Origin of the sequence: Mariprofundus ferrooxydans PV-1, from assembly GCF_000153765.1 — a bacterium.
GTDB classification, from domain to species: domain Bacteria; phylum Pseudomonadota; class Zetaproteobacteria; order Mariprofundales; family Mariprofundaceae; genus Mariprofundus; species Mariprofundus ferrooxydans.
Genome location: NZ_DS022295.1, coordinates 1 through 83,577, shown reverse-complemented (window position 1 = coordinate 83,577; position 83,577 = coordinate 1). Strand labels below are relative to the sequence as shown.

The window sequence follows — 83,577 nt, the reverse complement described above, 5'->3', positions numbered from 1 at the left end:
GCGTCCTCACATGTACTCCTCTCATAGTTATACAGAAAATCCCACCCGGACAGATCAGGATGCGTGACTTTGTCACAAGATATTCAGGATGGCAACCGGCGAATTACCAATATTTAAATTGCATCACCATCGCGCTCACCGGTACGAATCCGGATCACCTGCTCAACCGATGAGACGAAGATCTTGCCGTCACCAACCTTGCCTGTTCTGGCCGCATCACAAATAGCCGCCAGGGCCTCTTCCAGACGTGAATCATCAACAATGACTTCAACCTTGACCTTGGGCACAAAATCAACGACATACTCGGCACCGCGATATAGTTCGGTATGCCCCTTCTGGCGACCATGTCCCTTCACCTCGGTAATCGTCATCCCGTCAATTCCCTTTTCGCTCAGGGCATCTTTCACATCATCGATTTTAAACGGTTTGATCACTGCTTCGATTTTTTTCAAAATACACTCTCCCTCATATCAAACTGGAATCTGCTTCTCAAGACTATGAACAGATGGCGCAGAAGGCAAATTTACTCAGAGTCAGAGCCATCTGTAAGTATATTCCATGATTCATGCTTCCGAAAGATGCTCGACACCGCGCTGATTGCCAACGCAACCCGCGTATCTGATACTCAACCTTTACGGCCTCTGATACGGGCCCGCATCCGCACAAGCCAATAGAGACTCTCACCCTGTTGCGCGAATTGCCCTTACTCCCGGAAGCCGTGGGTGATCGGATAGCGTCGGTCACGCCCGAATGCGCGCTCGGTAATTTTCACACCCGGTGGTGCCTGACGGCGTTTATACTCGGCCAACTGTAACATGCGCACCACCCGTTTGACTTCCGCTTTATCATAGCCGCGCGCAGCGATTTCATCTACACCCAGCCTCTCTTCGATGCTGGCAGTGAGAATCGCGTCCAGCACGTCGTAATCAGGCAATGAATCCGAATCCTTCTGATCCGGCCTGAGTTCCGCCGACGGCGGTTTGGTGATGGTGTTTTCCGGAATCACTTCACTATCCCGATTCAACCAGCGACACAGGGCGAACACCTCTGTCTTGTAGACATCCTTGAGTACAGCAAAACCGCCTGCCATATCACCGTACAGCGTGGCATAACCGACCGCCATCTCCGATTTATTACCGGTGGTCAGCACCATGCGACCTGTTTTATTCGAGATCGCCATCAGAAGCAAACCGCGCATGCGCGCCTGAATATTTTCTTCAGTGACATCCGGCTCCGACTTGCCCCAGCCGGCAAAGGTTTCAGCCAGTATCTGCTCGACAGTATCAACACCGGCGGCAATCGGCAGTGTAATCGCATCCATACCCAGGTTTTCCACCAGCGCCGTGGCATCGGCAAGCGAGTGGTCACTCGAATAGCGGGATGGTAACAATACCCCCAACACATTTGCCGCCCCCAATGCATCCACGGCAATGGCAGCGGTCAGCGCTGAGTCGATACCGCCGGACAACCCGATAACCACCTGATGGCACCCATTGCGCAGCACATAATCAGATACCCCCGTCACCAGAGCCTGATACATCTGCGCCAAAGACTCCGAAAGTGGCGCAATATCCGTCTGACCTACAGCCGCCAGATCCACAACCGTGCCCCGGCACTCAAACAGCGGTGCGCGCATGATCAGGTGTCCGGCTGCATCGACAACATGAGAACCGCCGTCAAACACGATCTCATCCTGTCCACCCACCGGGTTCACATAGACCAACGGCGTGCTAAAGCTGATCGCCCGCCGACGCACCAGTGCTTCCCGCTCACTCTGTTTACCGACATGAAACGGTGAGGCATTCAGGTTCAGCCAGACATCGCAGCACATCGACTGCTGCCTGAGAGCCAGCTCATCGTGCCACAGATCTTCGCATACACCGACACCCACGCGCCACGCATTAACATCAAACAAACACTGCTCGCCATCTCCCGGCTCAAAATAACGGCATTCATCAAATACGCCGTAATTGGGCAAAAACTGTTTGTCATAGATACCGAGCAACTTGCCGTGCTGAGCCAGAAACACACTGTTTCTCAACACTTTGCCGAAGCGGCGCGGAGAACCAAACACGACACAGGTATTGCGACTGGCTTTGATAATCGCGTCCACTGCGGCATCAACCTCATCCATGAATGACGGCCGCAGCAACAGATCTTCGGGCGGATATCCCGTGACAACCAGTTCAGGCAGAACAACAAGATCGCACAACTTCGCTTCCGCCTGGGTCATCGCATCATGAATCAGGCGGACATTTCCGCAAACATCTCCGACCCGCGGAGCAATCTGGGCTACGTATATTCTCACGTACTGGCCTCCATGGCAGCAGTATCAGGATAGACCGGTACAAACATCGCATCCCCGTAAGAGTAGAAGCGGTAACCTTCCTCTCTGGCATGCGTATATGCTGCCAGCACACGCTCCCGCCCGGCCAGTGCAGACACCAGCATAATCAATGTGGATTTGGGCAGGTGAAAGTTGGTCAACAGCGCATCTACCATATGAAAAATGGTAACCGGGTGTAATAAAGATGGAAGTGCGGTCCGAGCCGGCCAGCAATTCACCACTTGCGCCAGCTGCTTCCAGCGTTCTCAGGCTGGTCGTTCCAACCGCAACGATACGTCTGCCTTGTGAGCGAGCCATATTCACGAGTGTCGCAGTCTCCTCCGGCACAATATACCCCTCTTCATGCATGACATGCTCATCGAGATTCTCTACCTGCACGGGCTGAAACGTACCGGGGCCGACATGCAACGTGACATGCGCGAACACCGCCCCTGCCTCTTCCATCGCTGCCATAAGCTCCGTCGTCAGGTGCAGGCCGGCAGTCGGTGCCGCCACAGCGCCGGCATGACGGGCAAACACGGTCTGATAACGTTGCTTGTCCTCTTCACTGTCAGGCCGGTTGATATAGGGCGGCAACGGCATATGACCATGTGCTTCTATCGCAGCCGGCACATCGTCTGCCAGCAAATGCACAAGAATATCCTTGCCATCGCGTGACAGCACCAGGGCGGAAAAGGTATTGGTAAAGGTAATCACTGTACCGGCTTTCAACGGTTTGTTGGACTTGCCCCAGGCGCGCCACACATCGGTTTTATCACTCGGCTCAAGCAGCAGAACCTCAACCTTGCCACCGCTACTCTTCTGACCGATCAGACGGGCGGGAATTACTCTGGTATCATTCACAACCCAGACATCGCCGGGTTCAACCAATTGTGGCAGATCACGAATCCATCTGTCAGTAAGCTGCCCATCCTCTCCGGATAGAGTAAGCAGGCGGGAGGCATCCCGTTGCCGTAGCGGCTGACTGGCAATGCTCTTCTCCGGCAGATCAAAATCGTAATCACTAACTCGCATGGTGGCGAACCCTACTCAGCCCATCTGGCAATGGAATATCAAAGGCGATCAGTTTAAAGCCATACCCATGGCTTTAATCTATTTGATGTGAGGCCTATCGCGCCGCATTAAAGCCATACCCATGGCTTTAATGCGGCTTGCTAATGCATGACTTCGTAAAGAACCGATTTCAGCGCTTTGGCCTTGAACGGCTTTTGCAAAAAACCATCCGGCCTGTCGCCGGCAATCAGTTTACCTGCCTCAACTTCCGAATAGCCGGAAACCAGTATGATCGGCACCGTTTTGTCAATTTCACGCATACCAAGCATGGCTTCCGCCCCGCCCATAACGGGCATGGTCATATCCAGCAGCACAGCCTTCAGATGATCGTGATGCTTTCTGAACTGCTCAACACCTTCCCGACCATCATCCGCGGTCAGTACATCAAAATCAAGCTTCTCGACAAAACTGGCGGCAACCGAACGCACGCGCAGGTCATCATCAACCACCAGCACCGAGCCTGCACCGCGCCATGCTTCAACCTCCACAGTCGTCACCATCTGCTCTTTAACACTCTGCTCGGTCGACGGTAGGTACACACGGAAAGCCGTACCCTTACCGGGAGCGCTGAACAACTGAATAGCACCATGATGACCCTGCACGATACCCAATACGGCAGACAGCCCCAGACCGCTCCCTGTCTCTTTGGTGGTATAAAACGGATCAAATATTTTCGTCTGCGTTGCCGGATCCATCCCGATACCGTTATCGCGCACTTCGATCACGACATATTCGCCTTCGGGCAGTTCTGCACCATGATACAATTTATCCAGCGCTTCCCGCTGCATGTATCTGGCACCGCTGGAGAGCTTGATTTCACCCGTCTCAGTACCAATAGCATCCGCTGAATTAACAATAAAATTCAGTATCAGTTGCTGAATCTGGGCCAGGTCGCCTTCAACTCCCGGTAATCTGGGGTCCAGTTTTATTTTCAATACGATATTATCGCCAACCGATGCCCGGATCAATTTACCCATAGAGCGAACCATCTCGTTGATATCCAGCACTTCCAGCTCATAACTGCCCTTACCGGCATACGCCAGCATCTGCTTGCACAACTCGGAGGCATGGTCACAGGTACCGACAATATTTTCGATATAGGGATCGGCTGGTGATTCACCTCCGATCATATCACGAGCCAGTTCGGCATTACCCATAATCGCCGCCAGCAGATTATTAAAGTCATGGGCAATGCCACCGGCCAGCACACCCAGCGACTCCAGACGCTGGGCATGCTCCAGTTGCGCCTTGAGTTCATTATGTTCCTGATCGAGCTGCCTGCGTTCACTGGTATCTTCAGCTGTAACCAGAAAGGCGGGTTTACCATCCACGACAACCGGCCCCCCCTGCAACTTCACGGTGATCTCATCCCCGTCCCGGCGTATTAAACGTATCTCCTCCACCGGGGCAGGTCGTCCTGTCTCCGACATATGACGAATGCGGTCACTTACCTGCTTATGATCATCGGGGTGAATATAATCGAAAACAGATGTACCGATCACATCCTCAGCCCCATCTGCTGCCAGTAAACGGGCTCCTGCAGGATTGCAATAGATCCAGCGTCCATCCCTGTGAACGGCAATAGCGTGTGGCATCACATCGAGCATAGCCCTGTGGTTACCCCGGTTTTCACTCAGTACATGCTTCTCATGCTTCAGCAGTCTGGTTGTATCATCCAGCAACTCATCCTTAAGCCGCGCCACCCGTTCCATTGACTGGGCGGTAAACAGGGCAATCATCGTAAACGGTACATAAGCCAGGCCGATATAAAGCAACTTTAGCCAGTCAAAATCAGGGCTGAAAAAACTGACTGCAGCAATCAGGGCCGCGTAGAGCAGGCTCCATATCAATCCGGCCCGTGTGCCGGCAACCATGCAGGCAATGAACGGAATTCCGAAGCTCCAGATAAAACCGATACCGGACATACCGCCGGCAAAAAACAAGGCAGCGAACAGTATAACCGGATGCAGGATGAACAGGTTTTTTAATATCGCCAACGGGCCATCAAAACGGTTCCACACAATAAGTGCGGCGAGCGTTGCAACCATGATTAATTCGACTTCAGCTAACAGGGTAAACCCGAACATCAGGTTGACCGCACCGAATGTTCCTACAAATACGAGCGCCACCAGCAGGCAGCGCCCGAGCATTTGCTTTCCGACAGTAGTTACGTCTGCATCAGAAGAGTGCATGCTCTTATTTACCTCCGCGTATATTTTATAGCAGACGCGCTGTTTATCAACAACTTACGTCAGGATCCCTGCCATAATTTCCCGCAACCTGTCCGGTGAGTACGGCTTCTGCAGAAATCCGGCCAACCCCTTATCTGTGAAACGACTGGTAGCCTCTTCCTCATTATAACCGCTGGATAACACAACCTTTACACCGGGGTTGATGCGACGCAGCTCACGAAAACATTCGGAGCCGTCCATTTTCGGCATCGTCATATCCAGCAATACCGCCACAATGTCAGCGGCATGTTGACGATATACATCAACAGCATCGCGTCCGTCTATTGCTGTCAGCGTGCCAAAGCCCATATCCCCCAGCATCATCGTGGCTATCTCTCGGATAGTCTCCTCATCATCGACGACCAGAATCACACCTTCACCAAACCGGGCATCATCTGCGTGTGTCACATCATCCACTGTATCGCTCACAACAGCTACCGACTCCAATGCCTGCAACAACATGTTGAATGTCGCACCCTCTCCTGGTTCGCTGTACATCCGCAGTGCGCCGTGATGGCCACGTACAATATCAAGAACCGCACTCATACCCAGGCCCGACCGGTAAATTTGGTTGTAAAGAAAAGATCGAATATCTTTTTCACTTGTTACCGCATCCATACCACAACCGGTACCGGAAACTTCCGGATAAACATATCGCCCTCTTTTGAGCTGGTCGCAGATGAGCGAACTATTCAGATATGCGACATCGGCATGCATCACGCCACTTCCGAATGAGATAACACCGCTCTTTTCACCGATAGCCTCATTGACATTAGTAATCAGGTTCAACACCACCTGCTGGTCTGGGCCGCATCAGCTTTCACCATGCTTTCTCTCCCCGTCGCTTCAGCGAGGCATGAGGGATCATCGCCATTACGCGCATATTCACTCGCATCACCACTCGTACTGTGACCGTAAATATGCCTGCTGTAAACGCCTGACGCAAAAAAACAGGCCCGACGTAAACGCCCGGCCTGTTCATAATAACTGCGCAGCAGAAAAACGATTAGCGAATCGTTTCCACTCCGGCCGGAGTCCCCATCAGGACCACATCCGCGCCCTGATGCGAGAAGATCCCGTTAGTCACCACGCCAGGTACGCTGTTAAGTTCATCCTCCAGAGCCCGCGCATCGGTGATTTTCAGGCCATGCACATCAATGATGAGATTGCCGTTATCGGTGATAAAACCATCACGCAGCACAGGGTTACCACCCAGCTTTCTGGCTATACCGGCTACCAGCTCACGCGCCATCGGGATCACTTCAATCGGCAGAGGGAATGCGCCCAGACAGTCCACCCGTTTGCTTTCATCGACGATACAGATAAAGGCATCGGATGCTGCAGCGACAATCTTTTCGCGCGTCAGCGCACCGCCGCCGCCCTTGGTCAGATTCTTGCCCGCGTCAAACTCATCCGCACCGTCAATGTAAACAGAAAGCGAAGCCACCTGTGTAAGCGCCTCATTCAGATCCAGCACCGTAATACCATGCCCTGCCAGACGCGCGGCTGTTGCTTCAGAACTGGCCACTGCACCGATAATGTCACCCTTCATGCTCGCCAGCGCATCAATAAACATATTCGCCGTAGAGCCGGTGCCGACACCGACAATGGTGCCTGGCTTAACATATGCCAGCGCAGCTTCCGCCACTTTCTGTTTCATTTCGTCCTGGGTCATCTCCCCCTCCTTCAATATTAAAAGTGCAGACTAACCTGATCATCTGCTGTGAGCAAAAGCAAAACAACAACACAACAGGTCCCGGTACTATTTCCATTGTTGGCATAAACTCCTAGGCTCAACCCCATGTTTGCATCCATGACAATCGGGGATATCGTCCTAAATGCGCTGCTTGCCGTCGGCATACTGCAGTTGGCATGGTTTTCCGTCATGCTGCTGCGGCGCGGCGTACCACCAGCCTCGATTCAACATGCCGTCATGCCACTATTGACGATCTGGATACTGATGTGGCCGGTTTACAGTGACAGCCGCAGTCTGTGGATAGGGCTTGTGACACTTATATTCACCTCAGCACTGGCTGCGTCATTGAATGCTCCGTTCTGGCAGCACTTGCGACTGGCCTGGACGGCGAAACCGCTGGAAGTAGAGATGAGAATATATCAGGGCATCGTACTGCCGCCACTGGCCTACCCAATCATGACGCTGTTCGTTGCCTCCATATGGTTTCGCAACATCCCCGAATTCGGGTTCGGCCTGGCTCTGTGTCTGTGCCTGGCCTTTCCGGCTGCCTACTGGACAGATTATCTCGGTCAACACATGCCCCGCATGCTAAAGCTGGGCTTCCCCGCCCACCCTGAACAGACACTGGTCGGCCATCTGGTATTAATCATCATCTGCATTGTGCTGCTGTGCTGGAGTCTGCACATCTACCACGGAACCGACTGGCAGGCGCTGTTCATTGCCACGCTGATCACCGCCCTGACAGCCTCTGCCACCCGCGCCCTGATTCCCGGCCAGTGGTATGCACCAGCCGCTGTTCTGAGCATGGGTTTTGTCATGTGGGTACTGTAGCACAACTCCCCTTCGCGCCTGCTCGCATCCTCAACACTCCTCTCCATCTGAACTTACCGCCAGATGGTGAGCCCGAAACACAATCAAGCCATTCAGCCGCACAGTTTTTCACACTACTGTTAAAAAGATTCCGAACGGCCCCCTCCCTTTACCATGGAAACTTCACCGGCTATGCTGTCCGGATCATGGCGGGCAGAGAACACAAGACCCGCAATTATCGGACGGTTACATAGAGGATGGTGATGCCCTCTGCTTCGCGGCACCGCTGCATCTGCCAGATCCTGAGATTAACCGGGCCGGAGGAACGCTTAAGATGAAAATGACAAAACTACTAATCATGGCCATGACCCTCTTTGGTTTCTGCGCACTGGCAACACTCACACATCCCGTGTTTTCCCCGGTTAGCGTGGCAGGCGCGGCAGAAGATTGGCCGGCACTGAAACTGAAAAAGCCGGCCAAGCTGCATGCTTCAGCTTCAGCCGCCTCCACAGTCACCGAAATTGTCTGGAAAAATGAGATCTGCATCTGGCTGGACAAGCGGGATGTCTGGGTAAAGGTACGCATGAAAAAGAATGGTCATGTTGGCTGGATTCACCAGAGTTATCTGGCACCTGCCATCACCACTGCTACGGTAGCAAAATAAAGTCGCTATTGCCTGTCAGTCGTAAAAGCGAATATCAGAAGCCGAGCCCAGCTTCCGCCAACGGCGGCATAGGACACTCAAGCGCATCGCACACAGCACGCAGCATCTCTGTTTCACGCACAGACACATGCCCGTCGGCGATAACAGCTGCTGCACAGGATGCAACAACCTGTTGCTGAATGGAGGGCGCCGCATCACGCAGATGATTCAGTGACGCATCCAGCCGGGCCATCGTACAGAGATCAGCCCGCGGCATCGGCTCCTCCACTGCTCCTGCAACCTGCTCCATAGCCTGACGGTAAATCTTTGCCGGCTGCACATGACGACCCAGGCGCACCAGCATTGCGACGACTACCCCAAGATCGGCCACTACCGCCTCGACCCCTAACTGTTTATTGGCTGCCGGTTGCACGGCTTCAAATGCTGGAGCCAGATGTCTGAGCAGCATCCGGTGCAACATATATTCACGCATGCTCAGTTGCTCATTCGCCTTGATCAGCAATTTTACATTTCCCCTGAATATGCGGTACTGCATGCCCGACAACTCTTTTAAAGCCGGCATCAGCAGCTCCAGCAGTGGAATACGCAAGTCCGGGTCCAGCCCTGCTATCAGCGGTTGAATATCCAGCAACTCACTAAATACGTCTGCATCCGCTTTCACCTGCAAGGCATCCAGCTGCTGCCTGCGCAGGCCGGTATCTTCATCCAGCAACATGGCATAGACAATCGCACGAGCGGTAAACGGGTCACGGGCAAAATGGCGTAACCGCTCAGGCAATCGGACAAGCAATCCGGATGCCCGCCCCGACTCAATCTGTCCGACAGAAGCTATCGCCTCCGAACGTGTGGTCGCCTTTTGCGATGGCTGCACGGGCATCGCTTGCTCAGGCATCGCCAGCTCCGATACGGCCAACTCCCGGATGACCCGACTGCGCTCCACAGCATCGACAGGTGGCAACACGCCCCTGAAAGTGGGGTCCAGTCTGCGGATGCGCTCCGTCAGCGGCGGATGCGTAGCCCACCACTGTGCCTGCCCGTTTTTCATGGCATCGCCAAAAAAGAAATGACTGGCCTGCTGGGCGGCCGGATGAACTACACGGGAGCCGGACTGGCAACCGCCGATCAGCTTCAGCGCCCCGGCAATTCCGGCAGGGTTACGGGTAAATTGTACCGCTGCCGCATCGGCGAGAAACTCCCGCTGACGGGATACAGCACGCTTGATCAAATCGGCAAAAACCGCACCGATCGTACCCGCCAGAAACAGCAGAAATCCGATGGCCAGCACAGCCGGGTGCGTGCCCCGCTCACGGCTGGAGTAGGCAATAGTGCGGCGGGATGAGAGCAACATAATACCTGCATCGGAGATCAGCGTAACACCGAACAGCAATCCCATCAGCCGCATCTTCAAACGGGTATCTCCATTAAGGATATGACTGAATTCATGTGCAATGACGCCCTGCAACTGATCCCGGTCGAGCAGGTCCAGCGCGCCCCGGGTCACGGCAATGACGGAGTCTCCCGGGGCAAAGCCTGCGGCAAAGGCGTTGATACCCGATTGTTCAAGCAGGTAGGCCGGAGGAACCGGCACACCTGATGCGATGGCCATCTCTGCGATGATATTCAACAATCGACGCAGTAGCGGATCACTCGTCGCAGAAGGGATACGTGTACCGCCGAGCAGTTCGGCCACGGCACGGCCACCACCCTGCTTCAGGCTGTGCAGGCGATACCAGCTGCCACCGCCAATCAGCAGCAGCGTCAAGCCACTGACCCAGACAAACAACATCGGATTCCACAGTGTATACACTGAGAAGAATTGCTGCTGCCCCTGAAAAAACTGGGCAATGAAGAGCCCGGCCGTTACTGCCAGATAGACCGCAAGCACAATCAACACTACGGCCACGGCGAACAGCATCACCAGCCGACTGGTCTGCCGCCTTGCCTGCTCCTGCTGACCGAAGAAATCCACCATAGAGCGTTCCCGGGTGTTAGTCCGACACGGTCGATGTCATGTAAAAACAGATGCAATCACAAAACCACAAAGCTGTAATTTTACACTGACTTCCGCCGGGTGCTGTTTGCACCGCTTTCAGAAGCTGACCTTAACAGCTTCACGTTCAGCTGGTTTCGCCAGCTCCCACAGTGCCGCCTCACTGAAACCGAAAAGGCCGGCAAACAGCACATCGGGGAATGACTCCCGCCGGGTATTGTAGAGCATGACCTCATCGTTGTAGGCCTGTCGCGAGAAGGAAACACGGTTTTCCGTCGAGGTCAGTTCCTCAGATAGCTGTGCCATGGTTTGATCCGCTTTCAGATCCGGGTAATTTTCCATCACGGCATTGAGATTGAGCAGCGCCCCGCTCACTGCCGCTTCGGCTCCTGCAAGCGACTTCATCGCCATGGCATTACCCGGGTTATCGCCGGCCACCTTCATGGCAGACAATGCGTGATTGCGCGCCTGAATCACCTGCTCAAGCGTCTCATGTTCGTGTTTCAGATAGGCTTTGGCTGTCTCAACCAGATTGGGAATCAGATCGTAACGGCGTTTGAGCTGCACATCTATTTGCGCGAAGGCATTCCTGAATCGGTTACGCAACCCCACCAGGCGGTTGTAAATCAATATGACGTATACCACCAACAGCACGATCGCCACCAATACAGACAATAAAACAGTCATCATTCATCCTCCCTCCTTCAACATGTTCACACCGCGCTTGCCTTCACTCTGCACTGACCTGCGGTGAATGATCTCCATCAACTTCAACAACACGATAAAGCAAAGCCGCGCCGGCAGCAAACAGTATCACAATTACCAATATTGATATGCGGGCGCTGCCGGAGAGCATACTGGCCATTCCCATCATCAATGGGCCCAGCACAGCAGCAAACTTGCCCAGCATATTGAAAAAACCAAAAAACTCCGCCGACTGGTGCGATGGTATCATGCGGGCGTACATGGAGCGGGACAAGGCCTGAATACCGCCCATCACCAGGCCGATGGCTGCAGCCAGCCAGTAAAAATCGACCGTATTCTCCATTGTTGAACTCCAGATACAGACCGCAGCATACACCCCGATACAGATCAGCAGCACACCTTTACAGCTCCAGCGCTCTCCCAGCCAGCCCAGCGCCAGTGCCGATGGAAAAGCAATAAACTGCGTCATCAACAGTGCCGTCATCAGTACAGCTGCATCAAAACCCAGCGCCAGACCGTAGTCCACGGCCATCCGCGCCACCGTGTTAACACCATCGATATAGAGGAAGTAGGCCAACAAAAACAACCATACCTGCCGGAGAGAGCGCAGATGACGATAGGTATCTCCCAATTGCGCAAAACCATCCCGCGCGGCTTTGCACCAGTGTACTGACTCAGCCCCTCCTGCTTCCCTGACATGATAAGCCAGCGGCAATGTAAACAGTGCCCACCAGAGAGCAACCGAAAGAAAAGACCAGCGTATTGCCTCCGCCTTACCCGCCAGCATGAACCAATCCGGATGCAGGGTCATCACCACATTCACGGCAAACAGCAAGCCGCCTCCCAGATATCCCAGCGCATATCCCAGTGATGAAACCCGGTCAAACTGGTTACGTTCGGAGACATCCACAATCAGGGCATCATAAAACACATTGGAGCCGGAAAAACCAATTGCACCAAACGAAAAAATCACCACGGCCCATACCCACTCGCCCTGCCCCACCAGAAACAGCGCTGCGGTCATCAACACACCCAGCGTGGTAAAACTCAGTAGCATGCGCTTTTTCAACCCGCCCTGATCGGCCATCGCACCCAGCACTGGCGCCAGCAGTGCAATCAACAGGCCGGATACGGCATTGGCCAGCCCCAGCCAGAATGTGCTCTCGTTGGCACTTAAACCGGTCGCCCAGAATTGTTTGAAAAAAACCGGAAAAAAACCGGCCATGACCGTCGTCGTATAGGCGGAGTTGGCCCAGTCATAAACAGCCCATGACCATCCGGCTTTTGTGATTGTTCTCATGCGGCATGAATGTAGTTCAAAGATATCCTGCTGACCAGCATCATGAATCGAGGCCATTGCGTCATTTCGGCAGCATACACATACATATTCTTTGACTTTTACTACCCTTTTGTGCTAACGTCGTAACAAATATCGCACAAGCTTCCTGCATGGGAGAAGTGAAATGAGGCAGCAATTTAAATTCCACATATTGGCGGCAACACTCTTTCTGATGATGATGCCCTATAAATCCGTAGCTGCTGCGCAACAATCCCACCACTCGATACGCGATCATACCAGCAAACAATTACAGAAGAAGCTGGACCAACGCATCAAGGCGTTGCACCTCTCGCGTGCGGTAAAAGAGAAGCGACTGAATCTGGTACTGGTTGATATCACGAACCCGGATGCCCCCAAGATGGCTCAAGTCAACGGCGACCAGATGATGTATGCCGCCAGTCTGCCGAAAATCGCCGTACTGCTGACCGCCTTTGAGCTGATCAAGCAGGGTAAATTGCCACTGAACCGGGAAACACGCGATACCATGACCCGCATGATCCGCTATTCATCCAACAAGGATGCCACCGCCATGATTGATATGGTCGGCAAGGATTATATCAATACGGTAATGGAATCGCCCAAATACCGTCTCTACGACCCGAAACACAATGGCGGATTGTGGGTCGGCAAGGAGTATGCCGGTACGGCACCATTCCATCGCGACCCATTGCACAACCTTTCGCACGGCGCCAGCGCCATGCAGGTTGCCCGATTCTATTATATGATGCAGACCGGTCAGCTGGTTTCACCCCGCTATTCCGCCGAGATGAAGGGCATCATGGCCGATTCGGGCATCAACCATAAATTCGTCAAGGGACTGGATGCCATGCATAACCCGGATATCCGGATGTATCGGAAATCCGGCACATGGCGTGACTGGCATGCCGACAGCGCCCTGATTGAGCACGGTGGGCATCGTTATATTGCCGTTGCTCTGGCACATGACCCGAAAGGCGGTGAATGGCTGAAAAATATCATTCATGAAATGGATGATATTATCGTTGCTCAGGCACCCGTCGCCCGCGAACTGGCTCAGGCCGATATTACACAGCCTGCCACAACGGCAGAGACACCACACCTCTGACAACAAGACATCTCCACCGCACTTTTTTTACCTTTGCTACTCGCTGGCTGGCAGATTTCAGCTGAGACCAAAGCGACGCATGGCGTTGGCTGTTGTCTGCTCCGCCAGAGTCGCCAGCGATACGCCGCGGACTTCAGCCAGACATTCCGCCACATGACGCACATAAGCCGGCTCATTGCGCTTGCCACGCATCGGCATGGGTGCCAGATACGGCGCATCGGTTTCGATCAACAGCATATCATCCGGCACCTGACGTGCCACCTCACGCAACTCGTCATTGCGTTTAAAGGTTACATTGCCGGAAAAAGAGATCGACATCCCCATATCCAGCGCCTGCTGTGCCGCAGACCAGGATGAGGAGAAGCAGTGCATAATCCCGCCACAACCAGCTATATTTTCCTGCCTCAGAATATCCAGTGTTGCCTCATCCGCATCCCGCATATGTACAATAACCGGCTTACTGACCTTATGCGCCGCACGGACATGCGTGCGAAAACGTGTCTGCTGCAGAGCCGGATCGACATGATGACGAAAAAAATCCATCCCCGTCTCACCAATGGCCACACAGCGCGGATGCGCAGCCAGACGGATCAATTCATCCTCTGTCGGCTCAACATCCACCTCATGATTCGGATGCACTCCGACCGAAAACCAGACGTTATCGCGAGCCGCAACCAGCGCTTCCAGACGCGGTGTTTGCTCCAGCTCCACCGACACGGCCAGCACCCGCGTCACACCCTGTTCACGCATGCGCTCAAATACGGCATCCCGATCTTCATCGAAATGATGAAAGTCCACATGACAGTGCGAATCAAACAGCGCGATATCCGACATGCTCACGCCTGCATCAATGCCTGCAGATGTGCCAGCTTCACATATTCGAGATCTGCCAATCCGTGCGGATTAGCCAAAACCTCGATCGCACTGCCCGGCTCGCCGAATTCAGACACCACCAGATCTGCCCCGTCGAAATCCTGGGCACGGGTATAATCATTAACGGTAACAACACAATGCAGGCCTGCTGCCTGTGCGGATTTCCAGCCATTACCTGAATCTTCCAGCGCCAGCGTATTGCCTGCATCCACACCCAGCTGCTCCATTGCATAGGTATATATGTCCGGCGCTGGCTTTTTGGCAGGCACAATATCTCCGGCGGCAAGCACGGCAAAACGGTCAAACCATTCACGGCCCAGGGAGTGCTCAATCAGTGCATCCAGCGCTGACGGTGTTGTCGTTGTAGCAACACCCAGCGTGATACCTGCCTGCCAGGCCTCTTCCAGCAGGCGTCGCACGCCGGCGCGCAACGGGATACGACCTTCGGCAATCAGCTCCTGATAATGCGCTGTTTTGCGCGCATGCAGGCTGGCAATCTGATCATCCGGCATATCTCCCATGCCACCGCGTTCGATATCGTAACGGATACGCTCCTTGCCGCCGGTCACCTTCAACAATTCACCGTAGGTCGGCACATCCCATTCGCGTGCATGGCCAGCTTCATCAAAAGCCATATTGAACGCGACCCTGTGACCATCACGTTCGGTATCGGCCAGCGTGCCATCCACATCCCACAATATACATTTCAGTTCCGGCATCATTAGCCCCCTGACAAGAATTTTCCGTCCTGCTATCATCGCCTCATGACTGAGATAACAACCCCGGATTCGGTGCGCAACCCTGAAACAGAAACGGCTGAACCACAACTGCAACCGCCGCCGATGTTTCGCATCCTGATGCTCAATGATGACTTTACCCCGATGGATTTTGTGGTTGACGTACTCATCCGTTTCTTTCACAAATCGGAAGCAACGGCAAATCAACTGATGTTACAAATCCACCTGGAGGGTCGTGCCATGTGCGGAATCTATCCACGCGATATTGCCGAAACCAAGTTACAACAGGTTGAAGCCGCCAGCCGTACCAGCGGCCATCCCTTGCGTTGTATCATGGAAAAGGATACCAATGACCCAAATGGATAATATCTGCGTTACAGGCCAGTATCAGGGTCAGACCGGAAAGCATGAACTGGCACAGATATTGCGTCGTTTATACAGTGAGGTGCAACCATGGGAATACTGAGTGAAGAGCTGGAAGAAACACTGAATGACACATTCCGCAATGCCCATATCCGCCGCAATGAATTCGTCACAGTCGAGCATTTGCTGCTGGGATTGCTGGACAACCCGAATGCACTGGGCGTACTGCTCGGCTGCCGTGCCGATGTCGAGAAACTGCGCACCGATCTGAACCAGTTCATTCGTGAGCATGTCGCCACCCTGCCCGAAGAGGCCGGTGAAACGACAGCGAGCATCGGTTTGCAACGGGTCATCCAGCGCGCAGTCATGCAGGTACAGGCCTCCGGCAAACGCGAAGTGACCGGTGCAAATGTACTGGTTGCCATCTTTTCCGAGAAGGATTCGCACGCCGTCCACTTCCTCAACAGGATGGGTGTGACACGCCTGGATATTGTCAGCTTCATGGCGCATAACGCCATGCGCGATGAACCGATTCCCAGTGAAGCTGACATGCAGAACCCCTCCATTGAAGGCGGCGCTCCCGCTACTGACAAGTCCCCCTTAAGCCAGTACTGCATTAACCTATCCCAACGTGCCAAAGATGGAAAAATTGATCCCCTGATCGGCCGCAACGAAGAACTCAGTCGCTGCATTCAGATTCTGTCACGCCGGCGTAAAAACAATCCCCTGCTCGTTGGTGATGCAGGAGTGGGAAAAACGGCTATTGCCGAAGGTCTGGCCCTGCGCATTGAACAGCAACAGGCGCCCGAGGTCATTGCTCACGCCACCATCTATGCGCTGGATATGGGAGCATTGCTGGCCGGCACCAAGTACCGCGGTGACTTTGAAGAGCGGCTGAAAGCCGTGCTGCAAGCCTTGCAGCAAAAGGATCAGGCGGTGCTGTTTATTGACGAAATCCACACCATTATCGGTGCCGGCGCTGCCAGCGGCGGCACGATGGATGCCTCAAATCTGCTCAAACCGGCTCTGGCCAATGGCGAGTTACGCTGTATCGGTGCAACCACCCATCAGGAGTTTCGTAACCTGTTTGAAAAAGACCGCGCTCTCTCCCGCCGCTTTCAGAAAGTGGATGTGCCGGAACCGAGCGTGGAAGAAACCATCGAAATTCTCAAGGGACTCAAATCCGGGTTGGAAGCCCACCATGCAGTGAGCTACAGTCAGCCTGCCATAGAGCAGGCAGCAAAACTGGCCAAACGCCACCTGAGCGAACGACGACTGCCCGATTCCGCTATTGATGTACTCGATGAGGCTGGCGCCGCGATGCGCATGAAGCCGGAAGACAAACGTCGTGTGCGCATCAATGTGCATGATATCGAGAGTATGATTGCCTCCATGGCCCGCATTCCGCATCAGCAGGTCAATGCCAGCGACCGTAAACAGCTGGCGCATCTGGATCGCGACCTGAAACTCTCCGTATTCGGTCAGGACAAGGCCATCGATCAGCTGGCAGCCAGTATCAAGCTCTCCCGTGCCGGTCTTGCACATCCGGAAAAACCGATAGGCTCCTTCCTGTTTACCGGCCCCACCGGCGTCGGCAAAACAGAGGCGGCGCGTCAGCTGGCACGCATTATGGGCGTAGAGCTGATCCGCTTCGACATGTCCGAATATATGGAGTCCCATACCGTCTCCCGCCTCATCGGTGCGCCTCCGGGCTACGTCGGATTTGATCAGGGCGGCCTGCTGACCGAGGCCATCAACAAGAATCCGCACGCCGTACTGCTGCTTGATGAAATTGAAAAAGCACATCCGGATCTGTTTAACCTGCTGTTGCAGGTCATGGATCATGGTACGTTGACCGATAACAACGGGCGGGTTGCCGATTTCCGTCATATCGTACTGATTATGACCAGTAATGCCGGCGCATTTGAAATGCAACAGAACAGCGTCGGGTTTAATCCACAGCCACGCCAGGGGGATGATGATGCTGCCATCAAGCGCATCTTCACGCCGGAATTCCGTAACCGCCTGGACTCCATTATCGGCTTTGCACCGCTCTCCGAGGAGATCATCCTGCATGTTGTCGATAAAATGCTGATTGAACTGGAGACCCAGCTGCTGAACAAGAAGGTGGAACTCGATGTAACACTGGAAGCCAAGCAGTGGCTGGCCAAACGTGGTTACGACCCACTGATGGGCGCTCGTCCTATGGGCAGACTGATTCAGGAGCATATCAAGAAGCCGCTGGCTGATGCTATTCTGTTCGGTGCGCTGCAGAAAGGCGGCATCGCACGCATTGAATGCAAACAGGATGAGCTTGTTGTGCATCATGACGAATCCATACCTGCATGAGTGATGGCATCAACAACAAACCAGCCAAACCGATAAAGCAGTATACCGATACCGTCACCCATGCAGACAGCGCCAACATGCATATCGATATGCAGGCTATCGGCGTGGTTAAAAGCAGCTACCGGGAGCGTTTTGCCACACCGCGCCAACCCACGCTGGATCAGCCTGAAACAGCGGAAATCCATCTCAATGCAGGCATGAATTTTGAACAGGCGCTTACCGACCTGGATGGTTTCTCTCATATCTGGGTGATTTACTGGATGCATCTGAATAACGGCTGGAATCCAACTGTTCTGCCCCCCAGAGGACCGAAGCAACGGCGCGGCCTGTTTGCCACCCGCGGCCCGCACCGGCCGAACAGCATCGGCCTCTCTGCTGTACGTTTAATACAGATCAAGGGACGCATCCTGACGATCGAGGGTCACGATATGCTTGATGGCACTCCCGTGCTGGATATCAAACCCTATATTCCCTATGCCGATATGATCGCAGATGCCAGCAGCGGCTGGCTGGCAGACGTCGGACTGGTCGAAGCTGCGGGAGCATCAACCCCATCCCGAACATGACCGGATACCGGAGAGTGCGACACCCCGGATACGACACGTGCCTGATGCAGCCGATCAGGATAAGCTTCCCACTGAGACAACCATGACCGGAGACGCCTGCTATGACAGACAAAAAAACAGACGGCGATGATTTCGCGCTCAACCACCTGGACGAAGATGTGCCCTACGATCCTTTATACGATGAGTCGACCGACAACGATGTCACAACGTCTCTCATTGACGAATCACTGACAAACGCCCCTTTTATTCCGGAGCCCGGGAATGAGGTCAGCCCCTTTGCAGCATGGGATAAGAGCACATCACCGGATTCCGCTGAACGCAGAGAACCCAGGGTCGGATCACATGATGATCGGACAGCGGCATCAGCGGACCTGTTTGCACACGACAGCGCAGAGCCGGGCGACCATGACCACCTGAACCAGCAACAATCCCCGGCGATGGATAATGAGTCTGAGCCTGTCAGATTCGATATGACGCCGCACGCTGCTGACAACACGGATGAGCCTTCCCCCCTGCAGCAGCGCCTGCCCATTATTCTGGCTGCATTAGCCATGCTCTTCTCCCTACTCGCCATTGCCCTGCATCTGGGCGGGTCGGGGGATGCAAGCCCGACAGCTGATATCGAGAACAGTTCGCGTATCCAGGCTCTGGAACAGCGGCTCTCATCACAGGAGCAGCTGAGAATACAGCAAAAGCAGGCTTTTGAGACTCAACTGAACCATCTGCAAGAGCAGGTCATCTCACTCTCCGGGATGATCACAGCCCTGCCTCGCAAACAACCGACCGTCACCGCAAAAACCATTACACCGAAAGCATCAAGCGTGGCAAAATCATCCAAACCTACCGTTACACCGGCGACCAGCCACCGTGGGGAATGGGTGATTAATATCGTATCACTGGATTCGCTCTCTGCTGCAAACAAGGAACAGTCACGGCTCCGGAAACGCGGTCTAAGAACAGAAGTAGCAGAGATCACCGTTCATGGCCGAACCTGGTACAGGGTGCGTTCGCAAGGATTTGTCAGCAAAGAAGCGGCAGACAGGTACAAACAAACCCTCGCCTCCAAATATGGCATCAAAGATGCTTGGACACAGAAACTTTAACCGGCTCTGCTTCCTGTAACTCCGATAAATCCGGCATTTACAGGTTAAATGCCGGTTATCAGCTATGGAGATGACATGACCGGATCAGACGATGTCAAAAAATCAGATGCATTGAGTGCTGGTGGTGATTTAGCAGAAGAGTCTGTCCTCGACTCGGATGAGTTATTTGATCTTGATATGGCTCTGGATGAGATGCTCCCGAACCTTGACCAGGATCAGCCTGCTTCAACAGACAGGAGAGATTCTTCAGTCGGCGATGCGGATAACAATGAGTTGTCCGGGTTATCCATGGAGGACGCGCTGGATCTGGAGGCGGAAGATCCGCTTGATCTGGATGCGCCGCTTGCGCGGACAGGTTTTAATGACCCGGAAAACTCAGCCAACAGCCCTGCAGAAGAAGCAGACAAACTGTATTCTGACTTCGATGGGCCCATCATATCCGACAGTGACGATGTCTCCAACCCGGAAGGAAGTGACGACACCTCCGCTCAGGATAGTGCAGTGGATGTGTCGGACATTGAGAATGATATGGCCCGTGATACGACCGAACCTCGTCCACAAAGTCAGTATTTTGCCGCAGAGCCTGACACCGAATCCGGCCAGAAATCAGTAGATAGTGGTGATCACGCCAGTTATCCGGGCAACGGAAAAAAGTCATTACCGAAAGCGGAAACAAATCCGGATGGAGCAAACAAAGTGAAACTGGAAAATATGATGACCTACATCCTGGGAGGGGCGCTGGCTCTGATGGCCGGTGGCGCCACCTGGATTGCCAGCACTGCGCTTGACCGGGTAGCCCAGATTGAGCGCAATACTCTCCCTGTGGTTCAGGAAAACAGGGAGGGCGGGCAAAACAGGGGCGAGCGCCTTGGTGCCGTGGAAGCACAGACCCAGACCTATGAGCAGCGCATTGATGCACTGGAACAGCAAGTGCATACCCTGACTATGGTGATATCCAACTCAGCCAGCAAAAACTGGAAAGATACCCTCGAACCGGCTGCGGAAAATGCAGCCCCCAGCCCTGCTCCTGCCGAGAGTACAACAACGCCGGTGAATGCCCTTACCACACCGGTAACCACTGCCAAGCCAGTTCCGAAAGCAAAAACAAAAACCGCACCGCCGACTACTAATGATAACGGGAAGTGGGCGGTCAACCTGACGTCCTACGAATCACAAAAGGCTGCAGAACTGGAAGTTGCCAACTTCAGAAAAGAGGGCATCAAGGCCGAGTACATACGCATTCAGATCAAGGGCAAAATTTGGTATCGTCTGCGCGTTGCCGGCTTCACCACTGAACATGATGCCGTCGCCTATGAAAAATACCTCAAGGAGTTCAAAGGTATCAACGCATGGCATCGTAAAATGGAATAGTGCCGGGTCGATGCAGGTTTGATTTATTGGCGAAACCCCCGCAAAAAAAATCAGCACGCGAAGCCAAAAGAGAACGTTTTTTTCTGTGCTTACAAACCAAGCGCTGACATGTAATGATTTGGCGATTTCTTCACGCGCCTTCGCGTGAAGGAGGCATTGAACAGATCAATACTTCCCTAAAGGAGTTATGCCATGAACCCCAATCAACAGTGGGCCGAACAGGTCGTCAGCTGGGAGTATACTGCCGCAGCCACACCAGACTTGAACGAAGTGCCGGTTCAGCCGTTTCCCGCCTCCCTGCACGAGCAGGGGGAAACCCGCGTGATTGCACTGGATATCTCGGCTGTGCTGGAAACACCCTACGTGGCCACGGCTCCCGGCCTGCTGGCCAATTATGTACGTATCTGTGCCTGTGAGCAGATCACAACAAACGTAACGGCAACATCGGAAGTATTTTTTGTCATGCGCGGTTCCGGTCGCAGCGAAACGGCAAACGGCACCATCACCTGGCAGCAGGGCGATGCCTTTACGCTGCCGTCGAATCAGGGTGTCACCCACTTTGCCGATGAGGATAGCGCCCTCTACTGGACGCATGATGGCCCGCTGCTAACCTATCTGGGTGCTACACCGACTGCACCGCGCTTTAAACCGGCGTTTTACAGCAAAGCCTACATGGATGGAGAAATTGCCCGCATCCGGGAGATCTCGATGCAGCAAAAGCGTAACCGTGTCGGCATTATCCTCGGCAATAGCGACTGTGCCAAAACCAAAACCATCACCCACACCATGTGGTCGCTGTATAACCTGCTGCCCGCAGGAGCCGTGCAGAAGCCGCACAGACACCAGTCAGTAGCGCTCGATCTGGCCGTCTTCTCCGGCCCCGACACATATACGCTGATCGGTAAAAAAGTGGATGAAAACGGCAATATTATCGATCCGGTGAAGGCGATGTGGGCAACCAACACCGTCTTCGTCACCCCGCCGGGCTGGTGGCATTCACATCACAACGAATCGGATCAGGATGCCTACGTCTTCCCGGTCCAGGATGCCGGGCTGCACACCTATCTGCGCACGCTTGATATACAGTTTGTACGCTGAGGCAAATCCGTAAGCTTTTTCGGCTCCCTTTAAGCTGCAACAATCTGGCATATATGACAAACTGACACAGAGATTCCAATTTAGGTGGCAAGTCCTGTCTATGCGTCAAAGACAGGCATTAGCGTGCGAATAATTAACCCCGAACACAGCCTCAGCCATGGGTGTTTATAACAACCTATAGCGACACCTGGATGCTGGCGGTGGCAGCAACAGCTTTTGCACGCGCTTCTTCAACCGTGGTGCCGCGCGCAAGCGTTACAGCCATGCGCCGTTTGCCGTGCACGGCCGGTTTGCCGAACAGGCGAATTTGCGTATCCGGTTGTGCCAGTGCCAGATCGAGATTACCGAAGGCGACCTGCGTGGAGTCCCCCTCTACAACCAGCGGACAGGAAGCTGCCGGGCCATGCTGCACAATATTGGGAATCGGCAGGCCGAGGATGGCACGTGCATGCAGCGCAAACTCGGAAAGATCCTGAGAAATCAGCGTCACCAATCCCGTATCATGCGGACGCGGTGATACCTCGCTGAAGATTGCTTTATCACCCTTGATGAACAGCTCAACGCCGAACAGGCCGTAACCGCCCAGCGCATCGGTGACGGCGTGCGCGATATCGCGGGCAGAAGCCAGTGCCGCCTCACTCATCGCCTGTGGCTGCCACGACTCACGATAATCGCCATCGACCTGCAGGTGGCCGATCGGAGCGCAGAAGGATGTACCGTCACGGTGGCGAATGGTTAGCAGTGTGATTTCATAATCAAAATCGATAAAACCCTCGACAATCACCTTACCCTTACCGGCTCTGCCACCCTCCTGAGCATAGGCCCAGGCAGACTGAACATCGGCCTCTTTACGAATCACCGACTGCCCCTTCCCGGATGAACTCATAATCGGTTTAACCACGCAGGGCATGCCGATGTCCTCCACCGCGGCTGAAAACGCATCGGCATCAGCAGCAAAACGATAAGGAGAAGTTGGCAGATTCAGCGTTTCAGCCGCCAGACGACGGATGCCTTCGCGGTTCATTGTCAGCTGAGTGGCACGGGCTGTGGGAATCACGTTAAATCCCTCGCTCTCCAACTCAGCCAGCGTGTCAGTAGCAATAGCCTCAACTTCCGGCACGATCAAATCCGGCTGCTCTGTTTCGATCAGGCCGCGCAAGGCGGCCCCATTGAGCATATTGATCACGTGTGATCGGTGAGCCACCTGCATCGCCGGCGCATGCGCATAGCTGTCCACGGCAATCACCTCGACACCGAATCGCTGCAGCTCAATGGCCACCTCTTTGCCCAGCTCTCCCGAGCCGAGCAACATCACGCGCGTTGCCCGCACTGATAACGGTGTGCCTATCTGAACCTCTGCCATTGCCATGCCCCTTTCTGTGCGGTGTAAAATGTTGATGAACTGTACCTGCTATGTGTAAGGAATCCACATGCAGTCCGGCAGCGGTTATTGTACGATCTGCTCTACCCGCTTGCGATTAACACCAAGGTCGGATCTGCCAACGCGGGAAGCGGAACGGATCTGAATCAACCCCTGTTCACTGTCCAGACGCAGTTCCACATCATCGACAAAGTGAAACAGCGATGAGGTGAATGTCGCATGCAGATAGTGGCCGTCATCCTGTTTGATCACGCCGCCCAGCTCGATGATGCGGCTTTTGAGCCTCTCCCATGTCGTCTCGCCCGCCTGCACCGGTTCTATCGCATGCTCTTTATCAGCCTGAGAGAACGCCTCGCTGCACACGCAGTTAGGAGAATCCGGACAGGGGCGTAACAGCCCCTGTTGTAAGCCCAGCGTATCCGGTTCCTTTTGTGATTGAATTGCCATCCATATATAAGCGATGAAGCCGACTCCAATCAGCAATGCAACAATGATCAGCACCCATTTCATATGATTAACCCCTTCTTGAACCGTTCGACAATCAGTGCAGGGCCGCACGCCAGGGCAGCTTGCGAACAATTTCCGCCTCAGCTTCGGCCATCTCGGCAAAGCGGTCATACACGCTGTTTTCATCAAAGTATCGCAGTGCCATATCGGCAAACAGATGGCCATGCTTGGCTTCAGCCGCCCAGAGCCCCTTGTAAAACTGTTTCAGCTCACTCTCGTGACATGCTTCGCTGATCAGACGGAAGCGCTCAGCGCCGCGTGACTCCACTAGAGAGAAGATCAGCAATTGATCGAGAAAGTGTTCATCGCGCCCGTGCCTCTGCAGCTTCAGCAGTGATTTAATGTAAGGATCAGGCGTATCCGATATCAGAGGAATATCCCGCTGACGCATCAAACGGTAGCATTCCCGGAAATGATCCAACTCCTCAATCGACAGATCAATCAACTGCGGCAAAATTTCATGTCGATCATGGAAACGCACCACCATGCTCATCGCCGTGGAGCTGGCCTTGCGCTCACAATTGGCATGATCGGCCAGAAAGTGGCCGAAATCGGCCATCGCACTCTCCGCCCACGCTGCCGGTGTCGCATACAACAAATCCACCGATTTTTTTGCCATAGACCACACTCCCGCTTATGCGACATCTAAATCGCTACCTCGCGCTACAGCAGCCTACACCGCTGATCGGTGTCACACCGGCGGCAGGGCTCGGGTTAATCACCGTGATCCCCTGCATGCACGAGCCCGGCATACTAGAGCTTCTTGATCACTTGCGCAGCCGCGACATGCCCGATGCGGCTGTTGAAATCATTCTGGTCATCAATCACCCCGATGATGCCAGTGATGAGATCCGACAGAGTAATGCCCGCGCACTGGATCAGATTCAGCTCTGGCAACAGGCACATAACACCCCTGCGCTGCAGGTGCATGCGATCGATGCCTGCGAGATGCCGGTCAGGGCATCCGGTGTCGGCATGGCACGCAAGATCGGCATGGATGAAGCGGTGCGCCGATTCGCTTCAATCGGAGTCGCAGACGGCATCATCGCCTCACTCGATGCAGACTGCCGCGTCTCAGCCAACTATTTCACTGCACTGCTGCAGGCTTTTGCCGGCCATCCGGCCATGCATGCCGCCACGATCGCCTATGCCCACCGCACCAGTAACATCACCGACTCTCGACACAAACAAGCCATCGTCTGCTATGAACTATTTCTGCGCTATATTGAACTCGGATGGCGTCATGCCGGACTCCCCTTCGCCTTCACGGCCATCGGCTCCTGCTTTGCCGTCCGCGCCAACGCCTGCGCCCGTCATCACGGCATGAACAAACGGCAGGCCGGTGAGGACTTCTATTTTCTGCATAAGCTGGCACGCGAGCGCCCGCTCGGACACCTCCCGAACCTGTTTGTATATCCCTCCGCGCGCATGTCATCCCGCACCCCGTTCGGCACGGGTCAGGCCGTCTCCGACTGGTATCACGGCCATCAGACTTCATGGCCGGTCTGCGCACCACTGGTGTTTGAGGAACTCAGACAGATGAACGATAGCCTGAATCAGTTGTTTAAAACCGATACATCGAACTGGCTGGCATCACTGCCCCAGCCACTTCGGCAATACCTGCATGCCTGCGACATTGAGCAGGCTGTCATCAATATGCGCAACAACAGCGCTACTGTTGCCAGTTTCCGAGCCCGCTTTTACTTCTGGTTCGATGGTCTGAAGGCATGGCGCTATGTCAATCAACAGCATGTTATGCCTGTAGAGCAGGCCCTTGCCTCGCTGTTGCAGATGATCGATCAGCGGATGCCGACCACAACAGATGCAGAGTCACTATTGCAACAACTGCGACGAACTCCCGCCTGATCTGGCACAGAACTTGATAGACAAGCAGCAATAACCTGTTTCACAACAGTTCCGGAACCGGGAGCAACAATGGAATATATCCAGTGCCCTCACTGCCTGCATAAATATGGCGTTAATGAACGCATGCGTACGGCTGTCGGTAAAAAGATTTGCTGCAAGCAGTGTCAGCAGGCCTTCAGAATCATCATTCTCGGCACACCCGACAAGTCTGCCGACAGCGTAAAGGCAGAGTCACATAAGCAAGAGAGATCGTTGGAAAACAAACAGGGAGAGCTCAGAGGTGAGTCAAAAAACCGGAGTGCGGGGCTGACGGCAGGCGAGGAACAGGACTCTGTTCCATCCAGTCCTGATGAAGAGACACACGGATCACCCCGGGTAAAGCTGAAAAAGAAGCTCAATACGCAATTCATCACATTCCTGGCATTAATTTTCACGCTACTCTGTACGGGAGTTGGCCTGATTATCTATTTCGAGTTTCCCCAGTGGCTGGCCGCAATAAAACCCGGGCCCACCGATACGATTACCAGCTCCAAGGGTCTGATCAAGCCGATCAAACCAATCACTCTGTTCCCTGCCGGGCCACCGGAAGCGGACAATGCTGCAAAAGAACTCCCCCCGGTCGATGACACGGCAGGACGCGACAAAACCATGTTGCAGGGACCCGATCACCCATCACAGGCTTGCCGGGATGTCGCGGCCAATTTCTGGATTCGCATCCATGTCATGAGTACGGTGAACCTGGATACCCGAACTTATATGAAGCTGCTGGATCAGGGACTCCACCAACCGGATGAAATTCGCAAGCTGTGCCGTGACCGTTTTCTGGCAGGCCGACTGACCGATGCGGCCAAACAGGATAAAACTCCGGAGTGGATCAGCAAGGAAATAGAACAGCGCACCCAGACCCACTGAAGCCATCTCCGTAGTTTATATAACTCAGGCCAGCAGGGCCTGCATGCGTTTGCCGAGCAGCGTCGGATTATGCTCCACACTAACGCCTGCCTCTTCCAGGGCGTTAAACTTGGCTTCGGCCGTACCCTTGCCACCGGATATGATTGCGCCGGCGTGCCCCATACGCTTACCCGCCGGGGCAGTGGCTCCGGCAATGAAGGCGACCACCGGCTTGGAGACGTGATCGCGAATAAATGCAGCGGCATGCTCTTCATCCGCCCCACCGATCTCACCGATCATCACCACCCCTTCGGTCTGCTCATCCAGCTCAAACAGACGCAAGGCATCAATAAAGTTCATGCCGTGAATCGGGTCGCCACCCATGCCGATACAGGTGGACTGGCCAAGCCCGGTCTGACTCAGCTGCTCGACGGCCTCATAGGTCAGGGTACCCGAGCGTGATATCACACCCACCCTGCCCGGCAAATGAATATGGCCGGGCATGATGCCGATTTTCGCCTCGCCCGGCGTGATAATACCCGGACAGTTCGGCCCGATCAGCGTACAATCAAACGCTGCAAGCTGCCGTTTTACAGCCAGCATATCCTGTACCGGGATGCCTTCGGTGATGCAGGCAATCAACCGTATACCGGCAGTGGCCGCCTCAATAATGGCGGCTGCTGCAAAACGTGGCGGCACAAAAATAACCGTCGCTTCAGCACCCTCTTTGGCCACGGCATCAGCCACCGAATCGAATACCGGTCGATTCAGATGCGTCTGCCCGCCCTTGCCGGGAGTAACGCCACCGACAAAGGTGGTACCGTACTCGATCATCTGCTGTGAATGAAAGCTGCCCTGCTTGCCGGTAAAGCCCTGGCAGATCACACGCGTCTGTTTGTCCAGCAATACGCTCATCTCGTGCCTCCATGCACTCGACCCTGCGGGCGGCCGAAAGGCCGTGCAGTTTTTCTGTCCTGAAAAAGTGTCATTCTAGCTCTCCCCTGCAGCTGCAACAGCCAGCTCAGCCGCCTGATCCAGATCGGTTGCCCAGCGCACATCCAGTCCAGCATCCCTGATGATCTGTTTACCCAGCTCTTCATTGGTACCTACCAGACGCATAATAACCGGCACCCGCATCGGGTGGGTTTTGATCGCCTCAAGCAGACCCAGTGAAATCAGGTCGCAACGTACAATGCCGCCAAAAATATTCACCAGCACCGCTTTCACATGCCTATCGGAGAAGAGCAACTTGAATGCCTCACATACGGCATCCACCGTCACACCGCCACCAACATCAAGGAAGTTGGCCGGTCTGTCACCCTTGAGCTGGATGATATCCATTGTGCCCATGGCAAGCCCGGCACCGTTAACCATACAGCCGATACGTCCGTCGAGCGCAATATAATTGAGTCCGAACTGTACAGCTTCGGTTTCGCGCGGATCCTCCTCATCGGTATCGCGCAGCGCAGCCAGATCCGGCTGGCGATAGAGCGCATTATCATCAATGGCCATTTTGGCATCGAGTGCAATCAACTCACCCGCCCCTGTCTCTATCAGCGGATTTAACTCCAGCAGACTGCAATCGCTTTCCGTAAAGGCGCGATAGAGTGCGTCCGCCAAAACCGGAAATGCCTTTGCCGCTCTGCCGGTAAGTCCCAGCCCGTCGATCATGGCCGCATAATCGGCATCGACAAGCCCCGTGCCGGCATCGACAGCCCGGGAGTGAATCTGCTCCGGTGCCGTAGCCGCCACCTGTTCAATATCCATGCCCCCGGCCGGACTCACGACAAATGCCACCGCTTCGGCTTCACGATCCACCAACAGGCTCAGATAATATTCGTGCGCGATATCCACACCCTGTTCGATATATATTTTATGGACCTGCTTGCCCTCACTACCGGTCTGATGGGTTACCAGTGTCGCCCCCAGCAATGCTGATGCCGACTGCTCCACCTCTTCAATCGACCGACACAGGCGTACGCCACCAGCCTTGCCGCGTCCACCCGCATGTATCTGTGCTTTCACCACCCAGATATCGCCGCCCAGATCATGAGCCGCGGCAACTGCCTCTGCGACCGTGTTAGCCAGAATACCGGAAGGCGTCGATATGCCAAAGCGCTTCAACACCGCCTTGGCCTGATACTCATGTATATTCAAGATTGCTCCTTTGCCGTAGCTCTCTGTCTTACGTGTTAGAGGTTAAAAATGTGCGAGTGCATCTACTTCCATGACCAGTTGACGCACGGCCTGCAACGATTGATCCAGCAGCGCTTTTTCAGTATCGGTCAAATCCAGTTCGATCACACTCTCAATGCCGTTTCCGCCCAGCTTGCACGGGACACCCATATAACAGCCGTCAATACCATACTCCCCCTCCAGATATGCAGCACAGGGTAGAATACGCTTCTTGTCCTTCAGAATCGCTTCAGCCATCTCCACCACAGAGGCGCCGGGCGCATAAAAAGCCGAACCTGTTTTCAGTAACTGCACGATTTCAGCACCGCCATCGGCAGTCCGCTGACATATCGCAGCCACCCGCTCCGGACTCAGCAATTCCGTAATCGGGATACCGGCTACTGTCGAATAGCGCGGCAACGGCACCATACAGTCGCCATGTCCTCCCAGCACCAGAGCAGAGACATCCTCGATCGACACATCCAGCTCACGAGCGATAAATGCACGCATGCGCGCCGAATCCAGCACACCGGCCATACCGATCACCCGCTGTTTGGGAAAACCGGATACTTTCAGTGCCGTATACACCATCGCATCAAGCGGGTTGGTCACCACCAGAATCACGCAATCGGGCGAATAGCGGACAATCTGTCGTGTTACATCCGCGACGATTTTGGCATTGATTGATAACAGGTCATCACGGCTCATGCCAGGCTTGCGAGCGATACCGGCGGTAATAATCACCAGATCGGAATCGGCCGTGTCTGCATAGTCCTGCGTACCATGGACAGCTGCATCAAATCCCAGAATAGGCGAAGCCTCATACATATCGAGCGATTTGCCCTGCGGCACGCCATCCATCACATCGATCATAACAACATTCGCCAACTCTTTCTGTGCTGCGAGAAATGCAGCCGTAGCCCCGACATTACCTGCACCGACGACAGTAACTTTCTTGCGATGAAACCCTGAATCCATTCCACCTGCAGCATCCGACGACCAACGCATAATTCCTCCCTATCTCCCGATCTGTTAGCGGCTACGCAGACAAAAGCCAGCCGGCGCCACGCGCGCGACATGCCGACAACCCATGCCCGAAAACTCATCAAACCGAGGGTAGCAAGCATATCGCCAAAAGCACAATGCTTCCAATCCCGCATCCTTGCACCGAAGCATGCACAGGCATAGAAACAAACTGCCCTCCCTGTCGGAGCACAGCGGTATTTCTCTCTGTTTATTTCAGAAGTAGCTGCGCAGCTCACAGCTGAGCGCTGTACCATAAAGGCCGAACTCGCTATTGATACGACCAGCCGTTGGCCGCGCCCCCCGGGCTACGGTAGCACTGACGGCAAGCTCCGATTCATCACTGAGTGAATAGAGCGCATACAGCGCCAGCAGCGCCGAGTGATCCACCCAGTTATAGAGCAGTGTCGCATCCCCGTTTAGCAGGGGTGTGAATTCATAGCTTGCGCCAAGCGCGCTGTACTGACGCGCCATATAGTAGCCCTGGGCAGCTGTGTTATAGGCTGCCACGGCGGTTGCTCCACCGCCGTGATAAAACTGTTCAGCGCGCAGCGTCAGGCTGTTTTCCCAGCGGTGCTCCAGTCCCACCGACAGCTCCAGTCTGCGCTTTTGACCCGGCTGATCCGGAATCAGCAGGTGTCCCTCTCCCCGGACTCCCAACCACTCGAACAGCTCCCCCTGAAAATCACCGCCGACAACACCATCTCTTTTCACCGACCCGGCCAGCACAGCCCATTCAAAATCACCGTATACGGCCGACTTCCGAACCAGATAGGCATTTCTCGCCGCATCAACGCGGTTACTCCAGCCGTTATCGGCAAACGGGTCGGTGCGGTAACCCAGCACTGAAATCAGCGACAGCTGCGAGAGCTCTGCCAACTGGATATCCATCCGCACGGCATCAACACCCGGCTTGTATGCACGGAAAAAGGTCTGCGCGGCAAACGGCGCAAAAAAGTCATTGGGTGTAAAATAAAATGTCGCTGCCAGATTCAATGGCTGGCGGCCGATTTTCACATTCACCTTACCGGCACTATACTGAAGATTAAGCCGGTCGATCAGCAGATGTGAGCGGCGGCTGTCAAAACTCCAGTCGAGCAGATCACTGCGCTCGACATCGCGCAACGTGGCAAGGTTGCTGCCGCCGCTCTGCAGTGTCAGCGGGATATAGTTCTGCTCGGCATGCACCTCGACAGTAACATGATCGCCGAATCCGGCATCAAGCATCAGGCGGCCGGAACCGGCAACTCCTGCGAGCGACTGTTTATTGTAAAAAAAACGATTATCCGGGTTTTTTATCATCACACCGGAACCGCGTAGCAGGCCCCGAAGCTCCAGCTGTTTGCCGTCATTCTGCCATGCAATAAAAGCTGATGCAGGCTGTACGAATCCGGCCAATATCAATCCAACAAGCGTAACCCGGAGAATGTTAATCGCTGATCTCATCCGACTCGATCTTGCCATCATGCAGCCGAATCGTACGTCTTGCCCGGTCCATCACATGCTGATCATGGGTGGAGAATAGAAAGGTAATACCCTGCTCCCGATTAAGCTGTTGCATCAGATCGAGTAGCGATTCGGCCGTATGCGAATCGACATTGGCTGTCGGCTCATCAGCCAGCACGATCGCCGGGCTTGTCACAATCGCCCGGGCAATCGCCACACGCTGCTGCTGGCCGCCGCTCATCTCGTCCGGCCGCCGTTGCTCCAGTCCCTCCAGTCCTACCGCCTTGAGCGTATCCATCACTCGCTCCCGGCACTCCGCCTCACTCACTCCCTGCAGGTTCAGCACGAATTCGGCATTTTCATAGGCTGTCATCACCGGGATCAGGTTATAGGCCTGAAAAACAAAACCGATACGGTTTTTGCGCACTTCGGCAAGCTCGCTTGCAGCCAGTGTCGAAAGATCGACATCATCAACCAGAATACGGCCGGAGGTCGGCACATCCAGCCCGCCGATCAGATTGAGAACACTCGTCTTGCCCGAGCCCGACGGACCGCAGAGCACGGCAAAATCACCATGCCGGATAGCCAGCGAAACATTGTTCACCGCATGCACATCCACCTTTCCCTGTCGGTAGGTTTTGACCACCTGCTGCATGCTGACAATCGGCTTCATATCACTTTCCACTTTCATGTTTAATGCCTCATATCGTTTTCAGACTCTCAACCGGTGGCACCCGCCCTGCACGCCAGGCCGGATAGAGGCCGGCCAGCAGTGCCAGCGTAAACACACCACCCAGAATTGCCATCACGCTCTCCTTGAACAGGCGCACCTTGAACACCGGATCCACCAGCACACCACCGTAGCTGAAGTCGCTGCCAAATGCCCCGGAAAAATCGATACCGGTATGGTAGAGGTAGTAGTACCAGGGGGCGGTAATGATTACCCCCAGCAACAGCCCCACGATAGCCAGCCAGAACGACTCCACCATCACCAGCCGGAACAGTACACCCGGCGACATTCCGACCGCCATCATCACACCGAACTCCCGCGTTCGCTCAAGCACACTCATCAGCATCGTATTGAGGATACCCACGGCAATCAGCAGCCCCACCAGAAACTGGCTGATATAGTTGCCCGCCTTGTCAAAGGCGATCACCCCGGCCAGGTCCGGTTGCGACTTTTTCCATGTCATCACCGCTGTATCAGCCGCTGCCGGCAGCCGGGCAATGGCATCACGCATCCCCTCCGCATGACGCTGGTCGCTGATGACAACAGCAATCAGTGTGGCCTCATCGGGAGCGTACCCAAGTGTCTTCTGCACGCTGGAAATCGGCAGCAACGCCATGATCCCGTCTACTATATCGATACCGGTGGTAAAAATGCCGGTGATGCGCGCAATATCGCTGACAATTTCACCATGCGCATCGGTTGTTGTGTAGACGACCTTTTTACCGATTTTCACCTTCAGCTTTTTGGCCAGTTTACTCCCGATCACCATGCCCCGCCCCGACGACTCCGCAAACATCGAACCTGCCACGATCGAGCGCAGCAGCAGATTGTTCTGCGCTGTTTCAAATTCGGGATCAACGGCAATAAATGCACCGCCGACACTTTTACGCGCGCTGGCAAACATCGCCTGCCCGGTAATGCGAACCGTTGCCCCGGCAACCCCGGGCAGAGCCATGATCTGCTGCTGCAGCTTTGCTGTGCCTGTCAGTCGCTTATCCAGCGTCGGTTTCAGATGATAGCCGGGCGGCTCCACCGTGACATGCCCCATACCCATGCTCGCTCCCATATCGATCATATTGGTATAGGTGTAATCGCCGGAGCCTGTAAAGGTTACCGACAGCATGACGCCAAAACCGATCGAGAAGGCAGTGATCAGCGTCCGCCGCTTCCTGCGCCAGATGTTCCGCCAGGCCAGCTTATTCAGGTTCATCGAAAATAGATCGCCTTGACCGGACTTAGCAACGCAGCCTTGCCGGCCGGATAGATCACGGCAACGGCTGCCACGACAAATAAAAAGAGTACAGGGTAGAGCAATGCATGCGTTGTAATCGCTCCGTACCAGACCGGATCAAAGGCAATACCGCCATAGCTGATGGAGCCGGCAAGTGCGGACATATCAATGCCATGCTGCTGGTAATAGGCTGAGATCCACCAGCCGCCCGCCAGCCCGACAAGTGCGGCCAACAACGTCATGATCAGGGTCTCGGCAAATACCAGCCCGACCAGCTGCATCGGCGAAACGCCGAGCGCTTTCATGATGCCGAATTCGTGGATACGCTCAAATACATTCATCAGCATTGCATTGAGCACCACCGTTGCCACGGCAATATAGAAGATGACCAGCATGATGATGATCTGTACATCGACCGTTTCGATCATGCGGGCAATCACCGGCATCAACTGCTTCCAGTTTTTCACCTCAAGCCCCGGTGCCAGACGTGCAACGCTGGCCGTTTCTGCAGTCAGATCCGTACTCCGATCCTGGCGGACCACCACGATCTCATGTGCGCCGTGCGGAATGACCATCAGATCCCGGAGGCTCTGCATTGGCATAAACAACCCCATCCTGTCGATACCGTCCGAGACCGACTTGAGAATACCGCGCACCCTGAACAGCTCGTTGGCCATAAAGCCATCGGCACTCTGTCCGACGAATACCAGCTCATCGCCAGGACTGACACCGAGTGTGCCGGCCAGCTTTTTACCCAGCACCACACCACGCGGATCATGCTCATCGAGCCACTGACCGCTACTGACATGCTTGTAGAGCTCGGTCACCCGCACTTCGCGGGTGAGATCAATACCGCGCAGGTGCACACCACTGGAAGCCATGTTCGCAGCCAGCAGGCCGTATGCGTAGATGCGGCTTGCCGCACGGTAGCCGTGCTTCTCCAGGCTATCGACGAGGGCATCGGCATGCTCAATGCGGGTATAGAGATCAGGGTCGTCACGGTAACCCGGGGCATGAATCTGGATATCGCCCATATTCATCGCCACCACACTGCGCTCGCTTCCCTGTATCATCCCCTCCATCAGCGATGAGAAAAAGATCATGATAAAGCAGGCAAATGCCATGGCCGACATCGTCACAAGCGATCGGTGCCAGTTTCGACGCACATTTCTCGAGGCAAGCGTCAGGATTCTCATCGCCGTTTCAGGCTGGCCTTGGTGAACATCGCATCACTAACCGGGATATTCAGCTTAAGCTGCTCGTAGATGAATTCAGTATACTCATCCGGCTTGTCGGCAGGCAATACGCGTAACGTAGCCGGACGCATACGGCCGGCCAGCATTTTCATATCGCTAAAGATAAAGGTACGGGCCAGCTGCATATCCTCATCATAATAACGCTCTTCCAGTGGTGTGTAACCATCGGCCAGGATCGTCAACCGCAGCTTGCCCCATACCACCGGCGCCTCCGGCTTCGGCGTCAGGGTAAATTCGATAATATTGCGCCCGTCGCGCAGACCTTCGAAGCTGATAACGGCGTCATAATCCTCTTCCAGCCGCGCCTCCTTGACCAGGTCATCGTTGGTCAGATGACTACCCATCCACGAGCCCATCATCATACCGCTGGTCAGGCGAATCGTGCGGTCGGTCTTGGGCAGGTAGGTGTAGATATTATTACCGGATTTCAGTGTCACCGTCCCCTTTTCACGCAGCGGCTCGAGCACACGAAACAGCGTCTTCTCCTTGCCCTTGGACCAACCCTCCATACGCATCGTGCGGGTGTAGTGCGCGGTCTTCACATGCATGGTAACGACTGCGTAGGAAGATGAACCGCGCCACAGATCGTCTACAGTATTGAGAATTTTCGATGTGCGGCTTTTTTCCGCATTTCGTTCTGCAGCTTGTACCGAAGGCATTGCAATAAATAGCACAACAATCCACACCACTACAAACCTGAATCCTTGAACTGCCTTCATGGCACCCCCTGATCCTTCGCCTAAGGTATCATATCTACTATAGTTGAGACTGTGCGAAAGTAAAAACTTGCGTAAGAATACCAATGACTGACTGGTCAGTCAATGTTACGGAGCAATCATGGCAAAGCGGGTAGACAAGGAACAGAGACAAGCGGAACTACTGGAGATAGCCATTGAGGTCTTTGCCAAACGTGGCTATCAAGCCACTACTATGGATGAGATAGCCGAACAGGCTGGGGTCAGCAAGGGAATGCTTTACATCTATTTCAAAAATAAGGAGGCGCTCTTCGGCGCAGTATTTCGCTGGTTTGGAAAAATGACAGAAGAGGTGATGCAGGGTGCCATTGATGACACCAAAGATGAGGTGGAACAAATCAGGCGTATCACGGCTGCCTGGGCCGAGGTCGCCATCCGCCACCGTGAGTTCGTACCACTGTTTCTCGATTTTTGGGCTGCCGCCAGCGTACATGGAATGCGTAACGACTACGCCGAAGACCTTGCGACCATGTACGACGAATACAGAACCATGATCATCGGCATCATCGAGCGAGGAAAAGTCCGGCACATCTTCAAGAGCGATGTTGATGCAGAGGCGATCGCCTACCTGCTCGTTGGCGGCATGGATGGATTCTTTATCCAGTCATGGCTTTCACAACCAAATAATCTCAACACCCTGATGTTCAATGCAACCGAATCGCTACTCCAGGGGATTATTACTACCTGAACATTCTTCCAAAGAGTTATAACCGGGTCAGGCTTAACTCATTGACACATGAAGCCTTCTTACAATTTTCTCCGTCTTCGTTTGCAATTGATCGTCGACTGACATCCATATACGAAAGCCTTCCTGCTGCCCGGCTCAGAACAGACAGATCACAGCCCAGCTCTCCAGATAACGATGTCAGCGTCAGACCACTCATATTCTGTACGACCAATGATGCCATTGGACGCATCTCGGCCCCTTGCCGCGCATCTCCAGAGCCTGGCAACACATACTCAAACGGGTTTATCACTTGCGCCAAACCGGTGTGTACGTAGCCTTTTGCCATTATGCATGCCCGTATGCGGGATACCGGAGGAAATATGGATGTAGAGATGGTGCTAAAGAATCTGCAGGGAGATAAGGCGGTACATGGAGAAAACCTCTCCGGCCTCGACTTTTCCGGTCAGGATCTGAGCGGCGCGGACCTCTCCGGTTGTGATCTCTCCGGCTGCAACTTTCGCGATGCCAAACTGACCTCGAGCGACCTTTCGGACTGTAACCTGCAAAAAAGTGATTTCCGTGGCGCGGATCTGAGCCTGGCTAATCTGTATAATTCCGACCTGACCGGCGCCAAATTGCGCCGTGCCAACCTCACCCATGCCAACCGAACCATGGCTAAAATCACCAAGTGGGCTATGAAAGGCGCTTATATTACCGGCCCGACTGCGTACACCGAATGAGTAATGTGCAGACGTTGCCGGGCGCATTTCCGCTACACGAAGACAAGGATTTCCTCACTGAAAGCGAGTGGGTCATCTTCAAGCTATTATGCCGCCCGGTCAGCTCCTTTGCCGATAGTGATGCGGCCGAGTTATCAGCAGCTACCGGTAATCAGGTCACCCCTGAACGGTGTGATGAATTAATTCGTATTACCCGCATTCATCAACTTGCCGGGCTGGGTTCCTGGATCTCGCGCATCCTTGCCCAGGCAGGCTTGAGCGAGCGCGACATGCTTGAGCTTTCCCCCGACACAATCACCGACCGGGTCAACAGGAAGCTGGGCTACCGATTGTGCAACGATGCCACCAGCCGGGCCCTGGCTGCGCTGCAACAGCAGTGGATCAACAGTAATACGGCCCAACAGCATTGAGTGACCAAAACATGAAACAGGTGATGGACAGATACCATGCGTGAACGAATTCTTGTAACCGGCGGAGCCGGCTATATCGGCTCCAATATTGCAGCTGCACTGTGCAAGCGACCGGCAACCGATGTGCTCGTTGTTGATGATTTTTCCTCAGGCGACTGGCGCAACCTGGTGCATGTGGACTGTGAAGTGCGCGCCTGCAACTGCGATGACCCGGCCCTGCTCGATGAAATCGCGGATGGCGCTTTCTCTGCCATTTATCATGAAGCCGCCATCACAGACACAACCGTCATGAATCAACGGCTGATGATTGAGGCTAACACCAATGCATTTGCCATGCTATTGGAAGCCAGCAGCATGTCCGGCACACGCGTGGTCTATGCTTCATCGGCCGGCACCTACGGGAACTCCCCTGCACCCAACAAGGTCGGATCGGGTGAAGAGCCTGAGAATATCTACGGTTTTTCCAAGCTGGCCATGGATCGTATCGCTTACCGCTGGTATGACCGTCACCCGGCCCCGCTGATCGGGCTGAGATATTTTAACGTCTTCGGTCCCGGCGAAACACACAAGAACGAGAGAGATGGCAATAAAACGGCATCGATGATCCTGCAGCTCTACGAGCAGATGAAGTCCGGTCGTAACCCGCGCCTGTTCAAATATGGCGAACAGATGCGCGACTTTGTCTACATCCGCGATGTGATTAATGCCAATCTGGCCGCACTCAATGCCCCACGCTCCGGCGTATGCAATGTGGGCTCAGGTCAGGCAAGAACATTCAATGACATTGTTCATATCACTGCAGAGACACTCGGCATTGATGCGAAGATTGAATATATGGATAACCCGCATACATTTTACCAGAATCACACGGAGGCCGACGTCAGCGATAGTCACGCACTGCTTGGCTGGCAGCCGGAGTGGTCGCTGGAGAACGGTATGAAAGAGTACATCACCCTGTTGGAAAAAGGCCATCGTGGCCCACTGGAGACCGCCTGATGCGATACCTGACCATCATGATTACCACCCTGCTGCTGGCAGCCTGTACCGCCGAGCCGATCCATCAGGGCAACAGAATTGATCTCACCAATGCCGCACTGATCAAACAGGGCGACACCAAATTTCATATCGAACAGGCACTCGGCTCACCGGTGCTCAAGGACGTTATGCACCCGAACAAAGCCGTCTATTACGAAGAGTTTAAAGATGAAAAGAGCGGAGAAATGGTAAAACGCAGGGTGGAAGTCACCTACGACGATGCCAAACGCGCCCTCAGCATCGAGCGATTCGGCCTTGGTCATGGACCCGAGAAGAGTCAATAATCGCCTCTTTTCAATCCATATCACTGATGATTAAATAGCGATGAGCGCCGCCGTATATTAGACTTCGCACCGGATCATTTCCGCTACGCACAAAGGCTGGACAATATTGACAGAAAATCGGGAATAACTTAAGTTACGTTCGTTTTTCATTGTTTTACAAGGAGATAGAATATTTCACTTCATGATGAGCTTGAGCGTTTGCGTCTGGAGATGGATCTTATTTTCATCATGGTCGTAAACGAAGAAGGATTGCTAATGGCTGAAGTCGGCGCTTCGCCCGGCGAAGATTTTGCGCCCTACTCTTCATCCATCATGGAAAATGCCAGTAAAATGGCCGCGATCGGTCAGATGGGCGTACCGGTGTGCAGTGCGCTGGTACTCGAGCGCGGCCGCATGCTGATTATGCATGAAACCAAGCTCGATGGTGAATCTGTCTATCTCTCAATTTTGTGTCGCAAGGTTCCGGCCGGCGTTCAGAGCCTGATCCGGAAAATTGTTGACTGTGTAGCCAGAGCCCTGCTTGGCCATGGCTATAAGGAGCACTTGATTGGATAAATATAAAAAAGCCTGCCGGGATGAGCTTGAGCAACTTGTTGCCAGAGAAGCCAACCTGAATGCAGCCCTGCTATGCAGCGTGGACGGCTTGCCTGTGGCCTATGCCGCCAGCGTTGATATAGAGGCAGATGCCATTGCCGCCATGTGCTCATCCATGCTTTCGCTTGGCGATGCACTTGCCATCCAGGGCGGCGACGACGAAGAGTGCATTCAGGTTGTCACCCAGTCGCGCGGTCATACCGTAGCTCTGATTCACGCCGGTACAGATATGCTGCTTGCACTAATGGGTAGCAGTGAACTGAAACTGGGCATGCTGCTTGGCCACGCCAGAAAAGAGGTTGAAATCATTATTGATCTGATGAGCAAGTCTGAACAGGAGAAGCAGCAGATCGAAGAGAGCAAACCGGCGACACAAAAGCAACCGGCCTTGCTGGAAGAGCTGGTCAAACGCGTGATGCAGGAAGCACAGAACAGATAACAGTCGGCCCTGACCATGGAGGGGGGAGTCATGAATCAAACACTGGAAAACCTGGTCAACGACGTGGATGGCGGCCTGGCTGCCGCCGTGGTCGATCTGACCAGCGGTCTGATTATCGGCGCCTACCATAATGTACCCTATTTCACCCAATCCTATGTTGATGCGGTTGGTGCAGCCGCAGTGGATATCTTTCGCGGCAAAACCATTACCGCTGTTGAAACCATGATGGCTGCTCAACGTGGCGATGAGCTGAAATATCACATCAGGGAAATCCAGATGACCACCGACGGCACATACCATTTCATGGCTGTCATCCCCGATAAACCGGACTATTTGCTGGTCTTTATCACACGCATCACCACCAGTCTCGGCGCAGGATGGATGGCGACCCGGGATGCATTGAAAACCGCAGCGCCCCTCTGCCCTTAAGCCTGACCACTGGAGAGTTAACGCCCCTCACGTGTGCGCGTAATCAGATCCTGCGAAAAACCGAAGCGCTGCATATCTTCAATCAGCGGGGTAATATCGTAGTTCAGCGACAACATCTCCACCGTCAGGTTATGCGGATAAAAAATACCAGCCTGAGCGATTATCTTGCCACCTCGCGGCTGCCCTACCGAACCCGGACAAAGCAGCGCCGCATCCAACCCCTTCAACACCACCCTCTCAGGACAGGTAAACGGCATATCCCGCCCGCCGGAACGCGCATAAATGCCCTGAATATGTGAATGTCCATGCAGGCAGAGCCCTATACCCGAATCAACCAGAAAATCCAGATTTCGCTCCGACGTCATCTCATAGACATAGGCATTGAAAAAGCTTTTATCCACCGGCGCTCCATGCACCGCCATCCAGTCATGACTGCGGTAGCGCACCGGCAGCCCTCCCAGCCATTGCCGGTCACTCTCTTCCAGCACTCCGACCGTCCAGTCTCCGGTACGTCTGGCCATGATTCCCATCGCAACCCTGACATCCCCCTGATGCGCCACATAATGATCATGATTGCCGCGCAAACAGTACATATTGCGTTCCCTGACAAGGTCAATGCACGCCTTCGGATTCGGTCCATAGCCGACAACATCTCCGAGCATCAGATATTGTCTGATGCCGCGCTGATCCAGCACCCTGAGCACAGCCTCCAGTGCCGGCAGGTTGGCATGGATATCGGCAATCAGGCCGATCGCCTCCCCCGTCACAGGCCAGGCCTCGGCATCATCAACAGCAGCTGCCGCATGCCTCGCACACAAAGCCTGTAAAAAACTCTGCTTCAGCGCCTCATGACTACCGACAATTTGATCCTTGAGAGACTCACACACCATATCACCGGCATCCGACGAATGCGTGCGCAGCAAAGGCTTGAGCAACACGCCCATCTGCCGCCAGTCATCCGCATCCAGAGATAACGATGCAGATGTTCTCAGCCAGTTACCGAGCATGGCGGAGAGCGAGGTAAAGCTGTCCCATGGGTAGATATCATCGTCCAGATAACAGATTCCGCCCTCGCCAGCCTCACAAAGGGCAAAGTTGGACAAGCCGTCATCCAGCTTCAAGTTGAACCTGCGGGCAAAATCAAGGTAGCAATCCAGCACACAAGTCAGCAACCGGACACGCTCCTCTTTACCGATCTCTGAAAAGTCCAGCTGGTGGAGCGGCACCAGTTGTGGCGTCAGGTTTGCTGTCAGGCACTGACCGTTATCAGTGAGAACCAGCCAGGTTCTGTCCGGATGATAAATCGCGTAGTTCTTCTCTTTTTGCAACTGAAGATCGCACCACCTCTCCGCCACATCGGCAGATGGAAAGCGACGGTTCTCATTGATTTTCAGCACCATCCTGCCATCGCTGTGAATACGCGTGCCCGGCTTACCCGTGTACGCACCTTGATGCGTCAGCCGAACGGGCTCAAGTTCCGCGAGACTTAGAATCTGTGCAGCATCCGCAATGTGCCTGCCGCTCAGACTACCCATGATCAATACATCCATGATTGCCACCCCTGCCACCACACAACCAGAGCATCACTACTGCATGATGTGAATCAGGTCAAACCTGCACACAGAATTGCATCATACCCGGTGCGCCAATAATTCTTTTTTATGGAAACCACGCCCGACTTATGGTTATATTACCCACTGTCAGGAGGGGGACTTCAGGCTTGCAGCAAAACACATCAATCAAACTGGATATACGTCTTCGCAGTATACTGGAAGAGACTTGCCAGCAATATGGCCTGCGCTCGCTGCTGCTGGCTGATCATGATGGCCTGCCCGTTTGCCATGCCGGCGAAATTTCTCATGCCGGGATGGCGGCTATTGCGCCGGAACTGATCCGGGTTGGCAATCATGCCGCACGCCTTGGTGAATACGACAGCATCACCTGTATCGCCCTGATTCTGGAAGACAGTCACCTGATGGTTCTCAGAGACGTGGAGATTAACGGCACACCCTATGTGCTGGCTCTGGATACAACCTCAGTTCCGCCCCGTATCAAACAGGTGCTCAACACACTCAGAGACCGCATAGCCGAAGCGATGAATGCTTACTCATAACCAGCAGGAAAAAGGAGTCCCCGCACATGGCAGATGTACTATATGAACAGGATGGACACCGGAACATCTTTTTCGAGGATTTCACAGAAGGCGAAATGGTTTCGGCAAATCAACATCTGATCATCCATAACGGCAAGGGCATGCTGCTCGATCCCGGCGGACACAAGGTCTATTCAAAAATATTTGCCGCCATGCCGGAATTTCTGTCACCATCGGCGCTGGAATACCTGTTCCTCTCCCATCAGGATCCGGATATTGTCGCCTCGATCAACGGCTGGCTGATGGTCACAGAAGCCGATGCCTATATGTCCGCGATATGGCGGCGTTTTGTCGCCCACTTTGGCGTCGACGGCAGCGTCATGGATCGAATGAAAACCATTCCCGACGAAGGCATGAGAATCAATCTGAACGGTTGTGAACTACTGATCATTCCAGCCCACTTCCTGCACTCGGCGGGCAATTTCCATGTCTATGATCCGCTATCAAAGATTCTCTATTCCGGGGACCTGGGAGCGGCACTCGTTGATTATCGATTTGTCGAGGATTTTGATGCGCACACAACTCATATGGCGGGCTTTCACAACCGCTATATGGCCAGCAGTACAGCATGCAGGCTTTGGGCTAAAATGGTACGCGGTCTGGATATCGAGATCATCGCACCGCAACACGGCGCTATCTTTCGCGGCAAACAGATGTGCAGCAACTTTATCGACTGGGTGGAAAAACTCGAACCCGGCGCTGAAGCCATGCAAGACGTGTATCAACTACCGGCATAAACCATTCAACAAAAAAACAGAGAGGAGACAGATATGGCGACTAAACAGGAAAAAATCGATGCGGTGCTCAATGAACTGAAAATGGCCACCTCAGACATCAAGGGACTCGGCGTCATCAGTCCCGATGGTATGATGATTGCGGATCATTTGGGTGGCGATCAGGGAGATGCAGCAGCAGCCATGGGCGCGGCTCTCGGCAGCCTGGCCAAGCGCGTGACCACCACTCTCAAGGTCGGCGAGTTTCAGGAGGTGAATATTCGCGGCACCAACGCCGGCATTCTGCTGTTTGACATCGAAAGTCGTGCAGCGTTGATTATCACTGTTTCCAAGGGCGCAAATCTCGGACTGGTACTGCTCGAAGCCAGACAGGCGCAGTCACAACTGGGCCAGATTATTTAATGCCGGATCATGCGCATGCCTCTTGCAACTCAGGGGGCATGCGGATTTTCCTGATAACGCTTATGATCCAGTGAGCGGATTTTCGTGCCTGTTCCGAACATCAGCAAAGCCATGATCTAAAAAACCACACTCATCACAGATAAAGGACCCGGCACATGTCAAACCTGACAAAAGAGAACTTCATTAAAGCAAAGGTGTTCACCCGATTCGATGAACTCTATGCACCGCTTCTGCCAACGATTAAAGCAACCGTCATGCAGCGACAAAATGAAATCACCGATACATTCTATGCTGAATTATCAAAGGATCCGACAGCCGCCAATATTGTTGCAGGCCGCATAGATCAACTCAAAGCGACGCATAAAATATGGATGGACGAACTATTCAACGGCACCTATGGCGATGAATATTTTGAGCGGCGCTACAAGATTGGTGAAATTCATGTCAAAGCCAAGATTGCACCCTATTATGTAGAAGTTGTCACCTCATACCTGCGCAGAGCTTTTGCTGAAACGCTTGTTCAGCAGGGCCCCGAAGCCGTTTCCGCAGCACTGGCTATTCTGGATCTGGACGCCATGATTATTATCGGCGCGTATCATGAGGATCGCATGCGAAGAATGTCGGAAGTGACCGGCATGAATCAGAAGCTGCTTGAAACACTAATGAGCTTTGGTTGATATCAGCCAGCAATAGCACGCCCCCTCTTTGGGGGGCTGTATCTCAATTGTTTTCTCCTGCAACATCATTGAAAACGCCCCTGATGTTGCGAGTACGCCATTAGTCTGTATATTCCCCTTCATTAAAAAGGGTGTGATGGAGGGCAAACTATGAATTCGCTTGTTTACCTGCGCCGTATGATCATCAACCAGAAACCGGCACGGTTGGATTATACAAAGGGTTCAGTGACCAAAAGCATCTATTATGAGCGTGCCGGCTTTGAAGGCTCGCACAATGAAGTCGCCCAAAAACTGAGGGAAGTATTTGAAGCCGACTCCGTCAATGTTGTGACCAGCACGGATTTTAATCCGTTAACCAGCAAACGTATTTTTGCGCCCCAGGCCATCTCATCGGCGCTGGCCGGTTACACATTTAATGCGGAGATGCGTGCATCCCTGCTCAGTTTCACCATGCGTCTTCCCCCGCTGATAGTTCGCCTCTATCCCATGCAGCGCTATGCTTTCCAGGATAACTCCGCCTATATGAAAATGCATATGCAATACCAGCATAACGGCTCATTTCGCATGCAGAGTTATGTCTCACAGGCGGAAAACACCCGCGATGAGATCGTACGTCTCAGAGTGATGATGGCCACCTACATTCTGGGCCTGATTGCGCCGATGAACGCTCCCCGGAATGAAAATCATCAGGTCACCCAGAGCATGCTACAGCGCAACGCGCCGCAATCGCGGAAAAGGAAAACATCTATTTTGAGTCGTATTATCGACAGAATCAGGGGCCTCTGATCATGACTGAAGAGAAACAGATTGTTAAACTGGTGATTACCGGACCGGTCAATGCCGGCAAAACCACGATGGTTCAAAACCTCAGTGATAGCCAGATTGCAGCCACAGACGTCGCTGCCACCGATCAGGTTTCCCAACTCAAGGCCATGACCACCGTCGGGCTGGACTTTGGCATACTCAAGATCGATGACAGTCTGGAGATGCATCTCTTCGGCACTCCGGGTCAGGCCCGCTTCAACTTTATGTGGAAAATTCTCTCCAAGGGCGCCATTGGTGCTATTTTCCTTGTCGACAGCACCAGTGATGAATCGATGCTGGAAATGAAAAAAATGTTCGAATATTTCTCCGAGAATGTGGATCTGCCTGTTGTGGTCGGAGCCACCAAACAGGATCTGCCCGGGGCAAAATCTCCGGATGAAATCGCCGCGCTGCTGGAGTTGGGTGATACCATGGTAATCCCTGTCGATGCACGTGTAAAAGAGGGCAGTAAAATGCTTGCGCTGACACTGCTGGGTAATGCGCTGGTGGAAGCACAAGCCGGCGATGAAGAGTTCGACGATGATAATTACGATTATGATGAACTGTTTTGAGTACAGAGCGATCCGTCTGATTGATGACCTCCTTCGATAAACAACAGGTACCATTAGGTCCCTGTCGCAACCACCATAGCCTCTCTCCTGTCGCCGCAATCTGCCTGCTGTTACTAAGCGCCTGTGCACATATCCCCGAACAGGGTGTGCTACAGGAGAGGCAGCAGGCTGCCGCTGCAGTCACGTCGGAAGATGACCTGCATATGTCAAACACGCTGCAAAACTCAGACGAGCAGCCTGCAGCAACAGACCCCCTGCTTGCCGGATTACTGCCTGAAGATATTGCCAGAGCCCGACAACTGGCCATGAAGAATTACCGGCGTAGCTGGGAGACCATCAGTGAGCGCTCCCGCTTTGTACGTCGGCGCATGCTCGATACCCTGATACGTCTGGGCGCACCTCTGTCGCTGGACGTCATTCCTGCCGTCGAATCCACCTATAATCCTTATGCAATCTCCCATTCCGGGGCGCTGGGGCTGTGGCAACTGATGCCCCGCACCGCCCATGGCCTCGGTGTCCGTTCGGATAATAAAATAAACGGCAGAAGATCCATTGAAGCTTCAACCGAAGCGGCTGTAAGCTATCTGTTGCAACTGCATCAGCGATTTGACAGCTGGCCGCTGGCTTTTGCCGCCTACAACCTCGGCCCCAATTATGTAGGCAAACGACTGGCCAAACAGCCATGGAGCGCTGCCGATGGTCTCGATGCCATGCCGGTTCCGTCTGCTGCTCGCCTGTATGTACAACATATTATTGGTCTGGCGGCGCTGACGCAGGCACATGAGTTTGTTTTTCCGGAGCCTGTAAAAACCCGACCTCTGGAGTTAAGTACGCCCGTCGATATACACCGTCTGGCCAAGCTCAGCCATATGAGCGAAAATGATATATTTCGCTATAATCCCTGCCTGAACAAGGCCCAATACCTGAAAAAAACAGTCACCATTCATGTGGCTGAAGCGCACTACCAGCAGGTGCTTGAGCAGATGAGTCTGGCCGGCCCTCAATTCGTTCTGAGAACCGTCCGCAAGGGTGACACGCTGTGGGGCATCGCCCGTGAACATCACATCAGCGTCGCGATGCTTAAAGAGTTGAACCCGCATATCGGCAAAATGATCCACATTGGTCTTCATCTGAAGGTTCCTGTCGGGAATCTGGCTCACGCCTCAGCGCATGCCAATCCCCTGCTGCCTTCCCACCAGCGCCTTCGTTATACCGTTCGCCGCGGCGACTCGCTCTGGCGCATTGCCCGGCGCTTTGGCACGACATCAAAAGCCATTTCCCGCTATAACGGCTTACCCCGCAATGGAACGATCAGAGCCGGAGATACCCTTTGGGTCAAGGCAAGCATGAGTCCCAGCTGATGGCACCGCGCATCTTTCTGTGCCTGTTTGCCCTGCTGTTTTCAGCCTGTAGCGCACCGGAATCAAATAACCAACCAACCACAAGCCAGGCGGTTGCAGATATACCGGCAACAGGTGACAGGCTGGTGGATGCCAGCATCGGAGATGCCAGCAACCTGATCCCGATGATTGCCGGCGATGCATCCAGTCACGCCATTGCCGGTCAGCTTTATCTCTCGCTGCTGAAATATGACAAGGATCTGAACCTGACAGGTCAGCTGGCCAGCAAGTGGGAAATATCTGCAGACAACAAGACCATCACCTTTCATCTGCGCCCCGGTCTGAAGTGGAGTGACGGGCAACCATTCACCTCTGCAGACTGCGGCTTCACCCTGAAACTGATTCAGGATGACCATACCCAAAGCGCCTACAAGTCCGATTATGCGCTGGTTAGCGGTTTCGAAATCCCGGACAAGCTTACCTTTGTCGTCCACTATAATGAGCCGTTTTCACCGGCTCTGGCTTCGTGGTCTTCGCTGGCAATCCTGCCCGAGCATGTCTTTGCCGGCGTAGATATCATGCATACCGATCTCTCACGCCACCCGAAGGCTACCATCGGCCCCTATATGCTGGCCGACTGGCAAGCGCAGCAGTCCATTCTGATGCGGGCCAACCCGAACTATTTTGACGGGCCTGTATGGATCAGCGAGCGGCTGACCCGGATTATCCCGGACAGAGCCACTCAGTTTCTCGAGCTCTCAGCCGGTAGAATCGATTCCGTCGGCCTGACGCCGATTCAATACAAACGCCTGTTCGAGCAGAGAGAGTCACTGAAAAAGAACTATAACCGTTACAAATATCTGGATTTTGTTTACACCTATCTCGGCTTTAATCTCAAGCGCAAACCCTTTGACGATATCCGCGTACGCGAGGCGATCGCCTATGCCATTGATCGTCAGGAAATTCTGGATGGCGTTCAGCTGGGCTTGGGGGAGACCATTGCCAGTCCCTACAAACCCGGCACCTATTGGGTCAACAAGAAACTCAAGCCGCGCCCCCATGATGCGAACCGAGCCCGCCAGCTACTGGCACAAGCCGGCTGGCAGGATAGCAACGGCGACGGCATACTCGATAAAGGCGGCAAACCGCTGACCTTTACCATCCTGACCAATAACGGCAACAAACAGCGTGCCGATGCCGCAACAATCATTCAGCAGCGCCTGAAAAAGGTGGGCATTGCGGTGAACATCCGACTGGTTGAGTGGTCGGCGTTCATCGAAAACTTCATCAACAAGCGGCAGTTTGATGCGGTGATTCTCGGCTGGTCGCTATCGCCCGATCCGGATCAGTACTCAATCTGGCACTCCTCGCAGACAGGACCGCGCCAGTTCAACTTCCTCTCCTATCATAACGACAAGGTGGATGCCGATCTGGATGCAGCCCGCCGCACTTTCGACAGAGTCAAACGCAAACACTATTACGACAACATGCAGGCCGAGATCTGGCACGATCTGCCGATGGTATTCCTCTTTGCCCCCTACTCACTGCCGGTCATGAGTAAACGCATCCACGGCATCAAGCCGGCTCCTGCCGGCATCGGCTATAACAGTGAGCACTGGTATGTGCCCAAAGCGCTGCAGAAGTATCACGTCACATCAATCGCACCCTGAGCCTTATCGCCACTCCTGCTCCGTCCGAACAACACCACGAGGGCAATGCCCGCCATGCTCCAGATGATGATGGCGCCTGAGGGAAAATCATAGACGTATGAGAGCCACAGACCTGCAACATATCCGGCAAAACCCGTCGCGTATGCGGCCGGCAGCTGATATGCCGTGGCAAAGCCTCTGGCGGCAAGTGCCGGAATAATCAGACTGGCAAAAACCAGGTAGACGCCGACCATCTGCACAGATGCCGTAACAGCCATAGCGAACAACAGATAAAAGCCGCCGCGACCCAGCTGTTTATGATAGCCGAACCAGGCCAGCAAAATCAGACCATAGAGCAGAGCTGTATAAATCAGCTGTTCGGTCCCAACCCACAGAATCTGACCGACCAGCAGATCTTTCAACTGCTCTCCGGCGTGCGGATCACCTGCCAGCAGCAGAATACTGCCACTGGATGCCAGCACGAATGCGATGCCGATCAGGGCTTCGAGCACATCCGGCCACTTTTTTTCGCACACATTGAACAAAGCCGCTGCGCCAAGAGCGGCAAGACCGGCTGCCGCCTGACCACCCCAGCCGTCCGACTCCCAACCTGCCGAATGTGCCGCAATCACGCCAAGGCCGGCAATCTGGGCAATGGCGATATCAATAAAAATAATGCCTCGGGCCAGCACCACCCGCCCCAGCGGCACATGCGTGGACAATACCAGCAGGCCTGCAAGCAATGCAGGCCAGAGAATAGTAAAACCTTCAGCCATCAGTGCCCTGCCGCTTTAAGCAGTCGCTTGATGGTATCATCATACAGGCTGAACAGATCTTCTGCCTGATCATCGCCTCCGACCGTGAACGGCAGCTGAACGACCGGTATATGCAAGCGCTTGCCCAACCATTCAGACGCCTTAGAACTCTGGTAGGCTGCATAGATCACCATTGCAGCCGGCTGCCCCTGCTGCTTTTTCAACAAGCCAGCCAGATAGCCCGCGCTTGGAGCGATACCCGGCAGCGGCTCAATTGTCCCCACCTCCTGCATCGAGAGCCAACGCAGCATATAGGCCCAGCCCTTGTGATAGGCAATCAGCTTGATTCCGTGCAGGGGTGCCGCCATCTGCTGCCAGCGAACCAGCGCATCCTGCCAGCGATGGGAGAAATCCTCGTAACGTTTCTGATAGTCCGCCTGATGCTCCGGATCAATCTGCTGCAAACGGCTGTTCAGCGCTGCAGCCACCAACAGCATATTGCGTGCATCGGTCTGGATATGCGGATTACCGCCCGGATGCACATCACCCTGGGATCGGTCGACGGTGGTAGGTACATCCAGCAATTTCACGTAACTGGCCGCCTCAAAATAGCCGGGATTACCCGGCTGAACAGCAGCATTGGCGCTCTGGCGAAGCAACACGGGCAACCAGCCGATCTCCAGCTGTGCCCCGGTCGCCATCACCAGGTCACTGTTGTGAACCCGCGCAATCAGGCTCGGTCGCGCCTGGATATGATGCGGGTCCTGAAGCGCGGATGTAGCCGTATAGACATCCACATCCGATCCTCCCAACTCACCGGCCAGCGCAGCCCACTCCGGCTCACAGGCAAACACATGCACGGCTGCCTGAGCCGGCAGGGCCAGACTCGACACGGCTAACAGAATCAATCCCGATTTCATGAATATATTCATTCCTTCCTCCTAATACTGATGCGCGCCGTGGGCGCCGATGATCATAATATATTGCAGACCCAGCTGGTAATCCGTCAGGGGCTGACTCTTGTCGAGACTGAACTGCATGCGGAAGTGGCTGAATTCACTATTCGCATAACCCAGCACCAGACTGGTCCGGTTCGGTCGATGTCCGGCACTGTCAAACAAGCCGCCCGGCAATACCGCCCCGCCTCTGTTAGCGGCAAAAACCAGCGAGTGACGCAGTCCGATATCCCAGCCATGCACAGGCTGATATACAGCTTCCACATAACCGCCCCACTGGCGTGATTGATAAGACAAGGTATTAAATGCCCCGCCCTGCCGCTGACCAAACAGCTCCATCTGGAATTTAAAATTCCGGTCTACCGGGTTGCCGTTGGGCGCCCATTTCCACACCAGGTTGGCGATAGCAAGCGTGCTGTTGCCATCGAATGTGCCGGTCACCGCTCCTGTATTATCAAAGCTGCTACGACCCAGCGAGGTTGTATTCAGCCAGGAGAAGCCCGCCAGCCAGCTGTTGCTGAAGCCGACATCACCGCCGGCATGAACAAACAGATCCCAGGAGCCCGTGCCGCGGCGGGCAGCACCGCCGCCCGGAAAACGGTCGCCGCGCAACAATTCGCCGCCCAGCTCCAGAAACGTGTCCGTCGGTGCCAGCCAGCGCGCTTGCAGACCGTCTCCGGCGAAGATTGAATTCAGAAACACCCGGTTGGCCAATGAGCGATCGATAAAATCGTCATGATGCGGATGAAAGTGGTTGATATAACCAATGTCCGAGAAAAAGCGACCGCCCTTGACGGTCAGTCCGGCGGGCAGGCCCAGCGTCTGAACATAGGCTTCCTCAACATTAATTCCGCCACCTGCAGGCAAGGAGAGCGTCGAACTGGCATAAAAGCTGTTATCGACATTGGCGGCCAGATTCAACTCCGATTCATTCAATGTCAGACCGCGATCTGCCAGCGCAGCGCTGTCCCCGAGTGCAAAACCCGGCACTGAGAACAGGGCCGGATTACGACTGGAGGCATTGTAGCCGCCGTTCAACACAAAACTGACTTGCGGGTTAAATGCGTTGGCATCGGAGCGGCTGTTACTGACAGGCTCTGGCATTTGAGGAAGCGCTTGAGCTGCGGCTTGCGTGGCTGCGGCTTGCGTGGCTGCCGCTGCCTGCTCACTGGCTCGTTCGGCCGCAGCCTTTGCCTGAGCCGCCTCCAGCTTTTCTATTTTCTGTTGCATCAGCTGCAACTGCATTTTCAGTTGTTTCAATTCATCAATTGGTTCTGCTTGCGCCATCGGCACTGCAAGCATCAGGCATGGCAACAGCCACGCCACAGCGGTATTTCGCATAAAATCTCCAGTATATTGCTGTCAGGGTAGCGGGAGCGATCAAATCGGATGGATGCCGGTTCAAACATACAGCCGTGGATTCAGCAAAGAGGCCGGATCACTGACATGTGCGATGCAACAGACATCGTCAGCTCAGACTATCTGGCTTCTCCGCATAAACCCGGCTGCCGGCATACGACAGATGCCCCGCCAGTAACAGGTATTAGTTATACAAATATTGGGAAATTCAGGCGAAAGGAGGGGCGCGAATCAGTGCAACCAGATAGGTTGCCGATGAGCTTGCACGTTGCGTCGGTTTCAACTGACGTTCGGACACAATGGCAGGTGAAGCGAGCGATTGCATCATGGCTGTCAGAGAGCCGTGACTGACCGCATGTTCCAGTGAACAAATATTACATGTACCGGTTTTATGCAGGCCATCCTGATGCTGGTGCAGATCAACAACCGCCCACATGCTGCCCGCCACGGCCAGGATGGCCATGATAAAGCGCAGGCGCTGCATTGCAGCTATCTTCAAGCCGTACATGCGGCGTATCATCGTGTCAGAGCGCTCAATTGCAAGCCCGGAAGCCACCACCTGCTTACACATAAGGCTACGACCGGGTTGCATTTTGCAAAACGCTGATTGCTTTTTGACGGCATCTAAAGCGCGATTGAAAACCTGAGCAGGCCGACTTTGGCTGCATGCACCTTCGCATCACCACCCGGATTATCAATCCACTGAAATGATGGCTGAATGGCAAGCCACGGGTAAAGCACCAGACGGTAGGTCAACTCCAGCGTCGTTTCGGCATCCAGATGCGTATCCGCACGTGCAATCGCCACGCCCGCCTCATCCTGACTGCGGCCGCGAATCAGCCCCTGCAGGTGCACCCCGCCGCCGATATAACGAATATTCCTGTTTCGATCGGCAGGCACCCAACCATACTGGAGAAACAGACCCGCTTTACCGCCACCGTCAAACTCGAACAGCGGCTGATCGACCGTGGCATAGAGGCCGTAATCGCCTGAAAAACTGCGCCCGGCATAAATTCGATCGGCGGTATGTCGCCAGCAACCGAGTTTATAACCCGCGCCGCCAGTTATCACATAGCCCGCTTCGGCAATCATCATCCGTCCTTCCATACGTCTGATCGCGCGTGTTGCAGGGTCACCATCGTAGACGGCCCCCTGTATGTAAACCTGCTCTGATGGTCGCGCGCGCAGGCGCAGCCCCAGTCCGGGTCGGGGAAATATCGAGGCCGTTACATTGCCCGAGATATCCGGTCCGATACCGAACGATGAGTTGAGGAACAGACTGCCGTATTCTGTGATATAAAACTCTGAGTTCAAATCATGTAAACCTGCAAGCAGAGAGAGACGACCATCCAGCCACTGCTGCTCATACCATGCTTCATAGACGATAAACTGGTCAGGGGCCTCAATATTACTGACCGTATGCAAATCACCGATCAGAGAAACACTCGGCTGAGAACCATGATTGCGCAAGCCATAAACCAACCATCGCCCCCCGTGCCAAAGACCCAGCTTGTCACTCTCCGCCGTCAGCTTCAGATCCAGATTATCATGGTAAAGGGAGCCGGGACGATTGAATACGCCGCCCGAGAAATTACGCACCATTTCACCTGTATACATCAGTTCAATATCGACACCCTGATCTTTCAGCGCATCGCGCAGCCCGCCCCATGAACCCGTCACAGAGTCCCGTTTCAGCCAGTGATCATCACTACCTGCGTAACCGGCCACAGGCAGCAGAGTCATATATAGCAGCAGGATCATCGCAATTGATCGCATTCTTTCTCCCCGTTTGCTTTCCGGATGTTGCTGCTTTCCGCCACCTGAAGCAATGTATATACGGTTTATCAGAGCGCCTCCTTCGCAAAACTCAGCCATCATAGCGCAGATATCTTGAATTATTTGTTACCTGCTGCGAGAGTCGCAATTCGAACTGCGGGGCTGGAGGATGATGCTATGTTAAAGGATAAACTCGAACGTCTGAGGCAGCAGCATGGCATGGAATGCATTATCATTATCAATGGTGAAGGCATGCTGATTTGTCAGGTGGGTAATGCACCGGAAGGCGATGAGTTCGCACTGTATTCGCCGATGGTTATGGAAACAACGCGCCGTATGGCTCAATGCGGCGGCTTTGGTGAACCGATCTGTAACGGTGTGATTCTGCACGAAGGACGCATTCTGATCACCCATGAAACAGCCATTGGCGAGAATGTAATTTACACGGCACTGTTGTGCCGCAATAAGGTACCCGGCGGGCTGCTTGCCCTGCTCAATACCATCACCTCATACCTTCAGGAAGAGCTCTGATCCGGCCGGATCAGATTTTCGCATAACAATCCTGCGCAACATCGGCATACGCGGCCATATCAGCCAGGCGACGCGTCGTGATCCGGGGCCCTGTCAAAACTCGCCAGCTCGCATATAGCATGGCGGATCAGGGCGGTATCTTCATGCAAACCAGCCCTCCCTTCAGATACCTCGGGCAGCGTTATCGGTTTACCAATCACAACCTGCGCTCTTGAACGGCGGTAAAACGATCGCCACAGGTGCACATGATCAAATGGCAACACGCCCGATATCCTGAGCGGTATGATAGGCGCCCCGCTCTCCCGCGCGATCAGGGCTGCACCTGGTAAAATGCGATGCATGGGAATCGGCGGGTTTGCCGCACCTTCGGGAAACAGACACAGGGCGTTCCCCGCTCGCACCACTTCAATGGCCTTACGCACCGCATGTCGGTTGGCTCCGCCCGGCGTAACAGGGATGGCTCCCACCAGATCCAGTCCTCTGCGCACATACCACATTTTCATATAATACTCGCGCGCCATCAGAAAACGGAGAGGTCGATTGACCGATGCCTGAATCAGCAACGGATCGAGCCCGCACAGATGATTGCTGACCAGAATCACAGGCCCGTCCGGCAAAGACTCACCGCTTACAATCAGCCTGTGCCAGTTGCGGCAGAAAAAGAGATTCATAGCGCGCAGCAATACGCCCGCACCACACGGATCTGTCGAGGAATTCATGCTTTGTATGATCGCACGCTTTACGCTCTTTTCAACAGCAGATCACAATTGCCATAAAATCGTCAGCAGCAGCCACGTCTGCTCTGCATCAATGCTGTCGCGTGAACTGAAAACATAGATGGCCGAAGCCGGCTTTAGCGGATGGTTGTGCCGCCCCCGGTTGCCGGATGCGGCTTGAGCACCAGTGCTCCATAGAGCTGTTGAAATTGCACTTCGGTCATCAATACAGGCATCAGCACACCACTATTCTCCAGTTGCTGCCACAGCTGTTGCGCGTCGGCCCGGTCGCTGGCGGCAAAGGTGAATCGCCAGGTGGTCACGGGAACCGCACGCCGCTGATAACGATACGCCATGCCCGTTTGTTTCAGTTTCTGCTGCAACAGCAGGGCATGTTTTTCCTGATACAAGCGCCCGAGTCCCAGCATATAGGTGGTATCATCAACCTTGATAAGGTTTACATCAAACCCCTTTTCCTTCCATAACTGCGCAGCTACAGACGCCTCTTCCCGGGTTTTATACAGGGTAGCATCGTCAAAAGCATGCACCGTAACCTCTTCCTCCATGCTCAATTCAATCGGAGTCAGTCCCATCTGATGCAGGCGGGCATCCAGCGTATTGACCGATGCGCGGGAAACCAGTCTGCGCGTCACTACGCGCCATAGCTGTAAGTGCTGCTCATCCCCTGCTTTTGCCTGCTTCGGCATTTCCGGCATAGCTGTGCGAACAGCCTGTTGATCCGGCGCCGCAGCCGGCTTTTGCCAGAGGAACCAGGCCAGTACTGCCAACAGGCACAGTATCAATATAGTCGGAAGTCGTTTTATCATGGCGTTTGCCGGCGAAAAGCTGAACATGTCGGCACTACTAGTAAAGCATACCATATCGCCTGTTCCCCTGACAGCCATCCGGCGGCAGCATTGACAGGACAAGGAGATACCAGATGGATTTCGCCATGATTATGGAAAAAATAAGTATTTGGGCTCTGCCCGTTCTGCTGGCCATCATTCTGCACGAGGTAGCGCATGGCTGGGTGGCCGAGCGACTGGGCGATAATACCGCCCGCTGGATGGGGCGTTTGACCCTCAACCCGCTCAAACATATCGATCCGATCGGCACCATTCTGATTCCGATCGCCCTGATCGTTATCGGCTCTCCTTTTCTCTTCGGCTATGCCAAACCGGTACCGGTCAACTTCAGAAATCTCAGGCGCCCCAAACAGGATATGGTACTGGTTGCGCTTGCCGGGCCGGCCACCAATCTGCTGCTCGCCCTGCTCTCCACCGTACTGTTGATTGTAGCCGTACACCTGCCCGCTGCAGCGCACTGGGTGGCTCAACCGCTCTCCCTGATGTGCCAGGCTTCGATTATCATCAACATGGTATTATGTATTTTCAATCTGCTGCCGCTGCCGCCGCTTGATGGCGGACGCGTTGCTGTCGGTCTGCTCCCGGGAGCGGCATCATACAGCCTGTCCAGACTGGAGCCTTATGGCTTCATTATCATCGTCGCATTGCTGGCAACCGGTGTATTGCAAACGATTATCGGCCCTCTGGTACTGGGTAGCGCCGAATTCCTGATTCAGCTGGCCCTGACATAAGCGGATAACCCGGAGTTTTTCATCTGAAAGAGCTGCTCTCAGCCGTCCATCCACAGGAGCAGTCGAGCCCGCAACTCGCTACCGTCTCCATGCAGAAACAGGCGCTTGCGGCGCGATGTATGACCGGAGGCGACATCCACATCCGCGCGGGAGAGATTCAGTGCATCGGCAATAAAACGGACAATGGCTTCATTCGCCTTGCCGTCCTGAGCCGCTTCAGCCACGGCGATTTTTAGCGCATCACCATGCATACCGCGCAGAGCCGGCTTTCTCGCTCCCGGCTGCGCATGAATATTGACATACAGACCATCTTTGCCCTCAATCAGGGCATCATCGATACTCACCCCTGAATCAGGCTAGCTGCAACCCGCGCCAGAGTTGGCACCAGAAAATTATCAATAAACATCAGTATCAGCAGCACAATCATCGGTGAAAAATCGATGCCGCCGATATAGGGCACACGCCGCCGGATCGGAAACAACAACGGCTCAGAGAGCTGGTTGATGATACGTACCACCGGATTATAGGGATCGGGAGAGACCCAGGAGAGTACCGCCCGGGCTATGACAACAATCATGGCAGCCATCAGTACCATATGAATAACACCGGCCAGAGCCTGCAGAAAATATCCGAGTATATACATATCAGCCCGCCAGCTCTTTCGATCTCTTGCTGGCTGCCGCCAGAGCCTTACGCACCGTTGCAGGCAGCCCTTCTTCGAACATCACATCCAGCGCCGCCTGAGTGGTACCACCGGGGCTGGTCACCTGCTGCCGCAGTATTTCGGGCGTACGGCCGCTCTCTGCCAGCATCCGGCCAGCACCCAGCGCGGTTTGTGCCGCCAGTTTGCCGGCCAGCTCCTCGCTCAGACCCAAAGCCACGCCCGATGCCCGCATCACTTCAGCCAGCAGGAAAAAATAAGCCGGCCCGCTACCGGAAACCGCGGTCACCGCATGCATCTGCTGCTCGCTATCCACCCACTCCACCGCGCCGCAGGCTTGCATCAGGTAGGTAGCCCTGTTGTGGTGTTCATCGCCTGCATCACTGTAGAGGACCGACATCCCCTCACCAACCAGCGCCGGTGTATTAGGCATCACCCGCACCAGATTCGCCGATTTTCCAGACAGCCACTCTGCCAGCGACGAAATACTCACGCCGGCAGCAATACTGACGATAGTGGCATCCGTCTTCAGATGTTCGCCCATACCCGACAGTGCGTTTTTCATCTGCTGGGGCTTGACCGCCAGCACCAGCATATCGGCACAGCTGACAGCCTCGACATTATCGGCTGTCGTACGCACGCCGTATATGCTGCTTAATTGCTGACGCCGAGCCTCTGTCGGTTCGGCCACACAGATCAGCTCTGCCGCATGCCCGGCCCGCCGCAGGCCTGCGATCAGCGCTTCGGCCATATTACCGCCGCCGATAAAAGAAATAGTCAGTTGCTGCATCAGTCGTCCCTGTTGTTACGAATATCCAGATCGCCGAACAGTGTTGAGCCCAGCCTTACCATATTTGCACCCGCGGCCACGGCCGCACGGTAATCATGACTCATACCCATACTCAGCAAGCCAACACTCCCACCGAACAATTCGTCCCGCAAGTCGCGCATCGCCGTAAATGCCTCGCCGACATCGCCATCCAGAGGCGCCATCGCCATCAGCCCGCGCAGCTCCAGTCCATCGATAGCGTTTAGTTCAGCAGCAAAGGTCTGCAGAGCAGCGGGATTCACGCCATGCTGAGCGGGATTGGCTGCAATATTCACCTGAATCAATACCGGCAACCTGCGTCCGTCCAGATGCCGGGCTACCGCGGCAGCCGTATCGATATCTTCACAGCTGTGCCACATCGCGGCATGACGGGCAACATATTTGGCCTTGTTCTTCTGCAGCGGTCCGATCATATGCCACTGGCAGTCAGGCCAGCGCAGAGCCCGATCGCGCAAAGCCTGCGGCCGCGATTCACCGAAACAGCGCTGCCCCTGATCTATCAGCGCCTGCACCGCACTATCCGGCGCATATTTACTGATTGCCAGCATGCTCACGCCATCGGCATCAAGCTCATCATGCAACTGCTGCCAGCGCCGGCAGAGCTGTTGCAGTGCTATCTGCTCTGCTGCCGCCGTATCACGCATGATGTTGCCAGGAAACACGCTGATCCAGTGCCCGGCTCAACGTATGCTCATCCAGATATTCCAGTTCGCCGCCCTCGGGCACACCGCGTGAAATCCGCGATACACTCACTCCGGCATGCTGGTAACGGTTAGCCAGATAATGGGCGGTCGCCTCACCATCCACCGTGGCGCTGGTGGCCAGAATGATTTCATTGATCCCCTGTTTCATACGCTGATCCAGCGATGCCAGACGCAACTGCTCGGGGCCCACACCATCGACCGGACTCAGACGACCAAGCAACACATGGTAGCTGCCCCGGTAACCATGTCCCCGCTCCATCATCAGCACATCTACCGGCTGCTCCACCACGCACAGGGTCGCTGCATCCCGGGACGGATCGTCACAGAAGTGACAATGCCCCTGCTCGGAAAAACAGCCACAAACAGGGCAAAAGCCCACCTGTTCATGCAGGCACTCTAATGCCTGAGCCAGCGCTGCTGCGTCTCCCGCCGGCCGGGTCAACAGATTCAAACCCATGCGCATCGCGGTTTTTGGCCCTACACCCGGCAGTGAGGAGAGCATCTCCACCACCCGTGCCAACGGCGCGGGCATACCGGGAAAATGCATCAAAGGGAAAAACCCGGCGGTAGCGGCATACCGGCCATCAACCCCTGCTGCTTCTCCTTGGCAAGCTCTTCCGCTTTCTGCGATGCATGGTTAAATGCCGCGGCAACCAGATCTTCGATCAGGGCCTTATCCTGCTCAGCCCACAACGACGGATCGATCTCCACCTTACGTACGATTTTGTCACCGCCCATCAGCACCTGCACCATACCGCCGCCGGCTTCACCGCTGACCTCCATGGCAGCAAGCTCTGCCTGCATGAGCTTCATATTCTCCTGCATTTTCTTCGCCTGCTGCATCATCTTGCCGATATTCATCATCTGCCCCTGTTCATTTGATATATCACACTATTGTAAGAATCTTACGCCGGTCGCTACCGGTAATAACCTTTGCTGTTCATCAGCCCTGTTCAGCAGATTCATCCGCAACACCTGCCGGCAACACATTCACCAGCTGGGCATCCATCTCCTGCATCAGCGCCTGCAGATGCGGATCGGCCTCTGCGTGCTGACGCATGCGCGCCTTTTCAGCCCGCGCCAGACGTTCACGCTCCTGCGAAATCGATTCACCTTCCCCCGCCTGTCGGGACTCCCAGAACACTTCGCGCCCCAGCCATTCGGCAAAGGCACGCCTGTCCGATGCGTTGATCATGGCTTGCTGATGTTTGTCCAGAGCCAGTCGAACCTTGGCGGAAAATTCCAGACACTGAACATGCTCCAACATCGCAGCCAAACCGGGTTTAAACTCATGTAGCACGGCCACCACCTGCGGCCAGTCCTTACAGCGTTGGCCTGCCGGCTGGTTACTCATCTCCGCTGCGGAGTTGGCCCCGGCTGCATCCTTCAGCGGCAGGTCAGCTTCTGCAGAAGGTGCAGGAGCTGAAGCTTCGGCCTGCCCGCTATCCGACACAGCGGCTTTCGCTGCAATCGTTTCGTTACCGGTTGCCGATGCGGCGGCCGGAAGCGGCGCATTCCCGGCCGGCAACGCACCCACGGCAGAAATGGCATTCAAGCCGCACAAACGCATCAGAATCATCTCAGCGCCCATGCGCTCATCAACCAGTGACAAATCGCGCATGCCGGAAATCAATACCTGATACCTCAGATCCAGCGCCGGGCCGCTTAACTTATCCCGATACTGCTCCAGCCACTGCCGCTGTTCGAGATCCACCTCTTCACCCAGCAACGATTCATCCACCAGCAAACAGGAGAGCTGGTGCCATAAGCGGGCAAGCTCCTGCAACAGCGTACGTGCGCCGTGACCTGTACCGGCAGCCGCTCTCATCTGCTCCACTACCGCCAGCGCATCACCGGCAAAGATCGCATGCGACAGGGATCTGATCCGCGCCACACCGATCTGACCGAGGGCTGCATCAACATCCGCCAGAGCGAGCTTCTTACCGCTGTAGGCCAGCACCCGTTCACTGAGCGAGAGCGCATCACGCACACTGCCATCGGCCGCGCGGGCAATGGCAGCAGCGGCATCGCTATCCGCACTGATCGACTCCTGCTCAAACACATGCGTCAGATAGGCGGCAATTTCGCTTAAACCCAGCCTGCGTAGATCAAAACGCTGGCAACGGGAGCGTACTGTGACCGGCAGCTTTTCCGACTCTGTCGTCGCCAGAATAAACAGTACATGTGCAGGCGGCTCTTCCAGTGTCTTGAGCAGTGCATTAAACGCACTCTTGGAGAGCATATGCGCTTCATCGATAATATAGACGCGTGTTTTCAGGCTGGACGGCGGATAACGCACGCCATCGAGAATTTCCCGCACATCATCCACACCGGTATGGCTGGCCGCATCCATCTCCTGTACATCGAGATTGGAGCCATCGGCAATACCGCGGCAGGCTTTGCAGCGGCCGCAAGGCTCGCCATCTTCGGGCTGCTCGCAATTGGCCGCCATGGCCATCAGGCGGGCGATCGTGGTTTTGCCTACGCCGCGGATACCGCATAGCAGATAGGCATGTGCCAGATTACCGCTGGCAAGTGCATTTTTCAGCGTGCGTACAACCACATCCTGGCCGACCAGATCGGAGAATTGTTGCGGACGCCAGCGTCTGGCCAATACCAAATAAGACATGCAGGCACTCTACGGTTTGCGCCTGCCGCTGCAATGGCCTCCATCGCAGGCGGACAAATCGGCATCCCGGCCGCGCCGACCACAAAAAAAGGCCCGCGCATCGCACGGGCCTTGAAATATCGGATAATCTCTGTTTCGCAAAAAAAGCTTTGCGGGATGATGCACAACCCTTAGTCGAGGCGGGTACGCTCTTCCTGCTCCTGAGCCGTCTTGCACTCAATACAGAGTGTGGTTACCGGACGTGCTTCCAGTCGTTTGACACTGATTGGCCCGCCGCATGCATCGCATTCACCGAACTCGCCATTCTGAATACGCTCAATAGCCTGATCGATTTTCTTGATCAGCCGGCGCTCGCGATCCTTGATTTTCAGGTCGAAATTACGATCAATTTCCATGCTTGCCTGATCGGTAGGGTCGGGGAACGAGGTCTGTTCCTGCTCGGTCATGGCCTGCACATTTTCGCTCTGGCCGATTTCCAGTTCCGCTTTCCAGTCCATCAGTTGTTTCTCAAAATCAGCCAGTTGTTTCTTGGTCAGTGCCATGATATCTCCTCCAGCATACACTTATCCGGATAGTAGAATAACCCAAAAAGGGCGCGAACCTTAGCGACTCTTGCCTATGCTGTAAATAAGACCGCTGCAGCACTCATTATACGACGTATGCATATAAAATACAGCCAAAAATCAACACTGCCTAATCGGCTAACAATGCAGCAAAACCCCGGCACCATTTTTTCGCCATCACGGCCATCGGCGGCGGCGTGGCATACGCATTCACATTCACAGCCGACAGCGTCAGTCCGCACGGTTTTATTGCAGCAAACCAGTGCGGATCAACATCCAGATTCAGCGCCATACCATGATAAGCCACACCATTGGACACCCGTATACCGAGCGCTGCGACCTTGCCCTCACCGATCCAGACGCCGGGAAATCCACAGCGGCGAGTGGCATCAATATCGAGTTCTGCCAGCAGATCAATACAGGATTTCTCCAGCATATGAACATAGTCGCGCACCCCGGTGTGACGCCTGCGCAGATGTATGACAGGATAAAGCAGCAGTTGCCCCGGCCCGTGAAAGGTGGTTTCACCACCGCGATCAATGCCGACCAGCGGTGCCGGTAATCCACTCGTCACGCGATTATCAATGCCGCGGCGGCCGGTGGTATAGACCGGATCATGCTCGCAGCTCCAGATCACTTCGGCATCCCGGCCTGCAGCCACGCCCGCTGCCCGCTGCTGCATCTGCTGCCATATCGGCAGATAGGGCTGGCGCCCCAGCCAGTGGCAGGTGGGTGGTGTGGGTAGCAGATCTTCTGTGTCACGCATCGGCACAAGATGCTAAAGGCAGCCACATCAGGCAAGCAGCGCTGCAATCCCGGCGGTTTACGGCTGCTCCTCATAGAGGGAATCGATCAGCTCTGCATGGCGCTCACTGATTTTACGCCGTTTGAGCTTCAGCGTCGGCGTCAGCAACCCCGCCTCCTGACTCCAGGGTTCATCAACAAAGGCAAATCGCCTGATCTGCATATAACTTGCCAGATCATGCTCATCGTGATGCATGCGTGCCAGCAACCACGCATAAAGATCCGCATCTGTGCGCCACGCTGCCGGTAGCGGCCGCCGCTGCGCCTGTTGCCATACCCGCTGCAGAATCGCCTGATCCACAACAACCAGCGCCGTAACAAAGGGTCGCTGATCGGCAATCACCATCACCTGCTGCACACACGGGTTGGCGGCGATATGCTGCTCAATCACAGCAGGCGATAGCTTCTCACCGTTGGAGAGAACCATAATTTCCTTCTTGCGATCCATAATCGTGATATAACCGTCACCGTCGATGGTCACAATATCACCGGTACGCAGCCAGCCATCGGCATCAAAGGCTTCCGCCGTAGCCAGGGGCTGCTGCCAGTAGCCCTGCATAACCATCGGACCCTTAACCAGTAACTCCCCGTCTTCAGCACACTTGAGCTCCACCCCGGGTAGTGCCGGGCCGACCGTGCCCGGCTTGATATATGCCTGCCTGTTAACCGACAGCACAGGCGATGTTTCCGTCAATCCGTAGCCGGGCAATACGATGATATCGGCCGCCAGCAGAAAGCGGGCAATATCCGGATGCAGGGCAGCACCACCGGAGACAAAGGCGCGAATCCGCCCGCCCATCTTCTCACGCAGGCGGGCATGAACCAGACGATCCAGCAGAGCCCACAGCCACGCAGCAACAGCAGAGAGATCGTCTCCCTGCCGGCGTCTGTTGAAGCGATTCAGGCCCAGCCGCTGGGCCAGCCTGAACAGCCACCGGCTGACGGCGCTCCCGGCTGCCAGCTTCGCATCTACACCGGCATATATCTTCTCATACAGCCGCGGCACCGAAATCATCAGCGTCGGTCGCACCTCCGGCATATCGCGCAGCAGCGTGGTGACCGACTCGGCATAGGCAATCCCGGCACCACAGGCGCTGGGCAAAAAGTGACCGACCGTACGCTCAAAGGCGTGAGAAGCCGGCAGAAAGGAGAGGAACAGATCATCAGCAAATACCGGTACGCCGCCAATGCCCGCTTCGACATCGGCAAGCAGGTTACCGTGCGTCAGCATCACACCCTTGGGGTGACCTGTCGTGCCTGAGGTGTAAATCAGTGTCGCCAGATCTTCGCGATCGGGGCAGGCTGCCTTAAGCCGGTTATCCCATCTCGCATCGGCAGCAATCGAGGCAATACTCTGTTGTTCACCATGAAAGGTGAGCGAGGGGATATTCATCCCTGCCAGTTTGCTCTGTTGCTCACCCTCCTCGACAAAGATCACCGAGACAGCGGCATCGGCAAACACATACTGCACCGACTCGGCCGGATCGGTGAAATAGGCCGGCACGGTCACCGCACCCAGCCGCAAGATAGCAAAATCGGCAATATACCACTCCGGACAGTTATGCCCGAGTATGCCTACCCGATCGCCCGGGGTTACCCCCATCGCCTCCAGCCAAGCAGCTACGCGCAGCACCGCCTGCTGCACACCAATGCGCGACTGTGATTGCCATTGGCCGTCGGGCTGACGGGCATACAGCAGAGGTGCATCCAGCCACTCGGGCGGAGAGGCCAGCAGCAGATCGGAGAGGCAGCGCGCCTCAGCCGCCCGCTTCAGCCCTTCACATTTAGCGGAAGTCACCCAGCAGATCCATCTTTTCCGGCACAGGCAGACCGGCAGCGGCAATACTCTGTTTCAGCGCCTCAACATCGCGACCGGCAAAATAACGCAGCAGCCCGCCCCTAAACGGAGGAAAGCCAATACCATAAACAAACGCGGCATCCAGCTGCACCGGATCATCCACCACCTGCTCCCCCAGACAGGCCAGCGCTTCCACCAGCATCGGAATCAGGCATCCATCGACAACGGCCGCCTGCTCCATCGGCGTTTTTTCGCTACCAAGATCTGCATCGCCCTCATGCTCATGCAGTCCGGCGAGCGGCAGATAACGGGCAAGATCCGGATTCAGGTCGCCCTGCTTCCCCTCCTCATAGATAAAGAAGCCCTTACCGGATTTCTCACCCAGCAGGCCGTCGGCCACCATGCGCGCAAACCACTCCGGCATGGCAAAACGCTGGCCTGCGGCAGACAGGACTTCGCTTAAGTGCGTGCCTACATGCATGCAGATATCCAGCCCCACCCGATCGGCCAGCTCCAGCGCTCCCATCGGCATACCGAAACACTTCAGCGCCCCGTCCACATGCCCGATCTTCTCTCCCGACGCCACCAGCTTCAGAGCCGCCACCATATAGGGCATCAGACAGCGGTTAACGAGAAAGCCGGGACTCTCGGCCACGATGATCGGATATTTACCCCAGGAGACAGCCAGAGCGCACACTTTGTCCACGGTTTCGGGCGTCGTTTTTTCACCGGCAACCACTTCAACCAACGGCATTTTTGGCGCCGGGTTAAAAAAGTGCAGCCCGGCAATACGGCCTGCATTGGCGCGCCGGTGCTGCATATCGCTGATCGACAACGAGGAGGTATTCGACAGCAGCAGCGTATCTTTGCGCACATGTTTACCCAATGAGGCCCACAACCGGCGTTTCACCCTGATATCTTCCAGCACGGCTTCTATCACCACATCAACATCGCTTAAGCCGCTCTCATCGAGCACCGGCCTGATGCGCGCGAGGCGTTTGCTATCGGCACGCCCTTTTTTACGCATCGCCAGTCGTGCAATGCCCTTCATACCGCGTCCCAGCGGCTCAGCCGCCACCTCATGCAGATCCACATCCATCGATTGTGATGCCACCCAGGCGATGCCGCCTCCCATCACGCCTGCGCCATAGACCGCAGCCTTTTGCATCGTTGCCACAGCATCGCGGCCGCGTTTCACCGCCGCCTGTTTTTTCAGTGCTTCACCCAGATAAAACACGCGAATCAGATTTTTACAGGTCGGCGTGACGGCCAGACGCCCCAGAGATTCGGCCTCGCGCGCCAGCGCCGGGGCATCGCTCATGCCGATGATCGCTTTTAGCAGTGCTATCGTCGCCGGCACAGCCGGATAGGCGGCTTCAATGTCCAGATGTTTAAAACGGGCCATAGCCTTTTTCTCCACCTGCCGGAAAAACAGCTCTCTGGCCGGCCATAAACGCAGCCACCACGGCGCAAACGGACGCGATTTGACCTTCCCCCGCTTCGCCAGATAACCGATCGCATCATCGCACTGTTCCGGCCTGGCCGTGAGCGCCGCAAGACCCGCGCGATATGCCCGGTTCACATCAAGCACACTGCCGGAGAGAATCATCTCGACAGCTTTCACCCATCCCACGCGTTTGGGCAGGCGCACGCAACCACCGAAGCCCGGATGAATACCGATTTTGATTTCAGGCAGTCCCAGCATGGTTTTCTTATCATCCACAGCCACGATATAATCGCAGGCCAGCGCCAGCTCCAGTCCTCCGCCCATACAGGCGCCGTGCACCATCGCAATCGACAGCGAGGGTAACCGTTCAATACGCCTGCACAATGCCTGTCCGCGCCCGGCCATCGCTGTGGCTGCCGCCTGCTCCGTTACGCCGGCGATCATCTCCAGATCCGCACCGGCGATAAATGAGCCGGGCATGCCGCTCTCCAGCACCAGCAGAGCCGGCGGAGCGGTTTCCAGTGCATCCAGATGCGCCTCCAGCTGGCTGATGCATTTCTCATCCAGTACATTGACCGACTTGTCACTGCGCTCAAAATGCAGCCTCGTATCTTCATCATTCCGAATCAGCGTTACGACTTGCATGGCTTACTCCCTAAGAAAACGCCGATTTATTCGGCGTTTTCGTGCAGGCCACGGACGACCTGTCAAATCTGTCGCCGCAGGCGATCGCTTTGTAAGCAGCGACAAAACCACGCTTTTGTTGCTGCGTCGTGATTGTTGGCAGGAGCCCACAATCAGCATCCCTCTAACAACATGGCACCGCCCTGTCCGCCACCGATACAGAGCGTAGCCACACCCAGCCCGCCGCCCGTATCCTTCTGCAACTGTCCGAGCAGCGTCAGCACCAGCCGCGCACCGCTGACGCCGACAGGGTGACCTATGGCAACAGCGCCGCCGTGCACATTCAGACGATCCATATCCGGCACACCAATGGGTTTACCACCCAGCTGTTCAGCGGCAAAGGCTTCAGACTCCATCGCCTTCAGGCAGGCCAGCACCTGTACGGCAAAGGCTTCATTGATTTCCATGCGGGTGATATCGCTCATACTGAGACCGCCGGATGCCAGCAAGCGGTGCGTGGCGAAAACCGGCCCCAGGCCCATGCGGGCCGGATCACAACCGGTATAGGCCCAGTCACGCAGATAACCCATGATCGGCCAGCCTTCCGCTTCAGCTTTTTCGCGGTGGCTCAGGATCAACATCGCCGCGCCATCGGTAATTTGCGAGCTATTGCCGGCTGTTACGCTACCCAGCGGCCGGTCGAATGCAGGTTTGAGCTTCGCCAGCGCCTGCAACGTCTGCCCCGCTCTTATGCCTTCATCCCGGTGTACATCGGCATAGGAGGGCGGCGCAAACAGGTGCATCACCTCATCATCAAACCAGCCATCGCTCCAGCCGGCTGCGGCACGCTGATGGCTCATCAGCGCATAGGCATCCTGCTCCGCTCTTGTCACGCCGAACTCCCGTGCCAGTAGCTCGGCTGTCTGCCCCATGCCCATGCCGACGGTCGGATCGGTCAAACCTTCCAGCAATGCAATGCGCGGTTTCCACGGTGCGCGGGCAAGCTCGGCCAGCACGGAGAGTTTCTGCGGCAAGGCTTTCGCGCGCGGCCACTTAGCCATGGCGGCGCGAAAGCGATCGTCAAAGAGCAGCGGCGCATGCGTCATCGATTCCACACCGCCGGCCAACACCACGTCGGCACGTCCGAGTTGAATCTTTTCTGCCGCATCGGTGATCGCCTGCATGCCCGAGGCGCAGTTGCGATGTACCGTATGCGCAGGCACCTGCTGCGGCACACCTGCAGTCAGCGCAATCACGCGGGCGATATTGGACGCTTCCGCCGGCTGTATCACGTTGCCAAGAATCACCTGATCAATATCATCGCTGCTAACCGGTGATCGAGCCAACAACTCGCGCATGGCCATGCTGCCAAGCTCCACCGCACCGAGTTTATCGAACGCGCCGCCAGCCTTTCCCAGTGGCGTTCTCAGCCCCGCCACCACTACCACGTCACGCGGCAGCCCCGTCGCTTTTTTCCCGGATTGAACTGCAGCACTCATATCGACTCCTTCGAACCCGATTCCGGCACGCCGGAAAAATGTATTTTCCCAACCACGCCTGCGCAATGTGATCACTTTTTACGCCGGTTTACCCCAACATGCAAGTCGTACACCTCCGTATTCGGCATGCCAAGACATCATCCAATGCAAAGTGCACTAGCCCTCCAGCCAACAGATTAATTGGCTCCCAGTGTTTGGGCAGGTAAAAATTCCTGCCAATGGGTGAGCATCTGTTAATTTAAAAAGCCAGAAATACCGGCGCTGATGCATTTAAAATAGTCGAAACCTGTCCGAAAAAGCCAGAAACTATTTCATTGCAGGCCACAGGATTCCTTCCCATACATTTGATTTTCGTTGAATCTCTTATCCGGTTTACTATAAACGATAACTCACAGCCCGCAGGACAAAATGAGTGACTACAATTTGCCATTTTATTTCACAAAGACTATAAACGATTTTCCATACGGGGGGAGATATGCAAGTTATGTTTGATTTTCTACCAGACTGCAATACCATGATGCCATGTAAATCAGGACATCATGGTATTGTTGTCACCCTTATAAACGTTATAACCCACACCAACAGGAAACAATAATCGCTACTACTATGTATACATACAGCTATCTCTATGCATGTCTGGCCCTGGCTCCCTTCTGGCTCTTCTTTTTTGTCAGTCGCGCTGATTTAAGACAAACTATGCTGAAACTATCCGCCCTGTTTGGCATCGGTGGCGTACTTTCTGAATTTATTTACATCAGCGACTGGTGGAACCCTGTTACGGTTACCGGAACGCCCGTCGGTATCGAAGACTTCCTGTTCGGCTTCTTTTTCTCAGGCTCGGCCGCCGTATGTTATGAGATATGCTTCAAAACCGCTTACGAGGACAGACAGCATCCACTGAAGTGGCCGTTTAAATTCAGATATATTGCCTTACTCATTTGCAGTTTCTTTTTCGGAAGTGCAATTCTCTTCGATCTGGATTCATTCACTGCCACTATTCTGGCCTTCGGAACCTGCAGCTTTCTCATGCTGGCCTTCAGAAGAGACCTGCTGATCAACGCGCTGTTTAGTAGCATCTTCGCTGGTGCACTCGCTTTTGTATTCTTTGGTATCCCTGAGCTTCTGACGCCCGGCTGGATCAAGGCGACATGGTCGATGAATTATCTTTCCGGGCACGTTGTCATCTATGTGCCTCTGGAAGATTTCATCTGGTTTCTGATGGCCGGTGCATTTATCGGACCGCTGTATAAATTCTGGAAAAACAAGGGTCCACTGGCCATCATCCGTGAACAAGATTCATTTCCGAAACTTCAATCACAAGAGTGTTAATCCCGCCAGTAGTAACAGAGAGAAGAGCAACTGCCTGTTCCGCCTCGGCTGGCGTCGCAGCACAACTTTGGTTGCCAACAGGAATACCACGGCCTCGACACATACCAGATAAAATATTGCCTGGATATCGGCCGACAACAGATTAAATCGGCCGGTGATCCACGGCGTCAGCCACGAAAAAAGCAGCAATAAAATTTCGAAGCCTGACGTCAAAAAGATACGCGCATGCCTTTTGAACCAGAGCTTGAGCACCACCCAGCAAAACAGCAGCGCTGTCATGACATACATGTAGTAGTGAACCCATGCGTATTCGGATCTGTTTATTTCAAAGATAATGGCGAAAACCAGCAGATAAAGCAGCCCTAACGACCACGCACTGTCACGCCCTCCCTCACGCCACGGATAGAGAAGCACGGCCAGAACCATGACGGTTATCATGAACAGATTATTTCCAGCCAAAATGCTCAACGAGAGTACCGGTGGAAGCAGTATGAGCGGCATCACCCACGTCATCAGAGGTATCGAGGCGCCCAGGGTGCGGGTCATCATGTAGTAAAAAGAAGTTTCCTGCTTGCCGGAACTATCTGAATCTTCCAGATCAGCATTAAGCGAAAGAGAGAATCCGAATCGTTCCAGGTTCATCAGAACCAGATAGGTGGTCGCAATCAAGCCCGCAAGCACCAAAGACTGCAACCACTCGGCAGTGCCTGCAAAGAGAACCGCCATACAGCCATAGATATAGATCAACCCGTAGAATACCCCGACCACGCCGGGATGAGGTAATCCGAGATCTATCAGGCGATGGTGAAAATGTGTTTTATCGGGCAGAAACGGGCTTGTTCCCCGCAGAATACGTCTTACCATAACATAAATGGTATCCGACAGCGGCAGCCCCAGCAGAATACCCATACTGATCGGCGATATCACTTCGCCTCTTCCGGATTGCAGTAGCATCAGGGAGAGGCAGGCCAGCACATAACCCAGAATCAGGCTGCCAGTGTCACCCATAAAGATGCGGGCCGGATGTGAATTAAAATAGAGAAACCCGACCATGGAGCCGAACAAAACGACATCAATCATCAGGCTCTCATCATCGCCGATGATCAAGGCAAAGCTACCGAGAAAAAAACTGGCAATCAGCGTAATTCCGGCGGCCAGCCCGTCAAGGCCATCCGACAGATTAAGCGCATTCACAAAACCCACCATGGCAATCAGCGTCAACGGTATGGCAAACCAGCCTGTTTCAATGTGACCGCTGCCGAACAGATTTCCCAGATCTGTAATTGCCGTACCACTCATCACCAAAAACATGCCACAGCCGGCTATGATTCCCAAAAATTTCAGTCTGGGGGATATCTGAAAGATATCGTCAGCCATGCCCGTGAAACCGATAATGAACAAACCGAGAAGAAATCCCTGCGTCGTCGTTGAAACATCCAGCATAGTGAATGGAATCAACAGAAGAGAAACAAGAAATGCGAGGCCACCCATGCGCGGAACAACATTCACATGCACCTTGCGCTCATCCGGGTGATCAACAGCGCCTACGCGCTCTGCCAGGCGAACCACTGCAGGCATCACCAACAGTGTCAGGAATACGGATGACACCAGCGGCAGCAGAAAGGTGGTGGCTATTTGGCTCGCGCTCGTCATCGTAACCCCTTATGGTGAATCAATCAGTGGATCGGTTTTAGCTGCAATAATGAGCGTAAACCGATCTGATGCCCTCTTCCAGCGGGATTTCCGCTTTCCAGCCCATGCCATTCAAACGTTTCACATCCATCAGCTTGCGCGGCGTGCCATCCGGCTTGGACGCATCCCAGATCACCTCGCCATTATAGCCGACAATACGTTGGATCAGTTCAGCAACATCACGAATCCTGAGGTCAGAACCTACACCAACGTTGAACAGCCGTGATGGGTGAGACTCAAGATGTGAGACATCGAGCCCCATCAGGAACAGGCAGGATGCTGCCATGTCATCAACATGAAGAAATTCCCGGTACGGGGATCCTGAACCCCACAGTTGCACTGTTGGGGAGCGTGATACGTTAGACGTGAAATGGGAGATGCTATCCGCTTCTCGGACCACGCCAAGGCTTGAAAGAATATCTTCAGGTATATAGCCATAGCGGGCTTCATCTGCAGCAATGGCATCAATATCACCGGCCTGCGCCAGTTTTGCCAGGTGAAACTTGCGAATCAAGGCTGGCAAGACATGTGACTTTTCCAGGTCGAAGTTATCATTCGGGCCATAGAGATTGGTCGGCATGGCCGAAATCGCATCAAACCCGTACTGCTTGTGATAGGCCTGACACATTTTGATGCCGGCAATCTTGGCAATAGCATACCACTCATTGGTCGGCTCCAGCTCACCTGTTAACAGACAGCTCTCAGGCATCGGCTGAGGTGCCAGCTTCGGATAAATACAGGATGAGCCGAGAAACAGCAGTCGCTTTACACCATTGCTATATGCTGCATCGATAACATTGGTCTGAATCTGCAGGTTATCGCGGATAAAATCAGCCGGATAAGTATCATTGGCATAGATGCCGCCCACCTTCGCTGCGGCAAGAAAAACATACTCCGGCCTCTCCAGTGCAAAAAATGCATCCACGGCAGCCTGATTGCGCAGATCCAGCTCGCTTGAAGTTCTCAGGACCAAGGACTCAGGACTATGGCCTGCAGCAAGCAACTTGCGCACAATGGCCGAACCGACCAGACCGCGGTGGCCGGCGACATAGACTTTCGCCGTAGGCGGCAAGCCGCTGCCGTGACTGGTGACTGGTGATTTGTGATTAGTCATGTTTCTTGTTCTCCACCGAACGAATTAATCCGCATAACATTTTTGATATAACCCCGACTTCACTCTGTAACACCTGTATTTTTTCCTTATCTGCAAGACCAACTCTGGCCACAATCTCAATTTGCGTATCAAGCTCACTTGCCGATCCTAGTGCCGTGTGCAAAAAGTGAATAAAATCCTTATCCGTTCTGCGTGCCGCACCTTCCGCTATATTGCTGGCAATAGATACAGCAGCTCTGCGCATCTGACTTGTCATCGCATAGACCTCATCTTTAGGGAATGATCCGGTTAACCGGTACACTTCCACTGAAAGGTCGAGCGCCTTTTGCCAAACGTCCAGATCCTTGTGCGATTTCATGATAAACCGTAACTTGTAATTGCTGATTTGTGACTAGTAACTGGTGATTAGTGACTTGAAACTAGTGACTAGTGACATGTAACTGCGCACTGCCTTTTCATACTCATCACAAGTCACCAACCCCAAATCACTGCCTTTAAACCAATCACTCATTACAAGTCACCCATCACTGCCTTTCCCTACTCGATTGCCACAGGTACTTCATAACCATATTCTTTTAACAAGGCATGGCGTTTGGCTTCTTTCAGATCCACTCTGACCATTTCTGCACACATCTGCTGTACGGTAGTCTCCGGTGTCCAGCCCAGTTTTTCTTTGGCTTTCGTCGGATCACCGAGCAGTGTTTCCACTTCACACGGACGAAAATAACGCGGATCAACAGCCACAATACGATCACCTACAGATAGTGCGGGATGACTGGTGACAAGGGATGAATCGAGTGCGGCCACAATGCCCACTTCATCCACGCCCTGCCCCTCAAAACGCAGCGTAATGCCCAGCTCAGCCGCCGACCATTCAATAAACTGCCTGACCGAATACTGCACACCCGTAGCAATGACAAAATCTTCCGGCTGAGCCTGCTGCAACATCATCCACTGCATGCGCACATAATCCCTGGCATGACCCCAGTCGCGCAGCGCATCCATATTGCCCATGTACAAGCAGTTCTCAAGCCCCTGAGCAACATTGGAGAGGCCGCGCGTAATTTTGCGGGTTACGAAGGTTTCACCACGCCTTGGAGACTCGTGATTGAAAAGGATACCGTTGCAGGCATACATGCCGTAAGACTCGCGGTAGTTTACCACGATCCAGTAGGCATACATCTTGGCCACGGCATAAGGTGAGCGCGGATAAAACGGTGTGGTCTCTTTCTGCGGAATCTCCTGCACCTCGCCGAACAACTCGGAGGTGGAAGCCTGATAGAAGCGCACCTTTTTCTCCATGCCCAGCAGACGAATCGCCTCAAGCAGTCGCAGCGTACCCAGACCATCAACATCGGCGGTATATTCGGGAGACTCGAAACTCACTGCCACATGCGACTGCGCCCCCAGATTATACACTTCATCCGGCTGCACCTCCTGCAGGATGCGCGTCAGATTCGATGAGTCGGAGAGATCACCGTAGTGCAACACGAAATGCTTGTGCTCCACATGCGGATCCTGATAAATATGATCCACGCGCTGCGTATTGAATGAAGAAGCGCGCCGTTTAATGCCATGCACCTCGTAACCTTTGCTCAGCAAAAGCTCCGCAAGATACGATCCATCCTGTCCGGTCACCCCGGTAATCAATGCTTTTTTCAAAGGTAAACCCCTCTCAGATATTGCCGTATTATAGACGACAATATGCCGGTAATAACTGATAAACTCTGTTTTTCCCGCCTGCTGCCTGCCGCAGCCTGCCGACTTGTACCCTTTTGCATGGATAGTGATGTAGTCACAAACACCTTCATCAAAGCTATCGCCACATCACACAAACCGCTACTCTAGCATCAGCGTCTGATTGCACCAATTCCCGGTGCCTGTCTTCATACATATTCTGGAGACTAAGCACCATCGCGTTTGATAAATTGCGGCAATTTACTTAAGTTTTTCCACAGTAATGCCTTCACCCCTCCGACTCCGTTGCCTTTGAGAGCCCGGTAATCCTCCGCTGTTTTTCTGATAATATTACTCAGGGAGCGATTGCTGGCCCCACCCACCCGCATTTTTACCAGCACATCCGGAATATATGCACATTTAATTTTCGCCTGACCGAGGAAGCGCAACATGCAGTCATAGTCGGCAGCAATCCGGAATGATGTATCAAATGTACCGAATCGCTCATACACCTCCCGCCGCACATAAAAAGTGGGATGTGGAGGCATCCACCCATGCATAAGCTGCCTCTCCGAAAAGTCACCTGCCTGCCAGTAACGAATGACCTTCTCACTGTTTCTGCCGATGTAGGTCAGATCACCATATACGGCATCCACTGAGGGATCTGCAAAGGCGGCTGCAATGCGCGCAAGCACCTGTGTTGAGGCATAGACATCATCGGCATGGAGAAAACCGACCACATCGCCACTGGCGCGTGACACGCCTTTGTTCAGGGCATCATAAATCCCGTTATCCGGCTCGTTCAGGTAAACAGAAAAGTCCCCTCTCCTGGACTCGAGCAGCTCGCTTGTCCCGTCATCGGAGGCGCCATTCACAATAATTAGTTCGATATCCACCCCGGTCTGGGCCATCACGGAATCGAGCGAATCGCTGATTGTATCCTTTGCATTATAAACGGCTGTAATAACAGATATTCTTGGTAGTGACACAGGCAGCCTACTCTAAAACAGCGTATAGATGAACGGGGCGACGGTAGAGCCCTGTGCAAACACAACCAGGATACCAAGCAACAGCAACACGATAATAATCGGCGCCAGCCAGAACTTTTTACGTTCCTTCATAAAGTCCCACAGATCTTTGAGTAAATCCAGCACTAGAAGGGCCTCTCAACGTGATTTCTGGCGGCAGGCTTACTGATCACCCGGTAACTGGCCACAGTTTTATCGAATCTACGCCGCATCGGATCCTTGCCCATGATGCGCATCACAAGCCCCATCGGCGTAATCACGAAGAAGAACACAATCGCCAGTATGATCCGGTTCATCACATTGCCGATGATCAATGCGACCCTCATCCAGCCGTTGTACAATCTCCGCATCGAAACCGGCGCAGCCAGCGCCCAGACGATGATCACCGCACCGGAACCAACCCATAACAGGTTCGGGAGGTCGTGGCTGTTCCGCAACCAGGGAAACAGCAGGCCGAACAACAGGACAAATATACCACCAAGCAGCAGGCCGAAACGACGCAACCCGGCAGCATCAAGTTCAGGAATATCCCGATACAGCATCACTCCCCCCGTTATCAGTCCAGCTCAAATTCATCCTGCCACTCATCGTCTTTCTCCCATGCAGGCTGATCTGCTTTGGCCAGCAGGCAATTGCCAATCACCAGATAATCCATTTCCGTACGCATAAAGCAGCGATATGCATCCCCAGGCGTATTCACAATCGGTTCTCCGCGTACATTGAACGATGTATTGATCAGCACGGCACAGCCGGTCCTGGCCTCGAATGCATCAAGCAGATGGTAAAGGTGCGGATTAGTCTCTTTATGCACCGTCTGTAAACGTGATGAATCATCGACATGTGTGATTGCCGGCAATTGTGAACGCGGCACATTAAGCTTCTCGATCCCGAACAGCTGCTTTTGCATATCAGCAACAGGCAGGCGTATATTCTCCTTCACCGGCGCAACAATCAGCATATAGGGGCTCTTGCCTTGATGCATAAAATAGTCGCCAACCCGCTCCGCCTTCACAACCGGCGCGAACGGCCGGAAAGATTCGCGGTATTTGATCTTCCGGTTCATCACCGACTGCATCTTTGCGCTGCGCGCATCACCCAGGATCGAACGGGAGCCGAGCGCTCTCGGTCCGAACTCCATGCGCCCCTGCATCCAGCCCACTACATTGCCGCCATCAAGAATTTCTGTCAGACGCTGCATCAGCACCCCGTCATCAAAACGCCGGTACGGCGCATGTACCGATTTCAGGTAGGTCTCAACCTCATCGTTGGAGTAGTGACAACCCAGGTAGCCACCCTGCATATCGTCATCGGGATTGGCTGTACGGGGGTTATCCAGATACTCGTACCAGACCGATAACGCCGCCCCCAGAGCACCGCCGGCATCCCCTGCCGCAGGCTGTATCCAGATATCTGTAAATATACCTGCGCGCAATAACTCACCATTGGCAACGCAGTTCAGTGCCACGCCGCCGGCCATGCACAGGTGGTCAACGCCCAGCTCTTTTTTTATCGTTCGCCCCAGCCGTAGCAGCACCGTCTCTGTCACCTTCTGGATGGATGCAGCAATATCCATCTCCCTCTGTGTCAGCTCACCTTCTGCCTGCCTCGCAGGACCACCGAACAACGCATCGAACCTGCTGTTGGTCATCGTCAGGCCTGTGGCATAATCGAAGTAGGACATATCCAGTCGGAAAGTGCCGTCCTCTTTCAGGTCGAGCAGGTGATCCAGAATCAGGTCAACATAAACAGGCTCACCATAAGGTGCCAACCCCATCAACTTGTATTCACCTGAATTCACCTTGAAGCCGGTGTAATAGGTAAATGCTGAATAAAGCAACCCCAACGAATGGGGAAAGTCAATCTGCCAGCAGGGGGTCAGCTGGTTGTTATCACCCAGCCAGACGGATGTCGATGCCCACTCCCCTGCACCATCCAGACAGAGCACCGCTGCCTTCTGGAACGGTGACGGAAAGAAGGCCGAAGCCGCGTGCGACTGATGATGTTCGGTAAACAGCAGCGGCGGCAGTTCGGACGGCTTGCAGTGAGCCAGTGCCGAAAGCTCTTTTTTTAATACCGACTTCAGGTAGAGCTTCTCTTTTAGCCATACCGGCATGGCGGTGAGAAACGACCGAAAGCCGCGCGGAGCATAGGCCAGATAGGTTTCCAGCAAGCGCTCGAACTTCACCAGCGGTTTGTCGTAAAAAACCATCTGATCGACATCGCATAAAGCAATGCCCGCCTCCCTGAGGCAGTATTCAATAGCGTGCGCAGGGAATCCGGCATCATGTTTTTTGCGGGTAAAACGTTCTTCCTGAGCTGCAGCAACAATGTGGCCGTTCCGTATTAGCGCTGCGGCGCTGTCATGATAATAAGCCGAGATACCGAGGATACAGGTATCATTTTTCACGCGTTTGAATTTCCCTTATTTTGCAGGTGATCATAAATTCGTAAGTCGCCATCAGTCGGCAATAGGTCAGGCCAGCACGTCCATCAAGAAAGCCCCGTCTGAACAGATACATATAAAGAAAACGCAGCAAGGGGCGCATCGGCATGCGGAACACCAGGCCACGTATGGCCATCCTGCGGCGTGACGGATCGGCGGATACGAGGCCTGCCCAGTCTACCGAATCACTCAGCCGGTGTGCCAGCGCTGCAGCAGCTTCATCGCTGGAGTAGCGATTGTGCTTTTCAAACCACTCAGTAAGCCCCTTGGAGAACGAATAGTGCAGATAGGGTTCATTGAGCGTCCCGATTTTTTCCAGCGGGATATCAGCTTTCTGACCATGGCCGACCTGCTTGAAGCGAAAGCCGGGGCTTCTGGTCAGGCGCACCTGATAACTGGGATACATGCCCGAATAGCGCAACCACTGCCCCAGAAACATGGTTTTGGATGGTACGCGCCATGCATCAAATGCAGGATTTCCGATCGCTTCTTCCATCTCTTTTTGAAGCGCTTCGGTAAAAACCTCGTCTGCATCCAGATGAAAGACCCACTCGTGTTTAAATGCGACCTCCTCCAGTGCGTAGTTTCGCTGACCTGCAAAGTGGTCAAACTTACGTTGGAAGACACGCACGCCATGCGCTTCGGCAATTTCAACGGTGCGATCACTGCTGAATGAGTCAACCAGTACAATATCGTCACACCATGCTATGGCCTCCAGGCAGGCAGGCAGGTTCTGCTCCTCATTGAGCGTCAATAACAGGATTGATACCGGCACCGGCTTATTCCGCCTTATCCATATCGCGCATGCCGATCTGTTTGGCCGGGTTACCGGCGACAATACTCCAGGCAAGCACGTCTTTCACAGCCACAGCACGTGCGCCGACAATTGCACCTTCACCTATCGTAACACCCGGGCCTATAAATGCCGCAGCGCAAATCCAGGCCTGATCGCCGATATGAACCGCAGGCTTTAACAGCGGCATATCGGCCTTGCGATGGTCGTGCGTGCCGGCACAGATATAGGCATGCGGAGAGAGTGTGGCACGGGAACCGATGCTCACCCGGCCAAGATTATAAATGTAGGCGTGCTCACCGATCGCGGCCCAGTCAGCCACATCCAGGTTCCATGGCATGTAGATTGTCGCCGTGCTGTAGATGTGCACATCTCTTCCAATCCTGGCACCAAACAGGCGTAACAGAAAACAGCGCCAGGCAAACATCGGTCTGGGGCTGAAGCGGAACAACGGCATGCACAGGCCCCAGGCAATGCGACGTAACAGCTCGCTGCGCCTGTATTTCGACATATTCCGGTTGGCTGAAATATCCAGCTCATTACTCATGGGATTTCCCTCCGGCAATGACATCGAACATCTGCATCAACGGGCGCGTACAGCGCTGCCAGTGGAAACGCCCGGCATTACTTCTGGCTGCTTCGGAGAGCTGCTGCCAGCTAGCCTCATCGCTCAGCAATCCCGCCAGTGCCCCGGCCGTCGCATCCACATCACCCGGCGCGGGAAAAACACCACCCTCCCCGCATACTTCGGGAATGGCACAGCAGGCTGAGCTGACAACCGGCGTACCGAAAGCCTGGGCCTCGACAGCCGGAATACCGAATGACTCACACCAGCTCATCAGACAAAACACCCCGGCCTCAGCGTAGTGGCGATGCAGATCCTCGACAGAGGCATGTCCCTTGAACGTCACAACCTCGTCAAGCCCGAGCGATGTCGTCAGAGCATGCATCCGCTCTTCATAACCGGCATCGGGCCATGCCCCGACCAACAGCAGTTCAACCGGCAGATTGTACTCGTGCACCAGTTTATCAACGGCACGCAGTAGCGTCTCCACCCCCTTATGAGGTGCCATGGCAGAGACCGACAGGATCTGCCACCTGTTCCGTTTCACCGAACGTAGTTTTTCCGCCCGTTCAAACAGCAGATCATCAAGTCCCGTATACACAACTTCAGAAGCATGCTCGGTCATGCCGGCATTTTTTCTGTAGGCATGCCGCATGAACTCGGACAGATAGAGCATCATTGCCGCATCTTTGACGGCTTTTTTATAGCCATAACGCTGAGCCGCCGCCTTGAGTGCATCAATACCCTTGAGCTTGAGCTCCGGCACCAGCGACCATGGGTTCATCGCATAGGATATTTGCGGAACCGGCAGGCCGGGCGTAACAGTGCCTGACGGGGTCCAGATAAAATCAACGGCATGTCGCAGCGCCAGCGTCCCAAGATGTTTGCGCTCCCATATCATACGACCAAACCAGCCGGCCGTTTTCTCCGGACATTCCAGCCACGTTACGCTCTCACCCAGATCAGTACGAATATGACGATTACCCGCATGATGGAGCACCAGATATTCATGTTCGCCCTGTGTCCATGGCACAAGGCTGCGCAAGTGCCCCATCATCACATGGCGACCGCTGTAGTTGGTCGTAGAGAGCATATTTACCAGTACGCGCACTTATGACCCCACCTTTCTGTAAATTTCAATCAGCTTTTCAGCCATCTGCTGCGGATGAAAATGCCGAATGCGTTTAAAACCACGCCCGACCATCTCTTCCGCAACGGCATCATTTTGAAGGATGTTGAGGCAATGATCTGCCAGCTCCCGTTCATCCTCGACAACTGCCGTCAGTGCTGCATCTGCGGCCACTTCGGACAGGGAACCTTCCGAAGAGCAAACCACAGGACAACCGAAGGCCATCGCCTCCAGAGGCGGCCAGCCAAAACCCTCATAAACACTCGGAAACAGCAGCAATGCAGCATGCCGATACAGATCCGCAACCTCTCCATCTTCCGGGTTTGGTATACACTCAACCCGACCCGATAGCCCCAGCTCCTCAACCAACATCGTCAAACCCGCATCCAGCGGCGGGCCGGCAAGCTTCAGTCTCATAGCCGGTTCCGCCGCATAAATCATTGAAAAAATCCGTACGGTCCCGGCCCTGTTCTTGTAAAAACCGTTGTGTCCCAGATGCAGGATATATGCCCCTTCCCGATAGCGGCGCTCATGCCAGTCCGGCAGTGCCTTTGCCGATGCCGTCACCTCATCGGAGAGCGCCGGAAAAACAACACTCATTTTTTCGGCCCTGATACCTGCATGCGTACAGAGGTCGTTCAATGTGCTTGTGCTGTCGCAAACAACCATACTGCTGCATTGCAACCCTCTGATGCCGGCATTGACCACCACCCTGCCTCCCCGCCCGGGAGGATCGCCACCCAGCAGCCTACGCATCTGTAACAGCGGAATAATATCGTGGGCTGTAACCACTGTTCTTCCAGCGGGTAAAAACCGGGCCACATAGCCATGACTGCCATCCAGCAGATGATAAACATCAGCCTTCGTCCTGCGCAGCCGAAACAGTGCGCCCAGCATGATCCAGCCGTGATGCGCCCACATGCGGAAGCGAGCCGGCACCCGTGAAAGGGCATGTTGAGACAGGGCCAGATTAACCCTCTTAACCCGGACCTCCCCGGCAGTATCATTCAGTGCGGACTCGAGCAGTTCGGCATAGCGCGCCATGCTGCCGTGATGCCCTGCCGGTGCGGTTTCAATCAGGCAGACAAACAGTTGTCGCTTACTCATGTGTCCTGCCGTTGCAGCTGTAACCAGTACGGTGACGAGAGCATCATCCCCAATGCAGTAGCCACAACGACCATGATCAGGCCGTCACTGTAGGCCTGTTGCGAGATGATAAAATTGGCAATATTGGCCGGAATATAGGCGGCCAGGCCAAGCTGAAGCGGAGAGAGAGCACCCTTTGACCGGCTATACCTGATCGTAAGAAGAGTGGCCCTGGCTGTCGCCCATGCAACCAGTATGGCTGCTATAAAGCCGGTAACTCCCAGCTCCACCAGAATTTTGGCTGCACCGCCCTCCTGCCAGCTGCGCTTGATCGGCAGGCCGAGATATTGTATTCCCTGCGCAGCAGTACCTATGCCTTTGCCGAAAAAACCCGACTGCCTGAACGTTTCAGCAACGCTGCCCGTACCGCTTCGATTTATTCGCTCCATAATTGTTGACCCCCCGACCAACTGGCTGGCATAAAGGTCGTAATCACTGTTAAGATTAAGCTTTCCCGAGATCATCAACACCGAGAATGCGAGTATTCCGCCAGCCAGAGCCAGCGTCACAACCCGACCGGCGCGCCCGATATAGATATGTAACAGGGCAACAACTATCACCCATACGACCGTCATACTGATCATCTTGTTTCGCCCGCTGATAAAGACGCAAAAGGCCCCCCAAACGGCCAAGCCTAACCAGAACCAGCGAGGCCCGGCCTTACCGTAGAGTGCCAGGGTCAGTGAAAAAATCGATAATGTAGCAGCATGCCATCCCATGATGTCGGGGCTGCGATAAAACCCTGCAATCAGGTCAATCGTATGACCATAGGATACATAACGAACCCAGTGCATGCCCATCGCCTCAGTGCCGAGTGCCTTCCACTGAGGAAACAGGTTTAATACTTCCATCACACCGCCAACAAGCATCACTGCAGTGATCAGACAGTAAAACATGATGAGCCTTGAGACATCGACCCTGCTTCTGGCATAGGCAAAACCGGCCATCAATGTCATCAATGGCACGGTATATGTAAACAGCCCGATCGCTGCCACCTTCCAGGCGGCAAACCCGTATTGAAAGACAATGACTGTCGCCAGTGCCATCGCCGCACCGAAGAATCGGATACGGGATTGTATGATCGGGTGAAGGCTGCCAAAGGAGCGCCACGGCCACTCTCGCGAGGAAAAAATACCGATCATCAAGCCGATCCAGACCGGAAAAAATGAGAGCACCATAAATGCAGGCGCTCCCGGGGTCATTTTTCTGACAGGATCCTGCAATGTGCCTACAACAATGATCAGGGCAAGACCGAGACGCCAGTTTTTGACCGCAAGCAGAGCACTCAGGGCAACAAATGCCCAGAACAGCTGCGTGATCATAGATCGTGCTTTATCCGGTTGAGAAACCCGGGCCCCTTTAGCAGCAATCCAATTGCCCAGAAAATTCCCAGCAGCTCTGCACAAAGCGTGGCCGGAATCCACCACGGTGAGCGCAGATGATGCTTAGTCCTGATTGCCCGCAGTGGCTGGATCAGCACTGCTTTGAACGCTTCAAACACCCCGCCCCGGAAGGCGTAATAATATTTACCTACTGAATGATGGGGCCGCCACGTGGTAAGGTGATTACCCTTGATGCGCGTGCCTCCACGCTCGGCTCTCAGGTGCTTGATGCTGACCGAGGGCTCAAACAGTATCTTGCCGCCGGCTCTGATTACCCGGCGCGCAAAATCGCTTTCAAACCTGTATGCGGAGCCTTTGAAATTTTCATCAAAGCCACCAATCTTCAGAGCAAAGGCACGGTTTACGCAGAGATTTCCGGCCATTACCTCATCGATAAACTGGCTCCTGTCACTGTTAAATGGAAACCAGCTTCGTTTCCAATCCTCAAATCGGATCACCGTTTCATCCGGCTGTATGACCTGCCCTGCGATACACTGTGGCGTTATCGACTGATTGTTCAGCGCATCCACCAGCGAGGCAATCAGATTGTCGTCAGGAATAATATCGTCATCCAGATAGAGCAGGTAATCTGTATTTGCGTGCATCAACCCCTGATTCATCGCATGCGGGATGCTCGGCGGAGAGAAGGTCAACCTGCGAACGTGACCTTTACTCTGCCACTCGCTCAATGCCTTGATTGTTGCGGGCTCATGCTCGGGAGTCTGGTCGACCAGCAATACCTCGCAGGCAGCCGTTTCAAGCGCCAGCAAGTCAGAAAGAGAATTAACCAGCACCTCTTCCCGCCCATAGGTGGGAATGACGATGGTAATATCTTGCGCTGAAATCAATCGTTTCTCCTGACAATGAAATGAAACCTGCTCGGCCGGAACCGCGATATTCCCGTCTTTAAACCTGCCTCAACCATACAAATTGTTCCCTGAGTGGCGAGGCCCCCGCAGAATATACCGCGAATTTACAAAAAAAAACTGCAGCAGGAAACGCCTGTCTCCTGCTGCAGTTTAAAAACCTTTACTTAAAAAGGTTAGCTATTACCTAGAAATAATATTTCAAGTTAAAGCTGTAGCTGTCCAGCGTCACCTTGTTCGGGGTTGGCGGTGTAGCATTTGTTTTCATGTAGCGAATTGCTTCAAATGCACCCGACATGTGGTCGTTCAATTTGTACTCTGCTCCGACACCATAGCTGAAGCCTGTGGAAACTTTTGTCCCGATTGCATTGTTATTCGCAGGCGATCCGACACCGGGGCCGGCAATTCTCGCACGGGTTCCACCCAGCAGGGCATAGATGATCGCATCATCAGTCATATAAGCCTGAGGTTTAACCAGAATAGAAAACAAATAGTCGGCCGTGGCCTTCGTATTAACACTGGTTGCATTATTGGCATCCGCCTTGGTCGCGCCATAACGCATTTCAACAGCAAGGTACTTATGCACGTTCGCACCAA

General features: G+C 54.3%; 87 protein-coding genes and 1 pseudogene. 30 read left to right on the top strand and 58 right to left on the bottom strand.

All coding sequences use genetic code 11. The annotated features are described in order from the left end of the window. Window positions 1-113 precede the first annotated feature (113 nt). From SPV1_RS07190 to rpiA, 7 genes and pseudogenes are all read right to left on the bottom strand, one after another. On the bottom strand, window positions 114-452 hold the full coding sequence (locus SPV1_RS07190; RefSeq protein WP_009850484.1) for a P-II family nitrogen regulator: 339 nt from the start codon (window positions 450-452) through the stop codon (window positions 114-116). 251 nt (window positions 453-703) lie between these two features. Further along, entirely contained in the window at window positions 704-2,308 is a 1,605-nt protein-coding gene (locus tag SPV1_RS07185) for an NAD+ synthase (RefSeq protein WP_040881736.1), read from the bottom strand. Continuing rightward, a pseudogene (queA, locus tag SPV1_RS07180) lies at window positions 2,305-3,361 on the bottom strand (tRNA preQ1(34) S-adenosylmethionine ribosyltransferase-isomerase QueA). Before queA ends, SPV1_RS07185 begins: the two are co-directional and overlap by 4 nt. A gap of 140 nt (window positions 3,362-3,501) precedes the next feature. Beyond that, on the bottom strand, window positions 3,502-5,592 hold the full coding sequence (locus SPV1_RS07175) for a hybrid sensor histidine kinase/response regulator (protein WP_231288336.1): 2,091 nt from the start codon (window positions 5,590-5,592) through the stop codon (window positions 3,502-3,504). Window positions 5,593-5,646: 54 nt separating this feature from the next. Beyond that, a complete protein-coding gene (locus tag SPV1_RS07170; RefSeq protein ID WP_407942744.1) occupies window positions 5,647-6,423 on the bottom strand; it encodes an ATP-binding response regulator in 777 nt (258 codons plus the stop codon). Window positions 6,424-6,451: 28 nt separating this feature from the next. Beyond that, the gene (locus SPV1_RS14310; RefSeq protein ID WP_155806652.1) at window positions 6,452-6,613 is read right to left on the bottom strand and encodes a hypothetical protein; all 162 of its coding nucleotides are present in this window, start codon (window positions 6,611-6,613) and stop codon (window positions 6,452-6,454) included. Window positions 6,614-6,637: 24 nt separating this feature from the next. Beyond that, window positions 6,638-7,306 (bottom strand): ribose-5-phosphate isomerase RpiA, encoded by a 669-nt coding sequence (gene rpiA, locus SPV1_RS07165; RefSeq protein ID WP_009850477.1) that lies wholly within the window; start codon window positions 7,304-7,306, stop codon window positions 6,638-6,640. Between the two features lie 126 nt (window positions 7,307-7,432). On the opposite strand from rpiA, the gene SPV1_RS07160 reads away from it, so the two are divergent. Both SPV1_RS07160 and SPV1_RS07155 read left to right on the top strand, forming a co-directional pair. Then, window positions 7,433-8,158 (top strand): hypothetical protein, encoded by a 726-nt coding sequence (locus SPV1_RS07160; protein WP_009850476.1) that lies wholly within the window; start codon window positions 7,433-7,435, stop codon window positions 8,156-8,158. Window positions 8,159-8,471: 313 nt separating this feature from the next. Continuing rightward, a complete protein-coding gene (locus tag SPV1_RS07155) occupies window positions 8,472-8,801 on the top strand; it encodes an SH3 domain-containing protein (protein WP_040881735.1) in 330 nt (109 codons plus the stop codon). 34 nt (window positions 8,802-8,835) lie between these two features. Here the strand turns inward: SPV1_RS07155 and SPV1_RS07150 are convergent, their stop codons facing one another. The 3 genes from SPV1_RS07150 to SPV1_RS07140 all read right to left on the bottom strand — a co-directional run bounded on the left by SPV1_RS07150 (window position 8,836) and on the right by SPV1_RS07140 (window position 12,796). After that, window positions 8,836-10,773, bottom strand: coding sequence for a M48 family metallopeptidase (locus tag SPV1_RS07150; RefSeq protein WP_009850474.1), 1,938 nt, complete (start codon window positions 10,771-10,773; stop codon window positions 8,836-8,838). A gap of 117 nt (window positions 10,774-10,890) precedes the next feature. Further along, window positions 10,891-11,481: a LemA family protein gene (locus SPV1_RS07145; RefSeq protein ID WP_009850473.1), complete on the bottom strand. Its 591-nt coding sequence runs from the start codon at window positions 11,479-11,481 to the stop codon at window positions 10,891-10,893. Window positions 11,482-11,521: 40 nt separating this feature from the next. Continuing rightward, window positions 11,522-12,796: an MFS transporter gene (locus SPV1_RS07140; protein WP_050754747.1), complete on the bottom strand. Its 1,275-nt coding sequence runs from the start codon at window positions 12,794-12,796 to the stop codon at window positions 11,522-11,524. 163 nt (window positions 12,797-12,959) lie between these two features. Here SPV1_RS07140 and SPV1_RS07135 point away from each other — a divergent pair, with 163 nt between their 5' ends. Beyond that, window positions 12,960-13,919: a serine hydrolase gene (locus tag SPV1_RS07135; protein ID WP_009850471.1), complete on the top strand. Its 960-nt coding sequence runs from the start codon at window positions 12,960-12,962 to the stop codon at window positions 13,917-13,919. Between the two features lie 57 nt (window positions 13,920-13,976). On the opposite strand, the gene SPV1_RS07130 is transcribed toward SPV1_RS07135, so the two are convergent. Both SPV1_RS07130 and SPV1_RS07125 read right to left on the bottom strand, forming a co-directional pair. Then, window positions 13,977-14,753 (bottom strand): TatD family hydrolase, encoded by a 777-nt coding sequence (locus tag SPV1_RS07130; RefSeq protein WP_009850470.1) that lies wholly within the window; start codon window positions 14,751-14,753, stop codon window positions 13,977-13,979. A gap of 2 nt (window positions 14,754-14,755) precedes the next feature. Further along, on the bottom strand, window positions 14,756-15,511 hold the full coding sequence (locus SPV1_RS07125; RefSeq protein WP_040881734.1) for an HAD-IA family hydrolase: 756 nt from the start codon (window positions 15,509-15,511) through the stop codon (window positions 14,756-14,758). 45 nt (window positions 15,512-15,556) lie between these two features. On the opposite strand from SPV1_RS07125, the gene clpS reads away from it, so the two are divergent. From clpS to SPV1_RS07095, 6 genes are all read left to right on the top strand, one after another. After that, entirely contained in the window at window positions 15,557-15,895 is a 339-nt protein-coding gene (clpS, locus tag SPV1_RS07120; protein WP_009850468.1) for an ATP-dependent Clp protease adapter ClpS, read from the top strand. Between the two features lie 93 nt (window positions 15,896-15,988). Further along, window positions 15,989-18,241, top strand: a complete 2,253-nt coding sequence (gene clpA / locus SPV1_RS07115) for an ATP-dependent Clp protease ATP-binding subunit ClpA (protein WP_040881891.1) — start codon at window positions 15,989-15,991, stop codon at window positions 18,239-18,241. Further along, entirely contained in the window at window positions 18,238-18,807 is a 570-nt protein-coding gene (gene tsaA, locus SPV1_RS07110; protein ID WP_009850466.1) for a tRNA (N6-threonylcarbamoyladenosine(37)-N6)-methyltransferase TrmO, read from the top strand. Before clpA ends, tsaA begins: the two co-directional genes overlap by 4 nt. 101 nt (window positions 18,808-18,908) lie before the next feature. Beyond that, window positions 18,909-19,910 (top strand): SPOR domain-containing protein, encoded by a 1,002-nt coding sequence (locus SPV1_RS07105; protein ID WP_009850465.1) that lies wholly within the window; start codon window positions 18,909-18,911, stop codon window positions 19,908-19,910. Window positions 19,911-19,985: 75 nt separating this feature from the next. Further along, a complete protein-coding gene (locus tag SPV1_RS07100; protein ID WP_152909238.1) occupies window positions 19,986-21,281 on the top strand; it encodes an SPOR domain-containing protein in 1,296 nt (431 codons plus the stop codon). 192 nt (window positions 21,282-21,473) lie between these two features. Beyond that, complete coding sequence (locus SPV1_RS07095) at window positions 21,474-22,379, top strand: cupin domain-containing protein (protein ID WP_009850463.1); 906 nt, start codon at window positions 21,474-21,476, stop codon at window positions 22,377-22,379. A gap of 175 nt (window positions 22,380-22,554) precedes the next feature. Here SPV1_RS07095 and purT read toward each other — a convergent pair whose 3' ends face one another. From purT to SPV1_RS07080, 3 genes are all read right to left on the bottom strand, one after another. Further along, window positions 22,555-23,742: a formate-dependent phosphoribosylglycinamide formyltransferase gene (gene purT, locus SPV1_RS07090; RefSeq protein WP_040881732.1), complete on the bottom strand. Its 1,188-nt coding sequence runs from the start codon at window positions 23,740-23,742 to the stop codon at window positions 22,555-22,557. An 84-nt stretch (window positions 23,743-23,826) separates the two neighbouring features. After that, window positions 23,827-24,270: a DUF1499 domain-containing protein gene (locus SPV1_RS07085; protein WP_009850461.1), complete on the bottom strand. Its 444-nt coding sequence runs from the start codon at window positions 24,268-24,270 to the stop codon at window positions 23,827-23,829. Window positions 24,271-24,301: 31 nt separating this feature from the next. After that, window positions 24,302-24,886 (bottom strand): tRNA-(ms[2]io[6]A)-hydroxylase, encoded by a 585-nt coding sequence (locus SPV1_RS07080; protein ID WP_009850460.1) that lies wholly within the window; start codon window positions 24,884-24,886, stop codon window positions 24,302-24,304. A gap of 17 nt (window positions 24,887-24,903) precedes the next feature. Between SPV1_RS07080 and SPV1_RS07075 the strand changes: the two genes are divergently transcribed. Then, a complete protein-coding gene (locus SPV1_RS07075) occupies window positions 24,904-26,133 on the top strand; it encodes a glycosyltransferase (RefSeq protein ID WP_009850459.1) in 1,230 nt (409 codons plus the stop codon). Between the two features lie 69 nt (window positions 26,134-26,202). Continuing rightward, window positions 26,203-27,045 carry a zinc ribbon domain-containing protein gene (locus tag SPV1_RS07070; RefSeq protein ID WP_009850458.1) on the top strand — a complete coding sequence of 281 codons (843 nt, stop codon included), beginning with the start codon at window positions 26,203-26,205 and terminating at the stop codon, window positions 27,043-27,045. Window positions 27,046-27,069: 24 nt separating this feature from the next. Here the strand turns inward: SPV1_RS07070 and sucD are convergent, their stop codons facing one another. The 8 genes from sucD to SPV1_RS07030 form a co-directional block, all read right to left on the bottom strand. Beyond that, window positions 27,070-27,939 (bottom strand): succinate--CoA ligase subunit alpha, encoded by an 870-nt coding sequence (gene sucD / locus SPV1_RS07065; protein WP_009850457.1) that lies wholly within the window; start codon window positions 27,937-27,939, stop codon window positions 27,070-27,072. A gap of 75 nt (window positions 27,940-28,014) precedes the next feature. Continuing rightward, window positions 28,015-29,181, bottom strand: a complete 1,167-nt coding sequence (gene sucC, locus SPV1_RS07060; RefSeq protein ID WP_009850456.1) for an ADP-forming succinate--CoA ligase subunit beta — start codon at window positions 29,179-29,181, stop codon at window positions 28,015-28,017. 42 nt (window positions 29,182-29,223) lie between these two features. Continuing rightward, window positions 29,224-30,207, bottom strand: a complete 984-nt coding sequence (mdh, locus tag SPV1_RS07055) for a malate dehydrogenase (protein ID WP_231288334.1) — start codon at window positions 30,205-30,207, stop codon at window positions 29,224-29,226. A 231-nt stretch (window positions 30,208-30,438) separates the two neighbouring features. Further along, window positions 30,439-31,668: a hypothetical protein gene (locus tag SPV1_RS07050; protein ID WP_050754730.1), complete on the bottom strand. Its 1,230-nt coding sequence runs from the start codon at window positions 31,666-31,668 to the stop codon at window positions 30,439-30,441. After that, window positions 31,652-32,359 (bottom strand): ABC transporter ATP-binding protein, encoded by a 708-nt coding sequence (locus SPV1_RS07045; protein WP_009850453.1) that lies wholly within the window; start codon window positions 32,357-32,359, stop codon window positions 31,652-31,654. The genes SPV1_RS07050 and SPV1_RS07045 overlap by 17 nt, the downstream gene beginning before the upstream one ends. A 10-nt stretch (window positions 32,360-32,369) precedes the next feature. Continuing rightward, window positions 32,370-33,608: an ABC transporter permease gene (locus SPV1_RS07040; RefSeq protein ID WP_009850452.1), complete on the bottom strand. Its 1,239-nt coding sequence runs from the start codon at window positions 33,606-33,608 to the stop codon at window positions 32,370-32,372. Further along, complete coding sequence (locus SPV1_RS07035) at window positions 33,605-34,825, bottom strand: ABC transporter permease (protein ID WP_231288333.1); 1,221 nt, start codon at window positions 34,823-34,825, stop codon at window positions 33,605-33,607. Before SPV1_RS07035 ends, SPV1_RS07040 begins: the two co-directional genes overlap by 4 nt. Next, a complete protein-coding gene (locus SPV1_RS07030) occupies window positions 34,822-35,604 on the bottom strand; it encodes an outer membrane lipoprotein-sorting protein (RefSeq protein ID WP_009850450.1) in 783 nt (260 codons plus the stop codon). The genes SPV1_RS07035 and SPV1_RS07030 overlap by 4 nt, the downstream gene beginning before the upstream one ends. A 118-nt stretch (window positions 35,605-35,722) precedes the next feature. On the opposite strand from SPV1_RS07030, the gene SPV1_RS07025 reads away from it, so the two are divergent. The 8 genes from SPV1_RS07025 to SPV1_RS06990 all read left to right on the top strand — a co-directional run bounded on the left by SPV1_RS07025 (window position 35,723) and on the right by SPV1_RS06990 (window position 40,238). Beyond that, window positions 35,723-36,328, top strand: a complete 606-nt coding sequence (locus tag SPV1_RS07025; RefSeq protein WP_009850449.1) for a TetR/AcrR family transcriptional regulator — start codon at window positions 35,723-35,725, stop codon at window positions 36,326-36,328. A 326-nt stretch (window positions 36,329-36,654) separates the two neighbouring features. Further along, complete coding sequence (locus tag SPV1_RS07020; RefSeq protein WP_009850448.1) at window positions 36,655-37,047, top strand: pentapeptide repeat-containing protein; 393 nt, start codon at window positions 36,655-36,657, stop codon at window positions 37,045-37,047. Further along, the gene (locus SPV1_RS07015) at window positions 37,044-37,457 is read left to right on the top strand and encodes a hypothetical protein (protein WP_009850447.1); all 414 of its coding nucleotides are present in this window, start codon (window positions 37,044-37,046) and stop codon (window positions 37,455-37,457) included. Before SPV1_RS07020 ends, SPV1_RS07015 begins: the two co-directional genes overlap by 4 nt. Window positions 37,458-37,493: 36 nt before the next feature. Next, complete coding sequence (rfaD, locus tag SPV1_RS07010) at window positions 37,494-38,453, top strand: ADP-glyceromanno-heptose 6-epimerase (protein ID WP_009850446.1); 960 nt, start codon at window positions 37,494-37,496, stop codon at window positions 38,451-38,453. After that, window positions 38,453-38,776, top strand: coding sequence for an outer membrane protein assembly factor BamE (locus SPV1_RS07005; RefSeq protein WP_009850445.1), 324 nt, complete (start codon window positions 38,453-38,455; stop codon window positions 38,774-38,776). Before rfaD ends, SPV1_RS07005 begins: the two co-directional genes overlap by 1 nt. A 255-nt stretch (window positions 38,777-39,031) precedes the next feature. Beyond that, a complete protein-coding gene (locus SPV1_RS07000) occupies window positions 39,032-39,331 on the top strand; it encodes a hypothetical protein (protein WP_155806650.1) in 300 nt (99 codons plus the stop codon). After that, window positions 39,324-39,809, top strand: coding sequence for a roadblock/LC7 domain-containing protein (locus SPV1_RS06995; protein WP_009850443.1), 486 nt, complete (start codon window positions 39,324-39,326; stop codon window positions 39,807-39,809). The genes SPV1_RS07000 and SPV1_RS06995 overlap by 8 nt, the downstream gene beginning before the upstream one ends. A 30-nt stretch (window positions 39,810-39,839) precedes the next feature. Beyond that, the gene (locus SPV1_RS06990) at window positions 39,840-40,238 is read left to right on the top strand and encodes a hypothetical protein (RefSeq protein ID WP_009850442.1); all 399 of its coding nucleotides are present in this window, start codon (window positions 39,840-39,842) and stop codon (window positions 40,236-40,238) included. Between the two features lie 17 nt (window positions 40,239-40,255). On the opposite strand, the gene SPV1_RS06985 is transcribed toward SPV1_RS06990, so the two are convergent. Continuing rightward, complete coding sequence (locus SPV1_RS06985) at window positions 40,256-41,788, bottom strand: metallophosphoesterase family protein (RefSeq protein WP_009850441.1); 1,533 nt, start codon at window positions 41,786-41,788, stop codon at window positions 40,256-40,258. A gap of 170 nt (window positions 41,789-41,958) precedes the next feature. Between SPV1_RS06985 and SPV1_RS06980 the strand changes: the two genes are divergently transcribed. The 8 genes from SPV1_RS06980 to SPV1_RS06945 all read left to right on the top strand — a co-directional run bounded on the left by SPV1_RS06980 (window position 41,959) and on the right by SPV1_RS06945 (window position 48,589). Then, window positions 41,959-42,351 (top strand): hypothetical protein, encoded by a 393-nt coding sequence (locus SPV1_RS06980; protein ID WP_009850440.1) that lies wholly within the window; start codon window positions 41,959-41,961, stop codon window positions 42,349-42,351. A 26-nt stretch (window positions 42,352-42,377) separates the two neighbouring features. Beyond that, window positions 42,378-43,127 carry an oxygen-binding di-iron domain-containing protein gene (locus tag SPV1_RS06975; protein WP_009850439.1) on the top strand — a complete coding sequence of 250 codons (750 nt, stop codon included), beginning with the start codon at window positions 42,378-42,380 and terminating at the stop codon, window positions 43,125-43,127. 33 nt (window positions 43,128-43,160) lie between these two features. Next, entirely contained in the window at window positions 43,161-43,526 is a 366-nt protein-coding gene (locus tag SPV1_RS06970; RefSeq protein WP_009850438.1) for a roadblock/LC7 domain-containing protein, read from the top strand. Window positions 43,527-43,681: 155 nt separating this feature from the next. Next, entirely contained in the window at window positions 43,682-44,203 is a 522-nt protein-coding gene (locus tag SPV1_RS06965; protein ID WP_009850436.1) for a protoglobin domain-containing protein, read from the top strand. 150 nt (window positions 44,204-44,353) lie between these two features. Then, entirely contained in the window at window positions 44,354-44,989 is a 636-nt protein-coding gene (locus SPV1_RS06960; RefSeq protein ID WP_009850435.1) for a hypothetical protein, read from the top strand. A gap of 2 nt (window positions 44,990-44,991) precedes the next feature. Further along, on the top strand, window positions 44,992-45,579 hold the full coding sequence (locus SPV1_RS06955; protein WP_009850434.1) for a GTP-binding protein: 588 nt from the start codon (window positions 44,992-44,994) through the stop codon (window positions 45,577-45,579). 23 nt (window positions 45,580-45,602) lie between these two features. Beyond that, the gene (locus SPV1_RS06950) at window positions 45,603-46,940 is read left to right on the top strand and encodes a lytic transglycosylase domain-containing protein (protein WP_231288332.1); all 1,338 of its coding nucleotides are present in this window, start codon (window positions 45,603-45,605) and stop codon (window positions 46,938-46,940) included. After that, window positions 46,940-48,589 carry a peptide-binding protein gene (locus SPV1_RS06945; RefSeq protein ID WP_009850432.1) on the top strand — a complete coding sequence of 550 codons (1,650 nt, stop codon included), beginning with the start codon at window positions 46,940-46,942 and terminating at the stop codon, window positions 48,587-48,589. The genes SPV1_RS06950 and SPV1_RS06945 overlap by 1 nt, the downstream gene beginning before the upstream one ends. Here the strand turns inward: SPV1_RS06945 and SPV1_RS06940 are convergent. The 5 genes from SPV1_RS06940 to SPV1_RS06920 form a co-directional block, all read right to left on the bottom strand. Continuing rightward, entirely contained in the window at window positions 48,565-49,344 is a 780-nt protein-coding gene (locus SPV1_RS06940; RefSeq protein WP_009850431.1) for a metal ABC transporter permease, read from the bottom strand. The two genes, SPV1_RS06945 and SPV1_RS06940, sit on opposite strands and share 25 nt — an antisense overlap. Beyond that, entirely contained in the window at window positions 49,344-50,255 is a 912-nt protein-coding gene (locus tag SPV1_RS06935) for a metal ABC transporter substrate-binding protein (RefSeq protein WP_009850430.1), read from the bottom strand. The genes SPV1_RS06940 and SPV1_RS06935 overlap by 1 nt, the downstream gene beginning before the upstream one ends. A 9-nt stretch (window positions 50,256-50,264) precedes the next feature. Continuing rightward, the gene (locus SPV1_RS06930; RefSeq protein WP_009850429.1) at window positions 50,265-51,620 is read right to left on the bottom strand and encodes a hypothetical protein; all 1,356 of its coding nucleotides are present in this window, start codon (window positions 51,618-51,620) and stop codon (window positions 50,265-50,267) included. Between the two features lie 226 nt (window positions 51,621-51,846). Then, window positions 51,847-52,230, bottom strand: coding sequence for a hypothetical protein (locus SPV1_RS06925; protein WP_231288331.1), 384 nt, complete (start codon window positions 52,228-52,230; stop codon window positions 51,847-51,849). 32 nt (window positions 52,231-52,262) lie between these two features. Then, complete coding sequence (locus tag SPV1_RS06920) at window positions 52,263-53,414, bottom strand: carbohydrate porin (RefSeq protein WP_231288330.1); 1,152 nt, start codon at window positions 53,412-53,414, stop codon at window positions 52,263-52,265. Between the two features lie 177 nt (window positions 53,415-53,591). Between SPV1_RS06920 and SPV1_RS06915 the strand changes: the two genes are divergently transcribed. Continuing rightward, window positions 53,592-53,945 (top strand): hypothetical protein, encoded by a 354-nt coding sequence (locus SPV1_RS06915; RefSeq protein ID WP_009850426.1) that lies wholly within the window; start codon window positions 53,592-53,594, stop codon window positions 53,943-53,945. A gap of 59 nt (window positions 53,946-54,004) precedes the next feature. Here SPV1_RS06915 and SPV1_RS06910 read toward each other — a convergent pair whose 3' ends face one another. Both SPV1_RS06910 and SPV1_RS06905 read right to left on the bottom strand, forming a co-directional pair. Further along, window positions 54,005-54,664 (bottom strand): lysophospholipid acyltransferase family protein, encoded by a 660-nt coding sequence (locus SPV1_RS06910; protein WP_009850425.1) that lies wholly within the window; start codon window positions 54,662-54,664, stop codon window positions 54,005-54,007. A gap of 134 nt (window positions 54,665-54,798) precedes the next feature. After that, a complete protein-coding gene (locus SPV1_RS06905; RefSeq protein WP_231288329.1) occupies window positions 54,799-55,488 on the bottom strand; it encodes a hypothetical protein in 690 nt (229 codons plus the stop codon). Window positions 55,489-55,601: 113 nt separating this feature from the next. Between SPV1_RS06905 and SPV1_RS06900 the strand changes: the two genes are divergently transcribed. Next, window positions 55,602-56,258 carry a site-2 protease family protein gene (locus SPV1_RS06900; protein ID WP_009850423.1) on the top strand — a complete coding sequence of 219 codons (657 nt, stop codon included), beginning with the start codon at window positions 55,602-55,604 and terminating at the stop codon, window positions 56,256-56,258. Between the two features lie 38 nt (window positions 56,259-56,296). On the opposite strand, the gene SPV1_RS06895 is transcribed toward SPV1_RS06900, so the two are convergent. The 12 genes from SPV1_RS06895 to SPV1_RS06840 all read right to left on the bottom strand — a co-directional run bounded on the left by SPV1_RS06895 (window position 56,297) and on the right by SPV1_RS06840 (window position 67,816). Further along, on the bottom strand, window positions 56,297-56,602 hold the full coding sequence (locus tag SPV1_RS06895) for a DUF167 domain-containing protein (RefSeq protein WP_009850422.1): 306 nt from the start codon (window positions 56,600-56,602) through the stop codon (window positions 56,297-56,299). Next, window positions 56,599-56,901, bottom strand: coding sequence for a YggT family protein (locus SPV1_RS06890; RefSeq protein WP_009850421.1), 303 nt, complete (start codon window positions 56,899-56,901; stop codon window positions 56,599-56,601). The genes SPV1_RS06895 and SPV1_RS06890 overlap by 4 nt, the downstream gene beginning before the upstream one ends. A 1-nt stretch (window position 56,902) precedes the next feature. Next, window positions 56,903-57,709: a pyrroline-5-carboxylate reductase gene (gene proC, locus SPV1_RS06885; RefSeq protein WP_009850420.1), complete on the bottom strand. Its 807-nt coding sequence runs from the start codon at window positions 57,707-57,709 to the stop codon at window positions 56,903-56,905. Continuing rightward, the gene (locus tag SPV1_RS06880) at window positions 57,709-58,392 is read right to left on the bottom strand and encodes a YggS family pyridoxal phosphate-dependent enzyme (RefSeq protein ID WP_009850419.1); all 684 of its coding nucleotides are present in this window, start codon (window positions 58,390-58,392) and stop codon (window positions 57,709-57,711) included. The genes proC and SPV1_RS06880 overlap by 1 nt, the downstream gene beginning before the upstream one ends. Next, entirely contained in the window at window positions 58,385-58,999 is a 615-nt protein-coding gene (recR, locus tag SPV1_RS06875) for a recombination mediator RecR (RefSeq protein WP_009850418.1), read from the bottom strand. Before recR ends, SPV1_RS06880 begins: the two co-directional genes overlap by 8 nt. Then, window positions 58,999-59,313, bottom strand: coding sequence for a YbaB/EbfC family nucleoid-associated protein (locus SPV1_RS06870; RefSeq protein WP_040881726.1), 315 nt, complete (start codon window positions 59,311-59,313; stop codon window positions 58,999-59,001). Before SPV1_RS06870 ends, recR begins: the two co-directional genes overlap by 1 nt. Before the next feature lie 82 nt (window positions 59,314-59,395). After that, window positions 59,396-61,081, bottom strand: a complete 1,686-nt coding sequence (gene dnaX, locus SPV1_RS06865; protein WP_009850416.1) for a DNA polymerase III subunit gamma/tau — start codon at window positions 61,079-61,081, stop codon at window positions 59,396-59,398. Between the two features lie 170 nt (window positions 61,082-61,251). Beyond that, window positions 61,252-61,623 (bottom strand): RNA polymerase-binding protein DksA, encoded by a 372-nt coding sequence (gene dksA, locus SPV1_RS06860; protein WP_009850414.1) that lies wholly within the window; start codon window positions 61,621-61,623, stop codon window positions 61,252-61,254. Between the two features lie 151 nt (window positions 61,624-61,774). Next, on the bottom strand, window positions 61,775-62,410 hold the full coding sequence (gene lipB, locus SPV1_RS06855) for a lipoyl(octanoyl) transferase LipB (protein WP_009850413.1): 636 nt from the start codon (window positions 62,408-62,410) through the stop codon (window positions 61,775-61,777). Window positions 62,411-62,467: 57 nt separating this feature from the next. Continuing rightward, a complete protein-coding gene (locus tag SPV1_RS06850; protein ID WP_009850412.1) occupies window positions 62,468-64,246 on the bottom strand; it encodes an AMP-dependent synthetase/ligase in 1,779 nt (592 codons plus the stop codon). Beyond that, window positions 64,233-66,338, bottom strand: coding sequence for a 3-hydroxyacyl-CoA dehydrogenase NAD-binding domain-containing protein (locus SPV1_RS06845; protein ID WP_009850411.1), 2,106 nt, complete (start codon window positions 66,336-66,338; stop codon window positions 64,233-64,235). The genes SPV1_RS06850 and SPV1_RS06845 overlap by 14 nt, the downstream gene beginning before the upstream one ends. Window positions 66,339-66,490: 152 nt before the next feature. Continuing rightward, entirely contained in the window at window positions 66,491-67,816 is a 1,326-nt protein-coding gene (locus tag SPV1_RS06840) for a thiolase family protein (protein ID WP_050754729.1), read from the bottom strand. A 606-nt stretch (window positions 67,817-68,422) separates the two neighbouring features. On the opposite strand from SPV1_RS06840, the gene SPV1_RS06835 reads away from it, so the two are divergent. Beyond that, the gene (locus tag SPV1_RS06835; RefSeq protein WP_009850409.1) at window positions 68,423-69,145 is read left to right on the top strand and encodes a lycopene cyclase domain-containing protein; all 723 of its coding nucleotides are present in this window, start codon (window positions 68,423-68,425) and stop codon (window positions 69,143-69,145) included. On the opposite strand, the gene SPV1_RS13935 is transcribed toward SPV1_RS06835, so the two are convergent. The 15 genes from SPV1_RS13935 to SPV1_RS06765 form a co-directional block, all read right to left on the bottom strand. Next, window positions 69,131-70,798, bottom strand: coding sequence for a glycosyltransferase family 4 protein (locus tag SPV1_RS13935; RefSeq protein ID WP_009850408.1), 1,668 nt, complete (start codon window positions 70,796-70,798; stop codon window positions 69,131-69,133). The two genes, SPV1_RS06835 and SPV1_RS13935, sit on opposite strands and share 15 nt — an antisense overlap. Before the next feature lie 37 nt (window positions 70,799-70,835). Continuing rightward, window positions 70,836-71,951 (bottom strand): GDP-L-fucose synthase family protein, encoded by a 1,116-nt coding sequence (locus tag SPV1_RS06825; protein ID WP_009850407.1) that lies wholly within the window; start codon window positions 71,949-71,951, stop codon window positions 70,836-70,838. Then, a complete protein-coding gene (locus tag SPV1_RS06820) occupies window positions 71,944-72,309 on the bottom strand; it encodes a four helix bundle protein (protein ID WP_009850406.1) in 366 nt (121 codons plus the stop codon). The genes SPV1_RS06825 and SPV1_RS06820 overlap by 8 nt, the downstream gene beginning before the upstream one ends. 179 nt (window positions 72,310-72,488) lie before the next feature. Beyond that, window positions 72,489-73,613 (bottom strand): GDP-mannose 4,6-dehydratase, encoded by a 1,125-nt coding sequence (gmd, locus tag SPV1_RS06815; RefSeq protein ID WP_009850405.1) that lies wholly within the window; start codon window positions 73,611-73,613, stop codon window positions 72,489-72,491. 242 nt (window positions 73,614-73,855) lie between these two features. After that, complete coding sequence (locus SPV1_RS06810) at window positions 73,856-74,617, bottom strand: glycosyltransferase family 2 protein (RefSeq protein ID WP_196795110.1); 762 nt, start codon at window positions 74,615-74,617, stop codon at window positions 73,856-73,858. Between the two features lie 12 nt (window positions 74,618-74,629). Then, window positions 74,630-74,782, bottom strand: a complete 153-nt coding sequence (locus SPV1_RS14625; RefSeq protein ID WP_009850403.1) for a DUF5989 family protein — start codon at window positions 74,780-74,782, stop codon at window positions 74,630-74,632. Then, entirely contained in the window at window positions 74,782-75,198 is a 417-nt protein-coding gene (locus tag SPV1_RS06805; protein ID WP_009850402.1) for an SxtJ family membrane protein, read from the bottom strand. Before SPV1_RS06805 ends, SPV1_RS14625 begins: the two co-directional genes overlap by 1 nt. Window positions 75,199-75,212: 14 nt before the next feature. Next, on the bottom strand, window positions 75,213-77,063 hold the full coding sequence (locus SPV1_RS06800) for a carbamoyltransferase family protein (protein WP_009850401.1): 1,851 nt from the start codon (window positions 77,061-77,063) through the stop codon (window positions 75,213-75,215). Beyond that, on the bottom strand, window positions 77,053-77,874 hold the full coding sequence (locus SPV1_RS06795; RefSeq protein ID WP_009850400.1) for a glycosyltransferase family 2 protein: 822 nt from the start codon (window positions 77,872-77,874) through the stop codon (window positions 77,053-77,055). Before SPV1_RS06795 ends, SPV1_RS06800 begins: the two co-directional genes overlap by 11 nt. A gap of 4 nt (window positions 77,875-77,878) precedes the next feature. Then, the gene (locus SPV1_RS06790; protein ID WP_009850399.1) at window positions 77,879-78,439 is read right to left on the bottom strand and encodes a putative colanic acid biosynthesis acetyltransferase; all 561 of its coding nucleotides are present in this window, start codon (window positions 78,437-78,439) and stop codon (window positions 77,879-77,881) included. Further along, on the bottom strand, window positions 78,432-79,568 hold the full coding sequence (locus SPV1_RS13930; RefSeq protein WP_009850398.1) for a glycosyltransferase family 4 protein: 1,137 nt from the start codon (window positions 79,566-79,568) through the stop codon (window positions 78,432-78,434). The genes SPV1_RS06790 and SPV1_RS13930 overlap by 8 nt, the downstream gene beginning before the upstream one ends. Continuing rightward, window positions 79,569-80,693, bottom strand: a complete 1,125-nt coding sequence (locus tag SPV1_RS06780) for a glycosyltransferase family 4 protein (RefSeq protein WP_009850397.1) — start codon at window positions 80,691-80,693, stop codon at window positions 79,569-79,571. It lies immediately after the preceding gene. Beyond that, a complete protein-coding gene (locus SPV1_RS06775; protein ID WP_009850396.1) occupies window positions 80,690-82,054 on the bottom strand; it encodes a hypothetical protein in 1,365 nt (454 codons plus the stop codon). The genes SPV1_RS06780 and SPV1_RS06775 overlap by 4 nt, the downstream gene beginning before the upstream one ends. After that, window positions 82,051-82,962: a glycosyltransferase family 2 protein gene (locus SPV1_RS06770; protein WP_009850395.1), complete on the bottom strand. Its 912-nt coding sequence runs from the start codon at window positions 82,960-82,962 to the stop codon at window positions 82,051-82,053. Before SPV1_RS06770 ends, SPV1_RS06775 begins: the two co-directional genes overlap by 4 nt. A gap of 205 nt (window positions 82,963-83,167) precedes the next feature. Continuing rightward, window positions 83,168-83,577: outer membrane protein (locus tag SPV1_RS06765; protein WP_009850394.1), on the bottom strand; the 410-nt coding region annotated here is incomplete at its 5' end.

Bases quoted from the DNA above. Each gene is read 5' to 3' on its own strand.
- SPV1_RS14310 (WP_155806652.1), bottom strand. From the start codon at position 6,613: ATGAACAGGCCGGGCGTTTACGTCGGGCCTGTTTTTTTGCGTCAGGCG.
- SPV1_RS07135 (WP_009850471.1), top strand. From the start codon at position 12,960: ATGAGGCAGCAATTTAAATTCCACATATTGGCGGCAACACTCTTTCTG.
- SPV1_RS06925 (WP_231288331.1), bottom strand. From the start codon at position 52,230: ATGCAACCCGGTCGTAGCCTTATGTGTAAGCAGGTGGTGGCTTCCGGG.
- SPV1_RS07085 (WP_009850461.1), bottom strand. From the start codon at position 24,270: ATGAAATGGGTGCTGATCATTGTTGCATTGCTGATTGGAGTCGGCTTC.
- SPV1_RS07000 (WP_155806650.1), top strand. From the start codon at position 39,032: ATGGCTGAAGTCGGCGCTTCGCCCGGCGAAGATTTTGCGCCCTACTCT.
- SPV1_RS07160 (WP_009850476.1), top strand. From the start codon at position 7,433: ATGTTTGCATCCATGACAATCGGGGATATCGTCCTAAATGCGCTGCTT.
- SPV1_RS06905 (WP_231288329.1), bottom strand. From the start codon at position 55,488: ATGATAAAACGACTTCCGACTATATTGATACTGTGCCTGTTGGCAGTA.
- purT (WP_040881732.1), bottom strand. From the start codon at position 23,742: ATGGCAGAGGTTCAGATAGGCACACCGTTATCAGTGCGGGCAACGCGC.
- SPV1_RS06935 (WP_009850430.1), bottom strand. From the start codon at position 50,255: ATGAATATATTCATGAAATCGGGATTGATTCTGTTAGCCGTGTCGAGT.
- rpiA (WP_009850477.1), bottom strand. From the start codon at position 7,306: ATGACCCAGGACGAAATGAAACAGAAAGTGGCGGAAGCTGCGCTGGCA.
- SPV1_RS07050 (WP_050754730.1), bottom strand. From the start codon at position 31,668: ATGAGATCAGCGATTAACATTCTCCGGGTTACGCTTGTTGGATTGATA.
- SPV1_RS07150 (WP_009850474.1), bottom strand. From the start codon at position 10,773: ATGGTGGATTTCTTCGGTCAGCAGGAGCAGGCAAGGCGGCAGACCAGT.
- SPV1_RS07040 (WP_009850452.1), bottom strand. From the start codon at position 33,608: ATGAACCTGAATAAGCTGGCCTGGCGGAACATCTGGCGCAGGAAGCGG.
- SPV1_RS06940 (WP_009850431.1), bottom strand. From the start codon at position 49,344: ATGGCTGAAGGTTTTACTATTCTCTGGCCTGCATTGCTTGCAGGCCTG.
- SPV1_RS07015 (WP_009850447.1), top strand. From the start codon at position 37,044: ATGAGTAATGTGCAGACGTTGCCGGGCGCATTTCCGCTACACGAAGAC.
- SPV1_RS06975 (WP_009850439.1), top strand. From the start codon at position 42,378: ATGGCAGATGTACTATATGAACAGGATGGACACCGGAACATCTTTTTC.
- SPV1_RS06990 (WP_009850442.1), top strand. From the start codon at position 39,840: ATGAATCAAACACTGGAAAACCTGGTCAACGACGTGGATGGCGGCCTG.
- dnaX (WP_009850416.1), bottom strand. From the start codon at position 61,081: ATGTCTTATTTGGTATTGGCCAGACGCTGGCGTCCGCAACAATTCTCC.
- SPV1_RS06970 (WP_009850438.1), top strand. From the start codon at position 43,161: ATGGCGACTAAACAGGAAAAAATCGATGCGGTGCTCAATGAACTGAAA.
- SPV1_RS07100 (WP_152909238.1), top strand. From the start codon at position 19,986: ATGACCGGATCAGACGATGTCAAAAAATCAGATGCATTGAGTGCTGGT.
- SPV1_RS07045 (WP_009850453.1), bottom strand. From the start codon at position 32,359: ATGAAAGTGGAAAGTGATATGAAGCCGATTGTCAGCATGCAGCAGGTG.
- SPV1_RS06825 (WP_009850407.1), bottom strand. From the start codon at position 71,951: ATGACTAATCACAAATCACCAGTCACCAGTCACGGCAGCGGCTTGCCG.
- SPV1_RS06835 (WP_009850409.1), top strand. From the start codon at position 68,423: ATGTATACATACAGCTATCTCTATGCATGTCTGGCCCTGGCTCCCTTC.
- SPV1_RS07020 (WP_009850448.1), top strand. From the start codon at position 36,655: ATGCATGCCCGTATGCGGGATACCGGAGGAAATATGGATGTAGAGATG.
- SPV1_RS06775 (WP_009850396.1), bottom strand. From the start codon at position 82,054: ATGATCACGCAGCTGTTCTGGGCATTTGTTGCCCTGAGTGCTCTGCTT.
- mdh (WP_231288334.1), bottom strand. From the start codon at position 30,207: ATGCGTTGGTCGTCGGATGCTGCAGGTGGAATGGATTCAGGGTTTCAT.
- rfaD (WP_009850446.1), top strand. From the start codon at position 37,494: ATGCGTGAACGAATTCTTGTAACCGGCGGAGCCGGCTATATCGGCTCC.
- SPV1_RS07080 (WP_009850460.1), bottom strand. From the start codon at position 24,886: ATGGCAAAAAAATCGGTGGATTTGTTGTATGCGACACCGGCAGCGTGG.
- tsaA (WP_009850466.1), top strand. From the start codon at position 18,238: ATGAGTGATGGCATCAACAACAAACCAGCCAAACCGATAAAGCAGTAT.
- SPV1_RS06820 (WP_009850406.1), bottom strand. From the start codon at position 72,309: ATGAAATCGCACAAGGATCTGGACGTTTGGCAAAAGGCGCTCGACCTT.
- SPV1_RS06840 (WP_050754729.1), bottom strand. From the start codon at position 67,816: ATGAGTGCTGCAGTTCAATCCGGGAAAAAAGCGACGGGGCTGCCGCGT.
- SPV1_RS07105 (WP_009850465.1), top strand. From the start codon at position 18,909: ATGACAGACAAAAAAACAGACGGCGATGATTTCGCGCTCAACCACCTG.
- proC (WP_009850420.1), bottom strand. From the start codon at position 57,709: ATGCAGCAACTGACTATTTCTTTTATCGGCGGCGGTAATATGGCCGAA.
- SPV1_RS06805 (WP_009850402.1), bottom strand. From the start codon at position 75,198: ATGCTGTATCGGGATATTCCTGAACTTGATGCTGCCGGGTTGCGTCGT.
- SPV1_RS13935 (WP_009850408.1), bottom strand. From the start codon at position 70,798: ATGACGAGCGCGAGCCAAATAGCCACCACCTTTCTGCTGCCGCTGGTG.
- sucD (WP_009850457.1), bottom strand. From the start codon at position 27,939: ATGAGCGTATTGCTGGACAAACAGACGCGTGTGATCTGCCAGGGCTTT.
- SPV1_RS06960 (WP_009850435.1), top strand. From the start codon at position 44,354: ATGAATTCGCTTGTTTACCTGCGCCGTATGATCATCAACCAGAAACCG.
- recR (WP_009850418.1), bottom strand. From the start codon at position 58,999: ATGCATTTTCCCGGTATGCCCGCGCCGTTGGCACGGGTGGTGGAGATG.
- SPV1_RS06870 (WP_040881726.1), bottom strand. From the start codon at position 59,313: ATGAATATCGGCAAGATGATGCAGCAGGCGAAGAAAATGCAGGAGAAT.
- SPV1_RS06890 (WP_009850421.1), bottom strand. From the start codon at position 56,901: ATGTATATACTCGGATATTTTCTGCAGGCTCTGGCCGGTGTTATTCAT.
- SPV1_RS07035 (WP_231288333.1), bottom strand. From the start codon at position 34,825: ATGAGAATCCTGACGCTTGCCTCGAGAAATGTGCGTCGAAACTGGCAC.
- SPV1_RS06965 (WP_009850436.1), top strand. From the start codon at position 43,682: ATGTCAAACCTGACAAAAGAGAACTTCATTAAAGCAAAGGTGTTCACC.
- SPV1_RS06920 (WP_231288330.1), bottom strand. From the start codon at position 53,414: ATGCGATCAATTGCGATGATCCTGCTGCTATATATGACTCTGCTGCCT.
- SPV1_RS06910 (WP_009850425.1), bottom strand. From the start codon at position 54,664: ATGAATTCCTCGACAGATCCGTGTGGTGCGGGCGTATTGCTGCGCGCT.
- SPV1_RS07155 (WP_040881735.1), top strand. From the start codon at position 8,472: ATGAAAATGACAAAACTACTAATCATGGCCATGACCCTCTTTGGTTTC.
- SPV1_RS07125 (WP_040881734.1), bottom strand. From the start codon at position 15,511: ATGCCGGAACTGAAATGTATATTGTGGGATGTGGATGGCACGCTGGCC.
- SPV1_RS07175 (WP_231288336.1), bottom strand. From the start codon at position 5,592: ATGCACTCTTCTGATGCAGACGTAACTACTGTCGGAAAGCAAATGCTC.
- lipB (WP_009850413.1), bottom strand. From the start codon at position 62,410: ATGCGTGACACAGAAGATCTGCTACCCACACCACCCACCTGCCACTGG.
- SPV1_RS07145 (WP_009850473.1), bottom strand. From the start codon at position 11,481: ATGATGACTGTTTTATTGTCTGTATTGGTGGCGATCGTGCTGTTGGTG.
- SPV1_RS07030 (WP_009850450.1), bottom strand. From the start codon at position 35,604: ATGAAGGCAGTTCAAGGATTCAGGTTTGTAGTGGTGTGGATTGTTGTG.
- SPV1_RS06985 (WP_009850441.1), bottom strand. From the start codon at position 41,788: ATGGATGTATTGATCATGGGTAGTCTGAGCGGCAGGCACATTGCGGAT.
- SPV1_RS07075 (WP_009850459.1), top strand. From the start codon at position 24,904: ATGCGACATCTAAATCGCTACCTCGCGCTACAGCAGCCTACACCGCTG.
- SPV1_RS06945 (WP_009850432.1), top strand. From the start codon at position 46,940: ATGGCACCGCGCATCTTTCTGTGCCTGTTTGCCCTGCTGTTTTCAGCC.
- SPV1_RS07130 (WP_009850470.1), bottom strand. From the start codon at position 14,753: ATGTCGGATATCGCGCTGTTTGATTCGCACTGTCATGTGGACTTTCAT.
- SPV1_RS07005 (WP_009850445.1), top strand. From the start codon at position 38,453: ATGCGATACCTGACCATCATGATTACCACCCTGCTGCTGGCAGCCTGT.
- SPV1_RS07025 (WP_009850449.1), top strand. From the start codon at position 35,723: ATGGCAAAGCGGGTAGACAAGGAACAGAGACAAGCGGAACTACTGGAG.
- SPV1_RS06950 (WP_231288332.1), top strand. From the start codon at position 45,603: ATGACCTCCTTCGATAAACAACAGGTACCATTAGGTCCCTGTCGCAAC.
- SPV1_RS06880 (WP_009850419.1), bottom strand. From the start codon at position 58,392: ATGCGTGATACGGCGGCAGCAGAGCAGATAGCACTGCAACAGCTCTGC.
- SPV1_RS07140 (WP_050754747.1), bottom strand. From the start codon at position 12,796: ATGAGAACAATCACAAAAGCCGGATGGTCATGGGCTGTTTATGACTGG.
- SPV1_RS06845 (WP_009850411.1), bottom strand. From the start codon at position 66,338: ATGCAAGTCGTAACGCTGATTCGGAATGATGAAGATACGAGGCTGCAT.
- SPV1_RS07070 (WP_009850458.1), top strand. From the start codon at position 26,203: ATGGAATATATCCAGTGCCCTCACTGCCTGCATAAATATGGCGTTAAT.
- SPV1_RS06790 (WP_009850399.1), bottom strand. From the start codon at position 78,439: ATGAGTAATGAGCTGGATATTTCAGCCAACCGGAATATGTCGAAATAC.
- SPV1_RS06900 (WP_009850423.1), top strand. From the start codon at position 55,602: ATGGATTTCGCCATGATTATGGAAAAAATAAGTATTTGGGCTCTGCCC.
- dksA (WP_009850414.1), bottom strand. From the start codon at position 61,623: ATGGCACTGACCAAGAAACAACTGGCTGATTTTGAGAAACAACTGATG.
- SPV1_RS06955 (WP_009850434.1), top strand. From the start codon at position 44,992: ATGACTGAAGAGAAACAGATTGTTAAACTGGTGATTACCGGACCGGTC.
- clpS (WP_009850468.1), top strand. From the start codon at position 15,557: ATGACTGAGATAACAACCCCGGATTCGGTGCGCAACCCTGAAACAGAA.
- SPV1_RS06915 (WP_009850426.1), top strand. From the start codon at position 53,592: ATGTTAAAGGATAAACTCGAACGTCTGAGGCAGCAGCATGGCATGGAA.
- SPV1_RS06780 (WP_009850397.1), bottom strand. From the start codon at position 80,693: ATGAGTAAGCGACAACTGTTTGTCTGCCTGATTGAAACCGCACCGGCA.
- SPV1_RS06930 (WP_009850429.1), bottom strand. From the start codon at position 51,620: ATGCGAAATACCGCTGTGGCGTGGCTGTTGCCATGCCTGATGCTTGCA.
- SPV1_RS07095 (WP_009850463.1), top strand. From the start codon at position 21,474: ATGAACCCCAATCAACAGTGGGCCGAACAGGTCGTCAGCTGGGAGTAT.